Source organism: Massilia brevitalea, from assembly GCF_030711405.1.
GTDB lineage: Bacteria > Pseudomonadota > Gammaproteobacteria > Burkholderiales > Burkholderiaceae_D > Telluria > Telluria brevitalea.
Genome location: NZ_JAULSI010000004.1, coordinates 115,344 through 219,867 on the forward strand (window position 1 = coordinate 115,344; position 104,524 = coordinate 219,867).

79 protein-coding genes and 2 pseudogenes (1 of these 81 running past the window's edge) are annotated in these 104,524 nt (G+C 67.0%); 48 read left to right on the plus strand and 33 right to left on the minus strand.

Annotated elements, in window-relative coordinates; all coding sequences use genetic code 11:
• Positions 1 to 410, plus strand: the 3' end of a protein-coding gene (locus QWL29_RS03605) for a glycoside hydrolase family 97 protein (protein WP_305821521.1). It extends 1,729 nt beyond the left edge of the window; only the last 410 of its 2,139 coding nucleotides appear in the window; the start codon falls outside the window, past its left edge; its stop codon occupies positions 408 to 410.
• Between the two features lie 81 nt (positions 411 to 491).
• Here the strand turns inward: QWL29_RS03605 and QWL29_RS03610 are convergent, their stop codons facing one another.
• The 4 genes from QWL29_RS03610 to QWL29_RS03625 all read right to left on the minus strand — a co-directional run bounded on the left by QWL29_RS03610 (position 492) and on the right by QWL29_RS03625 (position 5,694).
• A complete protein-coding gene (locus tag QWL29_RS03610; RefSeq protein ID WP_305821522.1) occupies positions 492 to 1,076 on the minus strand; it encodes a PEP-CTERM sorting domain-containing protein in 585 nt (194 codons plus the stop codon).
• An 82-nt stretch (positions 1,077 to 1,158) separates the two neighbouring features.
• On the minus strand, positions 1,159 to 3,402 hold the full coding sequence (locus QWL29_RS03615) for a phosphocholine-specific phospholipase C (RefSeq protein WP_305821523.1): 2,244 nt from the start codon (positions 3,400 to 3,402) through the stop codon (positions 1,159 to 1,161).
• A 285-nt stretch (positions 3,403 to 3,687) separates the two neighbouring features.
• Positions 3,688 to 4,320 (minus strand): superoxide dismutase, encoded by a 633-nt coding sequence (locus QWL29_RS03620; RefSeq protein ID WP_305821524.1) that lies wholly within the window; start codon positions 4,318 to 4,320, stop codon positions 3,688 to 3,690.
• Positions 4,321 to 4,770: 450 nt separating this feature from the next.
• Positions 4,771 to 5,694: a hypothetical protein gene (locus tag QWL29_RS03625; RefSeq protein ID WP_305821525.1), complete on the minus strand. Its 924-nt coding sequence runs from the start codon at positions 5,692 to 5,694 to the stop codon at positions 4,771 to 4,773.
• Positions 5,695 to 5,811: 117 nt separating this feature from the next.
• On the opposite strand from QWL29_RS03625, the gene QWL29_RS03630 reads away from it, so the two are divergent.
• From QWL29_RS03630 to QWL29_RS03645, 4 genes and pseudogenes are all read left to right on the plus strand, one after another.
• Positions 5,812 to 7,233, plus strand: coding sequence for a carotenoid oxygenase family protein (locus QWL29_RS03630; RefSeq protein ID WP_305821526.1), 1,422 nt, complete (start codon positions 5,812 to 5,814; stop codon positions 7,231 to 7,233).
• A 65-nt stretch (positions 7,234 to 7,298) separates the two neighbouring features.
• Positions 7,299 to 7,634: a hypothetical protein gene (locus tag QWL29_RS03635; protein WP_305821527.1), complete on the plus strand. Its 336-nt coding sequence runs from the start codon at positions 7,299 to 7,301 to the stop codon at positions 7,632 to 7,634.
• A 73-nt stretch (positions 7,635 to 7,707) separates the two neighbouring features.
• A pseudogene (gene lhpI / locus QWL29_RS03640) lies at positions 7,708 to 8,687 on the plus strand (bifunctional Delta(1)-pyrroline-2-carboxylate/Delta(1)-piperideine-2-carboxylate reductase).
• A 29-nt stretch (positions 8,688 to 8,716) separates the two neighbouring features.
• A complete protein-coding gene (locus QWL29_RS03645; protein ID WP_305821528.1) occupies positions 8,717 to 9,352 on the plus strand; it encodes a flavin reductase family protein in 636 nt (211 codons plus the stop codon).
• 233 nt (positions 9,353 to 9,585) lie between these two features.
• Here QWL29_RS03645 and QWL29_RS03650 read toward each other — a convergent pair whose 3' ends face one another.
• The 4 genes from QWL29_RS03650 to QWL29_RS03665 all read right to left on the minus strand — a co-directional run bounded on the left by QWL29_RS03650 (position 9,586) and on the right by QWL29_RS03665 (position 16,114).
• Positions 9,586 to 11,013, minus strand: a complete 1,428-nt coding sequence (locus QWL29_RS03650) for a HAMP domain-containing sensor histidine kinase (protein ID WP_305821529.1) — start codon at positions 11,011 to 11,013, stop codon at positions 9,586 to 9,588.
• Positions 11,010 to 11,690, minus strand: coding sequence for a response regulator transcription factor (locus tag QWL29_RS03655; RefSeq protein ID WP_305821530.1), 681 nt, complete (start codon positions 11,688 to 11,690; stop codon positions 11,010 to 11,012). The genes QWL29_RS03650 and QWL29_RS03655 overlap by 4 nt, the downstream gene beginning before the upstream one ends.
• Positions 11,691 to 11,752: 62 nt before the next feature.
• Complete coding sequence (locus QWL29_RS03660) at positions 11,753 to 14,926, minus strand: efflux RND transporter permease subunit (RefSeq protein ID WP_305821531.1); 3,174 nt, start codon at positions 14,924 to 14,926, stop codon at positions 11,753 to 11,755.
• A 12-nt stretch (positions 14,927 to 14,938) separates the two neighbouring features.
• Entirely contained in the window at positions 14,939 to 16,114 is a 1,176-nt protein-coding gene (locus QWL29_RS03665) for an efflux RND transporter periplasmic adaptor subunit (RefSeq protein WP_305821532.1), read from the minus strand.
• A 243-nt stretch (positions 16,115 to 16,357) separates the two neighbouring features.
• Here QWL29_RS03665 and QWL29_RS03670 point away from each other — a divergent pair.
• The 3 genes and pseudogenes from QWL29_RS03670 to QWL29_RS03680 all read left to right on the plus strand — a co-directional run.
• Positions 16,358 to 16,678, plus strand: a pseudogene (locus QWL29_RS03670) (PAS domain-containing protein); the annotation flags it as partial.
• Between the two features lie 187 nt (positions 16,679 to 16,865).
• Positions 16,866 to 18,449 (plus strand): putative bifunctional diguanylate cyclase/phosphodiesterase, encoded by a 1,584-nt coding sequence (locus QWL29_RS03675; protein ID WP_305821533.1) that lies wholly within the window; start codon positions 16,866 to 16,868, stop codon positions 18,447 to 18,449.
• 168 nt (positions 18,450 to 18,617) lie between these two features.
• Positions 18,618 to 20,819, plus strand: a complete 2,202-nt coding sequence (locus tag QWL29_RS03680) for an OsmC domain/YcaO domain-containing protein (protein ID WP_305821534.1) — start codon at positions 18,618 to 18,620, stop codon at positions 20,817 to 20,819.
• 61 nt (positions 20,820 to 20,880) lie between these two features.
• Here QWL29_RS03680 and QWL29_RS03685 read toward each other — a convergent pair whose 3' ends face one another.
• Positions 20,881 to 22,116, minus strand: coding sequence for a ScyD/ScyE family protein (locus tag QWL29_RS03685; protein WP_305821535.1), 1,236 nt, complete (start codon positions 22,114 to 22,116; stop codon positions 20,881 to 20,883).
• 239 nt (positions 22,117 to 22,355) lie between these two features.
• On the opposite strand from QWL29_RS03685, the gene QWL29_RS03690 reads away from it, so the two are divergent.
• Genes QWL29_RS03690 through QWL29_RS03700 form a run of 3 tightly spaced genes read left to right on the plus strand, consistent with a single transcriptional unit; the run spans position 22,356 to position 26,175 of the window.
• On the plus strand, positions 22,356 to 22,874 hold the full coding sequence (locus tag QWL29_RS03690; RefSeq protein WP_308634840.1) for a (2Fe-2S)-binding protein: 519 nt from the start codon (positions 22,356 to 22,358) through the stop codon (positions 22,872 to 22,874).
• The gene (locus QWL29_RS03695; protein WP_305821537.1) at positions 22,871 to 23,863 is read left to right on the plus strand and encodes an FAD binding domain-containing protein; all 993 of its coding nucleotides are present in this window, start codon (positions 22,871 to 22,873) and stop codon (positions 23,861 to 23,863) included. The genes QWL29_RS03690 and QWL29_RS03695 overlap by 4 nt, the downstream gene beginning before the upstream one ends.
• On the plus strand, positions 23,860 to 26,175 hold the full coding sequence (locus QWL29_RS03700; protein WP_305821538.1) for a xanthine dehydrogenase family protein molybdopterin-binding subunit: 2,316 nt from the start codon (positions 23,860 to 23,862) through the stop codon (positions 26,173 to 26,175). The genes QWL29_RS03695 and QWL29_RS03700 overlap by 4 nt, the downstream gene beginning before the upstream one ends.
• Before the next feature lie 18 nt (positions 26,176 to 26,193).
• Here QWL29_RS03700 and QWL29_RS03705 read toward each other — a convergent pair whose 3' ends face one another.
• From QWL29_RS03705 to QWL29_RS03715, 3 genes are all read right to left on the minus strand, one after another.
• A complete protein-coding gene (locus QWL29_RS03705; RefSeq protein ID WP_305821539.1) occupies positions 26,194 to 26,952 on the minus strand; it encodes a 3-keto-disaccharide hydrolase in 759 nt (252 codons plus the stop codon).
• A gap of 49 nt (positions 26,953 to 27,001) precedes the next feature.
• Positions 27,002 to 27,433 (minus strand): Fur family transcriptional regulator, encoded by a 432-nt coding sequence (locus QWL29_RS03710; RefSeq protein ID WP_305821540.1) that lies wholly within the window; start codon positions 27,431 to 27,433, stop codon positions 27,002 to 27,004.
• A 71-nt stretch (positions 27,434 to 27,504) separates the two neighbouring features.
• Positions 27,505 to 29,592, minus strand: coding sequence for a TonB-dependent receptor (locus QWL29_RS03715; RefSeq protein ID WP_370663659.1), 2,088 nt, complete (start codon positions 29,590 to 29,592; stop codon positions 27,505 to 27,507).
• 328 nt (positions 29,593 to 29,920) lie between these two features.
• Here QWL29_RS03715 and QWL29_RS03720 point away from each other — a divergent pair, with 328 nt between their 5' ends.
• The 5 genes from QWL29_RS03720 (at position 29,921) to QWL29_RS03740 (ending at position 36,592) form a co-directional block, all read left to right on the plus strand.
• Positions 29,921 to 30,670, plus strand: coding sequence for an ABC transporter ATP-binding protein (locus QWL29_RS03720; RefSeq protein ID WP_305821542.1), 750 nt, complete (start codon positions 29,921 to 29,923; stop codon positions 30,668 to 30,670).
• Positions 30,667 to 32,109 carry a DUF3526 domain-containing protein gene (locus tag QWL29_RS03725; RefSeq protein WP_305821543.1) on the plus strand — a complete coding sequence of 481 codons (1,443 nt, stop codon included), beginning with the start codon at positions 30,667 to 30,669 and terminating at the stop codon, positions 32,107 to 32,109. Before QWL29_RS03720 ends, QWL29_RS03725 begins: the two co-directional genes overlap by 4 nt.
• A complete protein-coding gene (locus QWL29_RS03730) occupies positions 32,106 to 33,470 on the plus strand; it encodes a DUF3526 domain-containing protein (RefSeq protein WP_305821544.1) in 1,365 nt (454 codons plus the stop codon). The genes QWL29_RS03725 and QWL29_RS03730 overlap by 4 nt, the downstream gene beginning before the upstream one ends.
• A gap of 245 nt (positions 33,471 to 33,715) precedes the next feature.
• Positions 33,716 to 36,268, plus strand: a complete 2,553-nt coding sequence (locus QWL29_RS03735) for a S9 family peptidase (RefSeq protein ID WP_305821545.1) — start codon at positions 33,716 to 33,718, stop codon at positions 36,266 to 36,268.
• A 123-nt stretch (positions 36,269 to 36,391) separates the two neighbouring features.
• Positions 36,392 to 36,592 carry a hypothetical protein gene (locus QWL29_RS03740; RefSeq protein WP_305821546.1) on the plus strand — a complete coding sequence of 67 codons (201 nt, stop codon included), beginning with the start codon at positions 36,392 to 36,394 and terminating at the stop codon, positions 36,590 to 36,592.
• A gap of 31 nt (positions 36,593 to 36,623) precedes the next feature.
• Here the strand turns inward: QWL29_RS03740 and QWL29_RS03745 are convergent, their stop codons facing one another.
• Both QWL29_RS03745 and QWL29_RS03750 read right to left on the minus strand, forming a co-directional pair.
• Entirely contained in the window at positions 36,624 to 37,235 is a 612-nt protein-coding gene (locus QWL29_RS03745) for a response regulator transcription factor (protein WP_305821547.1), read from the minus strand.
• Positions 37,225 to 38,832, minus strand: a complete 1,608-nt coding sequence (locus tag QWL29_RS03750; RefSeq protein WP_305821548.1) for a sensor histidine kinase — start codon at positions 38,830 to 38,832, stop codon at positions 37,225 to 37,227. Before QWL29_RS03750 ends, QWL29_RS03745 begins: the two co-directional genes overlap by 11 nt.
• Positions 38,833 to 39,004: 172 nt before the next feature.
• On the opposite strand from QWL29_RS03750, the gene QWL29_RS03755 reads away from it, so the two are divergent.
• The 8 genes from QWL29_RS03755 to QWL29_RS03790 all read left to right on the plus strand — a co-directional run bounded on the left by QWL29_RS03755 (position 39,005) and on the right by QWL29_RS03790 (position 48,188).
• Positions 39,005 to 39,388 (plus strand): HPF/RaiA family ribosome-associated protein, encoded by a 384-nt coding sequence (locus tag QWL29_RS03755; RefSeq protein WP_305821549.1) that lies wholly within the window; start codon positions 39,005 to 39,007, stop codon positions 39,386 to 39,388.
• A gap of 134 nt (positions 39,389 to 39,522) precedes the next feature.
• Complete coding sequence (locus QWL29_RS03760) at positions 39,523 to 40,050, plus strand: hypothetical protein (RefSeq protein ID WP_305821550.1); 528 nt, start codon at positions 39,523 to 39,525, stop codon at positions 40,048 to 40,050.
• 166 nt (positions 40,051 to 40,216) lie between these two features.
• On the plus strand, positions 40,217 to 41,818 hold the full coding sequence (locus QWL29_RS03765) for a phytoene desaturase family protein (RefSeq protein ID WP_305821551.1): 1,602 nt from the start codon (positions 40,217 to 40,219) through the stop codon (positions 41,816 to 41,818).
• Positions 41,815 to 43,647, plus strand: coding sequence for an amidohydrolase (locus QWL29_RS03770; protein ID WP_305821552.1), 1,833 nt, complete (start codon positions 41,815 to 41,817; stop codon positions 43,645 to 43,647). Before QWL29_RS03765 ends, QWL29_RS03770 begins: the two co-directional genes overlap by 4 nt.
• A 37-nt stretch (positions 43,648 to 43,684) precedes the next feature.
• Positions 43,685 to 45,367 carry a mechanosensitive ion channel family protein gene (locus tag QWL29_RS03775; protein WP_305821553.1) on the plus strand — a complete coding sequence of 561 codons (1,683 nt, stop codon included), beginning with the start codon at positions 43,685 to 43,687 and terminating at the stop codon, positions 45,365 to 45,367.
• Between the two features lie 70 nt (positions 45,368 to 45,437).
• Complete coding sequence (locus tag QWL29_RS03780) at positions 45,438 to 46,883, plus strand: NAD-dependent succinate-semialdehyde dehydrogenase (RefSeq protein WP_305821554.1); 1,446 nt, start codon at positions 45,438 to 45,440, stop codon at positions 46,881 to 46,883.
• A gap of 302 nt (positions 46,884 to 47,185) precedes the next feature.
• Complete coding sequence (locus tag QWL29_RS03785; RefSeq protein ID WP_305821555.1) at positions 47,186 to 47,485, plus strand: antibiotic biosynthesis monooxygenase family protein; 300 nt, start codon at positions 47,186 to 47,188, stop codon at positions 47,483 to 47,485.
• Between the two features lie 13 nt (positions 47,486 to 47,498).
• The gene (locus QWL29_RS03790; RefSeq protein WP_305821556.1) at positions 47,499 to 48,188 is read left to right on the plus strand and encodes an SOS response-associated peptidase; all 690 of its coding nucleotides are present in this window, start codon (positions 47,499 to 47,501) and stop codon (positions 48,186 to 48,188) included.
• Positions 48,189 to 48,203: 15 nt separating this feature from the next.
• Here QWL29_RS03790 and QWL29_RS03795 read toward each other — a convergent pair whose 3' ends face one another.
• The 6 genes from QWL29_RS03795 to QWL29_RS03820 are packed head-to-tail and all read right to left on the minus strand — an operon-like array spanning position 48,204 to position 54,404.
• Positions 48,204 to 49,703: a helix-hairpin-helix domain-containing protein gene (locus tag QWL29_RS03795; protein WP_305821557.1), complete on the minus strand. Its 1,500-nt coding sequence runs from the start codon at positions 49,701 to 49,703 to the stop codon at positions 48,204 to 48,206.
• Positions 49,704 to 49,717: 14 nt separating this feature from the next.
• Complete coding sequence (locus tag QWL29_RS03800) at positions 49,718 to 51,400, minus strand: PP2C family serine/threonine-protein phosphatase (RefSeq protein ID WP_305821558.1); 1,683 nt, start codon at positions 51,398 to 51,400, stop codon at positions 49,718 to 49,720.
• 13 nt (positions 51,401 to 51,413) lie between these two features.
• Positions 51,414 to 52,460, minus strand: coding sequence for a TerY-C metal binding domain-containing protein (locus tag QWL29_RS03805; protein ID WP_305821559.1), 1,047 nt, complete (start codon positions 52,458 to 52,460; stop codon positions 51,414 to 51,416).
• A gap of 25 nt (positions 52,461 to 52,485) precedes the next feature.
• On the minus strand, positions 52,486 to 53,127 hold the full coding sequence (locus QWL29_RS03810) for a vWA domain-containing protein (protein WP_305821560.1): 642 nt from the start codon (positions 53,125 to 53,127) through the stop codon (positions 52,486 to 52,488).
• Positions 53,124 to 53,732, minus strand: coding sequence for a TerD family protein (locus tag QWL29_RS03815; protein WP_305821561.1), 609 nt, complete (start codon positions 53,730 to 53,732; stop codon positions 53,124 to 53,126). Before QWL29_RS03815 ends, QWL29_RS03810 begins: the two co-directional genes overlap by 4 nt.
• A 33-nt stretch (positions 53,733 to 53,765) precedes the next feature.
• Positions 53,766 to 54,404, minus strand: coding sequence for a vWA domain-containing protein (locus QWL29_RS03820; RefSeq protein WP_305821562.1), 639 nt, complete (start codon positions 54,402 to 54,404; stop codon positions 53,766 to 53,768).
• Positions 54,405 to 54,784: 380 nt separating this feature from the next.
• Between QWL29_RS03820 and QWL29_RS03825 the strand changes: the two genes are divergently transcribed.
• From QWL29_RS03825 to QWL29_RS03870, 10 genes are all read left to right on the plus strand, one after another.
• Positions 54,785 to 55,363 carry a TerD family protein gene (locus QWL29_RS03825; protein WP_305821563.1) on the plus strand — a complete coding sequence of 193 codons (579 nt, stop codon included), beginning with the start codon at positions 54,785 to 54,787 and terminating at the stop codon, positions 55,361 to 55,363.
• Between the two features lie 54 nt (positions 55,364 to 55,417).
• Positions 55,418 to 56,761, plus strand: coding sequence for a VWA domain-containing protein (locus QWL29_RS03830; protein ID WP_305821564.1), 1,344 nt, complete (start codon positions 55,418 to 55,420; stop codon positions 56,759 to 56,761).
• An 82-nt stretch (positions 56,762 to 56,843) separates the two neighbouring features.
• Positions 56,844 to 57,794, plus strand: a complete 951-nt coding sequence (locus tag QWL29_RS03835) for a LysR substrate-binding domain-containing protein (protein WP_305821565.1) — start codon at positions 56,844 to 56,846, stop codon at positions 57,792 to 57,794.
• Between the two features lie 156 nt (positions 57,795 to 57,950).
• Positions 57,951 to 58,907, plus strand: a complete 957-nt coding sequence (locus tag QWL29_RS03840; RefSeq protein ID WP_305821566.1) for a glycoside hydrolase family 43 protein — start codon at positions 57,951 to 57,953, stop codon at positions 58,905 to 58,907.
• Positions 58,908 to 58,962: 55 nt separating this feature from the next.
• Entirely contained in the window at positions 58,963 to 60,273 is a 1,311-nt protein-coding gene (locus tag QWL29_RS03845) for an extracellular solute-binding protein (RefSeq protein ID WP_305821567.1), read from the plus strand.
• Between the two features lie 24 nt (positions 60,274 to 60,297).
• The gene (locus QWL29_RS03850) at positions 60,298 to 61,188 is read left to right on the plus strand and encodes a carbohydrate ABC transporter permease (RefSeq protein ID WP_305821568.1); all 891 of its coding nucleotides are present in this window, start codon (positions 60,298 to 60,300) and stop codon (positions 61,186 to 61,188) included.
• Entirely contained in the window at positions 61,185 to 62,033 is an 849-nt protein-coding gene (locus QWL29_RS03855) for a carbohydrate ABC transporter permease (protein WP_305821569.1), read from the plus strand. The genes QWL29_RS03850 and QWL29_RS03855 overlap by 4 nt, the downstream gene beginning before the upstream one ends.
• A gap of 19 nt (positions 62,034 to 62,052) precedes the next feature.
• Positions 62,053 to 63,192, plus strand: coding sequence for an ABC transporter ATP-binding protein (locus tag QWL29_RS03860; RefSeq protein WP_305821570.1), 1,140 nt, complete (start codon positions 62,053 to 62,055; stop codon positions 63,190 to 63,192).
• A 168-nt stretch (positions 63,193 to 63,360) separates the two neighbouring features.
• A complete protein-coding gene (locus tag QWL29_RS03865; protein WP_305821571.1) occupies positions 63,361 to 66,258 on the plus strand; it encodes a TonB-dependent receptor in 2,898 nt (965 codons plus the stop codon).
• 166 nt (positions 66,259 to 66,424) lie between these two features.
• Positions 66,425 to 67,384 (plus strand): glycoside hydrolase family 43 protein, encoded by a 960-nt coding sequence (locus tag QWL29_RS03870; RefSeq protein ID WP_305821572.1) that lies wholly within the window; start codon positions 66,425 to 66,427, stop codon positions 67,382 to 67,384.
• Between the two features lie 102 nt (positions 67,385 to 67,486).
• On the opposite strand, the gene QWL29_RS03875 is transcribed toward QWL29_RS03870, so the two are convergent.
• The 3 genes from QWL29_RS03875 to QWL29_RS03885 form a co-directional block, all read right to left on the minus strand.
• Entirely contained in the window at positions 67,487 to 70,459 is a 2,973-nt protein-coding gene (locus QWL29_RS03875; protein WP_305821573.1) for a TonB-dependent receptor, read from the minus strand.
• Between the two features lie 270 nt (positions 70,460 to 70,729).
• Positions 70,730 to 71,941, minus strand: coding sequence for a DUF4861 domain-containing protein (locus QWL29_RS03880; protein WP_305821574.1), 1,212 nt, complete (start codon positions 71,939 to 71,941; stop codon positions 70,730 to 70,732).
• A 10-nt stretch (positions 71,942 to 71,951) separates the two neighbouring features.
• Positions 71,952 to 73,361 (minus strand): glycoside hydrolase family 88/105 protein, encoded by a 1,410-nt coding sequence (locus QWL29_RS03885; protein WP_305821575.1) that lies wholly within the window; start codon positions 73,359 to 73,361, stop codon positions 71,952 to 71,954.
• A 189-nt stretch (positions 73,362 to 73,550) separates the two neighbouring features.
• Between QWL29_RS03885 and garD the strand changes: the two genes are divergently transcribed.
• The 7 genes from garD (at position 73,551) to QWL29_RS03920 (ending at position 81,916) form a co-directional block, all read left to right on the plus strand.
• Positions 73,551 to 75,092 carry a galactarate dehydratase gene (garD, locus tag QWL29_RS03890; RefSeq protein ID WP_305821576.1) on the plus strand — a complete coding sequence of 514 codons (1,542 nt, stop codon included), beginning with the start codon at positions 73,551 to 73,553 and terminating at the stop codon, positions 75,090 to 75,092.
• A gap of 18 nt (positions 75,093 to 75,110) precedes the next feature.
• Complete coding sequence (locus QWL29_RS03895) at positions 75,111 to 75,932, plus strand: NAD-dependent epimerase/dehydratase family protein (RefSeq protein WP_305821577.1); 822 nt, start codon at positions 75,111 to 75,113, stop codon at positions 75,930 to 75,932.
• 4 nt (positions 75,933 to 75,936) lie between these two features.
• Positions 75,937 to 76,812, plus strand: coding sequence for an aldose 1-epimerase (locus QWL29_RS03900; RefSeq protein ID WP_305821578.1), 876 nt, complete (start codon positions 75,937 to 75,939; stop codon positions 76,810 to 76,812).
• A complete protein-coding gene (locus QWL29_RS03905; RefSeq protein ID WP_305821579.1) occupies positions 76,809 to 79,265 on the plus strand; it encodes a family 43 glycosylhydrolase in 2,457 nt (818 codons plus the stop codon). Before QWL29_RS03900 ends, QWL29_RS03905 begins: the two co-directional genes overlap by 4 nt.
• Before the next feature lie 80 nt (positions 79,266 to 79,345).
• Entirely contained in the window at positions 79,346 to 79,798 is a 453-nt protein-coding gene (locus QWL29_RS03910) for an FKBP-type peptidyl-prolyl cis-trans isomerase (RefSeq protein WP_305821580.1), read from the plus strand.
• 86 nt (positions 79,799 to 79,884) lie between these two features.
• Positions 79,885 to 80,529: a class I SAM-dependent DNA methyltransferase gene (locus QWL29_RS03915; protein WP_305821581.1), complete on the plus strand. Its 645-nt coding sequence runs from the start codon at positions 79,885 to 79,887 to the stop codon at positions 80,527 to 80,529.
• A 175-nt stretch (positions 80,530 to 80,704) separates the two neighbouring features.
• Positions 80,705 to 81,916: a right-handed parallel beta-helix repeat-containing protein gene (locus tag QWL29_RS03920; RefSeq protein WP_305821582.1), complete on the plus strand. Its 1,212-nt coding sequence runs from the start codon at positions 80,705 to 80,707 to the stop codon at positions 81,914 to 81,916.
• Positions 81,917 to 82,034: 118 nt separating this feature from the next.
• Here QWL29_RS03920 and QWL29_RS03925 read toward each other — a convergent pair whose 3' ends face one another.
• The 8 genes from QWL29_RS03925 to QWL29_RS03960 all read right to left on the minus strand — a co-directional run bounded on the left by QWL29_RS03925 (position 82,035) and on the right by QWL29_RS03960 (position 94,858).
• Positions 82,035 to 83,864 carry a glycoside hydrolase family 28 protein gene (locus QWL29_RS03925; protein ID WP_305821583.1) on the minus strand — a complete coding sequence of 610 codons (1,830 nt, stop codon included), beginning with the start codon at positions 83,862 to 83,864 and terminating at the stop codon, positions 82,035 to 82,037.
• A gap of 25 nt (positions 83,865 to 83,889) precedes the next feature.
• Positions 83,890 to 85,029, minus strand: a complete 1,140-nt coding sequence (locus QWL29_RS03930; protein WP_305821584.1) for a pectate lyase family protein — start codon at positions 85,027 to 85,029, stop codon at positions 83,890 to 83,892.
• Positions 85,030 to 85,118: 89 nt separating this feature from the next.
• The gene (locus tag QWL29_RS03935; RefSeq protein WP_305821585.1) at positions 85,119 to 87,929 is read right to left on the minus strand and encodes a TonB-dependent receptor plug domain-containing protein; all 2,811 of its coding nucleotides are present in this window, start codon (positions 87,927 to 87,929) and stop codon (positions 85,119 to 85,121) included.
• A gap of 295 nt (positions 87,930 to 88,224) precedes the next feature.
• Positions 88,225 to 88,923, minus strand: a complete 699-nt coding sequence (locus QWL29_RS03940) for a FadR/GntR family transcriptional regulator (protein WP_305821586.1) — start codon at positions 88,921 to 88,923, stop codon at positions 88,225 to 88,227.
• A gap of 110 nt (positions 88,924 to 89,033) precedes the next feature.
• Complete coding sequence (locus tag QWL29_RS03945) at positions 89,034 to 90,278, minus strand: M56 family metallopeptidase (protein WP_305821601.1); 1,245 nt, start codon at positions 90,276 to 90,278, stop codon at positions 89,034 to 89,036.
• Positions 90,268 to 90,681, minus strand: coding sequence for a BlaI/MecI/CopY family transcriptional regulator (locus QWL29_RS03950; protein WP_305821587.1), 414 nt, complete (start codon positions 90,679 to 90,681; stop codon positions 90,268 to 90,270). Before QWL29_RS03950 ends, QWL29_RS03945 begins: the two co-directional genes overlap by 11 nt.
• 311 nt (positions 90,682 to 90,992) lie before the next feature.
• Positions 90,993 to 94,148: a pectinesterase family protein gene (locus tag QWL29_RS03955; RefSeq protein WP_305821588.1), complete on the minus strand. Its 3,156-nt coding sequence runs from the start codon at positions 94,146 to 94,148 to the stop codon at positions 90,993 to 90,995.
• Entirely contained in the window at positions 94,145 to 94,858 is a 714-nt protein-coding gene (locus tag QWL29_RS03960) for a rhamnogalacturonan acetylesterase (protein ID WP_305821589.1), read from the minus strand. Before QWL29_RS03960 ends, QWL29_RS03955 begins: the two co-directional genes overlap by 4 nt.
• A gap of 177 nt (positions 94,859 to 95,035) precedes the next feature.
• Between QWL29_RS03960 and QWL29_RS03965 the strand changes: the two genes are divergently transcribed.
• The 6 genes from QWL29_RS03965 (at position 95,036) to QWL29_RS03990 (ending at position 102,149) form a co-directional block, all read left to right on the plus strand.
• Positions 95,036 to 95,764, plus strand: coding sequence for a FadR/GntR family transcriptional regulator (locus QWL29_RS03965; RefSeq protein WP_305821590.1), 729 nt, complete (start codon positions 95,036 to 95,038; stop codon positions 95,762 to 95,764).
• A 122-nt stretch (positions 95,765 to 95,886) separates the two neighbouring features.
• On the plus strand, positions 95,887 to 96,804 hold the full coding sequence (gene kdgD / locus QWL29_RS03970) for a 5-dehydro-4-deoxyglucarate dehydratase (protein WP_305821591.1): 918 nt from the start codon (positions 95,887 to 95,889) through the stop codon (positions 96,802 to 96,804).
• 3 nt (positions 96,805 to 96,807) lie between these two features.
• Positions 96,808 to 98,385 carry an aldehyde dehydrogenase (NADP(+)) gene (locus QWL29_RS03975; RefSeq protein ID WP_305821592.1) on the plus strand — a complete coding sequence of 526 codons (1,578 nt, stop codon included), beginning with the start codon at positions 96,808 to 96,810 and terminating at the stop codon, positions 98,383 to 98,385.
• A gap of 67 nt (positions 98,386 to 98,452) precedes the next feature.
• Positions 98,453 to 99,850, plus strand: coding sequence for an MFS transporter (locus QWL29_RS03980; protein WP_305821593.1), 1,398 nt, complete (start codon positions 98,453 to 98,455; stop codon positions 99,848 to 99,850).
• 8 nt (positions 99,851 to 99,858) lie between these two features.
• The gene (locus tag QWL29_RS03985) at positions 99,859 to 100,737 is read left to right on the plus strand and encodes an SMP-30/gluconolactonase/LRE family protein (RefSeq protein WP_305821594.1); all 879 of its coding nucleotides are present in this window, start codon (positions 99,859 to 99,861) and stop codon (positions 100,735 to 100,737) included.
• A 95-nt stretch (positions 100,738 to 100,832) separates the two neighbouring features.
• Complete coding sequence (locus tag QWL29_RS03990; RefSeq protein WP_305821595.1) at positions 100,833 to 102,149, plus strand: MFS transporter; 1,317 nt, start codon at positions 100,833 to 100,835, stop codon at positions 102,147 to 102,149.
• A gap of 9 nt (positions 102,150 to 102,158) precedes the next feature.
• Here QWL29_RS03990 and QWL29_RS03995 read toward each other — a convergent pair whose 3' ends face one another.
• Positions 102,159 to 103,535, minus strand: coding sequence for a serine hydrolase domain-containing protein (locus tag QWL29_RS03995; protein WP_305821596.1), 1,377 nt, complete (start codon positions 103,533 to 103,535; stop codon positions 102,159 to 102,161).
• A gap of 80 nt (positions 103,536 to 103,615) precedes the next feature.
• On the opposite strand from QWL29_RS03995, the gene QWL29_RS04000 reads away from it, so the two are divergent.
• Positions 103,616 to 104,281 (plus strand): hypothetical protein, encoded by a 666-nt coding sequence (locus QWL29_RS04000; protein ID WP_305821597.1) that lies wholly within the window; start codon positions 103,616 to 103,618, stop codon positions 104,279 to 104,281.
• Positions 104,282 to 104,342: 61 nt separating this feature from the next.
• On the opposite strand, the gene QWL29_RS04005 is transcribed toward QWL29_RS04000, so the two are convergent.
• Positions 104,343 to 104,524, minus strand: a 182-nt coding sequence (locus tag QWL29_RS04005) for a hypothetical protein (RefSeq protein ID WP_305821598.1), incomplete at its 5' end; no start/stop codon positions are given.

Consider the following 104,524-nt stretch of genomic DNA (forward strand, 5'->3'; position numbering starts at 1 on the left):
TGACCATGTACTCGCCGCTGCAGATGGCGGCCGATCTGCCGGAGACTTACGAGAAATACCTGGATGCCTTCCAGTTCATCGAGGATGTGGCTGTCGACTGGGACGACACCAGGGTGCTGGAAGCCGAGCCGGGCGACTACATCACGATTGCACGCAAGGCCAAGGGCAAGAGCAGCTGGTTCGTGGGGAGCACGTGCGACGAGCAGGGGCGGACGTCTTCGATCGACCTGGGCTTCCTCGATCCTGGTAAAAGCTACGCTGCCACGATCTATGCTGACCGCAAGGATGCGCACTATGAAAAGAATCCGCAGGCGTATGCCATTCGCAAGATGAAGGTGAGCAGTGCGACGAAGCTGAGCCTGTATTGTGCGCCAGGTGGTGGTTACGCGATCAGCATCGTGGCGCAGTGAGGCATCCGGCAGGCTCCGCCTTTGAACGCAGCCTGCCGGTGTGCTGACCGGCCCGAAAAACCGTCGCGGTCCGCCTGTCGTTCAGCGCTTCGCTGCGCGGCGGCGCAGCGTGCCGGCCAGGCCCAGGCCGGCCAGCATCAGCGCCAGCGAGCCGGGTTCCGGCACCTGCATGGCATTCTCGAAACTCAGGTCGTCCATCACGTACGAGGCCGGAAAGTCGCTGGCCACGACGATCGTGTCGATCGCTCCCGTCCAGCCGCCGCCGAGGTAGGAAGGCACTTCCGACAACTGCAGTGTCGCCGAGCTGCCAACCAGCTCGCCGCCGAAGTACAGGTCGAAGCGCACGCTGCTGTCGCCATATCCCGAGAACCACGCACCCCCGAAGATTGTTGGCGACAGGAAGCGGATGGTGCTGGCCACGGGCCAGTTGTCCGTCCAGTCGGTGGTGACGCGGCCCTGGCCGGAGTGGGCCGTGAACGGCGCCTGCTCCCAGGTGAAGACGGACATGCCCGCCTTCGACCAGTCCAGGTCACCATAGTTCACCGGCATGGCGGCGTTGCCGTCGGGGCCGACGATGTCGTCGAAGCTCAGCACGGTCGCCGAGGCGAACGGAGTGCACAACGCAAGGGTGGCGCTGACGGCGAGATTGCGGATGATGGGATGCATACGATTCCTTTCGATGTAGTGCGGAAAAGCGGGAAACAGCCGGCTGCACACCGGCTGCGTGGTCAGACGCGAACGCTATCGGTCAGCCGCGGCCGAGGGCCGGGTCGCTGACCGTATGGCGGCCGGTCTCGACGCGGCCGGCGAAGCGCCGTACATAGTCGGTCTGTCCCGACACCGTGGCGCTGAGGTCGTACCAGTAGCCATTGCTCGCCACCGGAATGCGCACCACAAGCTCGCTGCGTGGCGCCACCGTGTGCAGTTGCCTCAGCGTGGCATACGCATTCGCGTTCAGGTTGAAGGTGCATGGCGCCGCGCCGGTGTTCACCAGGCGCAGCACCAGTTCGCCGCTGGCGCCATCGCAGCGCACCTGCACGTCGGGGCGTGGCTGGCCCGCGGCGACGGCGCGCAGCGCGCTGCCCGTGAAGTGCCGGTGGTAGCCATTCGGCCCCAGCACCCACAGGTCGTAGGGGCCGCCGACTGCGGGCGTCCACGCGTCCGACAGCGACTTGCCCGGCTCGACGGTGTAGCGGCGCGGGACGGCGGCGAGATTCTTGCGGTCGTACACATGGAACACGGCGCCCTGGCGGCCGCTGTTGACGAAGGTGAGCGCCACCTGCGCGGCGTTCATCGTGGCGCCCGGCAGCACTTCGCAGAGGGTTGCCAGCTCATACGGCAGCGCACGCGATGGGCGGGTGCCGATGGCCTGCACCGGCAACTGGGGCGAGACGGGCGGCGTGATCTGCGCCAGCTGCCCCTGGGCGGCGCGCAGGGCGTCGGCCTGGCTCCTGCTCTTGCGGCCTCCCAGCGCCGGCAAGGCCTCGCTGTTCGGCGTCTCGAAATTGAAGGCGCTGATCAGGTCGCCGCACACGGCGCGCCGGAACGGGCTGATGTTCGGCTCCTGGACGCCGAAGCGCGTTTCCAGGAAGCGCAGCACCGAGGTGTGGTCGAACACTTGCGAGTTGACCCAGCCGCCGCGGCTCCAGGGCGAGATCACGTACATCGGCACGCGCGGGCCGGGCCCATAGACGCGCCCGTCCGGCGCCGGCTGGCGGGTGCTGCCTTCGGGCCGGCCGTGCGTGTAGTATTCGGCGCCGAGGGCGCCGGGCGCCAGCGTGGTCTTGCCCGCGTAGCCGCCCTTGCCGTCGGGCGAAGGGGCGGACGGCGAAGGCACGTGGTCGAAGTAGCCGTCGTTCTCGTCGAAGTTCACGATCAATACCGTCTTGCTCCAGACCTCGGGGTTGGCGGTCAGGGCGTCCAGCACCTCCTGCAGGAACCATGATCCCTGCACCGGGCTCGATGGGCCGGGGTGTTCGCAGTAGATCGATGGCGCGTTCATCCACGATACCTGCGGCAGCCTGCCCTCGCGTATGTCGCGCTTGAACGCGTCCAGGTATTGCTCGGGCCGGGTACCGGGCAGGGTGTTGGCGATGCCCTTGTAGAGCGGGTTGCGGGTGTTGTCGGTCGCGGCGTCGTACGCGTGGTAGGGCAGGGCCTGGCCGGTGTTGGTGTACGGCTGGTTCGGTGCTCCGCCGCTCGACACCGGGTAGCCCGAGGCAAGGTTGGCGCGCTTGAACTGGCGGAAGGCGCCGAGCATGTTGTCGCCCCATTCGTCGGGCATGTTCTGGTAGCTGATCCAGCTGACGCCGGCCGCTTCCAGCCGTTCGGCGTAGGTGGTCCAGGTGTAGCCGGTGTTCACGCCGGCCACGGTGCCGTCGATCGCGTCCCACTCGTTGGTGACAAAGGCCTTGCCGGTGGGGACGGCGCCGTTGGTGCCGGTCAGGAAGAACGAGCGGTTCGCGTCGGTGCCGGTGTGCATCGCGCAGTGGTAGGCGTCGCATAAGGTAAAAGCATTCGCCAGGGCGAAGGCGAACGGGATCTCTTTTTCCTTGAAATAACCCATCGAGATCGCGTTCTTGTAGCGCGGCCACCCGTCCATGCGGCCGTTGTCCCAGGCCAGCTGGCTGTCGAGCCAGTCGTGCGGCGTGCCGTTGGCGCGCTGGGCGTTGCCGCGGCTGGAGTCGAGGTGGAAAGGCATCATCAGGTTGCCGTTCGCCATGCGCTGCTGCCACACATTGCGGCCATCGGGCAATGGGATCGGGAAGCGGTCGCCGAAGCCGCGCACGCCGGAGAGGGTGCCGAAGTAATGGTCGAAGGCGCGGTTTTCCTGCATCAGGATCACCACGTGTTCGACGTCCTTGATGCTGCGCGTGGCGTTGTTGGCCGGAATGGCCAGCGCGCGCTGGATGGCTGGGGGAAAGGCTGCGTAGGCAGCAGCGGCGATGCCCGCCTGGGCACTGCCGCGCAGGAATCTGCGTCGTGAGGTCATGGCTGTTCCGAGAAGTTGTGTTTGCTCGAAAGCAACTTACGTTGCTCAATGTTGTCATGCCGATACGAAGCAGGACGAAGAGAATGTAAGCGGCGTGCATGACGGTGCGATGACACGCGAACCGGAAGCGCGGACAGGAAGTGCTCGTGGAAGACGCCGATGGAAACTGCGCGGATGCGGGAAGAGAGGGCGGCTGCAGGGCATGGCCCTGCGCCGGGTTGCAACGGAGTGGAACGTGACCGGCGACTCGGCGGTGCATGCCGCATGCGCCGGTCTTGACGCCTTTTACTGCTTGGCCGCCTCGTAGCGGCGGTTTACCTCATCCCAATTGATGATGTTGAAGAACGCCGCAATATAATCCGGCCGGCGGTTCTGGTAGTTCAGGTAGTACGCATGCTCCCACACGTCCAGCCCCAGGATCGGCGTACCGCCCGACAATCCCGCGAAGCTGCCCATCTGCGGGTGATCCTGGTTGGCGCTGCTTTCCACCAGCAGCTTGCCCTCCGATCCCACAGTCAGCCAGGCCCAGCCGCTGCCGAAGCGCGTCTGGGCGGCCTTGGTGAAGGCCTCCTTGAACTTGTCGTAGCCGCCGAGATCACGTTCGATGGCTTCGGCAACCGCGCCCGTCGGTTGGCCGCCGCCGCCGGCCTTCAGCACCGTCCAGAACAGCGAGTGGTTGGCGTGGCCGCCGCCGTTGTTGCGCACGGCGGTCTGGATTTGCTGGGGCAGCGTATCGATGCGGGTCACCAGCTCTTCGACCGGCGCGCTGTCGTCGACGCCGGCTTCCTTCAGCGCATTGTTCAGGTTGGTAACGTAGGCCTGGTGGTGCTTGGTATGGTGGATTTCCATCGTGCGCGCATCGAAGTGCGGCTCGAGTGCATCGTATGCGTAAGGCAGAGGTGGCAGTTCATAAGCCATGATCGTTCTCCTATTTCGGTCGATGGGACGCCGGACGGTCGACAGGCCGGACCGGAATCAGGCTGCCTGTGCAGCAAGCGTGCTGCCTGCCCTGGACGTCCGCAGTTGGACATGAGGTCAAGCGATTTGCTTGCCCCGACCCTGTTAGCGTAAACAAGAGATCGAGACCGGGGCGCGCGGCTGACTGGGATCATGCTTTCCGATGGCGAATGCAGCGAGGAGCATGGCGAGGATGACGATGTAATACCCGCGCGAATGTAGCACCTAGCTTTACAGGCACGTGATCATTTTTGTTGTTAATATGACATATTTGTGGCGCAACACCCGCTGTTCAAGCTCTACAATGGCTCTGGCGCCACCTTCGTGTCGCTCGTCATGGCGACGCGCTGATACGCCGGAGGCCCGGGCTTGCAGGACGATGCCATGCCGGGCCACCTGCCAAGCCGCGGCTTATTGTCCAGCTACTGCGTGCGGCTTCGGTTTGACCGGTCTGGCAAGGATCCGGACAGCGGTGCGGTTTGCGGGATCCACCGTGCTGCCAGTCGGGGCAACAATGCCAACGGGCGTGATGCGGGCAGCATAGCCGATTGAATTGGCCAGCACAAAGCCTGAGTCGATCGCCTGCTGCGGTGCGATGATCGCAAAATACCGGCCTGGCTCCAGGATGACGTTGCCAAGGCTTGCCGTCTCGAACCTCACCGTGAGCGGATCGCGATCGTGCGTCAGCGGGGCTGCCGCAACCACGAAACGGGGATCGGGCGCGCCATCCACCGAGCGACGTATCTGGAACACGAATGGCAGGGTATTCGGGCATTGCGGAACACCCGCAACGATCTGTGCGCAGTTGTTGACGAAGGCGCCGACCTGGGTAAGCACCGCACGGCGTGTCAGTGTAAATGGCGGTCCTACAAATGCCTCGGAGAACACGGCATAGCCTCCGGAACCGAAGACGCTGAACGTCGTGCTGGGCGTGGCGCTGCCCAATGTGTTGAGCACGGTGAATTCCTGCCCGAGGCCCGGGTTCGCCTGCGCCGACGACATGCCGGCGACTGTCTGCGCCCCGCTCACGCCCGGCAGCGCGGATGCGATTGCCAGGAGCAGCACTGCAGTCATCCCGATCTTCGGCTTTGACCTGCCGGGGCGATGCGTTGGCGTTCCCATGCTGTTCATATTGTCCACGAATGCCTCCTTGCTAAACGCTACCGTGACGAAACGGCATGCCACCCTGGTGTACGCGCTGACGGCAACGCCCACCAAGGCTTCGAAATGCTCAGGTTTGAGCCCGAATCCCGCTGATAGGTTGCAGTCGCATTTTTGAGGAATCTCAACATCGTCAAAGAAGCGAATAGCCCAGGCCAGGCGGGGGGCTGTCATCGGCTGGCACCAAATTCAACGCAGTAATCAGGGAACCCGGCGACGCCAAACGCGATCTACATTCCTGGACGCTGACGCTATGCCGTCGTGCTGTGCAACCGCACTGAAAGGATCATCATGTCCAGGCTTTCGCATCCATCTTCCATCGAGACCCTTGCGCCGTTTCGCCGCTCGCGCGAGTGCCACACGGCCGTTCCTGCCGACATCGAGGGCGAGGTTCCCGGCTGGCTGCGCGGCGAGGTCGTGCGCACCTGCCCGGCGGTGTTCGACGCGGCAGGCTGGCACGCCCAACACTGGTTCGACGGCCTCGGCATGGTCTACGCGTTTCGCATCGGCGAGGCGGGCGTCCACTTCCAGTCGCGCCTGCTGGAGTCGGAAGCGGCGCGCGACGCCTGGCAGGGCAAGGCCAGGCTGGGCAGCTTCGGTACGCCGACCGCGCGCCCCTTGTGGCAGCGGCTGGTCGAGCCGGTGCCGCGCATTACCGACAACAACAATGTCAACATCACGCGCATCGGCCCCGACCTGGTGGCCATGACCGAAGGCAATCGCCAGCTCATCATCGACGACGCCACGCTCGCCGCCGAGGGCCCGCTGCGCTATGCGAACGACGCGCTGCATGGCGCGATCATGACCGCGCACCCGCATCTCGACACCCCGCGCAACACGGTGGTGAACGTCGCCACCTCGTTCGGCATGCACGGCACGATCTCGGTGTACGAGCATGCGCCGTCCGCGCGCCGGCGCGAGGTCATCGGTGCCTGGCAAACCGCGCACGTGCCGTATGTCCACACCTTCGGGCTGACACCGGATAGCGCGATCCTGGTCGCCCATCCGTACGCCGTCAAGACCGCGAAGATGCTGTGGTCGAGCAAAGGCTATATCGACCACTTCGACTGGCATCCGGAACAGGGCACGCGCCTGGTCGTCATCGACCGCGCCACGGGTGCGGTGCGCGAACACGTGACCGACCCCTTCTTTGCTTTCCATACGGTGAATGCCTTCGAACGCGGCGACGAAACCGTGCTCGACCTGCTGGCCTACCCGGACGCCGGCATCGTGGCCGACCTGCGCGTGGAGCGCATGCTGGCCAGGCTGCCCGACCTGCGGCCCGCACTGCTGCGCATCACGATGCGCCAGGGCGTGGAACGGGCAAGCAGCGAAAAGCTGGGCGACCTGGGCTTCGAGTTCCCGTCGACGAACTACAGGCGCGTGAATGGCCGCCCTTACCGCTATGCCTATGGCGCCGCAAACTGGCCCGAGGCCGACCACACCTACAATTCAGCCCTGGTCAAGGTCGATCTCGAGACCGGCAAGTCAAGCGCCTTCCGCGATGAGCCCTACGTGTTTGGCGAGCCGCTGTTCGTTGCGCGTCCGCACGGCGAAGGCGAGGACGACGGAGTGCTGCTGTCGGTCGGCTCGGCGCGCGATGACGAGTCATCGGTGCTGGCCGTGGTCGATGCCGCGAGCATGACGGCGCTCGCGCGTGCAACCGTGCCCAGTGCCATTCCACTTGGTTTCCATGGCTCGTTCGTTCATTGACTGGCCGGTTGACGCTGGCGGCAAACCTGCCTAAGCTGGACCTTCGTCAAAGCGGGCGAGTGACCATGATCTTGCGGGAATGGCGGGCCGAAATCCGCCGCAGCGAGCGCGATGCCTATGTCGACTACGTGCGCGCAACCGGACTGGCAGGCTATGCCGGCACGCCCGGCAACCTCGGTTCGGCGATTGCCGTGCGCGACCTGGATGCCGAGCGCAGCGAAATCGTCACCTTCAGCTACTGGTCGTCGATGGAAGCGATTGCCGCCTTCGCCGGCGAACCGGTCGACCGTGCGCGCTACTATCCCGAGGACGACAAGTATTTGCTGACCCGGCCGGACAAGGTGACGCATTACGAGGTGTTGGGAGACTGGTCGCCGAGGGCGATCGCACAGGACGGATGAAGGCAGTTCGGGTGTTGCAGAGTGTTCAACAATCGGCCATCATGAGCCGACCGCGACTTCTGCGAACACAGCCATGAACGATTGTCATCCGGCCGCCGTCCCTGGCAGCGGCATCGCCATCTACGACCGAACGCAGACCGCGGCCTTGCTCGACTTTGCCGAACTGGTCGAGGCAGTCGCCGTGGCCGCCGCGGAACTCGACGCCGGCGTCATCCGCAGCCCGGAACGGCTGGTGGTGCCGCTGGGCGCGGGCGCCGTCATGCTCAGCATGCCCGCTGCTGCGCAGGACATCGCCATCCACAAGCTGGTCAACGTCCACCCCGATAACAAACGGCGCGGCCTGCCCGCCATCCACGGCGCCGTCACCGTGTGCGACACGGCCACCGGCCAGGTGCGCTGTATGCTCGACGACCCCGAAGTCACGGGACGCCGCACCGCCGCCGTCAGCCTGCTGGCGATCCGCCAGCTGCTGCCGCAGCCGCCGCAACACATCCTGCTGATCGGTACCGGCACCCAGGCGCGCTACCACGTTCAGGCCCTGCATGCGCTGTATCCTCAGGCGCAGGTCTGGGTGCAGGCGCGCACGCCGGATGCCGCCGCGCGCTTCTGCGCCAGCCACCGCAGCCTGCACGGTGGCCTGCAGCCACGCGGGGGCGCCGCTCCCGCCATGGACGTGGTGATCACGCTCACCACCAGCACCGAGCCGGTGTACGACGAAGCCCCGCGGCTGACTGCCTGGTGATTGGTGTCGGCGCCTTCCGTCCGGAGATGGCGGAGCTGGGCGCCACGACCATGCATGGCAGCGACCTGTATGCCGACGATCCTGCCGGGGCGCGTCACGAAGCGGGCGACCTGCTGCGGGCCGGCGTCGACTGGTCGCGCGTGGCGTCGCTTGGCGCCCTGATGCGCGGTGCGCTCGATCCGGCGCGGCCTGCGGTGTTCAAGAGCGTCGGCACCGCGGCCTGGGACCTGGCTGCCGCACGCGTGGGCCTGCGCCGCGCCGGCCTGGCGGAGGCAGCGTCCGGCAATGATTCGCATCCTTTGGCAGAATAGGTAACCTGCCATCTCCAAGGAATGCTCACGTGCGTGACGATTACCACTTCTACGAACCGGCGTGCGGCCACGGCCTGCCGCACGATCCCTTCAACGCCATCATCGGCCCGCGCCCGATCGGCTGGATCTCCAGCCGCAGCGCGGACGGTGTCCTGAACCTGGCGCCATACAGCTTTTTCAACGCCTTCAATTATGTACCGCCGATCATCGGCTTCTCCAGCCAGGGCCGCAAGGATACGCTCAACAACATCGAGGCCACCGGCGAGTTCGTGTGGAATTTGGCCACGCGTCCGCTGGCCGAAGCGATGAACGTCAGTTGCGCGCCGGCGCCGCCCGAGGTCGATGAGTTCGAACTGGCCGGGCTGACGCCGGCGCCGGCACGGGTGGTCAAGACGCCGCGCGTGGCGGAGTCGCCGGTCGCCTTCGAGTGCCGCGTCACCCAGGTCATCCCGCTGCAGACCACGGCCGGCAGCGATACCGGTAACCGGCTGGTGCTGGGCGAGGTGGTGGGCGTGCACATCGCCCGGCATTTGCTCATGGATGGCATCTACGACACCGCCGGCGCGGGGCACATCCTGCGCGGCGGCGGGCCGGCGGATTATTTCGAGATCACGGAGGAGCAGCTGTTCCGGATGCGGCGGCCGGGCTATCCGCTCGAGCGCTGAGCAATCGGGCTACGTGGGAATACGGGGTCCCGTACGGTGGGCACTCCGTGCCCACGCGGTTACGTGCGTATCCTGTGGCCGCTGGCCGAGCCGCAGATTCCCGTGGCTAATGCAGCATGGCGCAGTATGCTGATACGGTGTTCGTCCGGGGCAGGTGTTTCGAGCGACACCTTGGCGCACGTATCCGGGTGCTACGTGCGTAACCGCGTGGGCACGGAGTGCCCACCGTACGGTTAGCCGGTGCGTTCGACGGCCGCGTGTGTGCTTTGCACCGGCAGCACCAGCGTCGCGCGCAGCCCCGGCGCGTTGTCTTCGAGCCGCAGGCTCCCGCCATGCAGCCGCGCCACGGCCGACACCACGCTCAGGCCCAGGCCCACGCCCGGCGTGCCGCGGCTGCCGTCCACGCGGTAGAAACGCTCGACCATCTTCGGCCGCTCGTCCTCGGCAATGCCCGGCCCATTATCGGCCACGGACAAGGCGGGCACCCCACCGGGTTCCGCCCAGGCCGACACCGCAATCGCCCCGTGCTCGGGCGCATACTTGAGCGCATTCTCGACCAGGTTGCCGAGCGCCTGCGCAATCAGCAGCGGGTCGCCCACCACCGTCAACGCGCCGCCGGACGTGAAGCTCAGGTCGATCTCCTTCAGCTCCGCCACCGGCAGATAAAACTCGGCCACCTCCGCCCCCAGGCGCGCCAGGTCGACCTCGACAAAGCCGTTGCGCCGGCTGCCGCTGTCGATTTCGGCCAGGCGCAGCAGGGCCTGGAAAATGCGCATCACACGGTCGATGTCGGCGATTGCGGCATCGATCTCGGCAAAGGTCTCTTCGGTATCCGGGCGCGTGATCGCGAGCTCTTCAAGCCGCGCGCGCAGTTCGCTCAGCGGCGTGCGCAAATCGTGGGCAATCGAGTTCGACACGTCCTGCACGCCGGTCACCAGTTGTTCGATCTGGTCGAGCATGCGGTTCACGGTCTGCGTCAACAGGCGCAGTTCCTCGCCGTCGTGCGGCTCGGGCAGGCGGCGCGAGAGCTTGCCTTCGATGATGGCGGCGGTGGTCTGGCTGATGCCCCCGATGCGCTCCAGCAGCGCGCGCCGGATCAGCATGCCGCCGAGGATGGCGCCCACCAGCACCGTCGCCGCGCAGGCCAGCAGGCCATACACGAACAGGCGTTCGAGTTCGTCGAAGCGGTTCAGGTTACTCGCCACCAGCAGCCGGTAGCCGCCCGGCAGGGTGACGCGCATGGCCTCGATGCGGCGCGCCTTGCCGTCGACGTGGATGGTGCGCGAGCACAGGCCGTCGCGGTCGGGCAGGCCCTGCGGCCAGGCGCTCAGGTTGCCGGCGATGCGGCTGCCGTCCGGCGCGGCCAGCAGCATGATCTTGCGTACGCCGTCGTTGGTGCCGACCACCTGGCTGTCGATGGCGTTGGCCAGCGCCTGCTCGCCGCTGCGCGTGAACAGGTTGGCCAGGCGCTGGGCGTCGGAGCGCAGCAGTTCGGTGCGCACCTGTTCGACGTTCGTATGCCAGGCGTACCACAGCGGCCCGGCGAACATGGCCAGCACCAGCAGGCTGACCACGCCATAGCCGACGGCGATGGTGCGCGCAGAGAAGGTCGGCACCCGGAGCAGGGAGGGCAGGCGCTTGTTCAGGGGAAGGCGGTTCACGGCCGGTCGGTCAGCATGTAGCCGGCGTTGCGCACGGTTTTCAGCAGCGGCGTGGCGAAGGGGGCGTCGATCTTCTGGCGCAGCTTGCTGATGTGGACGTCGATCACATTCGTCTGCGGGTCGAAGTGGTAGTCCCACACGTTCTCGAGCAGCATGGTGCGCGTGACCACCTGGTTGGCGTGGCGCAGCAGGTATTCGAGCAGCTTGAATTCGCGCGGCTGCAGGGCGATGACGGTGCCGGCACGGCTCACCTTGTGCGCCAGCAGGTCGACGCTCAGGTCGCCCAGGGCCAGCGTGGTGTCGGCCGCCTGCACCTGCGAGCGGCGCATCAGGGCGTCCAGGCGCGCCAGCAGTTCGCCAAAGGCGAAGGGTTTCACCAGGTAGTCGTCGCCGCCGCGCTTCAGGCCGAGGATGCGGTCGTCCACGCCGTCGAGCGCGCTCAGGACCAGGATCGGCACCTGGTTGCCCTGCTGGCGCAGGGCTTCCACGATGGCCAGGCCGTCGATGCCGCCGGGGAGCATGCGGTCCATGACGATGGCGTCGTACGGCTCGCTGAGGGCGTGGTACATGCCGTCGCGGCCATTGTCCGCGTGATCCACGGTGTGGCCGGCTTCGGCCAGGCCCTTGCAGACAAAGCGCGCGACCCGTTCGTTGTCTTCGACTAGCAGCAGTTTCACAGCGTTTCCTTCATGTTCCCGCACAGGGCGGGCGCGATACCGTCATTGTAGCGGCCCGCATGTCAGTGTGCGCCATGGCTGGCCGCCACCTTGTGCTCATCGGCTGCTGCGGGCATGACCGAAGCAGGAACCGTTTTGCGCCGCTTGATCGGCCGCGCAATCAGCACGAAGAACAGCGGAATCAGGTACGTCGCCAGGAAGGTCGCCGTCAGCATTCCGCCGATGACGCCGATGCCGAGCGCGTTCTGGCTGGCGGCGCCGGCGCCGGTGGCGATTGCCAGCGGCAGCACGCCCAGCACGAACGCCATCGAGGTCATGATGATCGGGCGCAGGCGCAGCTTGGCCGATTCCAGCGCTGCCTCCAGCGGGCTGTAGCCCTGCTGCTGCAGCTCGCGCGCGAATTCGACGATCAGGATCGCGTTCTTGGCCGACAGGCCGATGGTGGTCAGCAGCCCCACCTGGAAGAAGACGTCGTTCTGCAGCCCGAAGGCGGTGGCCGCACCCAGCGCGCCGAGCACGCCGATCGGCACCACCATGATCACCGACACCGGCACGCTCCAGCTTTCGTACAGCGCGGCCAGGCTGAGGAAGACCACCAGGATCGACAGCGCGTACAGCAGGGGCGCCTGGGCGCCGGCCTGCGATTCCTGCAGCGAGATGCCGCTCCACTCGTAGCCGATACCGGCCGGCAGCTGCTGCACCAGGCGGTCCATGATCTTCATCGCCTCGCCGCTGCTGGTGCCGGGAGCGGCCTGGCCCAGGATCTCGGCCGACTCGATGCCGTTATAGCGCTGCATCGCCGGCGCGCCCCACGACCACTCGGCTTTCGCAAACGAGGAGAAGGGCACCATCCGGCCGTCGGCATTCCTCACGTGGAGCAGGCGGATATCGTCCGGGTTCATGCGAAAGCGCGCATCGGCCTGCACGTAGACGCGCTTGATGCGGTTGTCGGTGTCGAAGAAGTTGTTCACGTACTTCGCGCCCCAGGCGGTCGAGAAGATCTGGTCGACGCTGGAGAGGCTGACGCCGAGCGCCGCCGCCTTTTCGTGGTCGATCGAGATTTTATAGGTCGAGCTGTCGGCCTGGCCGGTAAAACGAACCCGCACCAGGTCCGGTTCCTTGGCGGCGAGTGCCAGCAGCTGGTCGCGCGCCTTGCCCAGCGCCTCGTGGCCGAGGTTGCCGCGGTCCTGCAGCTGCAGCGAGAAGCCGGCGGCCGAGCCCAGGCCGCGGATCGGCGGCGGCTCCACCGGCGTGATGCGTGCACCCTGGAAGTCGCCATAGCGCGCCGCAATGCGGCTGCTCAGGGCCGCCACGCTGAGTTCCGCGTCCTCCCGCTCGTCCCAGGATTTCAGGCGCACGAACAGGCGGCCCTGGTTCTGGCCGCGCGCCGGATTGTTGGCGCCGATGGTCATGAAGGTGGCGTCGACCATCGCCTTTTCGTCGTTCAGCAGGTAGTGGTCGATCTGTTCCAGCACCTTGCCGGTGGTCTCGACCGTGCTGCCGGCCGCGGTTTCCACCTGCACGAACATGTAGCCCTGGTCTTCCTTCGGCAGGAAGCCTCCCGGCAGGCGCATGAACAAGGCGAGCACCAGGCCGATCATGAGCGCGTAGACCAGCATCCACAGGCCGCGCCGGCCGAGGATGGCGCTGACGCTGCCCAGGTAGCGGTCGCGCTCGCGCTCGAAGCTGCGGTTGAACCAGCCGAAGAAGCCGCGCTTCTCGTGATGATTCGGGTCAGGACGCTTCAGCAGCATCGCGCACAGCGCCGGCGTCAGCGTCAGCGCAACGAACACCGACAGCAGCATCGAGGCCACCACCGTCAGCGAGAACTCGCGGTAGATCGCGCCCACCGTGCCGCTGGAAAAGGCCACCGGCACGAACACGGCCGACAGCACCAGGGCCACGCCGATCAGGGCGCTGGTGATCTGGCCCATCGCCTTTTGCGTCGCTTCATACGGTTCCAGCCCATCCTCGTGCATCACGCGCTCGACGTTCTCGACCACGACAATCGCATCGTCGACCAGCAGGCCGATCGCCAGCACCAGGCCGAACATCGACAGGGTGTTGATGGTAAAGCCGAGGGCCGACATGATGCCGAAGGTCCCGAGCAGCACCACCGGCACCGTGATCGACGGGATCAGCGTGGCCCTGAAATTCTGCAGGAACAGATACATCACCAGAAACACCAGGACGATGCCCTCGATGAGGGTCTTCACCACCTCGTGGATCGACACTTCGATGAAGGGCGTGATGTCGTTCGGGTAGACCACGCGCAGGCCTTCGGGGAAGAACGCGCTCAACTCCTTGAGGCGTGCGCGTACGGCGTCAGCGGTGTCCAGTGCATTCGCGTCCGGGCCGAGCTGGATGCCGAGGCCGGAGGCCGGCTTGCCGTTGTAGCGCACGTCGACGTTGTAGTTTTCCGGGCCGAGCGCCACGCGCGCCACGTCGCCAATGCGCACGCTGGAGCCGTCCGGACGGACCTTCAGCAGGATGCGCTCGAACTGTTCGGGCGTGCGCAGCAGGCTGGCCTGGTTGATGGTGGCGCTCAGGGTCTGGCCGGGCACGGCCGGCAGGCCGCCCAGCTGGCCGCCCGAGACCTGCACGTTCTGGGCCTCGATGGCGGTGTTCACGTCCAGCGGCGTGAGCGCGTAGCTGGTGAGTTTCACCGGGTCGAGCCAGATGCGCATCGCGTACTGGGTGCCGAACAGGTTCATGCTGCCCACGCCGGGGATGCGGCTCAAGGGGTCCTGCACGTTCGAGGCCACGTAGTTGGCGATGTCGAATTTCGACATGCTGTCGTTATCCGACACGAAGGCGGCCACCATCAGGAAATCGCTGGTGGACTTGCTCACGCGCAGGCCGGCATTCTGCACGTCGCGCGGCAGGCGCGGCACCGCCGCCTGCAGCTGGTTCTGCACCTGCACCTGGGCGATGTCCGGGTCGGTGCCGGGGGCGAAGGTGAGGGTGGTGGTCGACTGGCCGGTCTCGTCGCTGCTCGACGACATGTACAGCATGTTGTCGATCCCGGTCATCTGCTGCTCGATCACCTGGACCACGGTGTTCTGCATGGTCTCGGCCGAGGCGCCCGGGAAGCTGGCGCGGATCTGCACGGCCGGCGGCGACACCGGCGGATACTGCTCGACCGGCATGTTGTGCAGCGTGATGCCGCCGACCAGCATGATGAGTAGCGAAATGACGATCGCGAAGATCGGCCGCTCGATGAAGAATTTAGGCATCGTCGGTTGTCCTCAGCTTGCCGCAGGAGCAGGCGCAGCGGCAGGAACAGCCGTGCGTACCTTCACCGCCATGTCCGCCTTGAGCTTCTGGGTGCCGCTCACGATCACGCGTTCGCCTTCCTTCAGCCCGTCCTCGACCAGCCACTGGCCATTCGCCAGGGCCCCGGTGCGCACCGGCCGCAACACCGTCTTGCCGTTCTCGCCGACCAGCATCACGCTGGCCTCGCCCTTCGGGTTGCGCGTGACTGCCGGCGCCGGCACCTGGACCACGTTCGGGCGCATGCCCTGGTTCACCGAGGCGCGCACGAACATTCCCGGCAGCAGCAAATGGTCCGGGTTCGGGAAGCGCGCGCGCAGCGTCACCGCGCCGGTGGCCGGGTCGACGGTCACGCCACTGACTTCCAGCGTGCCCGCGTGCGCATAGGTGCTGCCGTCCTCGAGCAGCAGCTTGACCTTGGCCTGCTTGTCGCCGGCGGTCAGCTTGCCGGCGGCGAGGTCGCGGCGCAGGGCCAGGCCTTCCACGCTCGACTGCTGCAAATCGACGTACATCGGGTCGAGCTGCTGGATGGTGGTCATCAGGGTGGCCGAGCCGCCCTGCACGTAGGCGCCTTTCGTCACCTGCGAGATGCTGCTGCGTCCGGCAATCGGCGCGGTGACGCTGGTGTAGCCCAGGTTGATGCGGGCGTTGCTCGCGGCTGCTTCGGCCGCGGCGACGTCGGCGGCGGCCTGCAGCTGCGCGGCTTCGGCATCGTCGAATTCCTGCTTGCTGATGGCATTACTGACGATGAGCACCTGGTAGCGCTTCAGTTGGGCCGTGCTGCTGGCCAGGTTCGCCTGCGCGCGCTTGCGCTGTGCCTCGGCGCTGGCCAGGGCGGTGCGGTAGGGGGCGGGGTCGATGCGGTACAGCGGCTGCCCGGCGCGCACGTCGCTGCCTTCCGTGAAGCTGCGTTCCTGCACGATGCCGTCGACCCGCGCCCGCACCTCGGCCAGCAGCGACGGCGAGGTGCGCCCCGGCAGCTCGACGTCCAGGCGCACGGCGCTGCGCTGCACGGGGATCACGGTGACTTCGGGCACGGCCGGGGCGGGCGGTTTGGCGTCCTTGCCGCAGGCGGCAAGCAGGCAGGCAAGAAGGAGGGCGCTGCCGGCGAGCGGCAGTCCCTTGCGGCATTCGGGGAGGTGGAAGGACATGGAAGAGTGGGTAGTCGGGGTTGGCGAACATCGCGTAGCGGAGCACTATGCCACTAGCGAACTAAACTGTGGATGGCTGGGACATTAAGGATTGTTAATGTTTGTCCGCAGACAGACTGGAACGCTGGAGCGGAGGGGCATTCGCGCGCCGTGGCCATACGCACGCCGCCGGCGCCGATTGCCATGCTAGTATGGCCGCAGGCACTACACGCATCATCCAGGACCATGCATTCCAGCACTGCCATGGAGATCCAGCGCCGGCTCGATGACTTGCTCGATCATTTGCCGGCAGGCGTCGTCGTGCATGGCGCCGATGGCCGCATCGTCAGCGCCAACAAGCTGGCCTGCGAACTGCTGGGGCAGAGTCCCCAGCAGCTGAAGGGCGTCGAAGCCAGCGCCGCCGCCTGGGACCTGTTGCGTGCCGACGGCAGTGCCATGCCGACCGAGCAGTTCCCCGTCAACGTCGTACTGCGCACCGGCATCAAGATCGCACACCTGATCGTCGGCGTCCGGGGGGCGCCGGGCACGCTGCCACGCTGGCTGATCTGCAACGCCTACCCCGAATTCGACGCGGCCGGCCAGTTGCGCCAGGCCGTGGTGTGCTTCACCGATTGCACCCTGCTCAAGCGCGCCAAGCAGCGCCTGCAAAAGTCCGAACAGCGCCTGCGCCTGGTGCTGCGGCCCGACCGACGCCCCCTGGGACAACGACCTGGAGAGCGGCGAATTCTATTATTCCGAGCGCTGGTGGCATATGCTGGGCTACCAGCCGGGCGAGCTGGCGCCGCATGCCGGGCTCTGGCTCGACCTGGTGCACCCGGACGAGCGGCCCGGCGTCGATGCCTTCATGGCGGCGCTGGCCGCGGAGCGCCGCGAGAGCTATGCCATCGAATTCCGGCTGCGCCACCGCGACGGCCACTACGTGCCGGTGCTGTCGCGCGGCTTCGTACGGCGCAATGCGCAAGGCAAACCCCTGCGCATTTCCGGCACCAACACCGACCTCACCGAGCGCAAGCGCGCCGAGCGCCATATCTACGAGCTGGCGTATTTCGACCAGCTGACGGGCTTGCCAAACCGGCGCCTGCTCATCGAGGAACTCGACAAGACCCTGGCGCGCAGCCATCGTTCGGGACGCTTCGGGGCCCTGGTCTTCCTCGATCTGGACAACTTCAAGCTGATCAACGACACGATGGGCCACGCCGCCGGCGACGCGCTGCTGCGCCAGGTGGCCGAGCGCCTGCGCCAGACGCTGCGCCACAGCGACCACCTGGCGCGCCTGGGCGGCGACGAGTTCGTGCTGGTGCTGGAAGAGCTGGGCGCGTCGGTCGAGGACGCGGTGCGGGAAGCCAATATCGTGGTCGACAAGCTCAAGCTGGCGCTGAACCAGCCTTACCACCTGGACGACAGCCCCTTCGTGAGTACCCAGAGCATGGGGCTGGTGCTATTCGATGGTGTCCCGAGCGACGTCGAGATCCTGCTCAAGCAGGCCGACCTCGCCATGTACCAGGCCAAGGCACACGGGCGCAATACCGCGCGCTTCTTCGATCCGGGCATGCAGGCGTCGGCGGAGCGCCAGGCCGCGCTCGAACGCGCGCTGCGCGAGGGTTTGTCGGCGCACGAGTTCGTGCTGTATTGCCAGCCGCAGTTCAGCAGCGGCGGCGCGCTGCTCGGGGCCGAGGTGCTGGTGCGCTGGCACCGCGCCGACGGCGTGCTGCTCGGGCCGGACCAGTTCATCGGCCTGGCCGAAGCCTCGGGCCTGATCGTGCCTCTCGGTCACCACGTGCTCGAAGAGAGCTGCCGCGCACTGGCGCGGTGGCAGGACGATGCGGCGCTGGATAAACTGAAGCTGGCCGTCAACGTCAGCGTGCAGCAGCTGCGCAGCGCGGCGTTTCCGGAACAGGTGGCGCGCATCCTGCAGGACACCGGCGCGCCGCCCGCCCAGCTGTGCCTGGAACTGACCGAAAGCGTGTTCGCCGAAAACGTCGCCGAGATCATCGCGCACATGCACACGCTGTGCGGCATCGGGGTGCAGTTTTCGCTCGACGACTTCGGTACCGGCTATTCCTCGCTCGCCTACCTGCGCCGCTTTCCACTGGCCGCCCTGAAGATCGACCGCTCGTTCGTGCACGACGTGCACCTCGACCCGGCCGCCGCGCCGATCGTCGAGGCCATCATCGCCCTGGCGCACGGGCTCCGGCTCGACATCGTTGCCGAGGGCGTCGAGTACGAGGAGCAGCGCAGCTTCCTGGTCGACGGCGGCTGCGGCGCGCTGCAGGGATATCTGCTGGGGCGGCCGGTGCCGATTGCGGAGTTCGAGCGCCTGTATCGCCGCGCCTGAAACCTGTGCGCCACCTGCAGCAGCGCGCATGCAGCGCAGCGCCGCATCCCGTTTTGCAGCGTGACATAGATCCCTGTTTTTACAGGGGTTTTCGCATTCTTGCCTTTCGCGCGCGACAGAAACCACGGATAATGCGCGCATCTTTTCGCGTAAAAATCTGGAATTCCCATGGAAATCAAAGTCAACTTCCTCGACAAGCTGCGCCTGGAAGCCAAGTTCGACGACTTCACCGTCATCGCCGACCAGCCGATCCGCTACAAGGGCGACGGCTCGGCCCCCGGTCCCTTCGACTACTTCCTGGCCTCGTCGGCCCTGTGCGCGGCCTATTTCGTGAAGCTGTACTGCGACACCCGCAACATCCCGACCGAAAACATCCGCCTTTCGCAGAACAACATCGTCGACCCGGAAAACCGCTACGCCCAGATCTTCAAGATCCAGGTCGAGCTGCCGGCCGACATCTCCGACAAGGACCGCCAGGGCATCCTGCGCTCGATCGACCGCTGCACGGTGAAGAAGGTGGTCCAGCAAGGCCCGGAATTCGTGATCGAGGAAGTCGAGAGCCTGGACGCCGACGCCCAGGCGCTGCTGACCCTGCAGCCCGACGCCAGCGTCGCCACCTACATCCCCGGCAAGGACCTGCCGCTGGAGCAGACCATCGCCAACATGTCGGGCCTGCTGGCAAGCCTGGGCATCAAGATCGAGATCGCATCCTGGCGCAACATCGTGCCGAACGTCTGGTCGCTGCACATCCGCGACGCGCACTCGCCGATGTGCTTCACCAACGGCAAGGGCGCGACCAAGGAAAGCGCGCTGGCTTCGGCCCTGGGCGAGTACCTCGAACGCATCAGCAACAACCATTTCTATGCCGGTTCCTACTGGGGCGAGGAATTCGCCAACGCCGACTTCGTGCACTATCCGAACGAGCGCTGGTTCAAGCCCGGCCACCGCGACGCGCTGCCGAAGGAGATCCTCGACGAGTACTCGCTGGAGATCTACGACCCCGAAGGCGAACTGCGCGGCGCGCACCTGGTCGACACCAACTCCGGCAACGTCAAGCGCGGCATCGTGTCGCTGCCGTTCACCCGTCACTCGGACGGCGAAACCGTCTACTTCCCGGTCAGCCTGATCGAGAACCTGTACGCCAGTAACGGCATGAGCGCCGGTAACACCCTGGCCGAAGCCCAGGTGCAGTGCCTGTCCGAGATTTTCGAGCGGGCCGTGAAACGCGCAATCCTGGAAGGCGAATTCGCCCTGCCGGACGTGCCGCAGGACGTACTGAATAAATACCCTGGCATCGTGGCCGGCATCAAGGGCCTGGAAGAGCAGGGCTTTCCGGTGCTGGTGAAGGATGCCTCGCTCGGCGGCCAGTACCCGGTGATGTGCGTGACCCTGATGAACCCGAAGACCGGCGGCGTGTTCGCTTCCTTCGGCGCGCACCCGAGCTTCGAGGTGGCGCTGGAGCGCAGCCTGACCGAACTGCTGCAGGGCCGCAGCTTCGAAGGCCTGAACGATTTGCCGCGGCCGACCTTTGCCAGCGAAGCGGTCACCGAGCCGTACAACTTCGTCGAGCACTTCATCGACTCCAGCGGCGTGGTGTCGTGGCGCTTCTTCAGCGCGAAATCCGACTACGATTTCGTCGAGTGGGATTTCTCCGGCCACGGCGAGAACTCGAATGCCGACGAAGCGGCGACCCTGCTCGGCATCCTGCAAGAGATGGGCAAGGAAGTCTATATCGCGGTCCATGACGGCCTGGGCGCCACCGCCTGCCGCATCCTGGTGCCGGGCTATTCGGAAGTCTATCCGGTCGAAGACCTGGTCTGGGACAACACCAACAAGGCCCTGCTGTTCCGCGAAGACATCCTGAATTTGCACCGCCTCGACGACGATCAGCTGGCCGATCTGCTGGAGCGCCTGGAGACCAATGAGCTGGACGAATACGGCGACATCGCCAGCCTGATCGGCATCGAGTTCGACGAGAACACCGACTGGGGCCAGCTGACCGTGCTCGAACTGCGCCTCCTGATCAACCTCGCGCTGAAGCAGTTCGAACAAGCGCACGAGCTGGTCGGTGCGTTCTTGCAGTACAACGACAACAGCGCCGAACGCCGCCTGTTCTACGCGGCGCTGAACGTGGTGCTGGAAGTGATGCTCGACGACGAGCTGGAACTTGGCGACTACGTGCACAACTTCCGCCGCATGTTCGGCGACGCGCGCATGGATGCGGCGCTGGGCTCGGTGGACGGACATGTCCGCTTCTTCGGACTCACGCCAACTGGCATGGGCCTCGAAGGACTCGACCGTCATCACCGCCTGATGGACAGCTACCGCAAGCTGCACAAGGCGCGTGCCGAGGCGGCGAAGCGCAGCTGAAGGTCGATGGGACGCGAGACGCCGGGTCGTCCCGGCGCCGCGTCCTGGAATGCCTGGCCAGCTAGTCGAGGCTGATACGCAGCACGGTCCCCCCTGCGGCAAACTGGCCTCCGGGGATAGGGCCTGGCACGACACCGTTGTTCGTCACATAGGCCGCACCGTCCCCGCCTATCGCCAGGCCGCCGGGATAGAACAGCTGGTCGTAGATCACCGTCCTGCTTCCGTCAGGATTCACGCGTAGCAGGCGGCCGGGCGGATTCAATGGAGGATCGCCGAACGAGGCGCCCCTGCCGATTTCCAGCACATACAGGCGCTGCCAGCTGTCGAATGCAAGCGCGACGATGTTGGTAAAACCGCTCGCATACGTTTGCAGCAGGGTGCCATCCGGCGCCATCCGGTACACGTTGGCGCCGCCGACCGGGAAGGGAAAGCCGGTCAGCTCGCCGACATACAGCCAGCCATCCTTGCCATCGACGATCGTGGTCGGGACCGACTGCATGGGAATGGTCGCGCCGGGTGGCAGCGACAGTTCCGGCGGCGCGAGCACCATTCTTGGAGGGAAGGCGGCCAGGGTGGTGATGGTGCGATTCGGCGCAATACCGAAGATCGCATTGGCGCCGGCATCGGCAACGACGCTCTGCCCGGAAGCGATGGCGATGCCGTTCGGGTTGCTGTCGACGCCGCCGGGTACCGGATCGTGGGTGAACTCGTAGCTGGCGATATCGGCGGCTGATGCACTAAACCTGCCAAACAGGTTTACCTGCAGCACTTTGCCGAACAGCCAGGCCTTGCGTCCGACACCGTTTCGTGCTGGCGCTGTGGCGCCGAGTCCCATCGCAAGCGCGGCGCGTCCATCACGGGAAAAGGCGATATGTTGCGGCCCGGTTCCGCCAAAACCACCCGGCTGCGCGGCGACCGAGGGCAGTCCGGTGATGATGCGCTTGGGCGGGGCGACCCCGCGCGGGTCGACGCGGGTGATTGCCCCGGTTTCGCCATAACAGGCGCTGCGCCCGTCGCCCAGGACAAGGCAGCGTCCGTTTCCGCCACTGCCGGCCTCGGTAACAAACAGCTGGCCGTTCGGTGCAAATGCCAGACCACGCGGATTGTTCAGGCCGGTGGCAATGACATCGACCTGCGGCGCGGCGTGCAATGCGGAGGTGGCCACCAGCATGGCCAGCATGAAAAGAAGGCGTGTCATGAGAGACTCCCGAGACAGGTGTGCGCAGACAGCATACGGTTCATCGGGCGGCAAAATATGCTGGATGGGTGCCGTTTGATACCTGTCAATGATCATCATCGCGCGGTCTCCATTCACCGGGACGCATGGTCCAGAAGTACATTCCGTGCGCCCATTGCTTGCATTAATCGCAAAAAAATCTGGGAGCGGCTCTTCCCGGCGGCGCACCGACGCGCTAATCTAGCCCGTTCATGCACGTTTCACCGTCCAGCAAGGATCAGCCGGACCCAGCATTTCGGAAGCACGCAGCACTGCAACACCCTTGCGCAGCCACACCCCCTGTCGAAAGGATGTCCGCCATGCCAACGATGAGCATCAACGGTGCCGAGCACCCCCTGCCGCCCGATCCGCGCGTGTCCCTGCTGGATTTCCTGCGCGAACACCTGCACCTGAGCGGTACCAAGATCGGCTGCAACCAGGGCGCCTGCGGCGCCTGCACCGTCCTCGCCGACGGCGAGCGCATCCTGTCTTGCCTGGCGCTGGCCGTGCAATACGAAGGCCGCGCCATTACCACGGTCGAGGGCCTGGCGCTCGACGGCCAGTTGCACCCGCTGCAGCAAGCCTTCATCGAGCACGATGGCTTCCAGTGCGGCTATTGCACGCCAGGCCAGCTCTGTTCCGCCATCGGCATGGCGGCCGAACTGAAGCGCGGCGTGCCCAGCCACGTCACCGCGGACCTGGCCGCGGGCGGCATCGCCCCCAGCCACGACGAAATCCGTGAGCGCATGAGCGGCAATCTGTGCCGCTGCGGCGCTCACAACGGCATCGTGGCCGCCATCAACGAACAGCTGGCCGCGGCCGGACAGGAGGCACCATGACGCCGTTTGCCTATGCCCGCGCCCAGGACGCAAGCGATGCCGTCCGGCTGGCTGCGCTTGCGAATGCCAGCTACCTCGGCGGCGGCACCAACCTGGTCGATTTGATGCGCGAGACGGTGGCGCAGCCGGCGGCACTGGTCGACGTCAGCGGCCTGCCGGGCGCCATCGAGGTGCGCCTCGATGGCAGTATCCTGATCGGCGCTGCCGCGAAGAACACGGCCGTGGCCGAGCACCAGGTGGTGCGCCAGCGCTTTCCGCTACTCAGCCGCGCCATTGTGGCCGGCGCCTCGGCCCAGATCCGCAACATGGCGACCGTTGGCGGCAACATCCTGCAGCGTACCCGCTGCACCTATTTCTACGACAACGAAGGCTCACGCTGCAACAAGCGGTCGCCGGGGCAGGGCTGCGATGCGGTGGATGGTTTCAACCGCATGCACGCGGTGCTGGGGGCGTCCGACGCCTGCATCGCCACCCATCCGTCCGACATGTGCGTGGCGCTGGCCGCGCTCGGCGCCATCGTCCACCTGCACGGGCCGCAGGGACAGCGCACGCTGGCCCTCACCGACCTGCATCGCCTGCCCGGGGAACATCCGGAACAGGAGACCGAGCTGGCACCGGGCGAACTGATCACCGCGGTCGAACTGCCGGCGCTGCCTTTTGCTGCCCGCTCGGCCTATCGCAAGGTGCGCGACCGTTCCAGCTATGCGTTTGCGCTGGTGTCGGTTGCCGCCGCCATCGACGTACAGGACGGCATCGTGCGCGAGGTGCGCCTGGCCCTGGGCGGCGTGGCCCACAAGCCCTGGCGCGCCTGGAAGGCCGAGGGGATGCTGGCGGGGCAGCCGGCAACGGTCGACAACTTCCGCGCCGCCGCCGCGGCCGAGCTGGCGGACGCGACGCCGCAAAGCGGCAACGGTTTCAAGATCGGGCTGGCCCGGCGCACGGTCGTCGCCGTTTTGGACGGCCTGGCCGGCAAGGAGGATCAGCCATGAACATCGTCAAGGAAAAAGCGCAGCAGCTGATGAAGAAGGCGGTCGAACTGGCGCCCGACAAGTGGATCGCGGGCGGGCAGCCTGATCCGCTGGGCGACAGCCGCGAGGGCTACATCGGCATGCCGGTGTCGCGTATCGATGGACCGGCCAAGGTGCAGGGCCAGGCCCAATTTGCCGCCGAATTCGCGCTGGACGGCATGCTGTACGCCGCGCCCGTCTACAGCACGGTGGCCAGGGGCCGCATCGCCGGCCTCGACACCGCCGCAGCCGAAGCGGCGCCCGGCGTCGCGCTGGTGCTGACCCACAAGAATGCGCCGAAGATGCAGCCCATGCCGGGCTTCCTGAGCGCGCAAAAGGCGGCGGCCGGCGAGAACGTGGCGGTGCTGCAGGACGACCGGGTCCATTACAACGCCCAGCCGGTGGCGCTGGTGCTGGCCGATACCCAGGAGCAGGCCGACCATGCTGCTACGCTGGTGCGGGCCGCGTACCAGGCCGAGCCGGCGGTGACGACCCTGGAAGCCGCGCGTGCCAGGGGCAGCGAGCCGGGCGCCTTTCTCGGCGAGCCGCTCAGGAAAGAGGTGGGCGACGCGGAGGAGCGGCTGGCGCAGGCCGAGCACAAGATCGACGCTGTCTACCGCACGCCGCGTCACAACCACAATGCGATCGAGCTGCACGGGGTCACCGTGGCCTGGGAAGGTGAAACCCTGCGTGTGCACGACGCCACCCAGGCCGTCGCCCATGCAGCCTGGTCGCTGGCCCAGGTGTTCGGATTGAAGGAAGAGCAGGTGCGCGTGACGTCGCCGTTCGTGGGCGGTGGCTTTGGCGGCAAGACCCTGTGGCGGCATCAGGTGCTGGCGGCGGCTGCGGCCCGGGTGGCCGGGCGGCCGGTGCGCCTGGTCTTGTCGCGCGCGGGCGTGTACCGCGTGGTGGGCGGGCGCGCGCCGACCGAGCAGCGGGTTGCCATCGGCGCCGCTGCGGACGGCAGGTTCGAGGCCATCGTCCATACCGGGCTAACGGCTATGTCCCCGAACAACAATTTCCCGGAACCGTTCATCCTGGCCACCCAAACTATGTACGCGGCCGACAGCTTCCAGCTCGACGTCGAAGCGGTACGGGTCGACATGCTGGCGAATACTTTCATGCGCGCGCCGGGCGAGGCGGTCGGCACCTTTGCCCTCGAATGCGCGGTCGACGAACTGGCCGAGCGCCTGGACATCGACCCCATCGAACTGCGCATCCGCAACGAGCCCGAGAAGGACCCGCTGCGCGGCACACCGTTCTCGTCGCGCCATCTGGTGGCAGCCTGGCGCATGGGCGCCGAGCGCTTCGGCTGGAGTGCGCGCCAGGACAGGCCGCGCATGCGCCAGGAAGGCGAGTGGCTGGTGGGGCTGGGCTGCGCCGCCGCCACCTATCCCTACCATCGGATGCCGGGCGGGGCGGCGCGCATCACCCTGCGCCGCGACGGCGGCGCGCACGTGGAATTCGCGGCCCACGAAATGGGCATGGGCACGGCCACCACGCATGCGATGGTGGCGGCCGAGCGCCTCGGCCTGCCGCTCGAGCGCGTGACGGTGGCCTACGGCGACTCGGCGCTGCCGGGCACGATCCTGGCCGGCGGCTCGCAGCAGACGGCGTCGGTCGGGCATGCCGTCATCGAAGCCCAGCGTGCGCTGGTGACGAAACTGCTGGAGCTGGCGCCGACCGACTCTGCGCTGCACGGACTGGAGCCGGATGCGCTGGCCGCGCGCGACGGCGGCCTGTGCAAGCGCGACGAGCCGCAGCGCTTCGACAGCTATGCCGACCTGCTGGGCCGGGCCGGCCTGGACGAGATCAGCGCAGAAGGCGAGGCCCCGGCGCCGCTCGAGACGATGCACTGGGCCATGCATTCCTACGGCGCCATCTTCTGCGAGGCGCGCGTGAACGTGGTCACGGGCGAGACCCGCGTCACGCGCCTGCTCGGCGCCTACGACTGCGGGCGCGTGGTCAACCCGAAGACGGCCAGCAGCCAGTTCCGCGGCGGCATGATCATGGGAATGGGCATGGCCCTGATCGAAGAAACCCAGTTCGACGAGCGCAATGGCCGCATCATGAACCCGAGCCTGGCCGAATACCACGTGCCGGTGCACTTGGACGTGCCCGAGATCGAGGTACTCTGGACCGACATTGCCGATCCGCATGCACCGATGGGCGCGCGCGGCATCGGCGAGATCGGCATCACGGGCACGAGCGCGGCGATCGTGAATGCGATCTACAACGCCTGCGGCAGGCGGGTGCGCGACTTGCCGGTGACGCTGGACAAGCTGGTGGACTGAGCGACACGCTGGGTGCGGTCAGAGCGGCCGCACCCAGATATTCCGGAAGCTGACCGCGTCGCCATGGTCCTGCAGCTTGATCGGCGCAGGGCCATGGGCGCGGTAGAACGGTTTGCCGGCGTACACCGTTTCGCCCTGCAGGGCGGCGTGGTTTTGCACCAGCACGCCGTTGTGCAGCGCGGTGACGTAGGCGGGGGCCAGCAGGGCGCCGTCGGCGCCGAAGCGCGGCGCGGTCCAGATGACGTCGTAGGTCTGCCATTCGCCGGCGGCGGCGCAGGCGTTGGCCAGCGGGGCAAATTGTTTGTAGAGGCTGGCGGCTTGCCCGTTCACATAGGTCTTGTTGGTGGCGCAGTCGAGGATTTGCAGCTCGTAGCCGCGGCCGGCGCCGGTGGCGGCCAGGAACAGGCCGCTGTTGCCGCGCGCCTGGCCGGTTCCGCTGAGGGTGGCAGGCACGCGCCACTCGAGGTGCAGCTGGTAGTCGCCGAACAGGCGCCGGGTCTGGATATCGCCGCTGCCGCCGCGCACGGTGAGCACGCCGTCCTTCACTGTCCAGCCGGCGGGCGTGTCGGGCGAGGCTGCCGCCACCCATTCGCGCAGGTCCTTGCCGCCGAACAGCACGACCGCATCCGATGGCGCCGTGGAAGCAGAAGCAGGAACGACGCGGACGGGTTCGGGCGCCCAGACTTCGGTGTCTTTTGGATCAGGTTGCGGTTGCTGGGCAGTCGATGGGAGCGCGATCGAGAGACCGATCAGGGCGACGATAATTCTTGTTGTCATGCCTGGCTTTCCGCTTGAAAAGACAAAAAGCATAGCATGTGCCGGCGGATTACTTTCCGCTGCAATTCGGGCAAGTGCCCTTGATCAGGAAATCGACTTCCTGGCTGGTGAACCCCTCGGGCATCTTCAGCCGGCGCGGCAAGGGCGTATCGTTGAAGCAGGTCACCGAATCGCAACTGGTGCACTGGAAGTGCGCGTGGTCGTGGTCCTGCCCGCCGGCGGCAGCGCCGGTACCGAAGCGCCAGACCTGGTCGGCGCCGGCAATCTTGTGCACCATGCCGTGTTCCGCCAGCCAGTCGAGTACGCGGTAGAGGGTCACGGCGTCGAGCGCCTCGCCCGGCAACTGGGCCAGGATGTCGTGGTGGGTGAGGGGCTGGCTGTGCCCGAGCAAAAAACTCAGGACCCGGGTGCGTGGGCGGGTCAGGCGCGCACCTGTGGCCCTGATCAGTTCTTGCGCGCGCTGTTCGGTTGTCGATTCCATGGTTCCATCCTCTGCACGCGGATTCTAGCATGGCCTCCCGAAGCCATCCGGGAGGGGCACGCCGGCCAGCGTCAGAAGAAGTAGCGCAAGGACGCCCCCGCCTGGCGCTGCGGCACGGTCGATACCAGCAGCCCGGCGGCGGTGCCGTAGGCGATGTCGCTGGCAAATGCGTGCGGCTGCAGCGTGGCCCACAGCGAACCCTGGAGCTTGCCCAGGTCATAGGTCGCCTTCAGGTCGTAGCGCACATAGGTCGGCATGCCGCGCTCGCGCAGCGGCGTGCCCATGTAGTAGGGATTGCCGGCGGTGACATACACGTCGCCGTTCAGCGCCAGGCTGCCCGCGCCCAGGACGGTGCGGTATTGGGCGCCGGCCTTCCAGGTATGTTCCGGCACCGACAGCCGCGCACCCGCACCGGGCGCCGGGTTGTCGAGCCGGGCGCGCAGGATGCGGCCATAGCTCAGGTAGGCGCCGAGGGCGCGGCTGGCCTGCCAGCGCGCGTCGAGTTCGAATCCGCGGCGCGTGGTCTGGCCGGAGGAAACGAACACGTCGGGCGCGGTGTTGACGATCTCGTCGTCGTTGCGAATGGTGTACACGGCGCCCGACACGGCCAGCCCTGCGGCCGGCCGCACATTGAAGCCGAGGTCGTGCGAGCGCACCTTGCTCGGGTCGATGCCGGCGTTGATGCGCCCACCCGGCGCGCCGAGCGGACCCAGGCTGCCGCTCGTGCTGATCTGCTCGGCGGCCGGCGAACGGAAGCCTTCGGCCACGTTGGCGAACACTTCCAGTTGGCGCAGCGCCTGCCAGCTGGCCCCGATCTTCGGCGTCACGGCCGAGCCGGTGTAGTCGGTTGATGCGGCCGGCAGCTTGCGGTTCACCAGGGTGTAGTCAAAGCGGTCGTAGCGCGCGCCGCCATGCAGCTTCAGGTTCGGCAGGATGCGGTACTGGCCCTGCACGAAGACGCCATAGGTCAGCAAATCGAGGTCCTGGTTGTTGATGTAGTTGGCGCTCGGCTGCAGGCGCAGGTACTGGCGCCGGTAGGCGTCGCCGCTGTCCTTGCGCGCCTCGAACCCGGCCGTCAGCACGGCATCGTCGCCAAAGGCCCAGGTGTTCCCGGCGCGCGCGCCGTAGATGGCGCGGTCGTCGTAGCCGTAGGTGTGGGCGCTGGTGCTGGTGGTGATCGCGCGGCTGCGCTCGAAGTCCTCGGCATACACGGTGGCGAACGGGCCGGCATCGCCGGAAACCGGGCGGCGGTTGAACACCAGGCTGGCGCGGCGCGCATCGCCGAAGCCGGGCAGGTCGAACTGGGTGGCGTGCGGGTCGAGGCCTGCTTCCAGCGCGGGCAGCAGCAGGTAGCCGGCGCCAGAATACTCGGAACGATACCAGCTGGCGCGCAGGCTGTAGACGCCGTCGCCGAGGGTGCGCGAGAGCTTCCAGAACAGGTTGCCGCGGTCGTTGCCGGCGCCGTGGCGGAAGCCGTCCACGCGGTAGCGGTCGGCCACCAGCAGCGAGCGCACGTCGCCGAAGTCGTTCGAGAGCGTCAGCGAGGCGCGCCGGCCGCCGTAGCTTTCCAGGGTGAGGGCGGCGCTGGAGGGCGTGGCCGCGCCGCCTTCGCGGGTGTCGATCACTACGGAGCCGGCGCGGTTCTGGTCGCCGTACAGGGCCGAGACCGGGCCCTTGATCACGTCGACGTTCGCGATCATGTCCGGCGTCATCCATTCCAGAAAGGCCGGGCCGTGGCCGGCGCCGCCCTGGCTCGACGGGATGTTCTGCGGCACGCCGTCGATAGTGATGGCGGTGTCGGCGCCGTGCGTGCCCTGGGTGGCGAAGCCGCGCATGCGGAAACCGTTGCCGGTGTCGCCCTGGTCGATGTTGTTGACCACCACGCCCGGCACGCGGCGGAAGATGTTCGAGATGTCGCGGCCGACGTTGATGCTGGCGATGTCGGCAGCCGTGACGGTCGTTACCGAGCCGGGCAGGGCGCGGGCATCGCTGCCGGGCGCCAGGCGGGCGTCGTCTTCCCTGTTGCCCTTCACCTCGACCACCTGGACCGGCGCCTCCTCATTCACCAGTCCGGCGTCAACCATACCGGCAACGGGCAATGCGGCGCCGGCGACGGCATGGCCGGCCAGCGCACAAGTGAGCAGGACGGCGTGCGAAATGGCACGAACAGGCAATGCGTCGGGGACCGAGAAACGAGGCGGGTACAAGATGGGAACTCCAGGCTGAGGTGATTGGGGAGGCGGCAATCGCGAAGCCGCTCAATGAGAAACAGGCGTGCGCAAGGGGGCTGGAAAGCCGCCCCTTGTTGCAAGCGGCTTGCATCATATTCGTGACTTTTCGTAAACGCAAGTAAGTTGCAATAAGTTTTTGGCTTTTGCATTTTTCAGCAATCAACCGTTCCAATCTGCCATTAAATGAGATAGCATTCTCATTAGTGCTGCAATTGTATTGCATTAAATCCGATCCCGTCCACACCAGGAGTAGCGTTTGACCACCGATCCACAAGCAGCCACCCCCGGCGAACCCCTCGTGCTCGAAGCGCGTGCGGCCGTTGCGGGCTATGGCGGCAAGACCATCCTGCACCAGCTCGACCTGGCGATCCGCCCCGGCGAGCTCTATGCGCTGCTCGGCGCCAACGGCGCCGGCAAGACCACCACCCTCAGCCTCTTCCTCGGCTTCGTCGCGCCGACGGCGGGCCAGGTACGGGTAAACGGCGTCGACCCGAGCGCGCAGCCGGCCGAGGCGCGCCGCCACCTGGCCTACATCCCGGAAAACGTGGCCCTGTACGAGCACCTGACGGCGCGCGAGAACGTGGCCTACCTGCTCGACCTGGCCGGCCAGCGCGAATCCCATGCGGCGATTGGCGCCGCACTGGCCAACGGCGGCCTCGACCCGGCGGCGCACGACCGGCGCGTGGCCGGCTTCTCGAAAGGCATGCGCCAGAAGGTGGCGATTGCCCTGGCCTCGATGCGCCGGGTGCCGGCGCTGCTGCTCGACGAACCGACCTCCGGCCTCGACCCGCAGGCGACCGTCGAATTCAACCGCCTGCTGGCGCAGCTGCGCGCGCAAGGCACCGGCATCCTGATGGTGACCCACGATTTGCTCAGCGCCGCCGACGTTGCCGACCGCATCGGCTTCCTCGATGGCGGCCGCCTGCGCGAGGAGGTGGCGGCCAGCGGCGCCGAGCGCTTCGACGTGCGCGCGCTGCACCGCCGCTACGGAGGGCAGGCGGCATGAGCGCGCAAGCTTCCATCGTCGCCAGGATCGCGCGCGAAGAATGGCGCGCGCTGCTGCGCGACCGCGCCGCCGTCCTTGGCCTGGTGCTGCTCACCGTGCTGACTTTGCTGGCCGCGCTGAACGCCCACGAATACCGCCGGAATGCCGACGCCGAGCGCGCCCGCTACCAGGAGCGCGCCAACCACGAGTTCCAGGCCCAGCCCGACCGCCACCCGCACCGCGTGGTCCATTTCGGCCACTTCCTGTTCCGGCCCCTGAATCCGCTGGCCGCCTTTGACCCCGGCATCGACGGCTACACCGGCCACGCCCTGTTCCTCGAAGGCCACCGCCAGAACAGCGCCAACTTCGGCGACGTGCGCCAGAATTCGCTGCTGCTGCGCTTCGGCCAGCTGTCGCCAGCGTTCGTGCTGCAGGTGCTGGCGCCGCTGCTGCTGGTGTTCTTTGGTCACGCCGGCGTGGCGCGCGAGCGCGAGCGCGGCACCTTGCGCATCCTGCTGGCGCAAGGCGTGCGCAGCCGCCAGCTGGTGCTCGGCAAGCTGCTGGCGCTGGGCGGCTTTGCCGGCCTGGCGCTGCTGCCGGCGCTGGCGGCGCTGGCCTGGTTTGCCCTGGACGGCGGCACGCCCTGGCCGCTGGCGCTGCTGCTCGGCGCCGGCTATGCCGGCTGGCTGCTGCTGTGGGCTCTGATCGTGGTGCTGGCGTCGACGCTGGCCGCACGCGGACGCGACGCGCTGCTGGCGCTGCTCGCCGTGTGGGCGCTGGCCGTGATCCTGCTACCGCGCTGGGCGCCGGACCTGGCGAATACCGCGGTGGCACTCAGCACCCGCTTCGAGGACGCCATCCACGTGCAGCGCGACTATCTGGCCCTGGGCGACGCCCACAACCCGAACGACCCCAAGTTCTCGGCCTTCCGCGCCAATTTGCTGAAGCAGTACGGCGTAACGCGCGTGGAAGACCTGCCGGTGAACTACAAGGGCCTGGTCGGCATGGAAGGCGAGCGCCTGTCCACCGAACTGTTCAACGGCTATGCCGAAGCCGCCTTCGATCGCCAGGAATGCCAGAACGCCATCGTCGACGGCTTCGGCTGGCTCAGTCCCACGCTGGCGCTGCGCCGCCTGTCGATGGCGGCGGCAGGCACCGACCTGGCCAGCTACCGCCGCTTCCTCGACCAGGGCGAGCGCTACCGCTACGAACTGGTGCAGGGCCTGAACCGCCTGCAGGCCGAAGCCTTGACCTATACCGACGATACCACCCCGAACAAGGAGAACCGCGTGTCCCGTGCGCACTGGGAAGCCTTCCCTGAATTTCACTACCAGGCCGCGCCGGCCGGCGAAACGCTGGTCCGCGCCGCCCCGGCCGGCCTGGTGCTGCTGGCCTGGATAGGCGCGCTGGCGCTGCTGGCCTGGCACCTGGCCGGCCGCCTCGGAAGGAGCGTGCGATGACCTCTCTTGCCTTCGAACTGACACTGATCCTGCGCGCGCGCCTGACGCTGGCGGCGCTGCTGCTCTTGCTGGCGCTGTCGGCGCTTGCCGTCTGGTCCGGCCTGCACGAAGTGGAACGCCAGCACCAGGCCATCGCGCGCGTCCAGCCGCTGGGCGAGCAGGACGTGGCCTCGGTCGCCCGGCGCTATCCGCACAGTCCCGACGGCGGCCAGCCCGCCTACTACACCTTCTACACGACCTGGGACGCGCCCTCGGACGCCGCCTTCATGGCCATCGGCCTGCGCGATGTGGCGCCCTATGTACTGCGGGTACGCGCGCTGGGCCTGCAGGCCCAGCTCTACGAAGGCGAGACCTTCAACCCCGAGCTGGCGCTGGCCGGGCGCTTCGACTACGCCTTTGTGCTGATCTACCTGGCGCCGCTGTTCGTGATCGCGCTGCTGCACGACCTGGTGTCCGGCGAGCGCCAGTCCGGCAGGCTGCGCCTGCTGCTGTCGCTGCCCGGCGGTGCGCGCCTGTGGCGGCGCCGCGTCGGCCTGCGCGCGGGGCTGGTGTTCGCCTGCCTGGGCTTGCCGCTGCTGCTGGCCGCGCCGGTGGCCGGCATGCCTGCCGCCGGGCTGGCGCTGGCACTCAGCGTGAGCGCCGCCTACCTCGCGTTCTGGACCGGCCTGTGCCTGCTGGTGGGCACGCGCGGCTGGCAGTCGGTGACGAATGCGACGGCGCTGATGGGCAGCTGGGCGGTCCTGACCCTGGTGCTGCCGGCGCTGGCCAACGTGGCGCTGACGCGCGCGATTCCCGTGCACCAGGGCGTCGACCTGATGCTGGCCCAGCGCCAGGCGGTGCACGGCGCCTGGGAAATCCCGCGCGAGGACACCATGCGCCGCTTCCTTGCCGGCCACCCCGAATGGCAGGGCACGGCGCCGCTGCCGGCGGGCTTCCACTACAAATGGTACTTCGCCTTCCACCAGCTGGGCGATGAAAGCGTGGCGGCGCAGGTGCGCGACTACCGCGCCGGCTTGATGGCGCGCCAGGCGTGGACCGGGCGCCTGGGCTGGATCCTGCCGGGCGTGGGTGCGCAAGCCATCCTGCACCGCCTGGCCGATACCGACCTGCCGGCCCAGCTGGCCTACCAGGACAGGATCGCCGATTTTCATCGCGAGATCCGGACCTTCTATTACGGCTACCTGTTCAACGACCGTCCCTTCGGCCAGGCGGATTACGCGAAGCGGCCGGTGTTTGCGCCGCGCGTGCCGGAGCCGGCGCCGCCCTGGGGCGGGGTGGCGGCCATGGCCGTGCTGAGCCTGGCGGTGCTGGGGCTGGGACTGGCCCGGCTGCGGCGCCTGCGGCTGCTGGCGCGCGGCTAGGGCCGGATGCTGTCGCCGGTCCGCACCCGTTTCTGCAAAAGGCGGCTCACCCGGCGGGAATGGGGGCATGCGGACAGGGCGGTCCTGAACGCCGCACTGCAGGGACGATGACAGATATTTGTATCGTAAGTTTTCCGCCTAGCGTTTAGTGTTGCTAGGGAAATATTTCTATGGCAATGTTTGTCATCACGCGTGAGGTTTCCTCCAGTTCGTGTTCCACATATTCGACAAAGCGGAGAATGTTTATGCAGCGAAAATCCTTGTTGTGCGGTCTGGTGGGCGCCACGCTCACTCTCGGCATGACCTCCGTCTCGATGGCGGCGCCGGCGGCCACCCCGGCCGGCGCACCGGCCACGAGCGCCTACAACCAGCCGCCGAAGGAAATCCTCGACGTGATGCGCGCCCCGGCCTCGCCGTCGCCTTCGCTGAGCCCGAAGCGCGACAAGCTGATGCTGGTGACGATGGACGACTACCCGTCCATCGCCAAGGTCGCCACCCCTTTCCTGCGCCTGGCCGGCGTGCGCATCGAGCCGGGCAACCATAGCCAGCACGACACCCCGGGCGGCTACGGCATCCCGCCCTGCCTGAGCGCGATCGACCTGGTGCAGGTGGCCGACGGCGCCACCACCGCCGTCAAGCTGCCGGCCGACGCCTGCCCGCGCCGCCCGATGTGGAGCGCAGATGGCCAGCGCTTCGCCTTCGAGAACATTACCGCGACGGCAGTCGAGCTGTGGGTCGGCGATGCGAAGACCGGCGCCGTGCGCCGCCTGCCCGGCGTGCGCCTGAACCAGATGTTCGGCGACCAGGTGCAGTGGATGCCCGACCAGAAGACGCTGCTGGTAAAACTGGTGCACGCGCAAAAGGCGCCGCCACCGGCGCCGCCCGGCTCGGACGGGCCCGGCATCCAGGAGTCCCTGGGCGCCACCGGCCAGAGCAGCACCTACGAGAACCGCGACACCTTGCGCAACCGCCACGACGAAGCCCTGTTCGAACACTACGGCAAGTCGCAGCTGGCGCTGGTCGACGCCGCCAGCGGCAAGATCACCCCGATCGGCAAGCCCGGCCTGTACGAAGAACTCGACGTCGCGCCGGATGGCCGCCATGCGGTGGTCACCGAAATCCGTCCGCCGTATTCCTACGTCACCACCTTCGACCGCTTCCCGAAACAGATTGATTTGTGGGACCTGGCGGCAAGCAAGGGCAAGACTGCCAACCCGGTGCTGCGCGAGATCGCTGCGCTGCCGCTGGCCGACCGCGTGCCGAACCGCGGCGTGCCGACCGGTCCACGCAACTTCACCTGGCGTCCGACCGATGCGGCAACCCTGGTCTGGGCCGAAGCGCTCGACGGCGGCGACCCGAAAGTGCAGGCCGCCCAGCGCGACAGGCTGGTCATGCTGAAGGCGCCGTTCAAGGGCGAGCCGGTGGAAATCGCCCGCACCGAGCAGCGCTACGCCGGCCTGGCCTGGAGCGAACAGCCGGAAGTGGCCCTGCTGACCGACTATGACGTCAACCGCAAATGGCGCCGCACCTGGCAGATCGACGTCGACAACGCAGGCGCCGCGCGGCGCCTGGTCTGGGACATGTCGACCGACGAGAAGTACGCCGACCCCGGTTCGCCGGTGCGCCGCACCCTGGCCAACGGCTTCTCGGTGATCCGCCAGGACGGCGACACGATCTACCTGTCGGGCGCCGGTTCCTCGCCAGACGGCGACCGTCCCTTCCTCGATAAATTCGACCTGAAGGCGCAGAAGGCCGAGCGCCTGTACCGCAGCAGCGCCAGCTCCTACGAGCAGTTCCTCGGCTTCGCCAACGACAATACCGGCCGCCTGCTGACCTGGTATCAGTCCGCCGCCGAAACGCCGAACGCCTTTGTGCGCACCGTGGGCCAGGGCACGGCTGCTGCCGCCGGCGAGCCGTCGTATGCGTCCACCAGCGTGGCGCTGACCCGCCTGGCCGATCCGGTGCCGCAGGTACGCGAGATCAAGAAGCGCCTGGTGAAGTACAAGCGCGCCGACGGCGTCGACCTCTCGTTCACGCTGTACACGCCGCCCGGCTACAAGGAAGGCACGCGCCTGCCGACCATCCTGAACGCTTATCCGCTCGACTACGCGGATGCGTCCAAGGCCGGCCAGACCACCGGCTCGCAAGCGACCTTCACGCGCCTGCGCCAGTACCGCCTGCTGCTGCTGTCGGGCTACGCCATCATCGACAGCGCCGCCTTCCCGATCGTGGGCGACCCGCGCAAGGCCTACGACACCTACACCGAGCAGCTGGTGGCGAACGCCAAGGCAGCGGTGGACGAAGCCGTGCGCCTGGGCGTGACCGATCCGAACCGCGTGGGCGTGACCGGCCATAGCCACGGCGCGCTGATGACGGCCAACCTGCTGGCGCACTCGACTCTGTTCAAGGCCGGCGCGGCGACCAGCGGCTCGTACAACAAGTCGCTCACGCCTTTCGGTTTCCAGAACGAGCGCCGCTCGGTATGGGAAGCGCCGGACGTCTACACCAAGGCCTCGACCTTCTTCTACGCCGACAAGCTCAAGACGCCGCTCCTGATCGTGCACGGCGGCGACGATGCGAACCCGGGCACCACGCCGCTGCAATCGACCAAGCTGTACGAGGCGATCCGCGGCAACGGCGGCACCACGCGCCTGGTGATGCTGCCGTACGAGCCGCACTGGTACGCGGCGCGCGAGTCGAACGAACAGCTGATCTATGAAATGCTGCGCTGGTTCGACAAGTATGTGAAGGATGCGCCGGCAGGCGCGGCGGCAGGAACGACCACCGCCAAGCCGTAAGCGGGCAGGGCGGCGCCGGCCGGTAAGGGAAACCCTTACGCGCGACCCGGATGCCACCGGCGCCGCCCTCGTCCATACTCCCTCCTGTCGGCCAGCAGGCCGTCCACACAGGAGGGAATCGCAGTGAAACCAATTAACCACCCACCCGACGCCGCCGTCCATGCCAGGCTGCGCATGGAAGGGCGCGGCAAGCGCCGTATCGCCAAGGACATCGTTGCGCGCGGCCAGCGCCAGCGCCGCGGCCTGGCCGGCGTCGTCCTGTCAGGCGGCGCGATTGCCGCCGCCGCTACCGTCGCCACCCTGTTCGAAGCCGCGCTCTGGTAGCGCAGGCTGCCGGCATCGAAGGCAGTGCGCGCTAGCCGCTGCCGTATTGCAGGTGCTGGCGCACCAGGTCGGCCACGCTGGCGGCCTGCAGCTTTTCCATCATGCGCGCCTTGTGGACCTCCACCGTGCGCACGCTGATCCCCAGGTCGCGTGCGATCTCGCGGTTATGGCGCCCGGCCACCACCAGCGTCATGACTTCGCCTTCGCGCGGGGTCAGGCTGGCGTGGCGCCGCGCATAGTCCGCCTGGGCCGGGCTGGCGCGTACGTCGCTGGCCTGGCGCTTGAGGGCTTCTTCGATGGCGCGCACCAGTTGCGCTTCCTGCAGCGGCTTTTCAAGGAAATCGACGGCCTGGGCGCGAAACGCCTCGCGCGCCGAATCGACGTCGCCATGGCCGGTGATCACCAGGACCGGCAGGCGGCAGCCGCGGTCGCGCAAAATCTTCTGCAGGGTCAGGCCATCCATGCCCGGCATGCGGATGTCGAGCAGCACGCAGCCGCGCAGCGCCGGACTCCAGCCTTGCAGGAAGGCTTCGGCATTGGCGAAGAACGCCGTCCTGTATCCGTTCAGGCTCAATAGCAAGCCCAGCGCGTCGCGCACGGCCGCATCGTCGTCGACGATGTAGACGGTGTTGTCAGTGCTCATCCCGTTTTTTCCTTTCGCGCCGCGCACCTTGCGCGGGCAATGTCATGGTGAAGACCGCATGCCGCCCGGGCGCGGCCGTGAGCGTGCCGCCGTGGGCCTCGACGATGGCGCGGCTGATGGCCAGGCCGAGTCCCAGGCCGCTCGACTTCAGCGAAACGAAAGGCTGGAACAGCCGGCTGCGGATCGTGTCGGCGATGCCGGGTCCATTGTCGGCGATCCTGACCCAGACCGACAGCCCCTCCACACCCGCATCGACCGTGATGCGGCGCGGCGTGGCGGACGGCGTGCTGCCGGGCCCCTCGGCCAGCGCCTGCACCGCATTCGCCAGCAAGTTGCGCAGCACGATGTCGAGCTGGATGCGGTCGCCCAGCAGCGTCGCGGCGGGCACCGGGTGCACCTGCAGCGCCACCTGCGCCGCGGCGGCCTGCTCCGCGAACGCGGCCACGCTGTCCTGCACCAGTTCGGCCAGCGTCAGGGTGTCGAGGGCGATGGCGCCGCTGCGGAAGAATTCGCGCAGGCGCCGGAGCACGTTCGATGCGCGCTGCGCCTCGGCCGCCATGGCGTCGACGGTCCTGGTCAGCAGCGGATCGCCGCCATCGCGCAGCACCAGGCGCTGGCAGGCGCTCCCGTAGGCCGAGAGCGCCGTCAGCGGCTGGTTCAGCTCGTGCGCCACCGCGGCCGCCATTTCCCCGGCGGCGGCCAGGCGCAGCGACTGGCGCAGGTCGTCGCTGGCGCGGCGCGCGATATCGACCGCGATGCCGATCAGGAAGCCGGACAGGATCAGGCTCAGGACCAGCATCTGCAAATTCGGCATGCGTTCGAGATGGAGCACCGGCCACAGCGCCGCGACCGTTACCCCGGCTTCGAGCACGATGGCGGCGGTGATGGCGCCCGCCATGCCCTGGCGCGAGGCGGCCCAGGCCAGCGGCAGCATCAGCAGGTAATAGGCCAGCGAGGCCGGCGCGGGACTTTGCAGCGCAAAGGCCAGCAACAGGGCGATCGCCGCGGTGTAGGCGGCGGTGTCGCCATTGCGGACCCGCGCCAGGCAGTCGGCGCGCAGGGCTGGGTCGAACAGGCAGCAGGCGGCCGGCACGATGGCCAGCATGCCGGCGGTCTCGGCGATGGCGTAGCGGCTCAGGACATCGACCCAGGACAGGCCGGCCGCGGTGCCTGGACCGCGCACGACAAAGGCATACAGCAGGGCGCCGAGCAGGCTGGCCAGCGCCGCCAGGCCGGCCCAGAGCAGCATGCCGCGGTGGCTGGCAAAGAACGCGCCACCGGGCAGGCGGCGGCGCGTGAACAGCGCCAGCGCCAGGTACAGCGGCACCGGCAACAGGCCCGCCAGCAGCGACAGCAGCGGCTGCGCCGGCAATGCGGGCGTGATGCTGGCCGCCAGCAGGGCCGCCAGCACCAATGGCAGCAGGGCGCGCCGGCCATGCCGGATCGCCGCGTACACCGCCAGCCCGGCCGCGGGATGCCAGACCGGGGCGATGGCCTGGTAGCGCGCTTCCGGGCCGCTCAGCACGTCGCAGGCGACATACGCCGCCACGAAAACGCAGCCGCGCCAGATCGGACGGGCAGGGGAAGTGCCGTGCATAAGGCCTTTCGTCGAGGGTGGAGGTGGCATTATCGCCGCATCGACGGGAACTCGCGCCGCGTAAGGGGAACCCTTACGGGAAAGGGCGAATGGTCAAGCGCGGCCGGATGGGCGAGACTGGAGCCGGGCCACGGATGTGGTCCCGCCATCTCAACGACGACAGGAGCCTGCCATGAAAGTCCATCTGCTTGCAAAACAGTTCCCCCTCACGCCGGCCCTGCGCGGCTATGCCGAACGGCGCCTGCGCACCGGCCTGTCGTTCGCCCGCGACCGGATCGGCGACGTCGTGGTGCGCCTCGGCGACATCAACGGACCACGGGGCGGGAACGACAAGCAATGCCACATCCTGATCGCGGTGCCGGGGCAGCCGGCGCTGGTGGTGCGCGACGTCCAGGCCGACCTGTACAGCGCCATCGACCGCGCCGTCAAGCGCGCCGCCCACACCTTGCGCCAGGCGGTGATGCAGCGCCGCTACCTCGAGCGCTGGGGCCACCGCAACCCGGCCCGGCCGCGCCATGCCGCGGCCGAGGCGCTGGCCGTGGCCGACGCGTCCTGATGCCGGCGCAGTCCCGGCAAGCTGACGCCTGAGAACGCCGGCAAAGGAGAAACGTGTGGCGGCGCGGACAATCGTCATGTCCGCGCCGCCGGCAGTGGTGCTACACTCCCGCCCTTATCACGAGGCTCCACACCATGACGAACAAAAAACAGCAATCGGCGGGCGCGCCGGGCGGCCGGCCAGAGAACCCCTTCATCGACGGCGCTTTCTACGACCGCGTGCGCGACTACACCGAGCGCGACGCCACCTTTTCGAAGGAAATCAAGGCCATCGCCGACCGCGGCGCCGGCAAGGAAAGCACCGATGCCCGTTTCGCGCCGTCGCTGGAACTGCTGCGTGGCGTGGTCAAGAAAGGCGTGTCGCTGAACGATATGTTCGAGCGCATCGTGATGGGCACCGAGTCCGGCTTGTGGGAGTCCTGGCTGGCCGCCTTCGGCATCGAACTGCGCGGCGTCAGCTACGGCAAGGCCGAACCACGCAACGCCCGCCTGGCCCTCGACATCAGCCTTGGCGCCAAGGCCAACCCCCTGTTCGCCAACGCCGGCATCCGCAACTGGCGCAGCCTGGTCGCCGAAGACTGCGCTCAGTTGCAGATCGAGAAGCCGACCGAACATGCCCCCGCGAAAGCCTACGCCATCTTCTTCCTCGAAACCGGGGACTGAACCAACAGCCAGGGTCAGGTCTGACATTCAGACACGGCCTCGGCTGTCGTGCAAGCGGCCGTTGGTGTTTGCCGCATCACCTCGTCGCGCATCACCTCGTCAATGTAAGAGGTGAATCCTGCCGGCCGCTGGCGCATAATGTCCGGATTCTCTCGGGAGGAACCGGATGCGCGACGCCATCATCATCGGAGCCGGCCACAATGGCCTGGTCTGCGCCTTCTACCTGGCCCGCGCCGGGTTGAAGGTCACCGTACTCGAACAGCGCCAGGTCGTCGGCGGCGCCGCCGTGACCGAGGAATTCCACCCGGGTTTTCGCAACTCGGTGGCTGCCTACACTGTCTCCCTGCTCAACCCCAAGGTCATCGCCGACATGGACCTGGCCCGGCACGGGCTGCGCGTCGTCGAGCGTCCCCTGTCCAACTTCCTCCCGCTCGACGACCACAACTACCTGAAGCTCGGCGCCGGCAAGACCGCGAGCGAAGTCGCGAAATTCTCGCAGCGCGACGCCGCCCGCCTCGATGACTACGCCAGGCAGCTCGACACCGCCGCCGACCTGCTGCGCGAACTGGTCCTGCAAACGCCGCCGAACCGCGTGCAAGGCGGCTGGCTCGCCGCGCTGCCGGAACTGATCAAGGCGGGCAGGCTCGGCAACCGCATGCGCACGCTGACAATCGGCGCCCTGCGCGAACTGCTCGACCTGTTCACCAAGTCCGCCGGCGACTACCTGGACGGGTGGTTCGAGAGCGCGCCGATCAAGGCGGCCTATGGTTTCGACAGCGTGGTCGGGAACTACGCCAGTCCCTACACGCCCGGCTCGGCCTATGTCCTGCTGCACCACGTCTTCGGCGAAGTCAACGGCAAGAAGGGCGCCTGGGGCCACGCCATCGGCGGCATGGGCGCGATCACGCAGGCCATGGCCAGGGCGGCACAGGCGCACGGCGTCGAGATCCGGCTGAATGACGGCGTGCGCGAGGTGCTGATGGAGAAGGGGCGGGCCACCGGCGTCGTCACCGCCAGGGGCGAGCGCCTCGATGCGCGCGTGGTCGTCTCGAACCTGAACCCGCGCCTGCTGTACACGAAGCTGGTAGACCAGGCCGTGCTGCCCGGCGACTTCCTGCGCCGCATGCAGGCCTGGCGCTGCGGCTCGGGCACCTTCCGCATGAACGTGGCGCTGTCGGAGCTGCCCAGCTTCACATGCCTGCCCACGACCGCGGCCGCCGAGCACCACGGCAGCGGCATCATCATCGCCCCCAGCCTGCACTACATGGAACGCGCCTACATGGATGCCCGCCTGGATGGCTGGTCGCGCGAGCCGATCGTCGAGATGCTGATCCCGTCCACGCTCGACCCCGGCCTGGCGCCGCCCGGCCAGCACGTGGCCAGCCTGTTCTGCCAGCACGTGGCGCCCACGCTGCCCGACGGTTCAAGCTGGGACGATCACCGCGAGCGCGTGGCCGACCTGATGATCGCCACCGTCGACCGCTGGGCGCCGAATTTCAAGCGCGCGGTGCTGGGCCGCCAGATCATGAGCCCGCTCGACCTGGAACGCAGCTTCGGCCTGGTCGGCGGCGACATCTTCCACGGCGCCCTGGGCCTGGACCAGCTGTTCGCGGCGCGGCCGATGCTCGGGCATGCCGATTACCGCGGGCCGGTGGCCGGCCTGTACACCTGCGGCGCCGGCACCCACCCGGGCGGCGGCGTCACCGGGGCCCCGGGGCACAACGCGGCGCGCGAAGTCCTGCGCGACCTGCGCCGGCGGCGCGCATGATGCGCCGCCTCCTTGCCGCCGTCTTCCTGCTGGCTGCTGCCTGCGCGCGGGCGTCCGGCCCCGCCGCCGACCTGGTCTACCGCAACGGCGTCGTCTACACCGTCGACGGCAAGGACAGCGTACACCGGGCATTGGCCGTGCGCGCCGGGCGCATCGCCCATGTCGGCAGCGATGCCGGCGCCATGGCCCTGGCCGGCAAGCGCACTCGCGTCATCGACCTGCATGGCCGCATGCTGATGCCCGGCCTGGTCGACGCCCACATGCATCCGCAATCCGGCGGCAGCCGCCTGCTCAACTGCAGCCTCGATTACCAGCGCCTGACCGTGCCGCAGTTCCAGGCGCGTATCCAGGCCTGCATCGACCGCGACAAGGCCCAGCCGCCGGACCGGCCGCTATTGGTGGTCAACTGGTTCCAGCAAGGGATGGAGCCAGCCGGCGCCGGCACCACGGCGGCCACCCTCGACGCGCTGGAAACGGACCGCCCGCTCATCGTGCGTTCTTCGTTCGGCCATTCGGTGCAGCTCAATTCGCGCGCCATCGCCCTGGCCGGCATCGGCCGCGATACCCCCGACCCGGTGGGCGGCAAGATCGTGCGCGACGCCGGAGGCGACGCCACCGGCCTGCTGGAAGACGCGGCCCAGGACCTGGCGATGCGCTTCGTGCCCGTGCTGAACGCACAGGAAAACCTGGCTGCATCCGGTGCGGCGTTGAAGGCGATGCGGCGCCAGGGCATCACCAGCTTCCTCGATGCCTGGACCGACCCGGAAACCATGAGCGCCTTTGCGGCGCTGCAGCGCCGGGGCAAGCTGACCGCGCGCGCCCACTTCGCGGTACTGGTCGACCTCGACCAAGGCGCCACGCCGCAGCGCGCCGTCGCCGACCTGCTGCGCCAGCAGGGGCAGTTCGATCAAGGGGCAACGCGGGCGGCGCCGTCGATGCAGGTGCGCCACGCCAAGCTGTTCATGGACGGTGTGATCGCCGCGCCCGCGTTCACCGGCGCCATGCTCGAACCCTACCTCGGGAACCGGGGCAGCGCGCAGCAGCCGGACTGGCAGCCCGGTGCGAGCAAGGGGCCGCCGAGCTACTTTTCGGCGCCGGCCCTGCGCAGCACGCTGGCGGAACTGGCACGGGCGCGCATCGATCCGCATATCCACGCCGACGGCGACCGCGCGGTACGCGAATCGCTGGACGCCATCGCAGCCCTGCGCGCGCGCCCGGAAGGGAAGGACGTGCGGCCGGCGCTGGCGCATGCCGAGATCGTCGACCCTGCCGACTACCCGCGCTTCGCCCAGCTCGGCGTTGCGCCGGTACTTTCCTTCCAGTGGGCCAAGCCGGCGCCGGACACGGTCGGCGCACTGCGCGACTATCTCGGCCCGGCGCGTTACGCCAGGGTCGAACCGCAGGCCGTGCTGCAGCAGGCAGGGGCGCGGGTTGCCTACGGCAGCGACTGGCCGGTCGATCCGCTCGACGCCTGGTTCGCGCTGAAGGTGGCGGTGACCCGCAGCGCCGCGCCGGATGCCGGCCCGGAGTACGCCGGGCGCCTGACGGCCCAGCCGGGCATGACGCGCGCCGCCGTGCTGCGCGCCGCCACCGTCGACGCGGCCTGGACGCTGCGCCAGGAAGCGCTGACCGGCTCGCTGGAACCCGGCAAGCTGGCCGACCTGGTCGTCCTCGACCGCAACGTCCTGACCGTCCTGGAAGACGATATCGCCAGGGTCAAGGTCTTGCAGACCGTCGTCGGCGGCAAGGTGGTGTACGAGGCCCGAGACCTGGGGCGCAAACCGGCGCAGTCCGGCAACGGTGCGGGGGGCTGTGTGATCGGATGCTAGACTTCGCGTTCAGCTCACTCGCATCCAAGGAGCCGTTTTGCGCTTTCGTCTTTCCTTCTCTTTCCTCTTCCTGTTCATTCTTGCCCTGGCGGGCCCGGTCCATGCCCTGCCTGCCGCGCCCGACACCGAGGCGCCCGCAGCCGAAACAGTCCACCCCGACCCGCTGCGCCGCGAAACGCCGCGTTCGATGGTGTCGGGCCTGATCGAAGCCCTGGCCGAACTCGACTACGACCGCGCCGCCCAGTACTTCGATATGCCGGCCGCCACCAGCAACCGCCAGCGCATGAACGCGGTCAGCCAGGCGCGCGCCTTCCATGCGCTGCTCGACAATGGCGGCTCGCTGAAACCCTTTGCCACGCTGTCGAACCAGGCCAGCGGGCGCGTCGACGACGACCTGCCGCTGGACCAGGAAAACATCGGCGAAGTCACGGTGCAGGACAAGAAGACCCCGGTCCTGATCACCCGCTCCGAGGTCGACGGCCAGCAGGTCTGGCGCATCTCGTCGGCCACGCTCGGCCAGATCGCCGCCGCCACACGCCGCGTCCCCGCCGGCGCAACGGGCGAAACAGCGCCGCAGGACGAATATTTGGTGGCCGGCGCGCCGGTGAAGGACTGGGGCATGCTGCTCGGCCTGGGCGTGATGGTCTTCGGCGGCCTGTGGCTGGTGTCGGCGCTGGTGGTGGCCGCCATGCGCCGCCTGGTGACCGACTCCGCGGCCAGCGGCATCTACCGCTTCTTCGAGGCGGCGCTGCCGCCGGCCAGCCTGCTGCTGGCGGTGGCCGTCTTCTACACCTGGGCCGAGCGCCTGCCGGTGGCCATCGTCGCGCGCCAGACCCTGCTGCGCTATACCGGCATCGTCACCGTCATCGCCCTGGTCTGGTTCGGGCTGCGCCTGGTCGACGCCATATCGGAACTGGTGATCGCGCGCATGCAGCGGCGCCAGCGGCGTCAGATCGTCTCGGTGGTCACGCTGCTGCGCCGCACCGTGAAGATCCTGCTGCTGGTGTTCTCCGGTATCGGTATCCTCGACACCTTCGGCATCGACGTCACCACCGGCATCGCGGCCCTCGGTATCGGCGGTATCGCGCTGGCGCTGGGCGCCCAGAAGACCGTGGAAAACCTGGTCGGCAGCGTGACCGTGATCGCCGACCGGCCGCTGCAGGTGGGCGACTTCATCAAGGTGGGCGACGTGGTCGGCACCGTGGAAGACGTCGGCATCCGCTCGACCCGCATCCGCACCCTGGAGCGCACCATCGTCACCATCCCGAACGGCGATTTGTCGGCGCGCCAGATCGAGAACTTCGCCGCGCGCGACCGCTTCCTGTTCAATCCGACCATCGCCGTGACGTATGCCACTTCGTCGGCCCAGTTGCAGGAAGCGCTCGCCATCGTGCGCGGCGTGCTGGCGGACGAAGAAAAGATCGCCGAAAGCTGGCGCGCGCGCCTGGGCGGGATTACCGACCGCGCCTTCAACATCGACGTGTTTTCGTACATCGACACGGCCGAGTTCGACGTCCAGGTGGCGGTGCGCGAGAACCTGCTGTTCACGATCTACCAGCGGCTGGAGGCGGCGGGCATCCGGCTGGCCCATCCGAGCCAGACCGTCGTGTTCCAGGGCGACGGCCAGGGGAAGACCGAGGACGGGCAGGGTGCGCGCGCCGAGCACGATGCGGGCAGCGCGCGGCCGCGTCTGGAGAAGGAAGAGCGGCCGGGCCGCTAGCACGGGCGTCTGCACGCCGCGCGCGGAGCGGTTATCATGTTTGTCTCAACCACCACAGGATTGACATGCCATGACCACGTCCAGCTATCCCGATACCCGCCTCCTCATCGCCAACGAATGGGTCGACGCCACTGGCGGCAAGACCATCCCGGTGCTCAACCCGGCTACCGGGCAGGAAATCGGCACCGTGGCGCATGCAGCGATCGCCGACCTGGACCGCGCCCTGGCCGCCGCCCAGAAGGGTTTTGAAACCTGGCGCGACGTGCCGGCCGCCGAGCGCGCCGCCGCCATGCGCCGCGCCGCCAACCTGCTGCGCGAACGCGCCGGCGACATCGCCCGCCTTCTTACCCAGGAGCAGGGCAAGCCCCTGGCCGAAGCCAAAGGCGAGGCCCTGGCCGGCGCCGAGATCATCGACTGGTTCGCCGCCGAAGGCATGCGCGTGTATGGCCGCATCGTCCCGTCGCGCAACCCGAAGGCCCAGCAGCTGGTGCTGAAGGAACCGGTCGGCCCTGTCGCCGCCTTCACCCCATGGAACTTCCCGATCAACCAGATCGTGCGCAAGCTGTCGGCGGCGCTGGCCACCGGCTGCTCGTTCCTGTGCAAGGCGCCGGAAGAGACCCCGGCCTCGCCGGCCGCGTTGCTGCAGTGCTTCGTCGACGCCGGCGTGCCGCCGGGCGTGGTCGGCCTGGTGTTCGGCGACCCCGCTGAAATCTCGGGCTACCTGATCCCGCACCCGGTCATCCGCAAGGTCACCTTCACCGGCTCGACCCCGGTCGGCAAGCAACTGGCTGCCCTGGCCGGCGCCCACATGAAGCGCGCCACCATGGAACTGGGCGGCCACGCACCGGTGATCATCGCCGAGGATGCCGACGTCGCCCTGGCCGTGAAAGCCGCCGGCGCCGCCAAGTTCCGGAATGCCGGCCAGGTCTGCATCTCGCCGACCCGCTTCCTGGTGCATAACGCGATCAAGGAAGAATTCACGCGCGCCTTCGTGCAGCATGCCGAAGGCCTGAAGATGGGCGACGGCCTGCAAGAAGGCACGACCCTGGGGCCGCTCGCCAATGCGCGCCGCCTGACGGCCATGGCCAAGGTGGTCGAGGATGCGCAAGCCAAGGGCGCCACCGTGGCGCTGGGCGGCAAGCGCTTCGGCGAGACCGGCAACTTCTTCTCGCCGACCATCCTGTCCGACGTGCCTTTGGAGGCGAGCGTGTTCAACGACGAGCCGTTTGGCCCGGTGGCGGCGATCCGCGGCTTCGACAGCCTGGAAGACGCGATCCTTGAAGCCAACCGCCTGCCGTATGGCCTGGCCGGTTATGCCTTTACGCGCTCGATCAAGAATGCCCAGCTGTTGATGAACCGCGTCGAAGTCGGCATGCTGTGGATTAACCAGCCGGCCACGCCGAGCGCCGAGCTGCCCTTCGGCGGCATCAAGGATTCGGGCTACGGTTCGGAAGGCGGCCCGGAGGCGCTGGAGTCCTACCTGAACACCAAGGCGGTGTCGATGGTCGGCGTCTAAGCCGTTCGTCACGAAGGCCGGTGCGAACCGGCCTTTTTCAATTGGAGAGAAAGAACATGGTACGCGAGAGTGCGGCGCTGCCGATTGAAGCCGGTAGGGTGGACTCCTGAGTCCACGCGGTAGCACCGTAGCATATCGAAACGCGTACCCTGGCCCTGGGATGCATTCTGCAACGATGTTCGCAAGCACCGCAGTGTGCCGAGGCACGACCGCGTGGACTCAGGAGTCCACCCTACGGACCACTGTATTTAACTGAACGGCATGACGGCGCGAACCGGCCTTTTTTCTAGAAAGAGATATATATGGTAATCGAGAGTGCGGAGCTGTTGATCAAGGAAGGCATGGAAGCCGAATTCGAAGCCGGCGTGCGCCAGGCGACGCCGCTGTTCCAGCGTGCGCGCGGCTGCCATGGCATGTGGCTGGAACGCGGCGTGGAAAACCCGCGCGCCTACCGCCTGCTGGTGCGCTGGGAGACGGTGGAGGACCATAATGTCCACTTCCGCGGCAGCGATGATTTCCAGGAATGGCGCCGCCTGGTCGGCGATTGCTTCGACGGCGCCCCCAGCGTCAGCCACCTGGAAACGGTGCTCGAAGGTTTTTGAGGTGTAACCCGTCATGTGCGTCAACTACCGTCCGCCCACGCCCGAGGAATTCGGCAAGCTGGGCGCTTTCAGCGAGCTGCCTGCCGACTGGCGCTGGCCGGAAGAAACCTGGAAGGATTACGTCGCGCCCATCGTGCGCCGGGGTGAGCATGGCCGGCCGCAGGCTTGCCTGGCCAGCTACGGCATGGTCCCGCGGCGCCAGATTCCGCCGGATATCAAACCCTTCGACACCATGAATGCGCGCGCCGAGTCGCTGGTCGAGCGCCGTTCGTTTGCGCCGGCCTGGCGCCGCCTGCAGTTGTGCGCGGTGCCGATGGCCTGGTTCTACGAACCCTGCTACGAGAGCGGGCGCGCGGTGCGCCATGCGATCGGCATGGCGGACGAATCGCTGTTCTACGTGGCCGGATTGTGGCGCGACTGGCCGGAGGCGGAAGGCAGCGTTGCGTCCTCGTTCACCCAGATCACCATCAACGCCGACGACCATCCGCTGATGAACCGCATGCACAAGCCGGGCGACGAAAAGCGTTCGCTGGTGATCCTGCCGCACGAGGACGTCGAGGACTGGCTGATGTGCCGCAGCATGGACATGGCCCACACTTTCCTGCGCCATTATCCCGCCGAGCGCATGCGCGACTGGCCGGCGGCGCCGGCGCCGGTGCGCCGCAAACCGCCCGAGCCCTCGCCGAATCTCGAACTGTTCTGAACGAGAACGGCCGGCCTACTGGTTCGCCATCTGCACCACCACCAGCCTGCCGCCCGGCTCGCGCGACATCAGCAGCTGCTTGCCGTCCTCGAGCGCGACCTTGCCGCCGACCGGCACCGGGGTCTTGGCGGGCAGTTCCATCAAGTCCGGCATGCCCTCGTTCACCAGGAACCAGGCGCCCTGGTGCAGGACGAAATAACCGACCCGCTTTTTCTGGGCCTCGGTGATCTTTTCGTTCGGGACGATGTTGCGGTTGGTATGCCACTGGAACAGCGACTGGCCGGAGTACACCATCAGGCGGTGGTTGTCGGGCCGGAAGCTGCCTTCGCGCTGCGACGAATACAGATTCAGGACCGGCAGCGGGCCGGAAAACGCGGTGCCGCAGAACGGGCAGCGCGGCTTGGCCTTGTTGTCGAACACGTACCAGCCCTGTTCGCAGGCCGTGTTCGGGCAGGGCTGGAGCAAATCGACGGTTTTCACCAGGGCGGTTTCCCAGTCGTCGGCGCTGGGCCGCAGGCTGGGGTTGTGCAGGCCGTCGATGAAGGCCTTGGTAAAGAGTTCGCCCAGGTAGGGGCCGACGATCCCGAACGGCATCTTCGCCGTGTCCTTCCAAGGCAGTTCCGCCGGCTTGACGTTGGCCAGCTTGATGCGGTTCGAGGCGTCGGTCGGGTGCTCGACGAACAGCGCGCGCTCGCCCATCGACAGTTCCTCGTCGCGCTGCGGGTCGTTCAGGTCGTGGACCTTGTCGCCGCGCAGCGGATGGCGCAGCAGCAGGTACATGTAGACCAGCACCGCCAGCGCGTGGCGGTCGGTGGCGATCGATGGCAGCTTGCGCTGCGGGTCGTCGCGCTTCAGGTGCGCGGTGGCCACGCATTCCGGCGCGATGAAGTCCGGCGTGCCGACCACGTCGGGCGGATACTTGCCCGGCACGACCAGGCCGTCGATGTCGATCAGGCAGGCGCGCCCGGTGGACGGGTCGATCAGCACGTTGCGGTAGCTGAGGTCCGAGTGCGCCAGGCCGGCCGAGTGCATGCGGCGCACGGCGCGCGCGATCTGCAGGCACAGTTTAATCTGCAGCATCCAGTTGCCGAGCTCGCGCTGGTCGATGAACTTGTTGCGGTTCGACGGCGAGGCGAACCACTTGCCTTCCTTTTCGCGCCCTTTAATGGCCAGCATGTCGTTGTTGCGCGAGCCATGCTTGAAGAAGAATTCCGGGGCATAGAAGGGCACGACCACGCCCAGCCGCCCGTTGTGCTCGACCATCGCCGTCGGCCAGCAGAACAGGTTCTTCCAGTAGTCGCCGCCGATCTGGTTGAAGATGCGGTCGCGGTAGACGGTGGTGATGACCGACAGGCGCTCGCGCGTTGCGGCGTCGGCGCTGCCGCGGAAGAAGGCTACGACGTAGTCCCTGTTCGGCGAAAAGTAGACGTCCTTCATGCCGCCGGACGCCTTGATTTCGTCGATGAACTGGACGGTGCTGCCGTCGGCTGCGGTCAAGGTGACAGTGTTTGCCATGGGTCTTGTCTCGATCAGTAGATGACGGCGATGGTGCGGTCGTCGTGGTTACCCTGGGACCAGAAGTCGAGCCAGCCGAGCAGCTTGCGCTCCGTGTCGGGCTGGCGCGCGCCGAAGCCGGCGGCACGGTCGAGTTCTTCCCAGAAGGCGTGCCAGTCGGCGTCGCGCCCGAGACGGGCTTCGGTGTCGAACTTGGCGTCCGACACGCCGTCGGTCATCAGGACCAGCGCCGTCATGTCCTCGGCCAGCGCGAAGCGGGTGCGCTTGCGCAGCATGGCGTGGTCGACCGCCGCGTTGTCGAGGAAGCGCGTCTGGCCGGAGAATTCGCCGCTGTCCACCTCACCCAGCAGGGTGATGCCGTCGCGCCGGCTGTAGACGCCGACCGCGCCATCGCCCACCCAGTAGGCGGCGCACAGGGTGCCGAACGCGTAGCGCTTGCAGATCGCGATCAGCGCCGTGCTCGAATAATCCTTGAAGACGCCGCCCAGTTCCGGGCGCGCGGCGACTTCGCCGTGGATCGCCAGGGCCGCGTAGTAGGCGGCGTTCCCGACCACGCGCGACAGGTGGGTGTGCAGTTCGTCGGCGACGGTCGCGCGCTGCTCGGGCGGCAGCGTGCCGGATGCGGCATAGGCCTGGGCGGCGGCGTCGATCTGGGCGCTGGTGCTGTCGTTCAGGCTGGCGAGGATGCGATTGCGCGCTTCTTCGCACACGATCTCGGCGCCGCGCCGCGAGTAGCGCGCGCTGCCGGCGCCGTCGGCCACGGCGGCAATGGACCAGCCGTTGGCGGCCTGGCAGTCGATGCGGAAGTCGTCGTCGCGGAAGCTTCCCACGTGCGCATGCGAACGCCCGCGCTTGCTGGCGGCGGCGATGGTGAAGTCCGTGCCGGCGATGCTGGCGCAGGCTTCGTCTTCCTTGTAGTAGGGGTCCGCCCGGTCCGAGGGCAGGTTCTTCCACATCGAGCGCGGGTCGGGAATCACGGCGAGCGGCACCAGCGCCTGCCGCGTGCGCGCCGGCTGGCAGGCGTAGTGGTAGCGCACCGTGAGCGTGTAGTCGCCGGCCGCGGCCGGCGTGCCGCTGACGGCGCCGCTGGCCAGGTCGGCGCTGCAGTCCAGGCCCTCGGGCGCCAGCACGGATTCGAAGACGATCGCCTCGCCATCGGCCGGCGCGAGCCGCCCCTGGTAGCTGCTGCCGGCGCGCGCGTTGGGCAGGCGGAAGACGGCGTCGGGCAGCTCGGGCTGCGGTGCAGCGGCAGCGGCAGCGGGAGCAGGAGCGGGCGCAGAGGCGGAAGCAGATGCAGGCCCGGCCGGCGGAGCAGGGGGCATGGGTGGAGTCGGCGGCATTGGTGGTGTGGACGGCATCGGAGGCATTGGCGGCAGCGCCGGCATGGGAGGCTTGGGCGGCAAAATCGGCGCCATGGCGGCTGGCGCCGGCTTCGGCGTCAGTTCGGTAAACGGCATTTTCTTCGCCGCCTGCGCCGTGGGCGGGTTCGCACCCGCGCGCGCCTGTGGTTCAGGCGCCGTTCGCGGCGGCGCCGCACCGAGATAGGCATTCAGCGACAGGTCGATCTTCTCGGCGAACTTGTTCGCCAGGTTCCTGAACGCCTCGCTCGCCACGTATTCGTCGACCCGTCCCGGATCGAGCTCGGTACGTGCGCGCAAAATGTAGGCGCGCGCATAGGACTGCAAACTGTGGTCCATCGTGATGATTCTCCTAGCCGCGCGAACGGGCGACGTCGAAACCGTCGCCGCCGCATTCGCCGAAATCGCATTCGCGGTCGCAGCTCGGGCACAGTGCCGGGCCGCTGCCGCGGATGCACATCAGGGCGCCGCAGCTGCACATGGCAAAGGCGGTGGGGTTGCCGCAGTGGGGGCAGCCCGGCGAGCCGATCAGGGCGTCGGTGCTGACGGTGCGCACCAGGGCGCGGTCGTCGGACAGGGCGTCGTAGTCGGCTTCCAGCGCGAACACGCCGGCCAGCTGGTAGAGGTCGAGCTCCATCCCGAACTGGCGGGTGCGCGCGGCAGCCGGCACCCGCTCGTAGCGCATCAGGTAAGGCAGGCGGTTGTTCTGGCAGCGGCCGGTGAGGACCACCAGGTCTTCGTCGACGTTCAGGCCGTTCTCGATGTCGCCGATCTTCTTCAGGATCGACTCGTCGATCTTGGCCAGGTTGACGCCGGCACGCGGCTCGGCCACGCTGCGGCTCTGGGCCACCACCGACATCGTCACCCAGTCGACGAAGCGCCGGAAGTCCTGCTCGGCCTGGGCGTCCAGGCGCAGCACGGTCTCCGTGAAGCGCTGCAGCACGTCGATGGCGGCAAACTTGCCGACCGCGATGGCCACCAGGGTGGCGCGCGCCGCGTAGCGCTCGCGCCAGCGCTTCAATGCCGGCTCGATGTCGTCGGTCGGCTTACCGTCGGTCATGAGGTAGATCACCGGACGCCAGTCGCCCTTGCGCTCAGGCGTGTTCGGCTGGATGCTGCGGTCGAGTTCATCCATCAGGTGCTGCATGCCGCGCCCGAGCGAGGTGCCCGAGCCCAGCGGCAGCCGCGGCGGATAGAAATGCGCCAGCTCGGTCAGCGGCGCCAGCGTGCGCGCCTGGCCGGCAAAGACGATGGTCGACAGGTGCACCGTCTCGAGTGCATGCGGGTCGGTGCGCAGGCCGGCCACCAGCCGCTCCAGGCCGTGCTGGAGCTGGCGCAGGTTGTCGCCGGCCATCGATTCCGAGACGTCCAGCAGCATGAAAATGGGTAAACGCCGCATCAGCATCTCCTCTTGGCCAGGGTATTCAGAGCACGACCTGTACTTCGGGCGGCGGTGGCGGCAGGTCCGGTGCGCCGACCGCGCCAACGCTGGCGCTGCCCGCCGTGACCGCCGAGCTGACCCACTGGAAGAAGCCGGCAAAGCTGGCGCTGTCCAGGGTGTCGAGGCTGACCACGCGGTCGGTGAGCGGGCGCAGCTGGGCCGGGTCGCTCTTCGGGCCGGCGGCGCAGGCGACCACGGTCGCAAAGTTCGCCTGCTTCACGCGCAGGATCGCTTCCTGGTAGTCCTGGGTGTCCGAGGGTTTACCGTCGGTCATCACGAACAGCAGGGGGCGCCAGTCGCCTTTCTGCTCAGGCGTCGAGGTGCGGATGTCGCGCGGGAGCATGTCGCAGATGGCGTGCAGCGCCGCGCCCAGGAAGGTCGGGCCGGAATTCGGGCAGACCACTTCCGGCAGCACGATGTCCTCCAATGGCGTCATCGGCAGGATGGTGGTGACGCGCGCATCGAAGGTGACGATGCACAGGCTGGCGCTTTCCAGCGCAAACGGGTTCTGGCGCAGCGAGGCGAGCAGGGCTTGCAGGCCGACGTTCACGGCCTGGATCGGCTCGCCCCGCATCGAGCCCGAGGTGTCCAGCGCCAGGTAGACCGGCAGGCGGCGTACGCTCATGACATGTAGGGACGCATGACGTCGACGAAGCGGTCGGTCTCGTGCGGGGTGCCGATGGCATTGAACTTCCAGCCGCCGCCGTCGCGCACCACTTCGGCAAAGGTCAGCGAGCAGCGCCCGGCCATCGAGGCGTCGCCGCTGATGTCGAAGCGGACCATTTCCTTGTTCCTGTTGTCGACCGCGCGGATAAAGGCGTTCGCCACCTTGCCCAGGTCCTGGCGCTTGCTCTTGCCTTCGTAGATCGACACCACGAACAGGATGCGTTCGTACTTGCCCGGCAGCTGGTCGAGGCGGACGATGATCTGCTCGTCGTCGCCATCGCCGGCGCCGGTGCGGTTGTCGCCGGTCAGCCAGAGCGCGCCGCTGGCGTGGCGCTGGGCGTTGTAGAACACCACGTCTTCCGGGCCGGGCAGCTTGCCGTCCGCGCCGAGCAAAAAGGCGATCGCGTCCAGGTCGTACTCTTCCTGCCTGGCGCCGAACAGCGAGCCGAGGAAGCCGCGCTTTTCCTCGGCCACGTCCCAGCCCAGCCCGATGGTGACCTGGGACAGGTCGTTTTCTTCCTTGCGCAGGCTGACGCCTTGCCCTTTACGCAGACTGACTGCCATGTGCGGTTCTCCTTCGTGTGGATGAGGGTGGGCTTACAGGACCACGTTGACTTCGGGCGGCGGCGGCGGCAAATCGGCCAGGCCGTTCGCGTCCTTCTTGGTGAGGTCGATCTTCTGGCTGGTGGTCGCGATCGAGGCGCTGACCCACTTGAAGAAGGCGCGGATGGTGTTGCTGTCGGCCGTATCCAGGCGCACCACCGACTCGGTGATGCGCTGCAGTTCGCGCACGTTGGCGTTCGGTCCGGCGGCGCAGGCGATCACGGTGCCCAGGCGGGCGGCCTTGATGGCGGCGATGCCGGCGGCCAGGTCGTCGGTCGGGTCGCCGTCGGTCATCATGAAGACGATCGGCTTCCAGTCGCCTTTCTGGTCGGCGGTGGTCTTGGTCACTTCGTGGCCCACGCGCTCGGCCAGCAGCGACAGCGCGGCGCCCATCGAGGTGGTGCCCGAGGCGCTAATCGCCGGCATCTGGAACTGGCCGAGTTCGGTCAGCGGCGTGAGCTGTTTCGCGCTGTCGGAGAAGGTGATGACCGACAGCCAGGCCGATTCGATCGCGTGCGGATCCTGGCGCAGCGCCGACAGCAGCGTTTGCATGCCATTGCGCACCGATTCGATCGGCTCGCCGTTCATCGATCCCGAGGTGTCGAGCAGCAGGTAGACGGGAAGTTTTCGCATTGTTCTTTTGTACCAAATAAACGGGTTGGGGAATGGATTCAGGCGTCGGGAACAAATGCCGGGTGCTCGCGCGGGCATCTTCAATATCCAAAACGATTAATGTATATTACACAGCACCTTGAAATTTGGAAATAGATCTGTCGATATCCCGGAATATCCGATCGCGCAATGCGAAATGACGGAGGATGTGAATATTCACATGCAGATCGGCAGGGATGGCAATACATGAGCGTGAATATTCACGATTGCGTGAATTTGAATACGTGCCTGTGAAACATGCCGTATCCCTATCGCGCGAGGCGACTTATTCCGAATGAATGACATGCGGTGCAGCCGAATAAAACAGTGCGCGCACTTATTAACCGAAACGGAAAAACAATATGGCAATCAGTCTGCAAAAAGGCGGCAATCTCAGTTTATCGAAAACCGACCCGAGCCTGCGCGAGGTGCTGGTCGGGCTGGGCTGGGAAGCGCGTTCGACCACCGGCGCCGACTTCGACCTCGACGCCAGCCTGTTCATGGTGCAGGAAAACGGCAAGGTGCGCGGCGACCACGACTTCATTTTCTATAACCAGCTGACCTCGACCTGCGGCGCGGTCGAGCACACCGGCGACAACAAGACCGGCGCCGGCGCCGGCGACGACGAAGCCCTGAAAATCCGCCTTGCCGACGTGCCGGCCGAGATCAGGCGCCTGGTGATTGCGGTCACGATCCACGATGCCGAGGCGCGGCGCCAGAGTTTCGGCATGGTGCAGGATGCCTTCGTGCGTGTGGTGAACATCGACAACGACGCCGAGATCGTGCGGTTCGATTTGTCGGAAGACTATTCGACCGAGACCGCGATGATCTTTGCCGAGATCTACCGCCACAACGGCGAGTGGAAATTCCGCGCGGTCGGCCAGGGCTATGCCGGCGGCCTGGCGGCGCTGGCCACTGAGCACGGCGTCGACATCGCCTGAATAAGCAGCTTTAAATAAGCAGGCCAGGAAACAACCGCAGACACGAGGTACAACATGAAACAACTGTCCCGAGGCGAGCGCCTGGCGCTGGCATCCTACGCACCGGATGGCGCCGTCCAGGCCGGCCTGTCCGCCCAGGGCCTGGCGCTCGACTTCGCCTGCTTCGCCCTCGATGCCGGCGGCAAGCTGGTCGAGGAACGCTACATGACCTTCTTCAACCAGCCGCAAACCCCGTGCGGCGGCGTGCGCGTGGGGGCGGTCGGCGCCGACCGCGACGGCTTCGTGTTCCAGTTCGGCCGCCTGCCGGCATCCGTCGAGCGCGTGACCATCACCGCCAGCATCGACGGTGGCGGCACCATGGCCCAGCTGCAGGCCGGGTCGCTGCGCCTGGTGAGCGCGCAGGGCGAGTTCGCCCGCTTCGATTTCAGCGGACGCGATTTCGCCGCCGAGCAGGCCGTGATGCTGGGCGAGTTCTACCGCAAGGACGGCGGCTGGCGCTTCATGGCGGTCGGCCAGGGTTTCAATGGCGGGCTGGCCGCGTTGGTCACCCACTTCGGCGCCGATGTCGCCGATACGCCCGCGCCCGTGCCTGCACCGGCGCCGCCGCCGCCGCCTTTGCCCAAGCCGGCCACGATCAACCTGGAAAAGCGCGTCGAGCAGGCCGCGCCCCAGCTGGTCAGCCTGGTCAAGTCGGCCGGGGTGTCGCTGGCCAAGGTGGGCCTGGCCGAGCACCGCGCCCGCGTCTGCCTGGTGCTGGACATCTCGGGCTCGATGAGCGCGCTGTATAAAAAGGGCCTGGTGCAGCGCTTTGCCGAACGCATCCTGGCGCTGGGCTGCCGCTTCGACGACGACGGCGCGATCGACGTCTTCCTCTTTGGCCGCAACGTGCACCGCGGCGAGCCGATGGGCCTGGATAACTTCTCGAACTACGTGCGCGAGATCATCGAGCGCCATCCGCTGGAAGGCGACACCCGCTATGGCGCGGCCATGGAAGCGGTACGCCGTTACTACTTCCCCGACGCCGGCGGCGGCGAGCGCAAGGCGACATGCCAGGCCGCGCTGCCGGTGTACGTGATGTTCGTCACCGACGGCAGCACCTCGGACAAGCCGCTCACCGAGCGCCAGCTGCGCTGGGCGAGCCGCGAGCCGATCTTCTGGCAGTTCATGGGCATCGGCAAGGGCAAGAAGTCGAAGAGCAAACGCCTCATCAACTTCGCCGATTCCGATTTCCCCTTCCTGGAAAAGCTGGACGAGCTCGACGGCCGCCTGCTCGACAACGCCGGCTTCTTCTCGGTCGAACGCCCCGACGAGCATGCGGACGCAGCCCTGTACGACCTGCTGATGGACGAGTATCCGGACTGGGTGAAGCAGGCAAAGGGCAAGGGCCTCATTTTCTGATAAACAACATTTTGCCCGGATCACATTGACGCCCGGCCCGCGCATGCCGTAAGATTTCTTAACAAAAATTTCACAAAGCGGCATGCGCGATTCATCGTCCACCAGGTTCATCCGCTTTCACCTCAAGACGCGCCACCTGGTGCTGCTGGTCGAACTGGGCCGCCATGCCTCGATCCTGCACGCGGCCGAAGCAGCCGGGCTGACCCAGCCCGGGGCCTCGAAACTCATCGGCGAGCTCGAACACGCGCTCGGCGTACCGCTGTTCGAGCGCATGCCGCGCGGCGTGGTGCCGACCTGGTATGGCCAGGTGCTGATCCGGCGCGCCGGCGCCGCCCTGGCCGAGATGGATGCGGCGCACCAGGAAATCATGCAGGGCCAGGCCGGCTTCGGCGGGCGGGTGGCCGTGGGCAGCGTGCGCGCGGCGGCGGCCACCTTGCTGCCGCAGGCGATCCGGCTGCTGAAGGAACGCAATCCGCGCGTGCAGGTGGCGGTGGCCAGCGACACCAGCCAGGCCATGATCGAAGCCTTGCGCGCCGGCGAACTCGACATCGTGATCGGCCGCATCCTCGACCCCGGCGCCGTTGCCGAACTCGACTTCGAACCGCTGGCCGACGAGCCGCACAGCCTGATCGTGCGCGCCGGCCACCCCTGGCTCGGACGCACCGACCTCGGTTTCGGGGACCTGGCGCAGGCGCCCTGGATCCTGCCGCTGGCCGGGCGCTTGCGCGACCAGCTGATGGCGCTGTTCATTGCCAGGGGCTTGCCCCAGCCTGTCGACGTGGTCGAAACCATCTCGCTGCCGCTGGTGATGCGCCTGCTGGCCGACAGCGACCGCGTGGTGGCGCTACCGCTCGAACTGGTACAGGCCGGCCTGGACGCCGGCACGCTGGCGGTGCTGCCGCTCGACGCCGACCTGCGCGCCGGCGTCTACGGCATCGTCACCCGCAAGCGCCATCACCTGCTGCCCTCGGCCGAGGCGATGCTGGCGGCCCTGCGCGAAGCGGCCGGGCTGACGCCGCCGGTCCACACCTGACGTACCTACCCGACGAATACGGATTTGGCATACATCGCGCGTGTTTCGTTATGGAGGGCAGGGGTTGCGCGCCGTATGATCTCAGCAATGACAAGACGAGGAGGGGACGATGGCGGTTTTTATCCGGACTGTAAACTTGAACCGAGGCGGAGCGTAATGCGCTGGGCAGGACTGCCTGTGGCCTTGTCCGCGGCCATACTGGCGGGATGCGCAACAACGCGCCCTGTAACCAGTTCGATCGGCAACTTCCCCGACCCCTTCGTGCTGCCCGATGCCGGCGGCTACTATGCCTACGCCACCAACGGCGACGGCAAGAATCTGCCGACCCTGCATTCGAGCGATCTGCAATCCTGGCGCGCGCTGCCGGACGCCATGCCTAGCTTGGCGGGCTGGGTGCGCAAGGAAGTGCCGCATGTCTGGGCGCCGGAAGTCATCAAGCTGGGCGAGCGCTACGTGCTGTACTACACGGCGCACGATTTGGCCTCGGACCGCCAGTGCGTGGGCGCGGCGGTCTCGAACTCGCCGGCCGGCCCCTTCGTCGACAAGGCCAGCAAGCCGCTGATTTGCCAGGCCGAGCTGGGCGGCACCATCGACGCCAGCCCCTTCCTCGAAGGCGGGCGTCTCTACCTGTACTTCAAGAGCGACGGCAACTGCTGCAACCAGCCGACCCACATCTTCGTGCAGGAACTGCAGCCCGACGGCCTGGCCGTCACCGGCCAGCCAACCCGGCTGCTGACCAACGGCCGCAGCTGGGAAGGTAAAGTGATCGAAGCGCCGACCATGGTGCAGCGCGGCGGCAAGTACACCCTGTTCTACTCGGCCAACGACTTCGGCAACGGCACCTATGCGGTGGGCTATGCCAGCTGCGCCGGCCCGGTCGGGCCTTGCCAGCCGGCCGGCGATTCGCCTTTCCTGAAGAGCCGCGCCGAGCGCAACCTCTACGGCCCTGGCCACCAGGTGGTGTTCCGTGTGGGCGAACAGGATTTCATCGCCTATCATGCGTGGGAACTGAAGGCGGACGGCACCCGCGCCGAGCGGCGCTTCCTCTACATCGACAAACTCGACTGGGTGGACGGCAAGCCGGTGGTGAAGGGCACGACCCTGGTCAGGTAACAGACATGGCGACCCGGCCGGCACAGGCCGGGCGCAAGAAAAAAACGGAGACAACGTGGCGCAACGCAGACGGTTTATCGCGGCTTCCCTGCTGTTAGGCGCAGGTTCGACACTCGGCACGCCGATGCTGGCGCGGGCACAGCGGCCCACCGAGGTCAGGCTGTGGACCCTGCTCAGCGGCGGCGACGGCGCACGCATGCGCGCCCTGGTCGAGGACTTCAACGCCAGCCAGCGCGCCGTGCGCGTGGTCAGCACCACGCTGAAATGGGGCGAGCCTTTCTACACCAAGCTGATCACCTCGTCGGTGGTCGGCGCCGGGCCCGACGTCGCCACCGTGCACCTGTCGCGCCTGCCCAACCTGGCCGGCGGCGGCGTACTGCGCGCCATCAGCGACGCCGAACTGGCGGCGGCCGGCCTGCGCGGCAGCGACTACTTCCCGCGCCAGTGGGACAAGTCGCGCTACGAAGGCCGCAACTACGCCATCCCGCTCGACATGCACCCGATGGTCATGTACTACAACAAGACCCTGGCCGGCAAGGCCGGGCTGCTCGACGGTGCCGGTGTGCTCAAACCCATCGTCGGCTACGAGGCCTTGACCGCCGCTTTCGCCGGCGTGAAGGCGCGCAGCGGCAAGGCCGGCCTGGCGATGGAAGCGAGCCAGGGCTCCTACGCCATCTGGCGCCTGTGGCTGTCGCTGCTGAACCAGCGCAAGGCCACCCTCATCGAGAACGGCCGCTTTGCCTACGGCCGCGCCGGCGTCGAGGAACTGGCCAAGGTCAGCGCCTGGTTCACGCGCGGCTATGGCCCGGCCGGCCTGGATTATCCGGCCTCGACCAGCCAGTTCATGGGCGGCGGCGCCGGCTTCATGCTCAACGGCGTGTGGGAAGTGCCGGAACTGGTGCGCGCCACGCGCCAGCGCACGCTCGGCTTCGAGTACGGCATCGTGCCGCTGCCGCGCCTGTACCAGGACGCCAGCGTCTGGACCGACTCGCACGCCTTCGCCATTCCCTCCAACGAAGACAAAGCCATGGACCCGGCGAAACTGCGCGGCGTGCTCGCCTTCATGGCCTACGTCAGCCGCCATTCGATGGGCTGGGCCGAGGGCGGCCACGTGCCGGCCTACCGTCCGGTGGCCGAATCGGCGGCGGCCAAGGCGCTGATGCCGAACGCCCTGTATGCCGAAGCCGCGCAGAACGTGGTCTACGACCCGGACGGCTGGTACATGGGCGCGGCCGGGCCGGTCGAAGCGATGGCATCGAAATTCATGCCCGGCGCGCTGTCCGGCCAGCTGACCCCGGCCGAGGCGCTGGACATGTTCGAAAAAGAAGCCTCGCGCCTGCTGCGCAAACGCCCGCCGCGCTACTGACCGCATCCCATGGAGACCACGACCTTGACATCCGCCGCCGCGCAGGCGCGCACCAGGAAACGCGCCGACGGCCGCCCGGAAAGCATCCCCGCCGCGCTGCTGCTGGCGCCGTTCGCCGCCGCCTTCCTGCTGTTCTTCCTGCTGCCGGCGCTGCATACCTTCTACATGAGCCTGACGGAGAGCAGCCTGACGCGCACCAGCGCCTTTGTCGGCCTGGCCAACTACGCGACCCTGGTGCAGGACCCCTCGTTCTGGTCCTCGCTCTGGAACACCTTCTACTTCGCCTTGCTGACCGTGATTCCGCTCACCGTCCTCGGCCTGGTGATGGCGCTGCTGGTGAATCGGTTTGTCCGCATCCAGTCCTGGCTGCAGGGCGCCTTCTTCCTGCCCTACGTGCTGCCGATCTCGGTGATGACCCTGATCGCCGACTGGATGCTGCAGCCTTCGTCGGGCGTGATCAACCACCTGGTCGGCGGCCAGAATGCCTGGCTGTCCGACGTGCACTGGGCGCTGCCGGCGGTGGCCATCGGCACCATCTGGTGGACGGTCGGCTTCAACATGCTGATGCTGCTGGCCGGGCTGCGCAACATCCCCGGCGAGCTGTACGAGGCCGCAGCACTCGACGGCGCCAGCGGCTTCACCCTGTTCCGCGCCATCACCTGGCCGTCCTTAAGGCCGGTGGTCGGCACCGCGCTGCTGATCCAGCTGATCGCCTCGCTGAAGGTGTTCGGCCAGACCTATATCCTCACCAGCGGCGGGCCCTACAACACCAGCCGCGTCACCCTTCACTACATGTACGAAACCGCCTTTACCCAAAGCGACGCCGGCTACGCGGCTGCCGTGGCCATGGCCTTCATGTTCGTGGTCATCGCGCTGTCGCTGCTGGCGCGCATGGTGGCAAGGAGGGCGGCATGAGCGTGCGCTTCCATATCATGCGCTCCCAGGTCGGCTGGACTGTCGCCGCCGTGCTGGCCAGCGTGGTGCTGATGGCCCTCTGGCTGTTTCCGCTGCTGTGGGCCTTGTCGACGGCGCTGCGGCCCGAGCACGAAACCGTGTCCGCCGTATTCCACTGGCTGCCGCAGACCTGGACCCTGGACGCCTTTGCCAAGACCCTCAGCGCCGGCAACATGCCGCGCTGGCTGTTCAACAGCGCGCTGGTGGCTTTCCTGGTAACGGTGGTGACGATGGCGATCAGCCTGATGGCCGCCTACGCCTTTTCGCAGCTGCGCTTCCGTGGCCGCTCGCTGCTGTTCGGGCTGGCGATGCTGGCCTTTTTGCTGCCGTTCGAGGCGCTGCTGGTGCCGCTGTTCCGCACCATGCACGGGTTGGGCATGATCAACAGCTACGCCGGGCTGGTGCTGCCGCAGGTGGTGTCGCCGGTCGTCATCTACGTGTTCAAGCAGTTCTTCGACGCGATTCCGGCGGACTTTCGCGAAGCGGCGGTGATGGACGGCGCGCATCCCTTGCGCGTGCTGTGGAGCGTGTACCTGCCGATTTCCGGCAACATCGTCTGGGCGATGGCGATCGTCACCTTCATCGGCGCCTGGAACAACTTCCTCTGGCCCTTCATCATCGTCACCTCGAACGACATGATGACCATCCCGCTCGGCCTGACCCAGACCTACGACGCCTTTGGCGTGCGCTATGCGCAGCTGATGGCGGCGGCGCTGCTGGGCGCCTTGCCGGTGGCGCTGGCCTACGTGGTGTTCCAGCGCCGGGTTACCCAGGGCTTCCTCGCCGCGAGCGGGCTCAAAGGATAAGAACATACAGGAGCAAAGCATGGCATCGGTCAGCCTTCGCGGCATCAAGAAACAGTACGAAAAGAACAGCGTCATCAAGGGCGTGGACCTCGAGATTGCGGACGGCGAATTCGTGGTCTTCGTCGGGCCTTCGGGCTGCGGCAAGTCGACCCTGCTGCGCATCATCGCCGGCCTGGAAGACATCACCGAAGGCACGCTGGAGATCGGCGGACGCGTCGCCAACGACATCGAACCGGCGCGGCGCGGCATCGCCATGGTGTTCCAGAGCTATGCGCTGTACCCGCACATGAGCGTGGCCGAGAACATGGGTTTCGCGCTGAAGCTGGCCAAGGTGCCGAAAGCCGAAATCGCCGAGCGGGTAGGGCGCGCCGCCGAGATCCTGCAGATCGGGCATCTGCTGGAGCGTAAGCCCAAGGCCTTGTCGGGAGGGCAGCGCCAGCGCGTGGCGATCGGGCGCGCCATCGTGCGCAAACCCGAGGTCTTCCTGTTCGACGAACCGCTGTCGAACCTGGACGCGGCCCTGCGCGGCCAGACCCGCGTCGAGCTGGCGCGCCTGCACCGCGAACTGAAAAGCACCATGGTCTATGTGACCCACGACCAGGTCGAGGCCATGACCCTGGGCCAGAAGATCGTGGTGCTGAATGGCGGGCGCATCGAGCAGGTGGGCACGCCGTCGGATTTGTACGAGCGGCCGGCGAACAGGTTCGTGGCCGGCTTCCTCGGTTCGCCGCGCATGAATTTTTTCGAGGCCACGCTGGCCGGGCAGGGCGCGCGCAGCGCGAGCGTGCAGCTGGCGAGCGGCGAGCGGGTGGAGGTGGCGGCCGACGTCGCGCGAGCCCAGGCCGGCGCCCGCGTCACGCTCGGTGTGCGTCCCGAGCACCTGCAACTGGCGCGCCCCGGACTGGAAGGCGGCGGCATTGCGGCAACCGTGGCGCTGGTCGAGTACCTGGGCGACGTCACGCTGGTGTATGCGCAGGTGGGCGAGAGTGGCGACATGGTGGCGGTGAAGACGGATGCGGATAGTGCGCCGCCGGCCTTGGGCAGCCGGGTCGAACTGGTGTTCCCGGCCACGCGCGCCTTTTTGTTCGATGCCGACGGCAAGGTATTCGCGCCGGGTTGGGTGGCCAGCACGGCCGAACCGCTGGCACAGATCCCGTAATCCATCTGGATCTGTGTCATTCGTGCGTCAGCCATGACGATTTCAGATAGCTCTTGCGTGTTTCGTTATTGGTGGCGCCCTGCTTGCTCTTTTAGTATTTGATGAGGCCTGAGGCCGGCAACGACCGGCGGGGCGAGTGGTTTCTCATAATAAATTCAGGAGACATGCATGACACGATTCGAAGTCAAGCCGATCTGCGCAGCGATCATGTTGTTGACGGCCTACAGCGCTTCGGCGCTGGCGCAAACAGCTACCGATAACCCGCCTGCTGCCACCAGCACCAGCGCCAGCGCCAATGTTGGCGCAACCACGAGCAGCGGCGCCAGCGCGGCCGGCAGCACCGGCGCGGGCGCTGAGTCCTCACAAGCCCAGCAGGCCGGGCAGTCCGTGCCCGCCACCGCCCAGCCCGCACCCGAGGTTCCACAGGCGGCGCCGGCCGTGGTCCAGGTAACGGGCCTGCGCGGCAGCCTGCGCTCGGCCGAAGCCATCAAGCGCGATTCGCTGCAGGTGGTCGACGCGATCAATGCCGAAGACATCGGCAAGTTCCCCGACCGCCAGGCCGGCGACGCCCTGCAGCGCGTGGCCGGCGTGCAGGTCGGGCGCGACCGCGGCCAGACCAGCACCGTGATCATCCGCGGTTTGCCGGATGTCGTGACCACGATCGACGGCAACGAGATCTTCACCGCAGCGGCGCGCCGCCTGTCCTACGAGGACTTGCCGGTGCAGTCGATCGGCGGCCTGGAAGTGTACAAATCGGCCAGCCCGAACCAGCTCGAGGGCGGGATTGCCGGCGCCGTCAACGTGCGCCTGCGCGCGCCGTTCGATTCGAAAGGCTACAGCTTCACCGGCTACGTCGAAGACCGCATGAACCAGAGCAACGGCAGCGACGCCAGCAAGGATACCCACAACCCGGGCGGCGGCTTCTCGGTCAGCAACCGCTGGGATACCGGCGTGGGCGAAATGGGCGCGCTGTTCGACGTCGCTGTGAACCGCGAGAACTGGACCTTCCCGGTGCAGTGGGTCGACCGGCCGGAAAACGTGTTCGCCGTGGGCCAGGACGGCAGCGCGCGGCGGCTAGGGAATACCGGACCGTTCGCACTGAACCCCGGCGAGACGCTGGGCCAGCTGCCGAACATCGGCGGCATCTACAACAGCGGCAAGCGCGAACGCCAGAGCATCCACGGCGCCTTCCAGTGGAAGATCAGCCCGCGCCTGCAGGCCACCGCGCAATACCTGGGCACCGGCTACCAGGGCCGCAACGCGGTCAACTACATCCTCGACATCGTCACCTGGGCGCCGCGCCTGAACAACGTGGTGCTGGCGCCGCAGGGCGAGCATTGCAACACGCCGCGCGGCGTGATCTGCCCGATCATGTCGGCCAATGCGCCGGCCGCCCAGTTCAGCCCCAGCCCCTACGACTGGGACCCGTACATGGCGACCAGTACCTGGGGCCAGAAGGAACGCACCTACACCCACTTCCTGGACCTCGCCCTGCGCTACAACGACGGTCCGCTGACGGTGAACACCCACGTGGCCTACACCAAGTCGAAATTCGTCAACGACACGCTCATCGTCGACCAGCAGGTGCCGGGCGCCAGCTCCAGCGTGTATGCCTATGGACGCGACGGCCATGGCGGCTACAACACGGTCACCACGCCAGGCAGCGCGAATGCCCTGCGCGACCCGAACCAGTTCGTGTTGCGCGGCATGGTGCAAAACTGGAGCGAACAGGCCGGCAAGCAGGCCCAGTGGCGTTCCGACGGCACCTACCGGCTCGGCGGCGACGGCTTCTTCCGCGCCGTGCTGGCGGGCGTGCGCCTGTCCGAGCGCAAGGTCAGCAACCACAGCGCCGAACGCGCGTCCGACTTCAGCTCGGCCGTCCGTCCGACCCCGATCGGCCTGTTCGGGCCATCCTTCGAAGAACTGGTACCAGGCCTGGACCGCCTGGGCGGCCCCTGGTACACGCCTTCGGCGAACTACCTGATCGAAAATGCCGACACCGTGCGCAATGCCTACGGCCAGCCAAGCGGCCGGGTGCCGGACGACCCGACCCGCCTGTTCGACCAGCGCGAGCGCAACGCCACCTTCTACCTGTCCGGGCGCTGGGAAACGACCCTCGGCGGCATCAAGGTCAGCGGCGAAGCCGGTGCGCGCGTGCTGAAGGACAAGCGCAAGCTGCGCGGCCAGAACCGCATCGGCGACGTGGTGACCGACGTCGATCTGTCGACCTCGGAAACCAATGTGCTGCCGAGCGCCACGGCCATCGTCAACTGGAACGACCAGTGGCAGTCGCACCTTTCGGCTGGCAAGACCCTGACCCGCCCCGGCTTCCGCGAGCTGAATCCGGCGCTGTCGCTGGTGCCGCCTACCGTCAACGCGCCGGGCACCGGCGGCGCCGGCAACCCCGACCTGGCGCCGACCAAGTCGAAGAACATCGACGCCACGCTCGAATACTATTTCGCCAAGAACGGCTATGCCCAGGTGGCGCTGTTCCACCGCGATATCGACGGCTACCTGCAGAACTTTACCCAGGACGAAAGCATCAACGGCGTGACCTACCGCGTGAACCGGCCGCAGAACTCCGGCAAGGGCACGCTGCGCGGCGCCGAACTCAGTGCGCAGAAGTTCTTCGACTTCCTGCCGGGTTTCTGGCGCGACTTCGGTGTGCAGGCCAACTACACCTGGATCGACGGCGACAACGAAACCAGGACGTCGCTGAACAGCGGCGCATTCACCAAGACGGCGCTGGTCGGCGTGGCGAAGCAGAACTACAACGTCGCCCTGCTGTACGAGGGTAACGGCATCACCGGCCGCCTGGCCGCGACCCGCCGCGGCGACTACGTCGAGCAGATCTTCGAAGAGCCCTACCTGCAGGACCGGGTGGTCAAGGCTACGACCTTCGTCGACCTGAGCATCGGCTACGAGCTGACGCCGAACGTGTCGCTGCACTTCGACGCGATCAACCTGACCAAGGCCAAGTTCGAGAGCGAGCTCGGCCCTTACCAGCCGCGCGACATCCGCTACAACATGACCACCTACGGCTTGAGCCTGCGCTACAAGATGTAAGAGGAACTTGATAAACCTACTGCGCGTCGAATTCTTGGCCTGCGCCGCCAAGGCGATAGCTCGCTGTACATCCGTACAGCTGCGCTTCTCGGCCAGGACTTCTTCCGCTCGCTACGGTTTCTCAAGCTCCTTGTAATTCAACACCCTCAGTTTCAGGAGACACGCTGTGCCCCGCACTTACCAGAACCCGGTCTACCCCGACACCATGGCCGACCCCTTCGTCCTGAAACACGAGGGCTTCTACTACGCCTACGGCACCGCACCCGGTGGCGCCGACGGACGCCAGATTCCCGTGCTGCGCTCAGCCGACCTGGTCGACTGGGAGCCGCTTGGCCATGCGCTGGAGCCGACCGGCGCCGCGCACTACTGGGCGCCCGAGGTGGCCTTCCATGAGGGCCGCTTCTACATGTACTACTCGTCGGGTTCCGCCGACGAGGGCACCGACCAGAAGCTGCGCGTGGCCGTGGCGGACGATCCGGCCGGGCCGTTCGTCGACACCGGCAAGATCCTGGTGCCGGACCAGGCGTTCTCGATCGACGCCCATCCTTATCGCCACAGCGACGGCGAATGGTACCTGTTCTACTGCGTCGACTTCCTGCACGTGGCGGACGACCACCGGGTCGGCACCGGCATCGTGGTCGATCGTTTGATTGACATGGAAACCCTGGCCGGCGAGCCGCAGATGGTGGTGCGCCCGCACCAGGACTGGCACATCTTCCGCAAGGACCGCACGATGTACGGCAGCGTGTACGACTGGCACACGGTGGAGGGTGCGTCGGTGCAGGAGCACAAGGGACAGCTGTACTGCTTCTACAGCGGCGGCGCGTGGGAAAAGGACAACTATGGTGTCAGCTATGTCGTGGCCGAGCATCCGCTCGGGCCGTGGCACCGGCCCGAAGGTGGGGAAGAAGCGCTGCTGATGCGCAGCGTGCCGGGCGCGGTGATCGGGCCGGGGCATAATTCCTTCACTACCTCACCCGACGGCAGCGAGACCTGGATCGTGTACCACGCCTGGGATGTGGCGCAGACCACGCGCCGCATGTGCATCGACCGTCTCGATTGGAACGATGCGCGTCCCCTGACTGCAGGGCCCAGCCACGGACCACAAGAGGCGCCAGCGGTGTAAGCCACGGCACGCGATAACAAAGCCTGCTGACACCAGCATAGCGGCACTCGCCCATGAAAAAAGCCCGCGCGAACGCGGGCTCCAAGGAACTGCAAGAGACAATCAGAACTTGTAGCGCAGCCCCGCCAGGTACTCGCGCCCCGTCACGTTGTTCACCACCACGCTGTTACGCGCGCGGCTGATGAACTGGTCGTTTGGCTCGTTGGTCAGGTTCACGCCTTCCAGGGTGAATTCCAGCTTGTCGTTCCATTTGTAGGTCAGCGACAAATCGACGTTGAAGGTGCCGTTCTTGCCCTCGACGTCGTTGTTGTTCTGGCCCGGCACGCGGGTCAGGAAGCCGGAACGCTTGGCGCCGGACACGCGCGCGCTGAACTTGCCGTCGTCGTAGTACAAGGTCGCGTTCCACGACTTCGGCGACAAATTCAGCAAGTCGTCGACGATGCGGTCGCTGCTGGTCGGCGAAATCGCGTACTCGATGGTCGAGCTGACCTTGGTGTAGTTCAGCACCGTGCCGAAGTTCTTGCCCCAGCCGGGCAGGAAGGTGAACGGCTGCTGGTAGTTCAGCTCGAAGCCTTTCAGCTTGCCGCCGTCGGTGTTGATCGGCGCCGTCACTGCGAACACTTCCTCGCCGGTGAAGTTCGACGGCAGCAGGTTCAGCGGCAGGCCGGTCTCGCGGAATGCCACGTTGGTGCGCAGCGACTGGATGTAGGTGTCGATGTTCTTCTGGAACAAACCCAGGCCGACAAAGGCGTTCTTGCCGAAGTAGTACTCGAAGCTGGAATCGAAGGTCTTGGCGCGGAAGGGTTTCAGCAACGGGTTGCCGGTGTTGATGGTCAGCGTGCCCGTGGTCGAAATGGTGCCGCCTGGCGACAGGAAGCCCAGCTGCGGACGCGTCATCACCTTCGCCGTGCCGAAGCGCACGATGAAGTTGTCGGTCAGGTTGGCCGCGATGTTCAGCGAAGGCAGGGTGTCCTTGTAGTCGTGGTTCACCTGCACCGCGGTGCCGCCGCCGGCCGTCTGGTAGCCGATCGCTTCGAGTTCGGTCTTCACGTGGCGCACGCCCACGTTCCCGCGCATCGAGATATTCCACAAATCGTATTTGAACTCGCCCATCAGGTAGAAGCCGTCGTCGCGCTCCTTCACCGTGCGGTTGTTGCCACGCGCATTGCCGTTGGTGATCGAGGACAGGGTGAAGTCGCCCGGGCCGCCGGCCGGACCGGCCTTGATGCAGTTGCAGTAGATGTCGTAGGCGGCCGAGATGGCTTTCAGGTTCGGGATCACCCAGCTCGTCACGTTCCCGCCAGGCATATCCAGGCCCTTGCCGAAGCCGGTGATGGTACTCGTCAGGCCGGTGGCGCCCGCCGGCGGCGCGAAGATCGTGTCGTTCTGGTTCACGCGGCGGAACTCGTAGGTGTCCGACTCGTATTTCTTGCGGTTGATGCCGCCCTTGATGGTGAAGCCGTCGACCGCTTCCCAGGCCAGGTCGAACTGGCCGACGTCGTTGACGTTGGTCGCGCCTTGCGGGCGGATGCGGATTTCGCTGGTGGTGGTGTTGGTCACCGTGGTCGGCTGGGTGCCGGTGGCCACCTGCGGCACGCCGATGATGCCGAGCGCGCCATTCGGCGCGGCCGGGTCGAACGGGTAGCCGATGATGGCGGCGCGGTCGTCCTGGCGGAAGTCGAGCGAATAGCCGTTCACGTTCAGCGCGTCGAGCGTGACCGTGGTCTGCACCGGATTGCGGAATTTCGAATTCGCGCGGCCGATCTTCGCACTCATGCTCAGGGTATCGGTGAACTTGTGCTCGAGCGTCAGGGTCGGCTGGGTGAAGGTGGTGGTCAGTTCATCGAAGCGCGACTCGGAGCGGATGTCGACGCCGTTGTACTTGCCGTAGAGCAGGGCGCCGTTCGGTGCGTACTCGGCCTCGACCACGCTGATCTGCGGCTTGCCGCCCTGGCTGGCGCTGCGGCTGAACGAGATCGCTTCCAGGAAGTCTTCCTGGCGCGTGGCGTCGAGCTTCGAATACAGCAGGTCGAAGGTCAGCAGCGTGCCCTTCTGCGGGCGCCACTGGGCCGAGGCGGTCAGGCCCAGGCGGTCCTGGTCGTGGGTCAGGCGGCCGTAGCGCGGCAGGCGCGGGTGGAAGTTGTTCGGGTTGCTGGCGGCGTTGTAGGCGGCGATATTGGCCGGCGTGTTCGGCAGGCGCGCCACGCCCTGGGCCGCCGGGCCGCAGGTGGTGGCGGTGGAGTTCGATGGATTCGCGGTCACGCCCTGTGGCGCGCACCAGCCGCCAGAGGAGGGGCCGTTATCCCAGCGCACAGTGGAGAAGCCATCTTCCAGCACGCGCCGTTTGGAAAAGGCTCCCGAGACCAGCACCCCGAACTTGCGGTCGAAGAAGGTGTCCGAGATCATGAAGGCGACGCGCGGGTCGATCTTCTCGGAGCCGTCGTTGTACTTGCCCTTGGCTGCGACGGTGGCATTGAAGCCGCGCAGATCAAAAGGGCGCAGGGTCTGCAAATCGACGGTGGCGCCGAGCGAGCCTTCGTCGACGTCGGCCGAGGAGCTCTTGCGCACCGTGAGCGAGGAGAACAGTTCAGACGCGAACACGTTGAAGTCGAAGCCGCGGCCGCGGTTGGTGCCGCCCGAGCTGTCGGTGCCGCCGGTGGTGGCCAGGCCCTCGATGCCGTTGATGCGCACGCGGGTAAAGTCCTGGCCCAGGCCGCGCACGGTGATGTTGCGGCCTTCGCCGGCATCGCGGTCGATCACCACACCCGGTACGCGCTGCAGCGATTCGGCCAGGTTCGTGTCGGGGAACTTGCCCATGTCTTCGGACTTGATCACATCGACGATGCCGTTGTCCTGGCGCTTGGCGTTCAGTGCGCTTTCCAGGGAGGCGCGCAGGCCGGAGACCTGCACGGTCTGCATTTGCTGGGGCGCTTCGGCCTGGGTGGCGGTTTGCGCCGCGGGCTGCTCTGCCGTCTGGGCATACGCCATACCGATCGACATCGCCGACACGGAAGCCGTGCCGAGCAGGCAGAGGGTGAGTTTGCGCAAGGCTGCACTATGCTGGTTGTTGGTCATGCTGTCTCCATACGTTTTTATTGAGGCAGGTGCCAGGCTGCGCGCCCACCGCTACGGCAATATTAGATTTGGTCAGGCCGGTTTTGGAATTTTAAGGCAATATTTACGATTTTGGTCGGTCCAATGCAAATAAATACATTAATTGGTCTGGCCTGTGTCGGGAGGGGTGTAACGAGGGGTAAGGCGGAGGCGGAGTGCACGGTGCGGCGTGCATGCATGGCGCATACTGTGCGTATGCGCCAATTACAACGGTGGGTTCAAGAACCCACCCTACGGCTTGCGTCCGAGCGTGACCCGCACCGGACTGGCGTCGCGCGCCGCCGTGTCCTGCGTCAGGCGCTCCCATTGTTCGAGCGAGGTGATCTCGCCCGCACGGCTCCAGGCCCCGCCCGCGTAGTAGCGCAACGGCTTGCCGGACGTGGCCTTGGCCAGCACCAGCTCGTTCAGCGCATCCTGGACAAAGCCCTCCGCACCCGGAAGCACCACCGCCGTGCCGAAGGCGTCATTGCTGGCCTGCTGCACCCACTGCAGCAGCACCGCGTCTTCCTTCCTGGTGGCGATCTGCGGATTCTGCCCCTTGTCGCTCGGCGTACGGTTCAGGCCCACGGCCACCATGATCGGCTCGGCGCCGGCATACACAAACGTGCTGTCGATGCGGTCGAGGTAATGCCCCGCATCCACCGTGAAGCGCTTGATTTCGGAAACCTGCTTGCCGCCTGCGTCCCATCCCGCGTAGTGCAACTCGAACACCGCGCGCACCGGACCGTTCGCCAGCACCTTCCACGACGCGTAGTTCACGCCCGTGTATAACTGCTTGCCGTCCCAGACGCCGGTGCCGCCGGCGCCGCGCGACTTGCCGACGTTGTACATGTCCATGCCTTCGCCTTCGTCATGGTGGTAGTGGTCGTGGCCCTTGTTGTACCAGCGGTCGACGATCGGATAGTCGACGCGCTTGAACCACAAGTCCAGGCCGCTGGTGACCAGCACTTCCTTCTTCACGTCCGGCGGACTCGGTGCGGCCAGCGCCGGGCCGTAGGTGCGGTGCGCTACCTTGTCGTTCTCCCAGGCGAAGTCGTCGAGCCGCTCCGGCACGTAGCGCGCAAAGGCCTTTACCGGGAACGCCGGCGCCACCGTGTCGATCTTCTCGACCGTGAAGGCGGCGCGCTTTTCTCCCGGCGCAAAGCTGTGCTGGAACAGCAGCTCGCCATACGCGATGCCGACGTTCTTCGGGTCCTTGGCCAGCGGCGCCACGTTCGTCACCTGGTAGGGCAGCACCCGGCCCTGCGCATCCTTCACCGCGATCTTCTGGATCAGGGCGCCGGGCAGCACGGCATTCACGTCGCTCCACGGGATCGAGATGGTTTCGGACGGGCGGGCGATCGCCAGGTCGTGCTCGACGGTGATGGCCAGGCGCTCGGCGGCATGGGCCGACAGTGCCGGAATTGCAGCAGCCACGAGGGCGGCAACTAGGGATCGTGTCAATCTGGCCTCCTCAATGATGTTCGCGGTAGTCGGTGGCCCCGCCCTTGGGCAGGTAGTGGTAGGTGCGCACCTTGTGCTGGACCTCGAAGGCGGGATTGCTCACCAGCTTGATGATCTCGGCGCCGGCCAGCAGTGCCGGGCCATAGCCGTGCAGGGCGTCGGCGCTGGTCGGGCGGTGGTAGTAATAGACCATGTCGCTCGCCAGCGTGGTGCCGACGCAGGTGCCTTCGACCTGGCCTTGCGCGGTAATGCGGGTCGACAGCCCGGCCCAGCCGGCCTGCGCGATCGAGCCGTAGGTGGTGGCCGGAATCCAGCCCTGGTTCACCGCGTGGGCGATCACATAGGTGAAGATGGCGCTGGCCGAGGTTTCGAGGTAGGAGTCGTTGCGGTCGATCATCTGGTGCCACAGGCCGCTGCCCGACTGCAGCTCGGCGATGCCTTTAATGGACGCGCGCAGCTGGGCCTGCACTTTCGGGTAGCCCGGATGGTCCTTCGGCAGCACGTCGAGCAGGTCGGACATCGCCAGCACCGCCCAGCCATTCGCGCGCGCCCAGTAGAAGCGCGGCGCGTCCGGGTGGTTCGCGTGCCAGCCGTGGGTGTACAGGCCCAGCTGCGGATTGAACATGCGGCTCGACATGCCGATCACATTGTTCACGGCGTCGTCGAAGTGCTGGCGCTTGCCGGTCAGGCGGCCCATCTCGGCCAGCGCCGGGATGCTCATGTACATGTCGTCGGCCCACAGCGACACTTCCTGCGGACGCTTGCGCGCCATGGTGCCGTCTTCGAGCCGGAACTGTTTATTGGCGACCCAATCGCTGCAGGTGTCGATCATGGGCTTCAGGTCCGGGCCGACCTTGGCCAGGCGCGCGCGGATCAGGGCGGCGCACATCGAGCCGGCGTCGTCGAGCGAGCGCGGGTCGAGGAAGCGCGAGAAGCTGTTGCCGCGCTCAAGGTGGAAGGCTTGTTCCTGCGCGCGGAAGTAGGGCAGCGTCTGGGAGAAGAACTGGAAGTGGCGCCCGCTCATCGCCGTGAAGCCGGCGTCGCCGGTGACCTCGGCCGCTTTCAGCAGGCCCGAATGCACCACGCCCATCTCGTACACCTGGATGCCGTAGTCGCCGGCGCTGGGCTGGAAGATGGCGTCGCGGTTCGGCTTCGACAAATCCGTGATCGGCGCGCCGCTGCGCTTGTCGACGATGCGGGTGGGCGTGGCATTGTCCATGAAGGCGCGGATTGCCTTCAGCTGCGCCGTCACCTCGCTTACCACCGGCTTCTTGTAAGGGACTGGATAGGTGCCTTCGCCCGGGTCTTTCAGGTTCTTGTTGTCGGGATTGCGGTAGGGGCCGTCGGCCAGGGCAGGGCTGCAGGCGAGTGCGCAGCCGAGGAAAGCGGCAGCGGATGCTGCCAGCAGGGTCTTCTTCATGTGTCTCCAGTCCTCTATCGTTTTTTCAATGCGGGGAACTGCTTATTTGGTCAGGCCATTCTAATTTGGTCAGGCCAAAATCGCAAGGTGGACTAGCCACCTTTCAGGTTTGTATGGCATACTGCGTTCGAACCTCCCAACCAGGCATCACATCAGGCATCACACCAGGTAATGCACAAGGCGACGCATATGAGCACCCAAGTTCCACGCACCATCCGCATGCAGGCCAGCGACAACGTCGCCATCGTCGTCAACGACGGCGGCCTGCCGGCGGGTACCGTCTTCCCGGACGGGCTGACCCTGGTCGAAGGCGTTCCGCAAGGGCACAAGGTGGCCTTGCAGGACCTGGCGGACGGCGAGCCAGTGGTCCGCTACGGCGTGGTCATCGGCTATGCGAACGGCGCCATCGCCCGCGGCAGCTGGGTCTCGGAACGCGTGCTGACCATGCCCGCGGCGCGCTCGCTCGACGACCTGCCGATCGGTACCCGCGCCCTGCGCGAGGTCGAGCCGCTGGCAGGCTACACCTTCCAGGGCTACCGCAACAAGGACGGCTCGGTCGGCACGCGCAACATGATGGCGATCACCAGCACCGTGCAGTGCGTGTCGGGCGTGATCGACTACGCCGTCAAGCGCATCCGAGAGGAACTGCTGCCGCGCTACCCGAACGTCGAGGATGTGGTCGCGCTCGAACACGTGTACGGCTGCGGCGTGGCCATCGATGCGCCCGGCGCCGAGATCCCGATCAAGACCATCCGCAACCTCTCGCGCAACCCGAACTTCGGCGACAGCGTGATGGTGGTCAGCCTGGGCTGCGAAAAGCTGCCGCCGGCGCGCCTGTTTCCGGCCGGCGCGATCCCGATCGGGAATGCGGAGCCATCGGTCGTCACGCTGCAGGACGCGCAGCACGTCGGCTTCATGTCGATGATCGATTCGCTGATGCAGACTGCCGAAAAACACCTGCAGGAACTGAACGCGCGCCAGCGCGTGACCTGCCCGGCATCCGACCTGGTGGTCGGCGTGCAGTGCGGCGGCAGCGACGCGTTTAGCGGCGTGACGGCGAACCCCGCCGTCGGTTACGCCACCGACTTGCTGGTGCGCGCCGGCGCCGCCGTGATGTTCTCCGAAGTGACGGAAGTACGCGACGGCATCGACCAGCTGACGGCGCGCGCCGCCACGCCGGAAGTGGCCGCGGCCATGGTGCGCGAGATGCAGTGGTACGACGATTACCTGGTGCGCGGCGGCGTCGACCGCAGCGCCAACACCACGCCCGGCAACAAGAAGGGCGGTTTGTCGAACATCGTGGAAAAGGCCATGGGCTCGATCGTCAAGTCAGGCACGACGGCGATCACCGGCGTCCTGTCGCCGGGCGAGAAGCTGCAGCAAAAAGGGCTGATCTATGCCGCTACTCCGGCCAGCGATTTCATTTGCGGCACGCTGCAGATGGCGGCCGGCATGAACGTGCACATCTTCACCACCGGCCGCGGCACGCCGTATGGCCTGGCCGCCGTCCCGGTGATCAAGGTGGCCACGCGCACCGAGCTGGCGAACCGCTGGCACGATTTGATGGACGTGAACGCCGGGCGCATCGCCAGCGGCGAAGCGAGCATCGAGGACGTGGGCTTCGAGCTGTTCCAGCTGATCCTGGACGTGGCAAGCGGGCGCAAGACCTGGGCCGAACACTGGAAACTGCATAATGCGCTGGCGCTGTTCAATCCGGCGCCGGTGACCTGAACAAAAATAGGAGACGTCATGACCCAATCCGCACAGGGAAAACCCTTCAAACGCATCCTGCTGACCGGCGCCGCCGGCGGCCTCGGTAAAGTGCTGCGCGACCGCATCAAGCCCTGGACCGAGGTGGTGCGCCTGTCCGACATCGCCGATTTGGGCGAAGCGCGCGAAGGCGAAGAGCTGGTCCAGTGCGACCTGGCCGACAAGGACGCGGTACTGAAATTGCTCGACGGCGTGGACGCGGTGCTGCACTTCGGCGGCATCTCCACCGAAAAGGCCTTCGAGCCGATCATGCAGGCGAATATCCTGGGCGTGGCGAACCTGTACGAGGCGCTGCACAAGGCCGGCACGCGCCGCGTGATCTTCGCCAGCTCGAACCACGCCATCGGTTACCACCCGGTGACCACGGTGCTGGACGCGAATTCGCCGACCCGCCCGGACAGCTACTACGGCCTGTCGAAGGTGTTCGGCGAGCAGATGTCGCGCTACTACTACGACCGCTTCGGCATCGAGACCGTGTGCATCCGCATCGGCTCCAGCTTCCCCGAGCCGGCCAACAAGCGCATGATGAGCACCTGGTTCTCGTACGACGATCTGACCGAGCTGCTGCGCTGCGCGCTGTTTGCGCCACGCGTTGGCCATACCATCGTCTACGGCATGTCGGACAACGACAGCGTCTGGTGGGACAACCGCCTGGCCTCGCACCTGGGCTACAAGGCGAAGGACAGCTCGTCGAAGTTCGCGCACCTGTTCCCGGACACCTCGGCCTTCCCGGCCCAGGACGACGTGACGACGATGTACCAGGGCGGCAAGTTCCTGCTCGACGGTCCGCAATATACCTGACCCGATGCTGCATCGGCTCACGCTGCAGAACGACCGCCTGCTGGCGCAGGTCGTTCCCGACATCGGTGGCGGCCTGGCGCGGCTGGACTGGCTCGGCGGCGCTGGGCCGGTGCCGCTGCTGCGCGCACTACCGGATGACTTTGCGGGCACGCCGCTGCCGGGCCAGTTGGCCTGTTTCCCTTTGCTGCCGTGGTCGAACCGCATGGCCCCTTCAGGCTTCGAGTTCGAGGGCGTGCGCCACGTGCCGGCGCCGAACCGGGCAGGGGAACCGTGCCCGATCCATGGCGATGGCTGGCAGCAGGCCTGGACGCTGGCGGCGCATGACGGCTCCGCGCTGACACTCACGCTCGACCGCACCGACGCCCGGCCGTTTTCGTACAGCGTCACCTTGCGCTATACGCTGGCCGGCGAGTCGCTGATCGTCGAGCTGGCGGTGCGCAATGCGGGAGCGGTTGCCCTGCCGTTCGGGATCGGCTTGCACCCGTGGATGCCCGATCCGCAGGGCGCCTTCCTGCAGGCCGGCGCCACCGGCGTGTGGCGGTCCGGCTCCGACAAGCTGCCCCTGGGCCGTGAGCCGATCCCCGACTACTGGCGCTTCGAGCGCCTGCGTTCGCTGCCCTGGGACGGCGTCGACCACGCCTTCGAGGGCTGGAACGGCGCGGCGCGCATCGCCTGGCCGCGGCGCGGCGTCTCGCTGCAGGTGCAGGCCGACATGGATTACTTCATCCTGTACGTGCCGCCCGGGCGCGACTTCTTCTGCTTCGAGCCGGTCGACCATCCGGTAAATGCGCACAACCTGCCGGGCTATCCTGGCCTGACGGTACTCGCGCCGGGCGCGGTGCTTGAGCGGCGCTGCGTGTTCCGGGGCTCGGCGCTGTGAGGCGCCTGCGCAGTCTTGTTCGTGGCGTTGCAAGTGGCCTGCTGCTGGCCCTGGCCGCGGCGTCCGTCTCCGCCCAAACGCCCTATAACGCCGAGACCACCTACCGCACGCTGGTGCGCGACTATCCTTTCATTCGCATCGCCAGCCTTGAAGCGCCGGCGCCGGTCCAGGTGCGCAAGGACCTGGTCTACGCCCGGCGCGGCGCGCTGGCGCTGGGACTCGACCTCTACTCACCCGGCCCTACCGGGAAGCCGGCGCCGCTGGTGCTGCTGGTACACGGCGGCGGCTGGGGCAACGGCGACCGCACCGAGATGGCGCCGCTGGCCGCACGGCTGGCGGCACGCGGCTATGCGGCGGCCACGGTCAGCTATCGCCTGTCCGGGCAGGCCCTTTATCCGGCCGCCATCGACGACGTGAAGGAAGCGCTGCGCTGGCTGCGCACGCATGCCGGCAGCTTCGGCGTCGATCCGGCGCGTGTGGCCATCGCCGGCGGCTCGGCCGGCGGGCAGATCGCGGCACTGGTCGGGATGACCAGCCTCGATGCGGTGCGCGCCGTGGTGAACATCGACGGCCTGTCCGACTTCACCTCGCCGGAAGCGCTGCGCCATGAAGACGACCCGGCCAAGAAGCCGTCGGCGGCCGGCGCCTGGTTCGGTGGGCGCTATGCGGAGATGCCAGCGCTGTGGCGCGACGCGTCTCCCATCACCCATGCCGGCAAGGGCAGCCCGCCAACCCTGTTCATCGTCAGCGGCGTGCCGCGGTTCTCAGTGGGTCGCGAGGCGATGATCGACAAGCTTGCGCGGCATGGCGTTGTCACCGATACCGTGGCGCTGCCCGGCACACCGCATTCGTTCTGGCTGTTCGATCCCTGGCTGGCGCCGACGGTGGACGCGATGAGCGCCTTTTTCGAGCGCGTGCTGGGCCCGATGCCGGCGCGTGCACCATGGTCGCCGGACCTGGGCGACGGCCGCTACCGCAATCCCATCCTGCACGCCGACTATTCGGACCCGGACGTGATCCGCGTCGGCGACACCTATTACATGGTGTCCTCGAGCTTCGCCAATGCGCCGGGCCTGCCGCTGCTGGCATCGAAGGACATGGTCAACTGGGAGCTGAAGGGCCATGCCCTGCCACGGCTGGTGCCGGAAGCGACTTTCCCCACGCCCCAGCATGGCAAGGGCGTGTGGGCGCCGAGCCTGCGCCACCACGACGGCCGCTTCTGGATCTTCTATCCCGATCCGGACCAGGGCGTGTACGTCACCACCGCCACCAGCTTCGCCGGGCCCTGGACCACGCCGCACCTGCTGTTGCCGGGCAAGGGCATCATCGACCCGGCGCCGCTGTGGGACGACGACGGCAAGGCCTGGCTGATCCACGCCTGGGCCAAGAGCCGCGCCGGCATCAACAACGTGCTGACGCTGCGCCGCATGGCGCCGGACGGCCGCAGCCTGCTCGACCAGGAAGGCCAGATCGTCATCGACGGCAATGCCTTGCCCGGCTACCGCACGCTGGAAGGACCGAAGCTGTACCAGCACGCAGGCTGGTACTACGTGTTCGCGCCGGCGGGCGGTGTCGAGCATGGCTGGCAATCGGTGTTCCGTGCGCGCCGCATCGAGGGGCCGTACGAAGCGCGCATCGTGATGGCCCAGGGCGACACCGGCATCAACGGCCCGCACCAGGGCGCCTGGGTGCGCACGGCGCAGGACAGCGACTGGTTCTTCCATTTCCAGGACCGGCGCGCCTATGGCCGCGTGGTGCACCTGCAGCCGATGCGCTGGCAGGACGGCTGGCCGCTGATCGGCGAACCGTCGGCCACGCCCGGCGTCGGCCAGCCGGTGTGGGAACATGTCAAGCCGGTGGCAGGCAGCTTCCCGCAGCGCGTGCCGGCGGCGAGCGACGAATTCGGTGGCCCGGTCCTCGGTCCGCAATGGCAGTGGGCCGCCAACCCACGGCCTGGCTGGTATGCGCTCGACGCCCGTCGCGGCCACCTGCGCCTGTTTGCCCAACCCGAGGCGCCGGTGCGCGGCCTGGCATCGGTGCTGACCCAGAAATTCCCGGCGCCGGCGTTCACGGTCACGCTTGCTGCTGACCTGCACGCAACGCGCGATGGGGATGCGGTCGGCCTCGGGGTGATGGGCTTGTCGAGCAGCTGGTTCGGCATGCGCCGCGTCGACGGCCAGGCACGCATGGTGAGCGTGCGTTGCGGCGCGGACGGCGCGTGTACCGAGGAGCTGGGCGAGGCGCTGCCGCAGGGCGCGGCCCACCTGCGCATGCACGTGACGCATGGCGCCATGGTGGCGTTCTCGTACAGTGCCGACGGCCTGCGCTACACCCGCCTCGGCTTGCCGTTCGACGCGGCCATGGGGCGCTGGGTCGGCGCGCAGGTCGGCATGTTCGCCACCGGCGCGCCTGGCGCCTGGGCCGACATCGACTACGTCCGGATCACGCCCTGAGCGTGCACGGTTGTCACATGATCGACTGCCATGTATGCTGCTCCGGCGCCCGGTACGGGCATCCTTTACGAGAGAATACATTGAACAAACTGCTTTCCTGCTGCGTCATCGGCGCGACCCTCACCCTGGCGCTGGCCGGCTGCAAGCGCGCCGAGACGCCTGCCTCCACCGAGGCTGCCGCTCCCGCTCCCGCCGTCGCTTTCCAGAAAATCGACACCGTCGCCGGCACCGGCAAGGAAGCCATCAAGGGCGCTACCGCGGTCGTCAACTACACCGGCTGGCTGTACGAGCCGAACGCTCCGCAGCAGCGTGGCGTGCAGTTCGATTCCTCGGTCGGCCGTTCCCCCTTCAGCTTCAACGTCGGCGGCGGCCAGGTCATCACCGGCTGGGACGAAGGCGTGCCCGGCATGAAAGTCGGCGGCAAGCGCACCCTGATCGTCCCGGCCAGCATGGGCTACGGCGAAGGCGGCGCAGGCCCGATCCCGCCGAATGCCACCCTGGTGTTCGAAGTCGAACTGCTCGACGTGCAATAAAACAACGGGGGTCAAGTCTGCCATCTGGACACGGCCTCAGCCTTTGCCGGTGAAACCAGAACCGCACCTTCAATATGGCGCTACCCATGGCGCCTGATAACAACGCCATCGCTTCGGCCTACGATGCGATTGCGGAGCGCTGGCTGGATGGCTGCTTCAGTCCCGACAACGGTGTGCGCCAGCACGAGCAGGCCCTGGCCTTCCTCGCGCCCGCCGCCGATGGCTGGGCCTTGAACGTCGGTTGCGGGTGCAGCACGCGCTTGAATGCTCCCCTGCGCGCGCAGGGCTTGCGCATCGAAGGCGTCGATATTTCCGCGCGCATGATCGCATTGGCGGCACAGGCCGACCCGGACGCCATCCTGCATCATGCGGATTTCTGCAGCTGGCAGCCCGAGCGCCGCTACCAGTTCATATCGGCCTGGGACAGTATCTGGCACGTCGGCCTGGAACAGCAACGGCCGTTGATGCTCAAGCTCATGGTCGCGCTGCAGCCCGGAGGCGTGTTCATATTCAGCGCAGGCGGACTGGATGCGGCCGATGCCCATATCGACTCGACGATGGGACCGCCGGTCTATTACAGCACGCTCGGGATACCAGGCCTGCTCGACGCGGTAAACGAGGGCGGCTGCGTGTGCCGGCATCTCGAATTCGACCAGCTACCTCACAAGCATCTGTTCATGGTGGTGCAACGCAAGGCTGCGTCTACAGCTTCCGACGCTGGTCAGATTTAACACTTCCCCTGCTTCTCTTGTTCAGTTTCCCGGTCTGAAACTGTGATAAGCCTTTGATACCCCGAGAAAATTTATTTGAAGAAAAGTTGAACTAAGGAAGTTTCCTCCCCTCAAAGGTTACGTATTCGCGATTTACTCGCTTCGATTTTCACCTTTGACGTTAGGAACTTCTCGCATGAAAAAGCAAGCCACCATCGCCCTGAACGCTGTCGCTACCGCCGTCGTGTTCGCATTCTCCGCTTCCGCCCACGCCGCCCCGACCAGCTTCGCGCTCTCCGGCTATGATGCTTCGTCGAACCTGACGGTCAACACCGCCAGCAACGCCACCACCCCGACGACTGCCAACAACTACTATGTCTCGCCGACCGGTTCCGACACCGCCGCCGGCACCAAGGCAGCCCCGTTCAAGACCCTGGCCCGCGCCGCCAAGGCCGTGACCAAGGCCGGCACCACCGTCTTCGTTGCGCCGGGCACCTACGACGGCGGCTTCAAGACCACCGCCAACGGCACCGCAGCCGCCCGTATCTACTGGGTGTCAACCACCAAGTGGGGCGCAAAGATTGTTCCTCCTGCAAACTCGACCAACAAGAACGCCTGGGATAACCGCGGCAACTACGTCAGCATCATCGGCTTCGAAGTCGACGGCTCGAACGTGCGCAGCGGCACCAAGTGGACCCTGGGCATCTACACCGGCGGTTCCTACAACGTCATCGAAGGCAACCACGTCCACCACACTGCCACCACCATTCCTTGCAACAGCGCGGGCGGCTCGGCGATCGGCGTCGACAGCTACTACAAGGGCGTGATGACCGACGTGGTCGGCAACGTCGTCCATGATATCGGCCCGGCGGGCTGCACCTACGTGCAGGGTATCTACGTCAGCACCTCGGGCACGATCAAGAACAACGTGGTCTATCGCGTAGGTTCCGCTGCGATCCACCTCTGGCACGATGCAACGAATGTCCAGATCACCAACAACACGGTGAGCTCGTCGGTGTTCGGCATCATTGTCGGCGGTGGTGACTTCTACTTCACGAGTGCCGGCGCCAACAACGTTGCCGTGTACAACAACATCGTCTATGACAACAAGTACGGCATCTCGGAGCAGGGCAAGACCGGCGCCGCCAACTCGTACAAGAACAACCTGGTGTTCAAGAACACCACCTACGATTGGCAGCTGCGCAATGGCCTGAAGCACACCGGCACGATTTCGTCGGACCCGCTGCTGGCCGGTTACTCGCGCACCGCCGCCATGCCGAACTTCAAGCCGAGCGCGAGCTCGCCGGTGATCGGCCGCGGTATCGCGACCTACGCACTGCCGACCGACATCGACGGCAAGGCGCGTAACGCGTCGACCGGCTACGACATCGGCGCTTACCAGCACTAAAACCCAGCACTAAAACCCAGCGCTAAGCAAACACCACGCCTGAGCAGACGATTGCATCAGTCGTAAAAAAGCCCGCCACCGTCAGGTGAGCGGGCTTTTTTTTAAGCCGATTTCCGGATTACGCCGACAGCGTCGTGTTGTGCACCTTCCCCGCTATCGTCACATTGGTCAGCTTCACATTGCGCACGTTATACAGGAACCACGGCTGCGCCGCGTTCACTGGCGTGCCGAAATCGCAATCGGTGATCGTGACGTCGCGGATCGGTAAAATCTCCGCCGGCTTGTCGCCGTTGTAGTCAAAGGCGACCGGCCCCAGCAGCAACAGCGCCTGGTAGCACGAACGCGGGCCATCCTTCGTTTCCACATTCCCCACCTTCACCCCCGAGATATGGATGTTCTCGACGATCGGCGGCCGGGTGCGCACGTTGTCGGCGGTCGGCGCGTAATCGCAGTCGATGGTCACCACCGCACCGGCCGACGAGCCCACCGCATTCGGCGGAATCGGCGAACCGGGCAGCGGCTTGTACACCAGCGGTTTGAGCGAGACGCCGTTCGGCATGGTCACGTTGCGCACGTAGAAGTGGCGCAGGAAACCGCCGCGGTTCATGTTGGTCTTCATGCGGATCGCGGTATTGAGCGGGTCGGTGGCCCAGTGCGCGTTGCGGAACTCGATGTTCTGCGCATACACGTGCTGGATCCCGCCCGACATCTCGCTGCCCAGGGTCACGCCGCCATGGCCGCTGTTCATGATGCAGTTCTGGATCACCACGTTCTGTGTCGGCCCGAACTGGGTATCGAGGTTCTTGCCGGCCTTGATGGCGATGCAGTCGTCGCCACTGTTGAAGGTGCAGCCGTCCACCAGCACGGTATTGCAGGCTTCCGGGTCGAAGCCGTCGCTGTTCGGCCCCAGGCTTTCCATCAGCACCTTGCGGATCTCGAGCTTGCTGCAGTTGACCGGATGATGCTGCCAGAACGGCGACTGGTTCAGCTGGTAACCCTGCAGCAGCACGTTCGAGCAGCCGATGAATTCGACCATGCACGGACGCAGCCAGTGCCCGCGCCCGAAGATGCGCTTCGCCGCTGGCACGCCGGCTTCCGACAGCGTCGGCAGATAGGCTTCGTCGGTGCGCCACTTGTCGTCCTTGCCCTCCATGAGCGCGACCTGGGCGTCATTCAATTGAGGCGCCACTTCGCGGATCGACTTCGGATTCTTCGGATTGACCAGGTTCTGCGCCTGCTGCTGGTTCGGGCCGGGCTTGCGCTTGCCTTTCCAGTCCCACCAGGCGTCGCCGTTCGCCTGCGGCACGCCGCCCTGGCCGTCGATGATGCTGGTCCAGTCCTCGCCGGTGAGGGCGATGTTGGTCTGGCCATAGGCGTAGACCATCGGCGAATAGTTCAGGCAATCGTTGCTCTGCCAGCGCGAGATCACCAGCTTGCCGGCGGCGCCGCAGTCGTAGTCGCCGTACTTGGCGAAGTCGTCGGGGTCGTTGCTGAAGTAGACGTGCGCGCCCTTGGCCAGGTGCACGTTGACGTTCGACTTCAATACGATCGGCCCCTTCACCAGCCAGCTGCCGGCCGGGACCAGTACGCGTCCACCGCCGGCGGCGCTGCAGGCGGCAATCGCGGCTGCAATCGCCGCATAGCAGTCCGGGGCGCCGGGCGCCGGCGTGCTGACCTGGCCAATTTCATGGTGGGCGATGTAGCCGCTGACCATGATCGTCTTGCACGGCGCCGCACCATACGACGTGATGACGAAGTCGCGCTTCGGGAAGACCAGTGGTTTGCTGAACGAGTCGACGATGCCCTGGGCGCGGCCCCAGGCTTCCTCGATGGCGCTGGCCTGTTTCGAAGCGGCGAGGGCCGGCGCGCCGACGGTGAGACCGGCGAGGGAGGCCGATGCGGCGCGCAGCAGCGAGCGGCGCTGCGGATTGATAATGGTGTTGGTCATGGCGTCTCCATTGTATGTCGGGGTATCAGTTCGCGGCCGGTTTCCCGGCGCCGGCGTTGGCCCGCACGTGGGCAGGCACGGCGGCCGCCGGAAGCGGCGCAAAGGCATAGGGCACGGTCCAGGCCGGGTCGCCGATGGCGCTGCAGGCGCCGAGCGGTGCACCGTTCAGCAGCGAACCCTGGTCGAGAAAGGCGCCAGCATCCGTCTCCGATGCAAACACGCCGATCGCATGCTTGCAGTCGCGCGCGCCAAGGATCTCGTAGGCGTTCGCGTGCGACACGATGCGCGCCGCCTTGGCCACGCCCACGCTGTAGCCATGGCGGTAGACCGGATGCTTGCGGTCGCCCACATGGTAGTTATTGAAAAGGTGGACCTGGCCGAAACGCACGCGCGGCGCGCGGCTGGCGACGTGCTCGAACAGGTTGTTGCTGATGGTGATGCGCAGATGGCCGGCATCGCCGCTCGCCTTGTCGCTGGCGCCGACCAGCATGGTCTTGGCATGCAGGGCGAAGTGGTTGTACGAGACGGTGACGTAGTCGCTGGCGTCGCGGATGTCCAGCGCGCCGTCGTGGCATTGCCTGAGCTTGCCGTGTTCGACCGGCAGCGTGTCGTCGGTCGCCGGTGCGTCCGTAAAGCTGTTGTGGTCGACCCAGACGTGCCGGGCGCCGACGATGGAAATGGCGTCGAACTCGGCATTCCAGCCGCCTTCGGGGCCATCGTCGGGCACCCATTTCGGCGCCACGTCGCAGGGGTTGCTCAGGTTCAGGTTGCGGATGATGACCTGCGATACCCGCGACACCATCAGGTGCGCGTTGACGAAGCCGGCATCCGCACCGATGCCCACCAGCGTCGTATGCGAGGGAACGCGCACTTCGCCGCGCCGCGCCTGGTCGGCCGTGCTGGCAAAAGCGCGGCCTTCGCTCATGTCGATCACGCCCTGGACCTGGATGATGCGGCTGCCGGGCAGGGCAGGATCGAGCGCGCGGCGCAGTCCGGCTGCATCCGTGACGGTGAGAATGGCGGCGGCATCTGCGCCGCCCCGTGTGCCGCCGTCCATGGCGGCCCAGCCATCCGGCGGCGCCGCCTGGCGCAGCTGCACCGGCGCCGCGGCTGCCGGCCCGGCCAGCACGGCCGCCAGCGAGAATACGAGGAAATGCTTGTTCATTGGGTGGCTGCCTGCGTGAAGGAGATAAAACGAACAAGGTCACGCAAGCGAACAGCCTGCATGACCTTGTTCTCCACGAACGGCGCCGCTTAGAAGGTGTAGTCCGCGCGCAGGGTGTAGACGCGGCCGATCGGCTTGGCCACGTTACGTGCGAACACCACGCGCGAGCTCAGGCGCTGGTTCGACAGCGGCGGATCTTCGTCGAACAGGTTGTTCACGCCGAAGCCGACCTTGACGTTCGGGCTGAACTTCCAGCTAGTCGACAGGTTGTACACGCGGTACGGGTCGATCACGTTGTAGAACGGCTGGCCCGGTTTCTGGGTGGCGAGGGCGTTGGTGTCTTCGTAGCTCGATGCGTACTGCTGCGTCAGCTGGGCGAAGAAGGGGCCGTAGGACCAGTTCACGCGCGCCTGGTGCTTCCACTTGAAGATGTAGGTGTTGGCCGAGGTGGCGGCGGTCGACAGCGCGCCGTTCTTGCCGACGCTGTCGTTCCAGGCGCCGCCGACTTCGTTCTGGCCTTCGTACTTGTCGGTGAAGGTGCCGTCCAGCGAGGCGCCGAAGCGGCCCCAGTTCGAGGTCGGATACACGTAGCTCAGGTTCAGGTCGATACCCTGGGTACGCAGGCCGCCCATGTTCAGGCGCGTCTTGGTGATGTACTGCAGGGTGCCGTCCGGGTTACGCACGAACAGGTCGTTGTACTGGTCGACGTTGCCGAAGATCGTGTCTTCCGAAATCTGGGCGATGGTGCCCTTCATGTCGATCTTCCAGAAGTCGACGCTGGCCACGAAGTTCTTGAACGGTTCCACCACCAGGCCGACGGTGATGGTCTTGGCTTTCTCCGGCTCCAGGTCGGGATTGGCGCCGGTCAGCGTGGTCAGGCGCGTGTTGCAGACGCGGGTGGCATCGAGGTTCAGGCTGGCGAAGCGCGGGTCGGTGGTGAGCGTGCCGGTGCCGGGCACGCCGGGCGTGGCGCTCGGGCAGAGCAGCGGATCGTCCCAGTTCGCGCTTGATGGCACCAGCTGGCGCGGGGTGCCGTACAGTTCCGGCAGGGTCGGCGCGCGGAAGCCGCGGCTGACGGTACCGCGCAGCATGACCTCTTTCATCGGCTGGTAGCGGAAGCTCGCCTTCGGGTTGAAGGTCGAGCCGAAGTCGCTGAAATGGTCGCCGCGAATCGCCACGTTCAGGTTCAGTTCCTTGGTCACCGGCGCATCGAGTTCGGCATACATGCCGGCCACGCGGCGCGAACCGCTCGGGTTGGCGCCCGGCGTTCCCGACACTTTATAGGTGACCTCGTTGGCCAGCATGTTCACGCTTTCCTCGAAGGTTTCGCGGTGCCAGTCGGCGCCCACGGCCAGGCCGAGCGCGCCGCCCTTCAGGTCCATCAGGGTGCGCGAGAAATTCACGTCGCCGCCGTAGTAGCGCACGTCGGCCTTGCGGTAGTCCTGGCCGTCGGCCGAGATGCTTTCCAGGTAGGCCAGGCCGGTCGCATCCTGCGGGCCGAAGGGGTTCAGGGTGCCGTTCGCCACGCCGGCGTACAGGCCCGGCGTGCGGACAAAATTGTCCTTGAAGCCGATGTTGCGCTGGCTGTAGGCGTACGAGACGCCGGCGCGGTAGTCCCAGCCGGCGACCATGCCTTCGTCGGCCACGACCACGCGGTGGTTCAGCTGCTCGTCGTGGTTGGTCACGGCGCCGAGTTCGTCCAGGCTCCAGGTCAGGGCCAGGTCTTCGCCGTTCAGGCCGGCCACGGCCGGCACGCCGCCGCTGCCGCCCGGGTACCACTTGCTGGCCCTGGTCATCATCAGCGGCTGGCGCGAGGCGGTCAGGCGGTCGTAGTCGGTGTTCGCGCCAAAGGGTTGCGGCGCGTCGGAGGCGTCGATGTAGGACTTGGCCAGCTGCAGTTCCACCGTCAGCACCTTGCCCTCGCCGTGGGCCAGGCTGCCCTTGGTGTACAGGGTGGCCTGCTGGGCTTCCGGCAGCAGCTCGGGATAATAGGCCGGGTCGGTGATGCAGGTCTTGCCGCCATTCGCATTGGTGCGGGTCGACGGCACCGTGGTCTGCACGGAGAACGGCGACACGCAGCCGGCTGCGAAGTAGGGGTTGCCGGTGATGTTGGCCGAGCGCCCGTTGCGGTAGATGGTGAAGTTGGCCGGCGAGGCCGAGCCGCCCGAGGTGTTCGAGGTGAACGGCGTGCCGCCCAGGGACAGCAGCTTGTCCGGATCGGTGATGTTCGGGCGGTCGCGCTGCAGCAGCGAATCGCGGCGCTGGATGTCGAAGGCGGTGTAGATGTTCCAGCCGTCGTCGGCCAGGCTGCCCTTGCCGGCCACGATGGCCAGGCGCTTCTGCGAGCCGCCGCCCGAGGCTTCCGGCTTGACGCCGTTGGCGCTGACGGTCACGCCGTTGACCGACTTCTTGGTGATGAAGTTGACCACGCCGGCAATCGCATCGGTGCCGTACAGGGCCGAGGCGCCGTCGCGCAGCACTTCCACGCGGTCGATGGCGGCCATCGGGATCACGTCGACGTTCACCGAGCTGGCGCCCAGCGCCTCGTTGGCCAGGCGGCGGCCGTTCAGCAGCACCAGGGTGCGGTTGGTGTTCAGGCCGCGCATGTTGATCATGGTGCCGCTGCCGCCGCCGCCCACCGGTTCATTGGTGGTGGCCACCGTCAGGGCCACGGCCACTTCCGACATCGTGGTCAGGCCGCGGTTGACCAGGTCTTCCGACTTGATGGTGGTGAGGGGCAGGGCGTTTTCGCTGGCGAGGCGCTTGATCGAGGAACCCGTGACTTCCACGCGCTGCATCGGCGCGTCCTGCGCAAAGGCGCCATTGGCCAGGGTGAGCACCGCGAGGGCGACTGCCGACAGAAGGAAGCGCGGTTCGATGAGATTGTTCTGGTGTTTCACTGCATGTCTCCTGCTTGTTATCGTCGAGTGCGTCCCGGTGTTTCCCGGGTTCGCGCGTAAGGACCGCTCCAATGCACGGCAGCACACCAGGCCGAGATTGGTATGCGAACGATTCTACTTTGGTCTGACCACTTTAGCAATCTGGATGAACCAGTTATTTTTTGGTCCATACAGATGCGCGCGTTTGCACCCGGCTACGTCAAGCGTGGCCATGTGCCCGGCATGCGGAGCCGGCAGGGAGGAGGCGATAGCGCCAGGCGGCTGCGGTCTGGCTGGGTGCTACGGCGCGGGGCGTTCAGCCGCGCGAGAAGGTGCGGGTCACGCGGTCGAGGTGGGCGCGCATCGCGGTGCGGGCGCCGGCGACGTCGTGCGAGGCGATGGCGGCAAAGATATTGCGGTGGTCGATCAGGGTCTGCTGGCGCAGTTCCTCGGTCTGGAAGTGTTCCTTCAGCTTGTGCCAGAGCGAGCCGCGCTGGCTCCACAGGTATTCGATCACGCCGACCATCGCGCTGTTGCCGGTGGCGCGGGCGATCGCCAGGTGGAAGTCGCGGTCGGCCGATTCGTTGCCGCTGCGGTCTTCGTGGTGCTGCTCCATCGCCATCACGGCGACGAGGATGGCATCGATGTTGGCGTCGCTGGCGTGCTTGGCCGCCATCGCCGCCACCTCGACCTCGATCAGGCGGCGCGCGGCCAGCACCTCGAAGGGGCCGGGGCCGGCGGTCGGCACCTCGGCCTGGGGCTTGGCCTGCTCGCTGACGTACACGCCGGAGCCGCCGCGCACCTCGACGGTGCCGCCCAGTTCCAGCGCGATCAGGGCTTCGCGCAGCGAGGTGCGGCTGACGCCGAGCTTGGTAGCCAGCTCGCGTTCGGCCGGCAGGCGCTCGCCGGGCCGGATGTTCTCGGCACTGATCAGCTCCTCGATCTTGCTCGATACGACACGGTAGAGCCGTGGCTCATTGGCGCCCGTTTCGTTCGGCGCGGCGGTTTTCTTCATCGATGGTTCGTCCTGGATTATGTGTGGCCGTTGCCAAACTAGCGAATCTTAGTTTGGTACGGTCAATGTTGCAAGTGGACCAACCAAATACGTGCGCCGCGCGCGGTCGTTCAAGGCTGTGGCGTGACCGTCATCGCCAGCGTAAACGCGTTGGCGCCTTCGCCGACCTTGACGGTCGCCTGTTCGCCGTGGCGGGCCAGCAGCGTCGGCGTCGCGACCAGTTCCTTGTTCCTGAACAGCCGGGTCGCCAGCCAGACGTCGTTCTTCGCAGTTCCCGGACGTACCGTGACTTCGGCGCGCCAGCCTTCCGACGCCACGCTGAACGGCTTGCCTGTCTCGGCCACCACGCGCGGAACGGCGAATTCGTCATCGCGCTTGCCAAACGCATCCGCCTCGATCCGGAACGGCGCCTCCGTATTGCTGCCGGCCTTGACGAACAGGGCGATCGAATACCTGCCCGCCGCCTGCGCCTGCCCTGCGTGCACGCTCAGCGTGGCGCCGAAGGTCCCTGCGGCCAGCAGGGCAAGGACGATGCGGCCGGCGCTGCGGCGAACTTTTCCAGGCGTGGTGTGCTGCAATTGCATGATGCGCTCCTTGGTTGGGTGGGGCGATTGCCAGTGGCAGTGGATGCCGGCGCCGACGTGTAACGGGCCGGTGTGGGACTTGAGCAGGGCCTCGGCATAGATTCGCCGTTGCCGGGAATGGCGCCGCGCGACCGCGGCATCGCAGGCCAGTTCCTGGTCCTGGCGCATGGCGCGCACACCCAGGTGGACCAGCGGATTGAACCAGAACAGGCACCCGAACAGCGCAGCGGCCAGGTTCGCGATGGCGTCGCGGCGCGCGATATGGACCTGCTCGTGCGCGATGACCAGGGCCTGCTCGGCTGGCGTGTAGCGCTCGGCGAAGTCGTGCGGTACAACGATCCTCGGACGCAGCAGGCCCATCGAAGCAGGACCCACGGCGGCGGCGCTGACATAAACGTTTCCTTTGCGCGTCAACGGTCCGGCGCGGCGCAGGAAGGCGTGGTGAGCGACGATCAGCCAAAGCAGCGAGACCAGCGTGCCGGCGGCCCACACGACCGCCAGATAGTCGGCCTGAGCGGGCAAGGCGGCCGGCGCGGCTTGCTGGACCAGGGCCTGGACCGCATACGGCGCCTGCACAAACAAGAGTTGCGGGCGTGCGTAAGCTGGCAGCAGCGCGGCCGCGGCGACCAGCGGCACGATCAGCCAGGCGGCGTAGGCCAGCGCGGCGCCGAACTGGCGCAGTAAGGGTTTGCGCACGAGGAGCAGCAGCGCGACCGCGGTGGACGTGATCAGCGCCACGCGCAGGAGCGGTGAGATCAGATCACTTCCCATCACGCTGGCCGTCGTCGAGTGTGTCGATCAGCTGGCGCAGCTCCTGCAAATCGGCCTGCGACAGCTTGCGCTGGCTGCCGAAGTGGGCGACCAGCGGCGCGATGCGTCCGCCGAACAGGCGCTGCACCAGGCTCTCGCTCTCGCGCGCCAGCCAGGCTTCGCGCGGCAGCACCGCGTGGTACAGGAAGCGCCGCCCATCCTTTTGCGCCGCGATGGCGCCTTTCTTGAGCAGGCGGTTCAGCAGGGTCTTGACGGTGGCGCTCTGCCAGTGCTGGCTCTCGGACAGGGCGACCACGACCTGCTCGGCCACGATCGGCCCCGGCGCGCGCCAGAGGACTTCCATCACGTGCGACTCGGCGTCGCTGATGTTCGCTACAGGATCGGTTGAAGGGGGATTCGACATGACAGCACCATTTACAGTTGTAATCTTGGAGTGATGATTACACCTGTAAACGATAGTGTCAAGCGTCTTGCAGGAGGATGGATACCTGGATATCGCGCGCTGCCGCGGTCGATCGGTCGCGTGGTTGGCAAGGGGTAAGGCAGCGTGCACAGGGGTGTCCACGCGGTAGGGTGGGTACTTGTACCCACCGATTCACCTCGGTCAACTCGTGCCTCGTGCAAGGGGTGACGGTGCGATGGTACCGCCAGGTGGGTACAAGTACCCACCCTACGATACTGCACATGCAAATGGTCCGCTCAAGATCGCGCGGACTAGGGCTGCGGATTCCAGTTGCGCCCTTTGAACACTTCAGCCCGGCTCGACAGGCGCGCCGCTTCTTCCCGGCTCAGCTGCGCACCGCCAAAGCTGCGCGACTGCCCATCCTCCATCTTGTTCCCATACTCGCGCCAGCCACCCTGCGCCGGATTCGGCACCGGCTTGCGCAGCCAGGCATCCGCCGCCATGTGCGGCCCGACCTTGCATTCGATAAAGGCGACGTTGTCCCAGGTATTCGCCGTACCCGGCGAGCGCGCCAGATAGGTCGCCCCAGGCGGCGGCATGTTCCCCGCCGGTCCCGGCCCGCGCGTCAGGCGCGAGCGCAGGAAAATGAAGCCCGGCTCGTCTGGCCCCACGGTGCGCGCCTGCACCAGATAGCCGCCGCTGTCCGGATTCGCGCTGTCGCCCACCGTGCGCAGTTCGCTCTCCTCGAACAGCGCGGCCCGGTTGTTCCCCCAGATGAAATCGACGTTGCCTTCGACGAGCGACCGGTAGAACCACGCATAGCCGGTCAGCTGCAGGGTGTCCTGCTCGCTGATGAAGTGGGCATTGCGCACCGCCAGCCGGCCAGCATCGCTGCTGAAGAACAGGGTTTCGGCCTGGGCCGAGTGGCCGTCGCTGCGCAGCGTGGTGTTATGCAGGGCGATGTCGCGGATCTCGAGCAGGTCGCTGTCCTGGGCCAGGAACAGCGCGCGCCCACCCAGCACGCCCGGCGCGCCCGGCAGCTGGCCGGTGCCCGAGCCAGGGTTGCGCGTGTCGCTGTTGGCGGCGCGGATGATGGTCGCTTCGCGGCTGGCCCCGCGCAGACTGAGCTTGTCCTTGTCGCGCAGGTAGAGCAATTCCGGGTACACGCCGTCACGCACGTTCACCGTCAGCGCCTGCTCGCGTGGCAGGCCCATGGCGTAGTCGAGCGCACCCTGCACGGTGCGGAAGTCGGCGCGGCCGTTGTCGTCGACCGTGATGCTGTCGCCCACCGGCTTATAGCGCGCCGTACGGAAGGACCAGCGCGCACCCGGGAAGCTGCCGGCCCGCAGCAGTTGGCTGTCGACCACGGCCTCGTACTTGGTATCGTAGTCGAGCAGTTGCGGCAGGCGCACGCGCAGCTCATTGTCCTGCACGGTGATCTGGTGCTGGCGCACCAGGCGCTGGCGCGGCGGCGGACCGATGGCAGCCACGGTTTCGCCAGGGCGAATCGTGGCCACGAGAAGGCGGTCGCGGCTGCGGTAGATGCGCACGCTGCCCTGGCCGGTGAGCTGGGGCGCCTGCGCAAACGCGAGGCGCAGGGGCGTGTCGGGCGGCACGCCGCGTTCGTTCTGTGCAGGCGACGCACTTGAACCTGCAGGTAGCGCGGACGAAGCTGGTGCGGCGAAGGGCGCGCCGACCTCCACACCGAATACCGTGTGCACCCAGAGATCGTCGACGCTGGTAACGGTGACACTGGTACGCCCCTGCGCATGCGGCGTTACGCGCAGGGCGCCGTCACGCACCTCGACCGAGGCGATGTGCGGATCTGCGGCCTGCGCCGCAAAGGCCGAGGTCGCGCCGACGCGCACCGGTTCGGGCGCATCGCCGGCCTGCAGCAGCAAGCGGTCGTCGCCCAGCTGCACGCTCACGCCTGCTGGCGCGCCGTCCCCGCCCGAACGCAGGCCGAGCAGCGTGTGCGGTCCGGCGTCTGCAGCGGGCGCCTGTGTGGCGGACAGGGCGGCTGCGAGCGCGCTGGTGACGCGTTCGCCGTTCACGAACGCGGCCAGCTGTCCATCGCCGGCGCCGAAGCGCAGCACCAGCGGCGCGCCGGCAGGCGGGGCGCGGCGGCGTATCTGTTTCAGGCGTTCGACGGCGCCGCCGCGCGCGGCCAGCAACTCGACCTGCAATACCTTGCCGCCATCGAGCAGGCGCAGGCTGGCGCCTTGCCAGTCGGCGCCGCTCTGGCGCGCGCGCAGCACAAACGGTGCGCCTTCGGCCGGCACCAGGCGCGCCTCGACGAAGCTGCTCGCAGCTTCCTCCAGCTTGCGCGGTCCGGCCTGCGCCTGTACATGGCGCGCCACCTCGCGTGCCGGCAGGGTGGTAAAGGCATACGGCACGCGCCATCCGGGATCGCCGCCGAATGGGCAGTCGAGCAGCGGCCGGCCGTTCAGCAGCGAGCCCTTGTCGGTGAAAATGCCCGGGCTGGACGCCGGGTCGTGCACGACCTGGCTGCACCGCTCGGCGCCGGCGATGTCGAACACGTTCGCATCGGACACGATGCGCGACGCGTGGGCTGCGCCGATGCTGTAGCCGTGGTGGTAGACAGGGTGCTTGCGGTCGCCCACGTAATAATTGTTCAGCAGGTGGACCTGGCCGTAGCGCACACGCGGCGCGCGCTCGGCCACGTGTTCGAACAGATTGCCCTTCAGGGTCACGCGCAGGTGTCCGGCGTCGCCACTGGCCCGGTCGCCGGCGCCGATCAGCATGTTCTTTTCGTGCAGGGCGAATCGGTTGTAGGTAACACTGACGAAGTCCGAGCCCTGCGTGATGTCGAGCGCGCCGTCGTGGCACTGCTTGCGCATGCCGTTCTCCACTGGCTGCCTGTCGTCGGTGTCCGGCGCATCGGTAAAGCTGTTATGGTCGATCCACACATGGTGCGAGCCGGCGACGGTGATGCCGTCGAACAGCGAGTTCCAGTTGCCTTTGGCGCCATCGTTTGGGTCCCAGCGCGGGCCGACGTCGCAGGGGTTGCGGATGGCCAGGTTGCGGATCACGACCTGCGACACATTCGCCACCGCCAGGCTGCCGTTGACGAAGCCGGCGCCTGGGGCCACGCCGACCAGGGTGGTATTCGGCGGGATGCGCACGGTGCCGCGCCGGGTCTGGTCGTCGCTGCTGATAAAGGCGCGGCCTTCGCTCATGTCGATGCTGGCAGCCACGCGCACGATGCGGGCCGGCGCAGGCGCTTCCAGCGCGGCGACCAACCCGGCGCGATCGCGCACCGTGTACACGTGGGCAGGATCGGCCAGGGCGCCGCCGCGTGTGCCGCCTTCCTGCGCAGCCCAGCCGTCGGGCGGTGCGTGCTGGCGTTCGGCCTGCGCGCCTGGCGTGGCGGCGGCGCTGGCGGAAGCGGAAGCGAACGACGAAACGGTGGCGGCGAGCGCCAATGCCGCGACGCGCGCGTTCAAGGCGCACTCCGCAAGGTGGGAGCCAGGGCCGGCACCTGGCGCGCCAGTTCCTGCGCCATGATCTGGGCAAAGCGCTCGGCGCCGAGCGGGCCGACGTGGGTATAGTCGAAGTTGGCGCCCGTGCGCGCGAGCTTGTCGGCCTCCTTCGGCCCCATGGCCTGGACCGCGGCCAGCGACAGCGCATTCAGGTCGACCAGCGGCGTGTGCGTGGCCCCGGCGATGCTGCGCACCGTGCCGGCCCAGGGCGCCAGGTCGTTGTGCACGTAGCCGGCCTTGAAGCTGCGCCGGGTCAGCGGCGTGACCAGCACCGGCGTGCCGCCGAGCGCGCGCGCCTCGCTCACGTAGCGCGTCATGTTGGCCGGGAATTCGGTGGCGAAGTCGGTCGAGCGGCCCGGCTTGCCCGGCTGGTCATTGTGGCCGAACTGGATCAGTACATAGGTGGTGCGAAAGCCGGCGCCGTCGCGCAGCAGGGCTTGCACTTCGTCCCAGCGGCCCTCGGCGCGGAAGCTGCCCGAGCTGCGTCCGCCACGCGCCATGTTGACGCAGGCCGTCTCCGGCGTGAAGCGCGCGCACAGGGCGTCGCCATAGCCGGTGGTGCTGGCCATGGTGGAGTCGCCGACCAGAATCACGCGGTCGGGCAGGGCGGCTGCATGGCTGGCGCCGGCGGCTGCCGCGAAGACAAAGGGTGCGAAGCGGGCGAAACGTGACATCGGCAGACTCCTGAAGTTTGCACGATTCTATTTTGGCCTGACCAATTTATCAAGCGGTCAGGCCGCGAGCGATCGCGCAGCGTCGGCCTTGCCGCGCAATCAAGACATCTTGTCATAAGATGTCAGACGACTTGTCATGCGATATAATCAGCGGACCTATTTATCTACCTCCATCTCATGATTCCTGCCCAGCGCAAGCCCCGCAACCTCGCCCAGGGCGTGGTCGAACACATCGGCAGCAGCATCCGCCAGGGCCTGCTCAAGCCGGGCGAAAAGCTGCCGACCGAGTCTTCGCTGATGTCGCATCACGGCGTCAGCCGCACCGTGGTGCGCGAGGCGATCTCGCATCTGCAGGCATCGGGCCTGGTGCAGACGAAGCACGGTATCGGCACCTTCGTGCTCGAGCCGCCGCAGGCCGGGCTGGGCTTCGACGCCGAGCGCATCCTGACCCTGCGCGACGTGCTCGCCATCCTCGAACTGCGCATCGCGGTGGAGAGCGAAACCGCCGGCCTGGCCGCCGTGCGCCGCAGCGACGAGCAGGTAGGGGAGCTGGGCGCGGCGCTGGCCGAGATGCAGGATGCGATGGCGGTCGGCCGCTCGGCGGTGGAGGCCGACAAGCGCTTCCACCTGCTGATTGCGCAGAGCACCGGCAACCGCTATTTCGTCGATATCCTGGGCCAGCTGGGCAATACCATCATCCCGCGTGCGCGCCTGAATACGGCCGAGCTGGAGCAGGACAAGCCGGCCGATTTCCTCGAGCGCGTCAGCCGCGAGCACGACGATATCTACCGCGCCATCGAACGGCGCGACCCGGAAGCGGCACGCGCCGCGATGCGCACCCATTTGTCGAACAGCCGTGAACGGCTGGTACAGGCACAGCGCCGCCTGGAATCACAAATCAATTAAAAAATCGAAACTTTTGCTTGCGAGGCCATCCTTTCAGTTGTACGATGACTTACAACCTGACGCGGTAGGCGTTTCTACTTATGCCCCTACCTGTCATTTATAACCAGTCCTGGAGACCCGCAATGCACCCACTCGAATTACAGAAAGTCTTGTCGCACGGCCTGCTGTCCTTCCCGATCACCGACTTCGACGCCAACGGCGATTTCAACGCGGCCGGCTACGCCAAGCGCCTCGAGTGGCTGGCCCCTTACGGCGCCACCGCGCTGTTCGCCGCCGGCGGCACCGGCGAATACTTCTCGCTGGCCGGCGAAGAGTACGGCCAGATCGTCAAGACCGCGGTCGACACCTGCGCCAACACGAACGTGGCCATCCTGGCCGGCGTCGGCGGCCCGACCCGCCAGGCCATCGCCCATGCACAGGAAGCCGAACGCCAGGGCGCGCAAGGCCTGCTGCTGCTGCCGCACTACCTGACCGAAGCCAGCCAGGACGGCCTGGTCGCCCACGTGGAAGCGGTGTGCCGCTCGGTGGACATCGGCGTGGTGGTCTACAACCGCGCCCAGTGCCGCCTGAGCCCCGACTCGCTGGCCAAGCTGGCCGAGCGCAACCCGAACCTGATCGGCTTCAAGGACGGCATCGGCGACATCGAACTGATGGTCGCGATCTGGCGCCGCATGGGCGACCGCTTCAGCTACCTGGGCGGCCTGCCGACCGCGGAAGTGTATGCCGGCGCCTATAAGGCCCTGGGTACCCCGGTGTACTCGTCGGCCGTGTTCAACTTCGTGCCGCAACTGGCGATGGACTTCTACCACGCCACCGCCGCCGGCGACACCGCCACCACCAACCGCCTGCTCGACGAATTCTTCCTGCCTTACCTGGAGATCCGCAACCGCAAGGCCGGCTACGCCGTCAGCATCATCAAGGCCGGCGCACGCCTGGTCGGCCATGGCGCCGGCCCGGTGCGTGCTCCGCTGACCGACCTGACCGCGGCGGAAGACGAGATGCTGCTGGCCCTGATCAACAAGCAGCAAAAGACCCTGTAAGCCATGGCGATCACTGGCGACATGATCATTGGCCGCGCGCTGGTGCGCGGCAGCGGCGGCGAGCAGCTGGCCTACAACCCGGCCACGCGCGCCGAGTTCGCACCCGGCTTCGGCCAGGCCACTGGCGAAGACGTGGAGCGCGCCTGCCAACTGGCCGCCGCAGCCTTCGACCCTTACCGCAACCTGCCGTTGGAGCAGCGCGCGCGCTTCCTGGAAGCGGTGGCGGAGCAGATCCTGGCCATCGGCCCGGAGCTGATCGAACGCGCCGGCCTGGAAACCGGCCTGCCTGCCGCGCGCCTGGAGGGCGAGCGCATGCGCACCGTGAACCAGCTGCGCCTGTTCGCCAAAGTCGTCCGCGACGGCCACTTCCTCGGCGCGACGATCGACAGCGCGCTGCCGGACCGCGCTCCGCCGCGCCCGAGCCTGCGCCTGGCGAAGATCGGCCTCGGCCCGGTCGCCGTCTTCGGCGCGAGTAACTTCCCGCTGGCGTTCTCGGTGGCGGGCGGCGATACCGCATCGGCACTGGCTGCAGGCTGCCCGGTGGTGGTGAAGGCGCACGGCGCCCACCTCGGCACCTCGGAACTGGTCGGCCGCGCCGTGCAGCGCGCCGCGCTCGACACCGGCATGCCGGAAGGCGTGTTCTCGATGCTGTTCGGCGATGGCCGCACCATCGGCCAGCAACTGGTGGCGCACCCGGCGATCAAGGCGGTCGGCTTCACCGGCTCGCGCGCCGGCGGCACCGCGCTGATGCGCACCGCTGCGGCGCGTGCGGAACCGATCCCGGTGTATGCCGAGATGAGCAGCGTGAACCCGGTGTTCCTGCTGCCCGCCGCGCTGGAAAACACCGCCGGCCTGGCCCAGGGCTTCGTCGATTCGCTGACACTGGGCGTCGGTCAGTTCTGCACCAACCCCGGCCTGGTATTCGCGGTCGACGGCCCGGCGCTGGACGCCTTCATGGCGTCCGCCAGGGAAGCATTGGCAGGCAAGGGCGCCGGCACCATGCTCACCGCCGGCATCCACGACGCCTATGGCAGCGGCACCGCGCGCCTGACGGGTAGCGCCGGCCTGCGCCTGGTGGCGCAAGGTTCCACGGAAGGCATCGGCTGCGCGGCCCAGGCGGCGCTGTACGAATGCGTGGCCGGCGACTTCCTGGCCAATCCGGAGCTGCAGGACGAGGTCTTCGGCCCTTGCGCGCTGGTGGTGCGCTTCGACAGCAACGAGCAGATGCTGGCGGCGGCCGAACAGCTGCATGGCCAGCTAACGGCCACCGTGCACGTGCAGGAAGCCGACTATCCGCTGGCCGCGCAGCTGCTGCCGATCCTGGAGCGCAAGGCGGGGCGCGTGCTGTTCAACGGCTTCCCGACCGGCGTCGAGGTGTCGCATGCGATGGTGCATGGCGGCCCGTTCCCGGCCACCAGCGACAGCCGCACGACCTCGGTCGGCGCCACCGCCATCGACCGTTTCCTGCGCCCGGTGTGCTACCAGAACCTGCCCGACGCCTTGCTGCCGCAGGCGCTGCGCGACGACAATCCGCTGCGTCTGGCGCGTGTGCACGATGGAGAGCTGAAAACCGCGAATTGATAGTGTAAGTCGATTGCTGCACCAGCCGGAGGAGACGCCGGCTGTCTCACTTGAAAAGAACTGATCCATGAATCAGCAAGTCATGAGCTTCACACCGGAGCGTACAACGGTGGTGGGCAGGTATCGCTGGACGATCTGCGCGCTGCTGTTCTTCGCCACCACCATCAACTATCTCGACCGCCAGGTCCTGAGCCTGCTCGCGCCGGTGCTGACCAGGGAATTCGGCTGGACGAATACCGACTACGCGAACATCACCGCGACCTTCCAGTTCGTGTACGCGATATCGATGCTGTTCGCCGGCCGCGTGATCGACCGCATGGGCACCAAGCGCGCCTATGTATTGGCGATCATCGTCTGGTCGCTGGGCGCCATCGGCCATGCCTACGCCATCGGCGTCGGCACCGCCGTCAACAGCCTGCTGACCACCCTCGGCCTGGCCGCCGTGCCGGTCTCGGTCGTCGGCTTCATGGTCGGGCGCGCGGTGCTGGCGCTGGGCGAGGCCGGCAACTTCCCGGCCGCGATCAAGGCCACCGCCGAATATTTTCCGAAGCGCGAGCGCTCGTTTGCCACCGGTATCTTCAACTCCGGCGCCAACGTCGGCGCCGTGCTGGCGCCGCTGTCGGTGCCGCTGATCGCGGAATACTGGGGCTGGCAAGCCGCCTTCATCGCCGTCGGTGCGATCGGCTTCATCTGGATGGGCCTGTGGATCTGGCTGTACGATACGCCGGAACGCCAGCGCCGCCTGGGTGCGGGCGAACTCGCCTACATCAACAGCGATACGCCTGTTGTTCCCGCCGCCGCGCCATCGGCCGACGCCCCGAAGGCCTCCTGGTTCAAGCTGCTCGGCTACCGCCAGACCTGGGCCTTCGCCTTCGGCAAGTTCATGACCGATGGCGTGTGGTGGTTCTTCCTGTTCTGGCTGCCCAAGTACATGTCGGCCCAGTACGGGTTGTCGGGGCCGGACATGGTCGTGCCGCTCGCGGTCCTGTACAGCATGACCATGATCGGCAGCGTCGGCGGCGGCTGGCTGCCGACCTGGTTCCTCAACCGCGGCTACAACATCTACCAGGGCCGCATGCGCGCCATGCTCCTGATCGCCCTGTTCCCGCTGGTGGTGCTGGCCGCGCAGCCGCTCGGCTATCTCGGCTACTGGGTGCCGGTGATCCTGATCGGCATCGGCGCGTCGGCGCACCAGGCCTGGTCGGCCAACCTGTTCACCACCGTTTCCGATATGTTCCCGAAACACAGCGTCGGCTCGGTGGTCGGCATCGGCGGCATGGCCGGCGGCCTGGGCGGCGTGCTGCTCACCAAGCTCGGTGGCGGCCTATTCGACCATTACGGCGCGCTGGGCCAGCTGCAGACCGGTTATATGATCATGTTCTCGATCTGCGCGCTGGCCTACCTGGTGGCCTGGTGCGTGATGAAGGCGCTGGTGCCGGCGCACCGCGAGATCACCGACCTGTAAGGAGCAGCATGGACATCGAACGCATCCCCGGCGTGCACTGCGCCACCGGCGAAAGCCCGCTGTGGCACGCCGGGGAAGAAGCCTGGTACTGGGTCGACATCCCGGCGCGGCGCATCTGGCGCATGGACCACGCCGGCGGCACGCTGCGCAGCTGGCTGGCGCCGGAAATGGTGGCCTGTATCGCGGCGGCCGAGGGCGGCGGGCTGGTGGCCGGCATGCAGACCGGGATCTTCCGCCTGCAGCTGGGCGAAGACGGCCTGGCGCAGGCGAGCCGGCTGGCTGCGCTTCCCGAGGCCGAACTGGGCGAGGGCATGCGCTTCAACGATGGCCGCTGCGACCGCCAGGGGCGCTTCTGGAGCGGCACCATGTTCATGGACATGGGCGCCGCGCGCGAAGTGGGTGGCTTGTACAGCTACGGCGGCGCGGACGGGCTGCGCGGGCCGTTCGTGTCGCAGATGCTGACCCAGAACGGGCTGGCCTGGTCGCCAGACGGGCGCACGATGTACCTGTCGGATTCGCATCCGCTCAGGCGCACCGTGTGGGCCTTCGACTACGACATCGACAGCGGCACGCCCCACGGCCAGCGCGTCTTCCTTGACCTGAGCGGCCAGAAGGGACGGCCCGACGGCGCGGCGGTCGACGCCGACGGCTGCTACTGGAGCTGCGCCAACGACGGCGGTGTGGTTCAGCGCTTCACGCCGGACGGCCGGCTGGACCGCGAGATCGCGCTGCCGATGGCCAAGCCCTCGATGTGCGCCTTCGGCGGTCCGCTGCTGGACACTCTGCTGGTGACTTCGATCGACCCGGGCACGGGCGGCGAGGCCGGGAGCGTGGTACTGTTGCGTCCTGGCGTAAAGGGCGTGGCGGAGACGCCGTTTGCCGGCTGACGGCGGCAGCATCGATTCGACAAGCCCGCTACGGCGGGCTTTTTTCATGCGCATGCGTTTTGTAATTTAACGATCGGTAAAGCGGGGATCACACGATGACGGCAACGAACATGACGGTAGAGCAGGGCATTCGGACTGCCGGTGTCGGCAAGTTCCAGTACCGGCTGTTCGTGATCTTCGGCCTGGTCTGGATGGCCGACGCCATGCAGGTGCTGTCGATCGGCTTCAGCGCGCCGTCGATCGCCAAGACCTTCGGCATCGCCATGCCCCAGGCGCTGGAAACGGGCACGGTCTTTTTCGTCGGGATGCTGATCGGCGCCTTTGCCTTCGGGCGCCTGGCGGACCGCATCGGGCGCCGGCCGGTACTGCTGGCCGCCGTGGTGCTGGACGCCTGCTTCGGCGTGGCATCGGCCTTTGCGCCGGACTTCACCTGGCTGCTGGTGCTGCGCTTCTTTACCGGCATCGGCGTCGGCGGCACGCTGCCAGTCGACTACACGATGATGGCCGAGTTCCTGCCCAGCGACCGCCGCGGGTGCTGGCTGGTACTGCTCGAATCCTTCTGGGCGGTCGGCACGATCTTGCTGGCGGTCCTGGCCCTGGTGGCGGTGCGCTGGGGCGACGATGCCTGGCGCGTGATCTTTTTCGTGACCGGCTTGCCGGCGCTGGTGGGCGTGGTGCTGCGCCTGTCGGTGCCCGAGTCGCCCATGTACCTGAACCGCAGCGGCATGGGCGAACAGGCGCGCGCGGTGCTGCAGCGGGTGGCCAAGGTGAACGGGCGCCAGGTGACGATCCCGCCGCTGCACGCGGAAACCCCGGTCAAGCATTCGATGGCGGCGCTGTTCTCGTCGCAGCTGCGGCGCCGCAGCGTGTCCTTGTTCCTGGCGTGGATGCTGATTTCGATTGCCTACTACGGCGTGTTCGTCTACCTGCCGGTGCGGCTCAGCGCAGAGGGCTTCGGCTTTATGCGCGGCCAGGAGTTCCTGATCCTGCTGGCGCTGGTGCAGCTGCCCGGCTTCGCGCTGTCGGCCTACGGCGTCGAGCGCTGGGGGCGCAAGCCGACGCTGGTCGGCTTCCTGGTGCTGAGCGCGATCGGCTGCATGTTCTACAGCTTCGGCAGCGCCACGGCCGTGGTGGTGGGCTCAACCCTCCTGATGAGTTTCGCGCTGCTCGGCACCTGGGGCGCGCTGTATGCCTTTACGCCCGAGGTGTATCCGACCGATTTGCGCGCGAGCGGCATGGGCCTGGCCGGCGCCGTGGCGCGCTTCGGCGGGCTGTTTGCGCCGGCGATCGTGGCCCCGGTGATGGCGACCCACTTCACGCTGGCGCTGGCGATGCTGGCCGGCTTCCTGGCGATTGGCGCCATCGCCATCCTGTGCGTAGACGTCGAGTCGCGCAACCTGGTCCTGGAATAAGGCGCTTGCTTATTCCAGCGACAGGCCGAGGCCCTCGATGGTTCCGCTCGCGCCCAAGGTCATCGAGACGATGAAGTTCTCGTCGCGGAAATTGAAGCGGTAGCGCAAGCGCTGGCCGCCGCTCTCGCTGCTGCGCGCCAGCAGTTCGACGCCGGCGAGCGGACCGGCATTCGCGATTTCGTCGGCCACGATGCCGATCCACTGCGGCGTGAAGCGCTGGCGCTGCGTGTCGGACAAACCGTCCGGCATGCGGCGGGCGGCGAGTTGCTGGACGACGGCGCGTACCCGTGCCGTCCCGGCAGGATCGGTATCGGCGATTGCCTGCGCACGCGTGACTGCCAGGGCGGGCACGTAGTGGGCCGCGATCATGTCGGCCAGCTTGCCCTGGCGCGCGTTGGCGGAGTTGGCCAGGACAATCACGGTCAGCCTGTCGTCGACGTAGCGATTGATGACGGTCTTGAAGCCTTGCCAGGCCCCGCCATGCAGGACGGTGCGGCGGCCATTCTGGGCGCCGACGTACCAGCCAAAGCCATACGGGCTGGTGCTGCCGTCAGCCAGGCGCGGCGGCGTGAAGCTGGCGGTGCGCAGGTCCTTGCCCAGGATTCGGTCGCCATCGAGCGCCTGGTCCCACAAGGCGAGGTCGCGGGCAGTCAGGTACAGCGCGCCGTCTGCAGTGCGGTTCAGGCTTGGCGACACCCAATCCTGGTTTTTCAGTTTGCCGTTCGCCCACTCATAGCCAGCCGCGCGATGCGGCACGATATCGGCCTCGCTGATCACGCGCGCACCCATGCCGAGCGGCGCGAAGATGCGCTCGCGCACCTGGTCGCCCCAGAACGTGCCGCCCACCTTCGTGCAGATGAAGCCGAGCAGGTGGTAGCCCAGGTTGCTGTAGTCGAAGCGCTCGCCGGGAGCGGACAGCAGGGGCAGCGTCGCTTCGAGGGCGATCAGTTCGTCGTCGCTATAGTCCTTGCGCAGGTCGATCTTCTGGTAAGGGTCGCCGAGTCCCGCGGTATGGGTGAGGAGGTGGCGGATGGTGATGCCCGCCCAGGCGGGTGGCGTGCCGTCGAGATGGCGCGACACCGGGTCGTCCAGTCTCAGTTTGCCGTCTTGCGCTAGCAGCAGGACCAGGGCCGCGGTAAAGGTCTTGCCGACCGAGCCGGACTGGAAAACGGTCTGCGGCGTGACCGGTACGCCGTGTTCGACGTTCGCCAGGCCATATCCTTTTTCGCGCACGATCCTGCCGTCCTTGATGACGGCGACCGCCACGCCGGGCAGGTGACGGCGCGCCATCTCGCGCGTGATCGCATCGTCGAGCGGATCGGCCGCAGCCGCAGCCGGAAGGGCAAGCGCACCCGCCAGTGCGATAGGGAGAAAGCTAAAACGCATGTCCTGTCCTGTTGAAGTTGTCCAGCATTTGAAAGCAGCCCGGCATTGTAGTGACCCATGGGTTCATGGAGATGCCAGCCATGGATGAATATCTGCCAACGACGCGTTTTGCCTGGGCGGTGCGCGGGATCTTGTTAAGATGCTTCCTTTATCGAGAGGTCTTTATGTCAGACAGCAGGGAGTCGGGTATCCCCTTCACGATCACCGACATCGATGTGGGTGCGCGGCTGGTCGAGGCTTTGGTGCAGCATGTGCGTTCGAACGGGCCGCTACCGATCGGCTATGCGGAGGTGCTGGAGCGCGGCCGCCTCATGTATCCGCATGACGAAACGCTGGGGCATGCGGTGCCTGTGGGGATTCGGCCGAAGCTGGCATTCGTCGCGCGCTTTTGCGAAGCGGCCGGGGTGCCCGACCTGGCGCGCCTGGTCGTGAAAGACGTGTCGGGCAGGGAGCCGAATAGTGATGATCGGGGAATCGCCGGCGCCGACTGGTCAGCCGCATTGGCCAAGCTGGGCGCGTATGTCGCCCAGGCCCGCGCGGCAGTGCCGAGAAACCTGAAGCCGCGCAAGGAGCGCCCGGCCGAAGTGTCCTGGTACGCTTATTTCTGTTCGCACCGCGAGGCCTGTGCCAAGGTGACGAGCGAGGACAAGAAGGAGATCGTGAACATGCTGATGGCGGGCCTGGACCCGGACACGGCGCTGCGCCGTTTCCTGGCCGCGAAGGCTGAATACGACAATGCGGTGTAAGCCCTTGCGCAAGCGCATACGGTTTGCTATAGTTCGCCTCCTCGCAAAAACGACAACGAAATCAAGTAGTTGAAGTAGCAACGAGAACCGCAGATTCTGCGGTGTAGCAAAAAAGAGGTTGACGAGTATCACGAAGCTGTTTATACTTCTGTCCCTCTGCTGCTGACAAACAAAACGATTTGTCGAAACGCAGCAAGCAGTGCCGAATAAGTTCTTTAACAATTAACAGTCGATAAGTGTGGG

What these genes read in the sequence shown, in the direction of transcription:
- QWL29_RS03610 (WP_305821522.1), bottom strand. Translation starts at nt 1,076, where the DNA reads ATGCATCCCATCATCCGCAATCTCGCCGTCAGCGCCACCCTTGCGTTG.
- QWL29_RS03615 (WP_305821523.1), bottom strand. Translation starts at nt 3,402, where the DNA reads ATGACCTCACGACGCAGATTCCTGCGCGGCAGTGCCCAGGCGGGCATC.
- QWL29_RS03620 (WP_305821524.1), bottom strand. Translation starts at nt 4,320, where the DNA reads ATGGCTTATGAACTGCCACCTCTGCCTTACGCATACGATGCACTCGAG.
- QWL29_RS03625 (WP_305821525.1), bottom strand. Translation starts at nt 5,694, where the DNA reads ATGACAGCCCCCCGCCTGGCCTGGGCTATTCGCTTCTTTGACGATGTT.
- QWL29_RS03630 (WP_305821526.1), top strand. Translation starts at nt 5,812, where the DNA reads ATGTCCAGGCTTTCGCATCCATCTTCCATCGAGACCCTTGCGCCGTTT.
- QWL29_RS03635 (WP_305821527.1), top strand. Translation starts at nt 7,299, where the DNA reads ATGATCTTGCGGGAATGGCGGGCCGAAATCCGCCGCAGCGAGCGCGAT.
- QWL29_RS03660 (WP_305821531.1), bottom strand. Translation starts at nt 14,926, where the DNA reads ATGCCTAAATTCTTCATCGAGCGGCCGATCTTCGCGATCGTCATTTCG.
- QWL29_RS03665 (WP_305821532.1), bottom strand. Translation starts at nt 16,114, where the DNA reads ATGTCCTTCCACCTCCCCGAATGCCGCAAGGGACTGCCGCTCGCCGGC.
- QWL29_RS03675 (WP_305821533.1), top strand. Translation starts at nt 16,866, where the DNA reads ATGCTGGGCTACCAGCCGGGCGAGCTGGCGCCGCATGCCGGGCTCTGG.
- QWL29_RS03680 (WP_305821534.1), top strand. Translation starts at nt 18,618, where the DNA reads ATGGAAATCAAAGTCAACTTCCTCGACAAGCTGCGCCTGGAAGCCAAG.
- QWL29_RS03685 (WP_305821535.1), bottom strand. Translation starts at nt 22,116, where the DNA reads ATGATGATCATTGACAGGTATCAAACGGCACCCATCCAGCATATTTTG.
- QWL29_RS03690 (WP_308634840.1), top strand. Translation starts at nt 22,356, where the DNA reads ATGCCAACGATGAGCATCAACGGTGCCGAGCACCCCCTGCCGCCCGAT.
- QWL29_RS03695 (WP_305821537.1), top strand. Translation starts at nt 22,871, where the DNA reads ATGACGCCGTTTGCCTATGCCCGCGCCCAGGACGCAAGCGATGCCGTC.
- QWL29_RS03700 (WP_305821538.1), top strand. Translation starts at nt 23,860, where the DNA reads ATGAACATCGTCAAGGAAAAAGCGCAGCAGCTGATGAAGAAGGCGGTC.
- QWL29_RS03705 (WP_305821539.1), bottom strand. Translation starts at nt 26,952, where the DNA reads ATGACAACAAGAATTATCGTCGCCCTGATCGGTCTCTCGATCGCGCTC.
- QWL29_RS03710 (WP_305821540.1), bottom strand. Translation starts at nt 27,433, where the DNA reads ATGGAATCGACAACCGAACAGCGCGCGCAAGAACTGATCAGGGCCACA.
- QWL29_RS03725 (WP_305821543.1), top strand. Translation starts at nt 30,667, where the DNA reads ATGAGCGCGCAAGCTTCCATCGTCGCCAGGATCGCGCGCGAAGAATGG.
- QWL29_RS03730 (WP_305821544.1), top strand. Translation starts at nt 32,106, where the DNA reads ATGACCTCTCTTGCCTTCGAACTGACACTGATCCTGCGCGCGCGCCTG.
- QWL29_RS03735 (WP_305821545.1), top strand. Translation starts at nt 33,716, where the DNA reads ATGCAGCGAAAATCCTTGTTGTGCGGTCTGGTGGGCGCCACGCTCACT.
- QWL29_RS03745 (WP_305821547.1), bottom strand. Translation starts at nt 37,235, where the DNA reads ATGAGCACTGACAACACCGTCTACATCGTCGACGACGATGCGGCCGTG.
- QWL29_RS03750 (WP_305821548.1), bottom strand. Translation starts at nt 38,832, where the DNA reads ATGCACGGCACTTCCCCTGCCCGTCCGATCTGGCGCGGCTGCGTTTTC.
- QWL29_RS03755 (WP_305821549.1), top strand. Translation starts at nt 39,005, where the DNA reads ATGAAAGTCCATCTGCTTGCAAAACAGTTCCCCCTCACGCCGGCCCTG.
- QWL29_RS03760 (WP_305821550.1), top strand. Translation starts at nt 39,523, where the DNA reads ATGACGAACAAAAAACAGCAATCGGCGGGCGCGCCGGGCGGCCGGCCA.
- QWL29_RS03765 (WP_305821551.1), top strand. Translation starts at nt 40,217, where the DNA reads ATGCGCGACGCCATCATCATCGGAGCCGGCCACAATGGCCTGGTCTGC.
- QWL29_RS03770 (WP_305821552.1), top strand. Translation starts at nt 41,815, where the DNA reads ATGATGCGCCGCCTCCTTGCCGCCGTCTTCCTGCTGGCTGCTGCCTGC.
- QWL29_RS03780 (WP_305821554.1), top strand. Translation starts at nt 45,438, where the DNA reads ATGACCACGTCCAGCTATCCCGATACCCGCCTCCTCATCGCCAACGAA.
- QWL29_RS03785 (WP_305821555.1), top strand. Translation starts at nt 47,186, where the DNA reads ATGGTAATCGAGAGTGCGGAGCTGTTGATCAAGGAAGGCATGGAAGCC.
- QWL29_RS03790 (WP_305821556.1), top strand. Translation starts at nt 47,499, where the DNA reads ATGTGCGTCAACTACCGTCCGCCCACGCCCGAGGAATTCGGCAAGCTG.
- QWL29_RS03795 (WP_305821557.1), bottom strand. Translation starts at nt 49,703, where the DNA reads ATGGCAAACACTGTCACCTTGACCGCAGCCGACGGCAGCACCGTCCAG.
- QWL29_RS03800 (WP_305821558.1), bottom strand. Translation starts at nt 51,400, where the DNA reads ATGGACCACAGTTTGCAGTCCTATGCGCGCGCCTACATTTTGCGCGCA.
- QWL29_RS03805 (WP_305821559.1), bottom strand. Translation starts at nt 52,460, where the DNA reads ATGCGGCGTTTACCCATTTTCATGCTGCTGGACGTCTCGGAATCGATG.
- QWL29_RS03810 (WP_305821560.1), bottom strand. Translation starts at nt 53,127, where the DNA reads ATGAGCGTACGCCGCCTGCCGGTCTACCTGGCGCTGGACACCTCGGGC.
- QWL29_RS03815 (WP_305821561.1), bottom strand. Translation starts at nt 53,732, where the DNA reads ATGGCAGTCAGTCTGCGTAAAGGGCAAGGCGTCAGCCTGCGCAAGGAA.
- QWL29_RS03820 (WP_305821562.1), bottom strand. Translation starts at nt 54,404, where the DNA reads ATGCGAAAACTTCCCGTCTACCTGCTGCTCGACACCTCGGGATCGATG.
- QWL29_RS03825 (WP_305821563.1), top strand. Translation starts at nt 54,785, where the DNA reads ATGGCAATCAGTCTGCAAAAAGGCGGCAATCTCAGTTTATCGAAAACC.
- QWL29_RS03830 (WP_305821564.1), top strand. Translation starts at nt 55,418, where the DNA reads ATGAAACAACTGTCCCGAGGCGAGCGCCTGGCGCTGGCATCCTACGCA.
- QWL29_RS03835 (WP_305821565.1), top strand. Translation starts at nt 56,844, where the DNA reads ATGCGCGATTCATCGTCCACCAGGTTCATCCGCTTTCACCTCAAGACG.
- QWL29_RS03840 (WP_305821566.1), top strand. Translation starts at nt 57,951, where the DNA reads ATGCGCTGGGCAGGACTGCCTGTGGCCTTGTCCGCGGCCATACTGGCG.
- QWL29_RS03855 (WP_305821569.1), top strand. Translation starts at nt 61,185, where the DNA reads ATGAGCGTGCGCTTCCATATCATGCGCTCCCAGGTCGGCTGGACTGTC.
- QWL29_RS03860 (WP_305821570.1), top strand. Translation starts at nt 62,053, where the DNA reads ATGGCATCGGTCAGCCTTCGCGGCATCAAGAAACAGTACGAAAAGAAC.
- QWL29_RS03865 (WP_305821571.1), top strand. Translation starts at nt 63,361, where the DNA reads ATGACACGATTCGAAGTCAAGCCGATCTGCGCAGCGATCATGTTGTTG.
- QWL29_RS03875 (WP_305821573.1), bottom strand. Translation starts at nt 70,459, where the DNA reads ATGACCAACAACCAGCATAGTGCAGCCTTGCGCAAACTCACCCTCTGC.
- QWL29_RS03885 (WP_305821575.1), bottom strand. Translation starts at nt 73,361, where the DNA reads ATGAAGAAGACCCTGCTGGCAGCATCCGCTGCCGCTTTCCTCGGCTGC.
- garD (WP_305821576.1), top strand. Translation starts at nt 73,551, where the DNA reads ATGAGCACCCAAGTTCCACGCACCATCCGCATGCAGGCCAGCGACAAC.
- QWL29_RS03895 (WP_305821577.1), top strand. Translation starts at nt 75,111, where the DNA reads ATGACCCAATCCGCACAGGGAAAACCCTTCAAACGCATCCTGCTGACC.
- QWL29_RS03900 (WP_305821578.1), top strand. Translation starts at nt 75,937, where the DNA reads ATGCTGCATCGGCTCACGCTGCAGAACGACCGCCTGCTGGCGCAGGTC.
- QWL29_RS03915 (WP_305821581.1), top strand. Translation starts at nt 79,885, where the DNA reads ATGGCGCCTGATAACAACGCCATCGCTTCGGCCTACGATGCGATTGCG.
- QWL29_RS03920 (WP_305821582.1), top strand. Translation starts at nt 80,705, where the DNA reads ATGAAAAAGCAAGCCACCATCGCCCTGAACGCTGTCGCTACCGCCGTC.
- QWL29_RS03925 (WP_305821583.1), bottom strand. Translation starts at nt 83,864, where the DNA reads ATGACCAACACCATTATCAATCCGCAGCGCCGCTCGCTGCTGCGCGCC.
- QWL29_RS03930 (WP_305821584.1), bottom strand. Translation starts at nt 85,029, where the DNA reads ATGAACAAGCATTTCCTCGTATTCTCGCTGGCGGCCGTGCTGGCCGGG.
- QWL29_RS03940 (WP_305821586.1), bottom strand. Translation starts at nt 88,923, where the DNA reads ATGAAGAAAACCGCCGCGCCGAACGAAACGGGCGCCAATGAGCCACGG.
- QWL29_RS03945 (WP_305821601.1), bottom strand. Translation starts at nt 90,278, where the DNA reads ATGGGAAGTGATCTGATCTCACCGCTCCTGCGCGTGGCGCTGATCACG.
- QWL29_RS03950 (WP_305821587.1), bottom strand. Translation starts at nt 90,681, where the DNA reads ATGTCGAATCCCCCTTCAACCGATCCTGTAGCGAACATCAGCGACGCC.
- QWL29_RS03960 (WP_305821589.1), bottom strand. Translation starts at nt 94,858, where the DNA reads ATGTCACGTTTCGCCCGCTTCGCACCCTTTGTCTTCGCGGCAGCCGCC.
- QWL29_RS03965 (WP_305821590.1), top strand. Translation starts at nt 95,036, where the DNA reads ATGATTCCTGCCCAGCGCAAGCCCCGCAACCTCGCCCAGGGCGTGGTC.
- kdgD (WP_305821591.1), top strand. Translation starts at nt 95,887, where the DNA reads ATGCACCCACTCGAATTACAGAAAGTCTTGTCGCACGGCCTGCTGTCC.
- QWL29_RS03975 (WP_305821592.1), top strand. Translation starts at nt 96,808, where the DNA reads ATGGCGATCACTGGCGACATGATCATTGGCCGCGCGCTGGTGCGCGGC.
- QWL29_RS03980 (WP_305821593.1), top strand. Translation starts at nt 98,453, where the DNA reads ATGAATCAGCAAGTCATGAGCTTCACACCGGAGCGTACAACGGTGGTG.
- QWL29_RS03985 (WP_305821594.1), top strand. Translation starts at nt 99,859, where the DNA reads ATGGACATCGAACGCATCCCCGGCGTGCACTGCGCCACCGGCGAAAGC.
- QWL29_RS03990 (WP_305821595.1), top strand. Translation starts at nt 100,833, where the DNA reads ATGACGGCAACGAACATGACGGTAGAGCAGGGCATTCGGACTGCCGGT.
- QWL29_RS03995 (WP_305821596.1), bottom strand. Translation starts at nt 103,535, where the DNA reads ATGCGTTTTAGCTTTCTCCCTATCGCACTGGCGGGTGCGCTTGCCCTT.
- QWL29_RS04000 (WP_305821597.1), top strand. Translation starts at nt 103,616, where the DNA reads ATGGATGAATATCTGCCAACGACGCGTTTTGCCTGGGCGGTGCGCGGG.